Origin of the sequence: Lysinibacillus xylanilyticus, from assembly GCF_001183605.1 — a bacterium.
Classification (GTDB): Bacteria; Bacillota; Bacilli; order Bacillales_A; family Planococcaceae; genus Lysinibacillus; species Lysinibacillus xylanilyticus.
Window position 1 is genome coordinate 57,672 of record NZ_LFXJ01000013.1, and the last position, 115,343, is coordinate 173,014.

Consider the following 115,343-nt stretch of genomic DNA (forward strand, 5'->3'; position numbering starts at 1 on the left):
ATTGTTCCGCTTAAGAGAAGAAAAACTACCGTATGTTTTGACAGAGGTTAATACAATATTTAATTTGTTAACAGGTGGACGTTATGAGAAGCTTTTAATTAATGATGAAGGCTATTTTGTTACACAGGATGTTTCTGGATTACGATATCAAATGGCAGAATTATCACAGGCAACGAAGGAGCAAGCTTATATTTCGTTGCGTATGGCACTAGCAAAAACACTGACAACTTCTGCTCCATTTCCATTTATTATGGACGATCCTTTTGTCCATTTTGATCGAAACCGTACAGACAAAATGGTACAATTAATGAAAGAAGTAGGATATGAACGTCAAATTTTATATTTTACTTGCCATGACGCGATGCTTGAACATTGGCAGAAAGACCAAATAGTCGATGTAGGAGCACTAGCAAATGAAAGGGGAGTGGCGTCAACATGAAGGGTATTACGACGCTCCAGGCTGGAGAATCAGTTGATCAATTTTTATTAATTAAACAGGCGACAAAAGGGGTTACCACAGTTGGAAAGCCATTTATGTCACTGTTATTACAAGATAAAAGTGGAGATATTGAGGCAAAGCTATGGGATACAAATGATGATCATGAAAAAATGTATCACGCTGAGGCAATTGTCCGTGTAGGTGGAGAAATTCATGACTATCGTGGCAAAAACCAATTGCGTATAAAATCAATTCGTGTAGCAAAACCAGAGGAGGGAGTTGCTATTAATGATTTAGTTCCTTCCTCAGCAACTCCAAAAGAAGAATTATATGAAGAATTGACGCAATTTTTCTTTGATATTAAAAATCCGAATATATCTCGAATTACACGTGCAGCTATTAAAAAACATCAGGATGCTATTTTAGTTTATCCAGCTGCAACGAAAAATCATCATGATTATGCGTCCGGTCTACTGGATCATATGGTGTCAATGTTAAGGCTCGGAAAAGCAATTGCTGATTTATATCCGACATTAAATCGAGATCTGTTATATGCAGGGATTATTCTGCATGATGTCGGTAAGGTTGTTGAGCTGTCAGGGCCTGTTGCAACAATGTATACTGTTGAAGGGAATTTACTTGGTCATATTACTATTATGGTCAATGAAATTGCCAAGATTGCTAGTGAATTAGAGATCGAGGGCGAGGAAGTCATGCTATTGCAACATCTGGTGCTATCTCATCACGGTAAAGAAGAATGGGGCAGCCCGAAAAAACCGATGATTCAGGAAGCGGAGATCTTGCATTATATTGATAATATTGATGCAAAGATGAACATGCTAACACGAGCATTGGGCAAAACAGCGCCAGGTGAATTTACTGAGCGACTATTTCCGCTTGATAATCGATCGTTTTATAAGCCGTCTATTAAATAAATGTAGATTTGAGGCTTCATAGGATATGCTTTGTCTATAAGTTAATTGGATTCAAGTATGGGCGACAGCGTCACAGATGAGCGCCCTAGTATGGAAGAAGTATAAAAGCATCACATCAAGTGATAACACCTTTGTGAAAAATGAAATAGCGTTTAAAAAGAAAGAGGATTCATTTTGATTAAACTTTATTCAAAATGAATCCTCTTCTACGTGTTTTCAAGATACTTTTAATTAATTTTATTTGAAATCGACTGTATATAAAAAGGGTTACGCCTGTATAAGCGTAACCCTTTTTCATATAGTAAAATAACAACTACTTAGATTATTTTTTGTCAGTATCTTCAGCTTTGTCGTCTTTACTTTCTTTTTCAGCTTTTTCTTGAGCTTTTTTAACAGCTTCTTCTTGAGCTTTAGCTTGCTCCTCACTTGTTGTTGTAAGGGCCTTGATAGCAGGTTCTAATTCTTTATCAGATGTTTTAATATCAGCATCTTTTGCCATTTTTGCAATGATATCTTTAAGAACTTTTTGATCTTCACCTGTATTCGCTAATTTAGAAAGCATTTGAGTACGGATGTTTGCTTCTTCATCTTTGAATGAGCCAACACCTTTTGCATCACGCTTGTCCGTAACTTCAATAACATGGTAACCATAGCTTGTTTTAACTGGTTCACTTAAAGTATTTTTAGGAAGGGCATAAGCAGCATCATTAAATTCATCTACCATTGCACCAACAGAGAACCAACCAAGCTCTCCACCATTTTTAGCAGAGCCAGTATCAGTTGAGAATTCTTTTGCTACATCTGCAAATTTAGCGCCACCTTTAATTTTAGCAATGACTTCTTTAGCTGTTTTCTCATCTGCTACTAAAATATGACGGGCATTTAACTCAGTTTTCATTTGCTCATAATGTTTTTTTACATCTGCTTCTGTAAAAGCTTTATCTTTTAAAGCCTTTTCAGAAAGAAGTTGAACACGTAAAGCATTTTTATAGCCTTCTTCAGTTAAGCCACTCTCAGCAAGTGCTTGGGTAAAGTCATTACCGAATTGTGAAGCGGTTGCGTCATATGCCTCTTTGATTTCTTTATCTGATACTTTGTATTTGTCAGCTAATACTTTTTCAGTCAACATTTGTGAAAGTATATGAGAACCGGCTAAATTTTTTGACGTTTTGTTAAAGTCAGCAACTGTAATGTCGCCTACTTTTGAAGTTGCAATCGTTTTGTTGTCTCCTCCGCTACAAGCACCAAGCGCTAATACCGAAGCAGCTAATGTTAAAGATAATACTGTCTTTTTCATAGTAGATATTCTCTCCTTACAATGGTTTCGTCCATTTTTTACTATAACATAAACGTTTTAAAAACAAAATGGTTCCCCCTTGAGTATAGCCTATATTTCAAATTTTCAAGCGCATAGGATATAGAAAAGAAAGGGGGTGAAGTTATGAGCAGCGGAGGATACGGTGGCGGCGGTGGCTACGGCTCAGGCTTTGCTTTATTAGTTGTGCTATTTATTTTATTAATTATTGTTGGTGCAGCGTTCCTATACTAATTAATAAAAAAAGACGAAAAGCTAAGGATTTTAGCATCCTTAGCTTTTTTTCAACGTATGGCATTCGCGTCGCACGCTTGAGGTCACGTCCACAAAAATATGATTGGACAAACAGAGTTATCACATAAGGTGTCCAATTTACCTCTGTACGTGCGCAAGGGCGCGAATGCACTTTTCTTTTTAACTTCTTCCACCTCTAAGGTGTGAGATGAATGTAGATTTAAGTTGCTTTTCAACGGTCTTCCAAACATCCGCTGAAATAGAGGAATTTAGGCTAAGAACTTCACATCCTGTGAAAACGCCTGAGTGACCAACTTCGTATTGGCCTAAAGCCTCCGGCAGATGTCACAGAATCGCAAAGGAGCACTTAAAGGATGTTAGCCTAAAATCATCGTATCCACGCGATAACGGCTAACTGACCTGCATCGGTAAAAAACGCCACGTCCTGTGATATTACCGAAATGACCGACAGCGTGTCGGCCCTCGTACAGGCTTAAACACAAAGCCGATTCCGGACGCAATTATGTCGACGCATAATTGCTCTACTATACTGCATATAAAACTTCAATATAAAATGAGACAAGTAATATTGTTATAAGTATATTTATAGTTCGAAATACTTTTGGTTGTTTTTCTTCGGGAATTTCACGTCGCATGCACAGCGCATAAGTCATGCGGTTTATTTGAAATAAATAGAATACCGAGAATAGAACTACAATCATTAACAGCAAGTCTATTCCTCCCCTCTTTCAGTATTAATAGCATAACAAAAAACGTCAATAAAACACAAGTACAAGCAATTTAGTGAATAGTAGGTGGAACTAATATTTCATAACCCTTAGGAGTCTCCTCAACCTGGGAGTCTTTAGGTGAGTTCAATAAATATTTCACATATAGAATATCAATTACACATAAACTGCAATGGTAAGCTAAAAGTAATGAGCCGTAATGGGTATAGGCAGGGAATAGCAGTGTACCTAATATAATGGCTGTATTTAGAACAATAAATGGTGTAAGTAAAGCTAAAATATAACGATTTTTCGATAAAGGTTCACGGATACGCATGTGTAGTACAGGAATAACATAAAATTGGGTACGTACACGCAATTTTAAATGTTGTCGTAAATCATACAATGCTAGAAAGTGTAAGCATTTGTGGATTGGATAGATTGCAAATACAGTAATAACAAATAGCCAAAACAATTGATCTGTATAGTGCTCATCATTAAACAAATTAAATGTCACATAGGAAAGAGAAAAGACAGTTAAGAAAACAATTACAGACATGATCATAATACGCGTTGTTCCGTAATGATGTTCAAGATTTAAAATTTTCCAACAGTGCATGATTATCAACTCCGTATGAATGGTCCTATCTAATGTAAATTGATTTATACTAGAATGCAAGAAAAAGGAGGTATCTCAGAAAAAAATCTGAAGTACCTCTTTAGCATGATTTTATAATCTTTCACGACCAATAAGTTATGGATTACGAACAACTGACTGTAAAAGGATGAAAGTCACTTTCATCCTTTTACAGTTGAACGTTCTTCTATCGTGTCAAAGGAATCACGGAAGTGCTGAAAAGAACGTTCAAAAATGTCGATGAAGTCCTCACCATATATATTGCGAATAACAGCCATAACATCTAAAAATTCTGGGAAGCGACCGTAAAGGTCTTTTAATGCTAATGAGCCTTCTAGTACAGAATGATACGTATTATGATAATTACTATTCATTTCAACAATAAGTTCTGTACCAGCTTCTGTTAACTCAACGTACGTATTACGTTTGTCGTCATCCCGTTTTGAAAACTTAAGGAATCCACGTTCTTCTAATTTTTTTGAAAAATTAAATGCTGTGGAGACGTGCATAACCCCGAATTTTGCCACATCAGAAATTGATGCCCCTTTTAAATGATACGAAATCCATAAAATATGATGTTCGTTAATATTTAAATCGTAGGGTTTAATCCATTGCTGCCAATCCTTTTCCACTGCTTTCCATAAAGCTTTTGATAATTGCGCAATTCTTTGACTATAAAGCATCGCTTCTTTTTGAGTGTATAATTCCTCTGACAAAGCCATCACCTACTGCTTTCTTTAACATTTTAAAAATATTATAGCAATAAAGGAAAAAAGTTTAAAGTTAGAAAAATTAAAAAATTGAAAAGCGGCTAAAAAATAACATTATAGAGCTTGAATTTGATAAAAATGTAGTTTTTTTATCAGTGAACAAGGACTTTAGTCGTTAACTTTTTCTTGTGGTTTTTTCTTTTTTTCTGTAAATTGTGCAACGTTTTTCTCGATTTCGCTTAATGAATTCTGTAATGCTTCTATTTCTTGTTGCAAGTTATTTTTTGACGGTTCGATTTCTTCAGTAAATGTATTAATAGTTTGTTTTAAATCATTTATTATTAGTGGTATATTATTTTTTATTTCATTTGTGAGTGAGTTAACGGATTGTTGAACTGTGCCTGCTTGTAGTTTTACATCTAAAAGTTTGTCCTTTGTGCTAGCAGCATTTGCTCGTAAATTAGCACGTAATTGTTGTCCTGATTGAGGAGTCGAAAAAAGTATAGCGATTGTACCGCCTACAATCCCAGCTGACAATCCAAATAAAAATGGTTTTGCTTTCATATTGAATACCTCATTTCTGTAATGATCATGTGTTATCTACTATTAAACCATGAAATGCACATTTACAAAAAGAAAAAAGAAACTAAACGAGTGATTTTGTATCACGGCTTAGTTTCCTTTGAGATTGAACGTGCATTTTCTAAACAAATGCACCTTAAATTGAAATAGCTGTTTGGAATTTAGAACGCTTCACTAATTTTGCAACTATAGGATAAATAAGTGCGAAAGCAATAACATTAAATACTACTGCAGGTAATACAACGCCTACAAACAGTACAGCGAATGTTGCACCAACATTTGCATTGAATACAAAAAGTGCTACTGCTAAAAAGACAATTCCAGATAAAACTGTTCCTAAACCAACTAAGACAGCTGATACAGCGAAGTTGCTTGCCAATTTTTTTAACACCATTAAGGCAGCTAAAAAGACAAAGCCTGTTACTGCTTTATCGATAATATTTGGAACAAGACCAGCTGGGAACGTTGTAAATAATCCTGAAAGTACACCTGTTGCTAAAGAAAGTAAGAACGTTTCTTTAATAGTGGGGAACAATAAAATGCCAATAAACATCATTGTTAGCATGAAATCAGGCTTCATGCCGTTTACCATACCTGGTGTGACCACATAAAGGGTAGCACCAACACCAACTAAAAGTGCCATTAATACTAAATTTTTCGTATTCATTTCTAATCTCTCCTCGACTATGCTAATCTTTTTTGTCTCCTAACGTGTCCTCATGCCCGTTAGCGAAACTTATTTGTGATTGTACGCTATAAATTGAAAAATTGCAATATACAATTCTGACAATTAGAGTGTGGCAGAATTTCAATTACTTAAGGTTAGCTTTAATGTTTTCAGCAACTTCAGTTAATTGCTCTGGTGTATATTTTTGTGTTTGCCAAATTAAGCCCAAGCCTTCTTTTTCATCGTAACGCGGAATAAAATGTAAGTGATAGTGGAAAACAGTTTGTCCAGCTGCAGCACCATTATTATTAATGGTATTAAGTCCAATTGGATTAAAAGCAGCCTTAATAGCGTTTGCAATTTTCGGTGCTACTGCATATAAATTACGAGCTACATCCTCAGGCATTTCGAAAATGTCTTTACAGTGATGTTTGGGAATTAATAGTGTATGACCTTTTGCTACGGGAGAAATGTCAGTAAATGCATAGACATGCTCGTCTTCATATATTTTTGTACTTGGAATAGATCCGTCAATGATTTTGCAAAATAGGCAATCGCTCATTTGAAAATTCCTCCTTATTTTATATGTAAGTACATTCTATCATACTCATAACTGTATCATTTGCTAATTTTTGATAAAATATAAACTAGAAGAGGAGTGAGGGCATGACGGTATTAGAGGTACAACATGTGACAGGTGGATATACAAGAAAGCCTGTTATTAAAGATTTATCATTTACAATTGAAAAAGGAGAGCTTGTTGGCTTAATAGGCTTGAACGGCGCTGGTAAAAGTACGACGATTAAGCATATCATCGGAACAATGCTGCCAAAAGAAGGAGACATTCGTTTAAATGGTGTGACATTAAAGGAAAATACGGACAAGTATCGTACAGCATTTTCCTATATTCCTGAAACACCTGTATTATACGATGAGCTAACATTACGTGAACATTTAGAATTAACCGCAATGGCTTACGGTCTAGATGAAGCAACACTTGCAGCTCGTTCACAAATATTATTAAAAGAATTTAGAATGGAAAAGCGACTTAATTGGTTCCCTTCGCATTTCTCAAAAGGGATGCGTCAAAAGGTTATGATTATGTGTGCCTTTTTAGTCAATCCAAGTCTTTACATTATTGATGAGCCTTTTGTGGGGCTCGATCCACTTGGGATTCAATCATTGCTTGATCAGATGGATGAAAAGAAAAAAGAGGGCGCCTCTATATTAATGTCCACGCACATTTTATCGACCGCTGAAAAGCATTGTGACCGCATAATTTTATTGCATGAAGGACGTGTGCGAGCACAAGGAACAATGGAGGATTTACGCAAGGCATTTGCGATGCCACATGCGACATTGGATGATTTATATATTGCAATGACAAAGGAGCGCGACCATGAAGAACTTGCGTGATGTATGGTCCTCTCGCTTCATGCACTATATAGGTGAAGTGCAAAAATATATGCGATTTATTTTTACAGGGCATTTAGCGATTGTACTAGTATTTCTTATCGGAGCAGGAGGCTATCAATATAGTGAATGGCTGAAAATTGTGCAATCTGATTTTCCAGCAGAGGTATTAATCGCATTATTTGTAGGGGTTTTACTTGCGTTTAGTCGTCCAACTTCACTTTTGAGAGAGCCAGACCAAGTGTATTTATTACCTTTAGAATCAAAAATGTCACAGTATTTCAAAAAGGCGAAAGCGTGGACGTTTTGGTCACAGGTGTGGATTGTGGCAATTGTTTATATCGTTAGTATTCCTTTATTAAAGGCTGTTACTGAATTAACTACATTTGAAATTTGGTCAGTGTTTCTACTTATTATTATATTGAAGTATTTGAGCGTTCAGGGTGAATTTAGCTATCGTTATAGTGAACGCGGTCAAATGATTTGGGTGGACAGGCTAATTAGAGCTGTTATCTTTAGTGTTGCTGTTTACATGGGGCTTCATATGCAGCATATTTTAGCGATTGTTGCTGCTGTAATTGGGTGTGTATATATTGTAATATTTAGAAAAAAATGTGCGCGTGAGCCTGTCCCATACGAGCATTTTGTGAAGCTAGAACAAAATCGTATGATGAGCTTCTATCGTTTTGCTAATTACTTCACAGACGTGCCACATTTACGTGGTAGCATTCGTCGTCGAGGTTGGCTTGACTGGCTTTACAAATTTGTGTCATACAACAAGGACAATACTCAAAAGTACTTGGTGTTCCGTACATTCATCCGAACAGATGATCATTTTTATTTATGGTTCCGTTTAACAGTGATCTCAGCTGTTATTGCGGCCTTTGTAGATATCCCAGTCGTTTCATGGATTGTTGCAGGTGCATTGAGCTTTGCTACAACCATACAATTAAAGTCGGCTTTATTATCAAGTGGTGAATTCCGTATGGACATGCTTTATCCTTTACCTGATGAAGCACGCAAAGTAGCAGTCAATCAAATTGTGCGTCTTGCGATGATAACTCAAGCTATTATTGTTGGTCTATGTAGTATCACACAGCCAATGTTCTATTTAACCTTTATTATCATTTTGGTTATTAGTGAATTGACGGCTAAGGTCTCAAAACCTTGAAAAATGATTAATTTTGGATAATCACCAAGAGTGGAAAAATGTTTTGATTGCGACTTCTTGGGGATCATATCGGAAGTCCCACAGTTGGAACGGAAATCATGGCATTGCTGTTTATAAATTAATAAAGCTCATTTCTCCAATAAAAGACTTGGAGAAGTGAGCTTTATTTTTTATTCTATTAATTGATAGTCTAGTGCTGCTGTTATTAACACCTTCGCAGCAATGAGCATACCTTTTTCATCTATATCGAATTTTGGATGATGATGTGGTGCATATTCAGCTGGCTTGGCTCCAGTAAAGAAGAATGTACCTGGCTTTTCCTCTAAATAGTAAGAGAAATCTTCTGCCCCCATACTTGCTTCAACTTCAGCAACATCGTAAATATCCTGTGCGATATTACGCACAAATAGAGTTTCCTTCTCATGATTTACAACTGCAGGGTAGCCTCGACGATAATCCAGTTCAATTGTACAATCATGTGCAATTTCTGTACCTTGGATAACCCGTTTAAATTCACGTTCCATCGTTTCACGAACATCCTTATTAAATGTTCGGATTGTGCCATTTAAATAGGCTGTATCGGCAATAATATTGTCAGCATTAGATGCTACGAATGAACCAACTGATAAAACAGCCGATTCGATTGGGTCAACACGACGTGCAACCAGCTGTTGTAAATTCATAACAAGCTGAGAGCCAATAATGATCGCATCCTTTGTTTGATGCGGATGAGCACCGTGACCGCCCTGACCTTGAATTTTCATTTCAAAACTATCAACAGCAGCCATCGTTGGACCGACGCGGTAGCCAATCATACCTGTTGGATGGTTAGATGATAGATGTGTACCAAAAATAGCATCAACGCCATTCAAAGCTCCAGCCTGTACCATCCCAATTGCTCCACCTGGATCAGTCTCTTCAGCATGCTGATGAATTAGTACATATTCTCCTGCTAATTCATCGCGCATTTCCCACAAAAGCTTACCGATAATTAACAAAGTAGCTGTATGACCATCATGCCCACAAGCATGCATAACGCCAGACACAGTTGATTTGTATGGTACATCTTTTTCATCTTGTATAGGCAGCGCATCAAAGTCTGCACGTAAGGCAATCGTTTTGCCAGGCTTGCTTCCTTTAATACGTGCAATTAAACCGTAGCCACTGATATTAGCTTCAACAGGTACGCCTAGATTTTCGTAAAATTGAATAATATAGTTAGCAGTTTCTTGCTCCTGGAAGCTTAGCTCCGGATGCATATGTAGATGACGACGAATCGCCACCATTTCATCAAAATGGGCATCAATCTTTTCAAGTAGACGTTGGTTCACAGTAAAACCTCCTTAAACAGATTATCCTAGATTTTTATTAATAGCATAATAGTTTCACTAACTGGATAAACCGCGGGTCAGCACTTTAATACCCACGGAAGGGAAGTAAACACCCGCGTACTCGGGGAATACTCGCGGAAGGGTGGCCAATACTCGCGAATCCGAGGAGAATACTCGCGGAAGAGCGGCGAATACTCGCGAATCCGAGGGGAATACTCGCGGAAGGGTGGCCAATACTCGCGAATCCGAGTGGAATACTCGCGGAAGAGTAGCGAATCCGAGTGAATCCGAGTGGAATACTTGCGGAAGAGCAGCGAATACTCGCGAATCCGAGGAGAATACTCGCGGAAGAGCAGCGAATACTCGTGAATCCGAGGAGAATACTCGCGGAAGAGCAGCGAATACCCCCGCACCCGTGGGATACCCCCGCAGAAGAAAAGCGAACACCCAGCGCACCCAAGGAGGATATCTGCCGAAAGCAGTGAATCCCTGCCCGCTCTAACTAATCTTCGTTTTCTTCTTTTGGAGCAGCGCTATAGGTTGTGACATATGAAGCTGCAGAGAAAATATTCTGCTGATTCACACCTGTTGGTTCTTTACGTTCAGCGTGTGCGGATGCAAAGGCCTTTGAGCTTTTCCATGCTTCAAACGAATGAGGGCCGTTCCATTGTGTCATGACAATGTATGTTTCACTATTTAATGGACGAAGTAGTCGAAATGCTACAAAGCCTGGCTCATCTTCTATAGCGCCTGCTCGATTTAAAAAGCGATGTTCAAAAACTGGTCGACCTTCATCTGTAACGGGGATATTGTTGAATACAAAGAAGCCACGTTCTTCTAAATCATTTACTGAATCTAGCACTTCAAACTTTCGAGGTGTGGCAAAAACAGATTTTCCTTCGGTTTCATGGATAAGCACAGAGTTACCTTCACCGTGGATTAAAATCATTTCCTCTTTTAGATATTTATTCTTTAGTTGTTCTAAAAAATCACCTGTTCCAGAAGTTAAATAAATATACATAAAATTGCCCTCCTTATGAATGTTCATCTTTTGGTAGAAATGAATTGTACGAGCACAATTCAAAATCCGGACGCACTGTTTATTTGTGCGAAAGCAACAATTACACCAAGGTGAAATTGCTAATAGCATATAGCGTTATTTATCTCCATTTAAGTGGAAGTCTAAAGCTTTGTCAAAAAAGAAATCCCATAGAAAGAACAATTTTATGACATTTCCCTATGAAAACTATACAATAACAGAGGAAGCGTTTACTATTGAAAACGGATATCAATAATAACGGAATAAACAAGAGAATTTTACGATGTGAATTTTATTGAGGGGAAGGAACTATTCATGACAACTTTTAATGATACTCTTCTACGTGCTGCACGAGGAGAAAGAACTGAACATACACCAGTATGGTATATGCGACAAGCAGGACGCTCTCAACCAGAATATCGTGCGATTAAAGAAAAGTATTCTTTAGAGGAAATTACACTTCAACCTGAGCTTTGTGCATATGTAACTCGATTACCAGTAGAAAATTACAATGTTGATGCAGCGATTTTATACAAAGATATAGTTACACCACTTCCTGGTATTGGGGTAGATGTAAAAATTAAAGCAGGCGTAGGTCCTGTAATTTCAAACCCTATTCGCTCAATCGCTGATATAGAAAAACTAGGCGAATTCAATGCGAAAGAACATACACCGTACGTTTTAGAAACTATAAAAATGTTATCTGAGGAACAACTGAATGTACCTCTAATCGGCTTTGCAGGTGCACCATTTACTCTTGCAAGCTATATGATTGAAGGTGGTCCCTCAAGAAACTATAATAAAACAAAATCATTTATGGTATCAGAGCCTCAAGCTTGGTTTGCATTAATGGACAAACTAGCTGATATGATTATTTCTGATATTTCTGCTCAAGTAGAAGCGGGAGCAAAAGCTATCCAAATATTTGACTCTTGGGTTGGTGCTTTAAATGTTGAAGATTATCGTGTTTTCATTAAACCGATTATGACACGTATTTTTGCTGAGCTGAAAAAAGAAAATGTGCCACTTATTCAGTTTGGAGTAGGTGCAAGTCATTTAGCGAAAGAGTGGAATGATTTACCTGTTGATGTTGTTGGCTTAGATTGGCGTTTACCAATTAAAGAAGCACGTGCAAACGGTATAACTAAACCAGTACAAGGTAATTTAGATCCATCACTATTACTTGCTGATTGGTCAATTATTGAAAAACGCACAAAAGACATTATCGATCAAGGCTTAGAAATGCCAGGACATATTTTCAACTTAGGTCATGGTGTATTCCCAGAGGTAGACCCAGAAGTGTTAAAACGTTTAACAGCTCTTATTCATGAGTATAGTGCTCAACAAATCCAAGCACGCTCTTAATATAGATGCGAACAAGACATTAACTCTCATAATTCTTTTCTATGAATGATATCTCGATTTCATCGTAGAAAGGGTGCTGTCCAACCTAATGAATTGGACAGCTTCTTTTTGTCACATACTGTACGATTAAAGATATATTTAACTATTATTTAGAGGTGAAAAGGTAATGAAAGAAGTTAAAGGCTTATTAGTTATGGCATACGGAACACCCTATAAAGAAGAAGACATCGAACCTTACTATACGCATATTCGCCACGGTCGCAAACCATCAGAAGAGCATTTAGAAGATTTACGCGGTCGTTATGAGGCAATTGGTGGTTTATCACCACTTGCTGCTGCTACAAAAGCGCAGGCTGAGGCTTTATGTGCACGCTTAAATGAAGTGCAAGATAATGTGGAATATAAATTATTTATCGGTCTAAAGCATATTCACCCATTCATTGAAGATGCTGTGGAAGGAATGGTAGCAGAAGGTATTAAAGAAGCAGTTTCTATCGTATTAGCTCCTCACTTCTCTACGTTCTCCATTAAATCATATAATGGTCGTGCAACAGAAGCGGCTGGAGATCGATTAACAATTACTTCTGTAGAATCTTGGTATGATGAACCAAAATTCATCGAGTATTGGAAAATGAAAGTGAATGAAACGTTTAATGCAATGTCTGATGAAGAACGTGAAAAAGCATGTTTAATCGTGTCTGCACATTCACTTCCAGAAAAAATTAAAGAGCTGGGCGATCCATATGAAGATCAATTAATCGAGACGGCTCGACTAATTAAAGAAGCAACAGGTGTAAACAATGTAGAAGTTGGCTGGCAATCAGCAGGACAAACACCTGAGCCGTGGATCGGTCCAGATGTTCAGGACTTAACGCGTGAACTTTATGAGCAAAAGGGTTTCCATTCGTTTGTTTATACGCCAGTTGGCTTTGTAACAGAACATTTAGAAGTTTTATATGACAACGATTATGAATGTAAAGTTGTTTGTGATGAACTTGGCGCGAAATATTATCGTCCAGCAATGCCAAATACACACCCGTTATTTATTGATGCAATGGTTGATGCCATTCATAAAAAATTAAGCTAAGCGAAAAGAAAGTGATGATGTTGGTGACTCAGAAAAGACGAAAGGTAGTTGTTGTAGGCGGTGGCATTACTGGCCTCACAGCTGCGTTCTATTTGCAAAAAGAAGCAAGCGCAAAAGAATTGCCGTTAGATATCGTACTTGTCGAGTCGTCATTACGTCTTGGCGGAAAAATACAAACACTGAGAAAAGATGGCTTTATTATCGAGCGTGGTCCAGAATCTTTTTTTGATCGTGAGAACTATGTATATGCTCTGGCAAAGGATTTAGGCATTGAACAGAAAATGATTACAAGCAATACAGGACCGACTTACGTTGCCGTTGGTAGTCAATTGTATCCAATCCCAAGTAGTCTTTTGTCCGGGGCAACACCACATGTTTCGTCATTTATTACATCAGGGTTGTTTTCACTTAGCGGGAAAGTTCGTGCGGCGGGGGATTTTTTCATCCCTCGTTCTGCACAGAATGATGACCAACCATTAGGGCGATTTTTCAGAAGAAGATTCGGTGCTGAAATTGTAGAAAATCTAGTAGAGCCACTACTTGCAGGAACATTTGCTGGTGATATTGAGCAGTTAAGCATGCGCTCTACATTCCCACAGCTCTATGGATTAGAGCAGAAATATCGTAGCCTACTTATTGGTATGAAAAAGTCTGGTGCGAATTTTTTAAGTAACAAACCCAATACGAAAGATAAGGGGATTTTTCAAACATTTAATAATGGTCTGGAGACACTTATCGAAAAACTCGAAGAATCACTACTTCCTGGGACAGTTATGAAGGGTGTTAAAGTTGAGGAGATTGAGCATGGCAAGGATGGGACTGTCCAAGTTGTGTTAAACAATTTTACACAATTAAAAGCAGATGCTGTTATTATTGCTACACCATTTAATGTGGCGAGAAAAATGTTCAGTAAATACCAGTTGTTAAATGAATTGAGTACGATGAAGGCAGCAACTATTGCTACTGTGACAATGGCATTTAAAAAAGATCAGTTAGGTGATCTAGATGCGTTATCATTTTTTGTCTCCCGAAATAGTGATTTTTCAATAACTTCTTGTACTTGGATTAACCGTAAGTGGCCTGGCACAGCGCCAGATGATTATGTGCTGTTACGCAGTTATATTGGCCGAGTAGGCGACGAGGCAATTGTAGCGTTATCTGATACAGAAATTGAAAAGACTGTATTGCAGGATTTAATGAAAACAATTGGTGTAGATGGAGAACCGTTAATGACTGTAGTTTCACGCTGGAAAAATGCCATGCCACAGTATACGGTAGGACATGAGGCTAAGGTTGAACGTTCAAAACAAGAATTACGTGAACATTTTCCGACTGTTAAGCTCTCGGGGAGTTCCTTCGAAGGAATATCAATACCTGAGTGCGTTGAGCAAGGTAAAAATGTTGCTGAAGAAATGTTGAAGGAAATATTTGGGGATTCTTGTGAGAAATAAATGGTTATCAGTAAGTAGTACAAACCAGTGTTTGTACTACTTTTTTATTTTGAAATTTGAATAGTGCAAAGTTCATATTGCACAAGTAAGATGTCTCAAATTAAAAACTGGGAAAGTAAGCTTTTACTTTCCCAGTAAAGATCTTAATGCTATGAAATTCTGTGGCATGACCATACAATACCGCCAGAGTTAGCTCCACCAAGAGTAAGCCCTATCGTTAAACCGTTAGCATTGTAGAATAAATCAATGGTATCACCTGCATTTAAATCGACTTCTCCAGCCAATGTTACTGTCCCATTGCCAAGGACAGCGCGTAAAGTCAATACGGCAATAACATTTACATTTAATAATGGGAATAGCCCGCTTATTAAATTTGTTGTAGCGTTTTGGCGAATAGCAAATGATGGATTAATACCTGCACCTAAACTTATAGTAACTGCTGCGGTTGTAGAGTAGTTGATTGTAGCTTCAAAAGCGTATCTTCCAGTCGTTGGAACAGTGAAAATTCCGGTCGTTGGATTGAATGCTGGTGTTGTGAAATATGGAGCTGCAACACTCCAGTTTGTAATTGTAGTAGAAGCGCTTACTGATATAGCATTATTAAATGCTGAGAAACCTTCTGTAAATGCTGGTCCAGTAGCCCCACGTACACCAGTAGCGCCAGTAGCGCCAGTAGCACCGGTAGCGCCAGTAGCACCAGTAGCGCCAGTAGCGCCAGTAGCACCGGTAGCGCCAGTAGCACCGGTAGCGCCGGTAGAGCCAGTAGCCCCGGTAGAGCCAGTCACCCCACGTTCCCCAGTCGCCCCAGTAGTTCCAGTAGCGCCAGTAGAGCCAGTAGCGCCGGTAGAGCCTGTGTTACCAGTAGCACCAGTGGTGCCAGTAGTCCCCGTCGCCCCACGTTCCCCAGTAGCCCCAGTAGCCCCAGTAGCCCCAGTAGAGCCAGTAGAGCCAGTAGCCCCGGTAGAGCCAGTGTTACCAGTAGAGCCAGTCGCACCAGTAACACCGGTAGAGCCAGTGTTACCAGTAGAGCCCGTCACACCAGTAGAGCCAGTAGCCCCAGTAGCCCCAGTAACGCCGGTAGAGCCAGTAGCCCCAGTAGAGCCAGTCGCACCGGTAACACCGGTAGAGCCAGTAGCGCCAGTAGCGCCGGTAGCCCCAGTGGCCCCAGTAACGCCGGTAGAGCCAGTAGCGCCGGTAGAGGCAGTCACCCCACGTTCGCCAGTCGCCCCAGTAGTTCCAGTAGCGCCAGTAGAGCCAGTAGCGCCGGTAGAGCCAGTAGCCCCAGTAGCGCCAGTAGCGCCAGTAGCGCCAGTCACACCAGTAACGCCGGTAGGGCCAGTAGCCCCAGTAGAGCCAGTAACGCCGGTAGAGCCAGTAGCGCCAGTAGCGCCGGTAGCCCCAGTGGCCCCAGTAACGCCGGTAGAGCCAGTAGAGCCAGTAGAGCCAGTCGCACCAGTAACACCGGTAGAGCCAGTAGCGCCAGTAGAACCAGTAACGCCGGTAGAGCCAGTAGAGCCAGTAGAGCCAGTAGAACCAGTAGAACCAGTAGAACCAGTAGAACCAGTAGAACCAGTAGAGCCAGTCGCACCAGTAGCCCCAGTAGCCCCAGTAGCCCCAGTCACACCAGTAACGCCGGTAGAACCAGTAACGCCGGTAGAGCCAGTCGCACCAGTAGCCCCAGTAGCCCCAGTAGCCCCAGTAGCCCCAGTGTCACCAGTAGATCCAGTAACTCCGGTAGAGCCAGTAGCCCCGGTAGAACCAGTAGCGCCAGTAGAGCCAGTGTCACCAGTAGCCCCCGTAGCCCCAGTGTCACCAGTAGATCCAGTAGAACCAGTAGAACCAGTAGAACCAGTAGAGCCAGTAGAACCAGTAGCCCCAGTAGCCCCAGTCACACCAGTAACGCCGGTAGAGCCAGTAGCCCCAGTAGAGCCAGTCGCACCGGTAACACCGGTAGAGCCAGTAGCGCCAGTAGCGCCAGTAACACCGGTAGAGCCAGTAGCGCCAGTAGCGCCAGTAACACCGGTAGAGCCAGTAGAGCCAGTAGCCCCAGTAGCCCCAGTAGCCCCAGTAGCCCCAGTGTCACCAGTAGCCCCAGTAACGCCGGTAGAGCCAGTGTCACCAGTAGAACCAGTAGAACCAGTAGCGCCAGTGGCCCCAGTAGAACCAGTAGAACCAGTAGCACCAGTAGAACCAGTAGAACCAGTAGAACCAGTGGCACCAGTAGAACCAGTAGAACCAGTAGAACCAGTGGCACCAGTAGAACCAGTAGAACCAGTAGAACCAGTGGCACCAGTAGAACCAGTAGAACCAGTAGAACCAGTGGCACCAGTAGAACCAGTAGAACCAGTAGAACCAGTGGCACCAGTAGAACCAGTAGAACCAGTAGAACCAGTGGCACCAGTAGAACCAGTAGAACCAGTAGAACCAGTGGCACCAGTAGAACCAGTAGAACCAGTAGAACCAGTGGCACCAGTAGAACCAGTAGAACCAGTAGAACCAGTGGCACCAGTAGAACCAGTAGAACCAGTAGAACCAGTGGCACCAGTAGAACCAGTAGAACCAGTAGAACCAGTGGCACCAGTAGAACCAGTAGAACCAGTAGAACCAGTGGCACCAGTAGAACCAGTAGAACCAGTAGAACCAGTGGCACCAGTAGAACCAGTAGAACCAGTAGAACCAGTGGCACCAGTAGAACCAGTAGAACCAGTAGAACCAGTGGCACCAGTAGAACCAGTAGAACCAGTAGAACCAGTGGCACCAGTAGAACCAGTAGAACCAGTAGAACCAGTGGCACCAGTAGAACCAGTAGAACCAGTAGAACCAGTGGCACCAGTAGAACCAGTAGAACCAGTAGAACCAGTGGCACCAGTAGAACCAGTAGAACCAGTAGAACCAGTGGCACCAGTAGAACCAGTAGAACCAGTAGAACCAGTGGCACCAGTAGAACCAGTAGAACCAGTAGAACCAGTGGCACCAGTAGAACCAGTAGAACCAGTAGAACCAGTGGCACCAGTAGAACCAGTAGAACCAGTAGAACCAGTGGCACCAGTAGAACCAGTAGAACCAGTAGAACCAGTGGCACCAGTAGAACCAGTAGAACCAGTAGAACCAGTGGCACCAGTAGAACCAGTAGAACCAGTAGAACCAGTGGCACCAGTAGAACCAGTAGAACCAGTAGAACCAGTGGCACCAGTAGAACCAGTAGAACCAGTAGAACCAGTGGCACCAGTAGAACCAGTAGAACCAGTAGAACCAGTGGCACCAGTAGAACCAGTAGAACCAGTAGAACCAGTGGCACCAGTAGAACCAGTAGAACCAGTAGAACCAGTGGCACCAGTAGAACCAGTAGAACCAGTAGAACCAGTGGCACCAGTAGAACCAGTAGAACCAGTAGAACCAGTGGCACCAGTAGAACCAGTAGAACCAGTAGAACCAGTGGCACCAGTAGAACCAGTAGAACCAGTAGAACCAGTGGCACCAGTAGAACCAGTAGAACCAGTAGAACCAGTGGCACCAGTAGAACCAGTAGAACCAGTAGAACCAGTGGCACCAGTAGAACCAGTAGAACCAGTAGAACCAGTGGCACCAGTAGAACCAGTAGAACCAGTAGAACCAGTGGCACCAGTAGAACCAGTAGAACCAGTAGAACCAGTGGCACCAGTAGAACCAGTAGAACCAGTAGAACCAGTGGCACCAGTAGAACCAGTAGAACCAGTAGAACCAGTAGAGCCAGTGTCACCAGTAGAACCAGTAGCCCCAGTAACGCCGGTAGAGCCAGTAGCCCCGGTAGAACCAGTAGCCCCAGTAGCCCCAGTCACACCAGTAACGCCGGTAGAGCCAGTAGCCCCGCGTTCTCCAGTAGAACCAGTCGCTCCAGCAACACCAGTAGAGCCAGTAGCCCCGCGTTCTCCAGTAGAACCAGTCGCTCCAGCAACACCAGTAGAGCCAGTAGCCCCGCGTTCTCCAGTAGAACCAGTCGCTCCAGCAACACCAGTAGAGCCAGTAGCCCCGCGTTCTCCAGTAGAACCAGTCGCTCCAGCAACACCAGTAGAGCCAGTAGCCCCGCGTTCTCCAGTAGAACCAGTCGCTCCAGCAACACCAGTAGAGCCAGTAGCCCCAGTAGCCCCAGTCACACCAGTAACGCCGGTAGAGCCAGTAGCCCCGGTAGAACCAGTAACCCCAGTAGAGCCAGTGTTACCAGTAGAACCAGTAGAACCAGTAGAACCAGTAGAACCAGTAGAACCAGTAGAACCAGTAGAACCAGTAGAACCAGTAGAACCAGTAACGCCAGTAACCCCAGTAGAGCCAGTAGAGCCAGTAGAGCCAGTAACACCAGTAACACCAGTAACACCAGTAACACCAGTAACACCAGTAACACCAGTAACACCAGTAACACCAGTAACACCGGTAGAGCCAGTAGCCCCGCGTTCTCCAGTAGAACCAGTCGCTCCAGTAACACCGGTAGAGCCAGTAGCCCCACGTTCCCCAGTAGAACCGGTAGCCCCAGTAACGCCGGTAGCCCCGCGTTCTCCAGTAGCCCCAGTCACACCTGTAGAGCCAGTAGCCCCACGTTCTCCAGTAGAACCAGTCGCTCCAGTAACACCAGTAGAGCCAGTCGCTCCAGTAACGCCGGTAGAGCCAGTAGCCCCACGTTCCCCAGTAGAACCGGTAGCCCCAGTAACGCCAGTAGCCCCGCGTTCTCCAGTAGAGCCGGTAGCCCCGGTCGCGCCAGTAGCTCCGGTACTTCCTGTAGGACCAGTTTTTCCAGTAGGTTTAACTGGCCAAATAGGACAGCTTGGAGGAGGACAAGGACTACAACAACATGGGAATGTATTACATTTGCTGCAAACTCTATCTTTAAATTTTCCAAAATGCATTGTTTCACCTCCTCTCTCAAAATATCGTATTCATAGAGGGGAAAGGCGAAATAGACAGTTAACTCCTTGTTTTCCTAAAAATATCGATAGCGATAAAAGTATTTTTATTCATAACCTAATACTAGAATTAAAAAATTACCTCAATGTACTAACTAACCCATGAATATAGAAGAAAATTAAGATTTTTCATTACCCTTATTTAAAATACGATCAAAATATGTTTTATTGTGCAGTATTCTTTCATCATTTGGTAAAAAGGATCTGGCTAATTCATTATGTGCGTTGGCAGTTTCATATTGTTGTAATCGATCAAAGAGGACACAAAGTTGTAAGTGAGGCAACCATGTTGTAAAGGTTTTATTTTGAAAAGGGGCGTTAGGATTTTGCTTGATGAGAAGTGCTTGTTCATACCAAAATATTGCTTCATAGTTTTTGGCTTGTTCCATAAAATGAAAACCGAGTCTACAGCACGCTTCTGGGCGTGGAATGTCATATTCAAAGCTTCTAAAAATGGAACTTAAATTATTTTCTGTATCATTTAAATGAGAATAACAATCTGCTAATTTGAAACAGGAACGAATATTATCTTCTAACCAGCCTAGTTTAGAAGTTAAAAACGTTTCATAGTAAAATATTGCATCCTCAAATTGTCCATGATCTAGTAATTCGTTTGCGTAATAAAATGTGTCTCGTGGAGAGAGTGGTTCTCCTGATTCAACTAATTGCTTATAGATGTTAATATTCCGCGTATGATCATGACTAAGTGGTAAATGGCTGACAGCAATATTACTATCCAATAGGTTTCCACCGACTTCTAAATATTCGTGTACGGCACCTATCCATTGGAATGGTTTATCTCTTCTTACTAAGCGATATCTTCTTAATAGGGAACTTACATTTCCTTCATTATCAAAGCTTAAATTATAATTCATCGAAACGGCATCTATATCAAGGGTTAAGGCTTCTTTTAGTGTTTTAAATTTTTCCTGATCCTCCTCTAATAATACGTCGTCCGCATCTAGCCATAAAATGTACTCTTTTGTTGCTTGTTGGAATGAAAAATTTCTTGCAGCTGCAAAGTGATGAATCCATTCAAAATCAAAAATACGATCTGTAAACTGTTTCACAATTTGCTTCGTATTGTCGGTAGAGCCTGTATCTATGATATTAATCTCATCGACTAAGTCTTTTACAGATGCTAGACATCTACCGATGACAGCTTCTTCATTTTTCACAATCATACATAAGCTTATTGACACCATAAAGTTGATTCCTCCTCACCATAATCTATGTAGTATATGTGCTACTATAATTTTGGGGTTGGATAAATGCTCGTAGATGTAGCATTACATAATAATAATAGTGAAATTTGCTTGTTTTCTTTGTCATAAATTTACCTCTCAAGTTTCACGTGAATTTCACAATTGTGAAGTATAGTTAAGAAACAGAGGTGATGATGTTGAAAAAATGGGCATTCTTCATTTTTTCTTTAGTACAGCTTGTATTGCTAGTAGGGTGTACGGAGAAATCGTTTAAGCCTATTGAACGCGATCAGAATTTTGTTGCGTCCTTAAATATACAAGAGCCTTCGCTAGATTTTATAGATGAACAAGGTAATGGGATAGCAACATGGTTATTAGATAAAGCTTACTCAGGGGCAATACTCCTCGGAGATGATCGTGTGTTATTGTATGGTCATCAATTAAATGAAATTGACGTCTATACATTATCAACCGGAAAGAAGCTCTATTCTAAAAAAGTACAGCTTGGTTCAACGAATGCGTATTATGCTGAAAATAGAAAACAGTTTTTTATTACGAATAGCAAAACGAATACAGTGACAAGCTTTGATGAAGAAGGCAACGAACTGGCAACACAGAAGCTTGGTAATTATCCTATGTCAATGGCAGCCTATAAAGATAAGCTATATGTGATAAATTATAAAGATACGAAATTATCGGTGTTAAATATTGAGAATCTAAAAGTTGAACAAGAGTGGCCGATTCAAAAATCATCACATGGAATAGCAATTCTTGAAGAGAAAAATGAACTATGGATTGGTGGCCATGGAGAAGGAAGTAAACCGAATAACTCTGTTAAAAAATATGATCTAATAACAGGTGTCAAACACGGGGAGATAGAAATGCCTTTAATGCCTGTTGGATTAACTAAAACAAAGGATGCTGTTCTAGTTGTTAGTCATGGCCGTAATGAATTATATGTTGCCGACTTTGATGGAAATGTGAAATGGCAGCAAGAGGTAGGAGCTAATCCATTTGTGGTAAATCAGTTTAAAGATTATATTGTTGTCGCTGGCTATGATGACCATACTTTGTATTTCATAAAAGAAGGTCAGGTGAAAAAAACAGTTGATGTGGGGAAAGGTGCATTTCAATTGTTAGTGAGGGAGGAAAAAATGTGACAACTGTATTAATTGTTGATGATGAGCAAGATATGCGTAATTTAATAGAAATGATGCTCCATAATGCAAAAATTGAGACCGTAACAGCAGCGAGTGGTACAGAAGCCTACGATATTATTGTACGCGAAAAAATTGATTTAGTTTTACTTGATGTGATGATGCCGCATGAAGATGGCTTTGCGGTTTGTCAAAGTATACGTGCGATGTCGAGTTTACCAATTATTTTCCTGACAGCACGTGATGCAAACGAAGATAAGGTTAAAGGCTTAACAATAGGCGGAGATGATTATATTGTAAAACCCTTTACAAATGATGAGCTAGTTGCGCGAATCCAAGCTGTGCTAAGAAGAAGTGGTACTAATATTGAAGACTTACAGCAAAAATACGTAATAATTGGACCTATTAAAATAGATGAGATTGCACGAAAGGTATCTGTAGATGGCAAGAGTGTTCCGCTTACTTTAAAGGAATTTGAACTATTACATTTATTTATGAATAATCCTGGAAATGCTTATACGAGGGAACAATTACTAGAACGCATTTGGGATATTGATTATGTAGGGGGAACAAGAACTGTTGACACTCATATAAAAACCTTACGTCTAAAGCTTGGAAAGGAAGCGGCGGGGCATATTCAAACCGTCTGGGGAGTGGGCTATCGCTTTGATCCTGGCGAATGAAAAAGATTTCAACACGCATTTGGCTATTAATCTTTGCATTTTTGATCATTACCGTTGTCTTTATGTATGTCCTGACTGATTATTTATATGAACGACTTTATGTAGAAGACACTGAAGAGACGATGGTAGAAATAGGGACAAAGCTTCAAACGATGTATACCGGCAGTAAGGTGACGGATGAATTTATTGCAGATATTGAGCATTATGCTAATTATTCGAATTTGAATATTTTTGCAGTAAGAAATCCACGAGAACTAAGTGCCTGTGTGCCGTTTGATATTGATTTCGAAACATTAATTGGTCCAGAAGAGCGACAACAATTGCTTGCAGGTGAATATGTACAAAAAATTGGGTATGAACCCCGATTTGATAGACAGCTAATTTCTGTAGTACTTCCGCTAGTAGATCAAAATAGGCTCGAAGGGATTATTTATATATACTTCCCTTTAGCAAAAATTAGTGAGTTAGCGAATAATGAAGTCATTTTCTTATTTGTCAGTGCTTTTATCTTTTTAATTATTATCAGCTATTTAATTTATAAAGGAATTCGTCATATTATGCGGCCATTAAGTAATTTACAAAGAGCTGTTGAGCAGATGTCATACGGAAATTATGGAACACGTGTGCCAGTTCATTCAAAAGACGAAATTGGAAGACTATCGAGCACCTTTAATCAAATGGCAGAGGCGATCCAACAAGAGGATGAGGCTCAAAAAACGTTTTTAGCGACAGTTTCACATGAGCTACGGACACCTATTAGCTATGTAAAAGGGTATAGTGAAGCAATGCAGAATGGCATTATTCCAGAACATCAAAAAGAGGAAACGATCCAACTGATTGTACGTGAGGCAAATCGTATGGAACGTTTAACGAATGAATTGCTTCAACTTGTTCGGATGGAAAATGAACAAGCAGAAATTACTTTATATCCAATTCCTCTTGCCGAAACATTACGTGAGGTTCAAAAAATATTAACTCACCAGGCAGAGAAGAAGAGCATTGCACTCCATTTGGATGCTGATGATGCATTAATCATCAAAGCTGATGAAGTAAAGCTGAAACAAATTTTTATAAATATTATTGAAAATGCCATTAATTACTCGTATGAACAGTCAAAGGTTGAAATTACTGCTTTTGAGGATAATGATAGTGCACAAATTATCATTAAGGATTATGGAATGGGTATTCCTCAAGAGGATTTATCGCATGTAACTGAGCGCTTTTATCGTGTGAACAAAGCGCGGAGCCGAGCAGATGGTGGCAGTGGGCTAGGCTTGTCAATTGTTGAACAATTGTTGAAGCAGTTGCATGGCAAGATTGAGATTGAAAGTGAAGTTGAAAAAGGCACAGTTGTAAAAATTACATTGCCGTTAATGGAGGAATAAAACATGAAAAAATGGTTATTAGCATTAGTTGCAGTACCTGCATTGTTAGTAGGATGCGGAGAAAAGAAAGAGTCAGCTGATTTACCAGAGCCTGAGGTAGCTCAAATACCAGAAGTTGAAATTTTAACACCGAAAGAAGTAGCAATCAATGAAACGATTGATCTTGCTGCGCAAGTTGAACAAGGCGGCAAAAAAGTTGATGATGCAGTTGTACAATTTGAGGTATGGGAATCTGGTAAACGTGATCAAGGGCAAATGATTGACGGTAAATTAGAGAAAGATGGCGTTTATAAAGCGACGACTACATTTGACCACGATGGGGTATATTATATGTATGCTCATACAACTGCTAATGGCGTTCATAATATGCCGAAGCAACAAGTTACTGCTGGCAGCCCTGATATGACGAAAGTTTTACCAGAGGATGAAAAAGCAAATAACAACAGTATGGATCATAATACGATGAATCACGGTAATGATACTTCTGAGCATAGTGATCACGAAAAAAGTGAAAAAAATCACAATTAAATGCTTGCATTATTTTTAAAATAGGAATATGATAATGACCAGATGACCGAAATGGTTTTCTGGTCATTATCATTTTCGTGTACAAAGGCATGTACATAACATAACAGGAAAGGATGTTACTAATGGATCGTAGGCAGGAAATTCTTGAAGCAGCTGCAAAATCCTTTACATTGTTTGGTTACAAGGCAACAACAATGGAGCAAGTGGCTAAAATCGCCAACGTCGGCAAAGGGACGATTTACACATTCTTTGCAAATAAAGAAATTTTATTTCAAGAGATAGCTATGTCACTTGTACGAGAGATGCAAGCAGAAGCAGATGCAGTGTTGGATGCATCCGCTAGCTTTATGGACAATGCGCATAATGCTTTAATGAAAATGCTACAGTTCCGTGAAAAACATCTTTTATTTGCGAAGTTATTAGAGGAAGAAAAGGAGCTACGAACGCCAGCAGTTAAACAAGTTTTAGTTCGCATTGAGAATGAAGTTTTATCCTTCGTTACTGAATTAATTCAAAGACGTATCGATAAAGGCGAAATTAAAGATTGTGATGCAGAATTAGTAAGCTTTCTATTGTTAAAGGCGTATCTAGCATTTGTCGTTGATTGGCATGAGCTACATGGCGATATTATTCCTGAAGAAAAGATCTTAAATCTTTTCAAGGAAACGATCTTTCGAGGGCTAATTCTATCTTGATTCGGCTGAGCTAAAAGATGAATCAATGACAGTCTAGGGAAGATTTAGGTTTTTTTTTGAATAAAACTGACCGACTGACGTTTTCGGTCAAAAATTATAGGAGTGAAGAAAACTTATGATTAAAGCTGAGTGGCTGAAAATCTTTAAAACAAGAAAAATGCTTGTTTCGATTATCGCTGTATTATTTATCCCAGTCATGTACGCAGGCATGTTTTTATGGGCGTTTTGGGATCCGTATGCAGGCCTGCCAAATTTACCAGTAGCAGTTGTTAACCAAGATAAGGGCGCTGAAATGGAAGGCGTTAAATTAGATGTAGGGAAAGACTTGGTTAAAAAACTTGTCGATAGTGAGCAATTTAAATTCGTTGAAGTATCCAAAGAAGATGCTGAAAAAGGCCTAAATGGCCGAGATTATTATATGACTCTAGAAATTCCAACAAATTTCTCTGAGCATGCGACTACGTTATTAGATGACAAACCTTCTAAATTAGTTATGAATTATATTCCGAATGAAGGATTAAACTTCCTGAGTGCACAAATTGGTGAATCAGCAATGGAAAAAATTCGTGCGGAAGTGAATAAACAAGTTTCTGCTACTTATGCAGAAAAGTTATTTGATTCTATTACAACAATGGGAGATGGCTTTACAGAGGCTGCTGATGGCTCTGGTAAGCTAGATGAAGGTGCTAAAACTTTAGCTAATGGTGCAAAAGATTTAAAAGGTTATCTTGAGCAACTAGCATCAAGCACAGTTGAATTATCAAATGGTACAGATAAAATTACTAAAGGTGCTGGAGACGCTGCAAAAGGCGCAAATGACTTATCTAATGGTCTAGTGAAAATACAAGACGGCACTGGACAGTTACAACAAGGTGCACAACAAGCAGCATCTGGAGCAACAACTCTTTCACAAGGTGTATCACAATATACACAAGGTGTAGGAAAGGTTCAAGCAGGTTTAGCTACAATTAACGATAAACAACAACAAATTAGTGCAGGCGCAGCATCAATTGCTGAAAATGCAGGTGCATTAAATGGTGCAGCAAGTCAATTAACAGCTGGTTCTGCAAAAGTAGAAGCAGGTATCACTGCTTTATCAAATCAATTAGAAGGCATGATGGCTGCATTGCCTGAAGAGCAAGCGGCAGTATTAAAACAAACATTAGGAGAGCTACAAGCAGGAAGTGCAAGCGTGCATAATGGCTTAGGTTCTTTAACTGCTGGTACAGAAAAATTACAAGCTGGTGCTAACCAGGTAAGTTCTGGTGCATCACAAATTGCAGCAGGTCAATCACAAGTGTTAGCAGGTGCTAATGAGTTAACATCAAAAAGTGGTGCATTAGTCGAAGGAGCAAAAGGTCTTCAAGCTGGTAATGCAACACTTGCTCAAAAATTAGGGGAATTAAATGCTGGTGTTAAGACAGCCGTAACTGGTTCTAACACATTGGCTTCAGGTTTAAATGAGCTAGCAAGTGGTTCAAAAACATTGAATCAAGGTACATCAACACTTGCATCTAAATCAGGTGAATTAGCAGAAGGTTCTAAAACGCTTGCTGATGGTACTACTGAACTTGTAGATGGTACATCAACTTTATCTAGCAAACTAGGTGAAGCAAGTGATAAAGCGAAAGAAGTTCATTCTGGTAAAGACACATATGATATGGTAGGTAGCCCAGTTGAGGTTGAAAAAGAATCTGTTAACCATGTACCTAACTATGGAACAGGTTTCTCACCATACTTTATTTCTCTTGGCTTATTCGTTGGTGCATTATTAATCTCTATCGTGTTCCCATTAGTGGAACCAGCGATCCGTCCAAAAAATGGCGCAACTTGGTTTACAAGTAAAGTCTCAGTTTTAGCAATAGTCGGCTTAATTCAAACTATATTAACAGTGTTTATTGTAAAATGGAGCTTAGGCCTTGAAGTATATAGTTTAGGATACTTCTTCTTAACAGCATTATTAACAAGTTATGTTTTCTTAGCTTTAATCCAAATGTTAGTATCTATTTTCGGTGATCCAGGACGCTTTATGGCGATTGTTGTATTAATTTTACAACTTACAACAAGTGCGGGTACATTCCCACTTGAGTTAATCCCAGAACCATTACAAGTATTTAATAAACTATTGCCAATGACATATACTGTTTCAGCATTTAAAGCAAGTATCTCAACTGGTGATACATCATTCTTAATGTCAAACTACGGAGTTCTATTAGGCTTCCTAGTAGTATTCTTAGTTATTACTTTTGGTTATTTCATGCTACTTCACACAAAACGTTATTCAAAAGTAGCTGAAGAAAATTAAAAATAGGAATTTTTACACCCACCAATTTTGGTGGGTGTTTTTTTGTGATTGAATGATTGCTTTAAATGGGGGTAAGGAAGAGATGCCAAAAACTAATCAGGTAGAGAGTAGAACTGCTCGTGTATCCCCGAAAACTAATCAGGTAGAGAGTAGAACTGCTCGTGTATCCCCGAAAACTAATCAGGTAGAGAGTAGAACTGCTCGTGTATCCCTGAAAACTAATCAGGTAAAGAGTAGAACTGCTCGTGTATCTTCGAAAACTGATCAGGTAGAGAGTAAAACTGCTCGTGTATCCCCGAAAACTAATCAGGTAAAGTGTAAAACTGTTCGGGTACGTGGGAAAATGGCTCATATGCAAAAAATCACACAAAAAACAGCAGCCGATATGAGCGTATCAGCTGCTGTTTTGTAAGTGTAAGAGATTAATTAATGGTTCATCAATATATGATGAGGGCTGTCATTATAAGTACGAGTGGGCACATATATGACAATTACAGAATAGGCAAATGCTTATAGGTGGTTACATTTTTCACAAGTGTTGCTGTAGCATTCACTTTGTTCTTCAATTTTTTCACCGCATTCTGTACATTGCTTTGCAGGTAGGTTCTTGAAAAATTCAACTACATTTTCTAACATTGTGGACTCCTCCTTTAAGTTCATCTGTACTATTACTGTTTCTATATTTCATAGTGTATTATAACAGATGCTTTTCGTCAACACAAAATGCCTAATTTACGTTAAAATAAATATGGATATATTGTGAAGGAGGAAACGTAATTTATGATATTCGTTGATAATAAAGGGATTCATGATCCACGCATTAACCTTGCCATTGAGGAGTATTTATTAAAAACGATGGATGTTGAGAAGGAGCCAGTGCTACTTTTTTACATTAATCAACCTTCAATCATCATTGGTAAAAATCAAAATACTATCGAAGAGATTAATACAGATTATGTAGAGGATAATGGCATTATCGTTGTGCGACGTCTTTCTGGTGGGGGCGCGGTGTATCATGACTTAGGGAATCTTAACTTCAGTTTTATCACTAAAGACGACGGCGATAGCTTTATGAATTATAAAAAATTCACTCAGCCTGTTGTAGATGCACTTGCAAAAATGGGAGTTCATGCTGAGCTATCAGGCCGCAACGACATTTTAGCGGAAGGGCGTAAAGTTTCTGGCAACGCACAGTTTTCTACAAAAGGCCGTATGTTTAGCCACGGTACTTTAATGTTTGATACAGAAATCGATGCTGTTGTATCTGCATTAAAGGTGAAGAAAGATAAAATTGAATCAAAGGGCATTAAATCGATTCGTTCAAGAGTAGCTAATATTTCTGAGTTCTTAAAGGATGAGATGACAGTCGAAGAATTCCGCCTAGAAATTTTAAAATCCATTTTCGGTGGTGAAGAAAATATTCGCTATTATGAGTTAACGGAGGAAGATTGGGCAAATATCCATAAGCTATCTGCTGAGCGTTATCAAACATGGGAATGGAACTATGGGAAATCACCACGCTTTAATATTCAAAAAACACATCGTTTCCCAACAGGAGGAATTGATATCCGCTTAGAGGTAAATCATGGGATTATTGAAGAAGCACATATTTTTGGTGATTTCTTCGGTGTAGGCGACATGGCAGATGTTGAACAACGATTGGTTGGGACAAACTATGATCGAACTGCAATTGCTGAGGCGTTAACAGATATTGATATTCCAACATACTTTGGTGGAATTACGACAGAAGAGTTTTTACAATTAATTTATTAAGAAAAGCTTGTGTAGAAATTGGCAAATGTCCTTATTGAGATATAAGAGTACACACTTTTTCAAAATGGAACCGTTCCATAACGTGTGGTTGATTTCCGTTCCGACTGGGCGCTTTCCTGGGGGTGTCCGATGAGCCGCTTCGCTTCGCTGTAGGGTCTCATCTGTGACGCTGTTCCCCAAGGAGTCGCCCAGTCTCCACTCCAATCAACTTATATCAATTTCTACTGAATGAAGATAAATCGTAAATGTTTAAAAAATACCATCCCATCTTTTGGTGGTGAGTCCTCAAAAATCTGTATCTAACGATTCGATGTTAATTTTTACTACAAAAGCAGGCGTGTTGATTAGGAAAAAAATCAGTTTATTATTGAGCGATAAAAGGATTTTTTGTTGCTATTTCGCTAATATATTTCCATTTTAACTGATTGTAGCGTAGGGCTACTCGACTCCCGCGGGAAAGCGAGACAGACGAGACCCTGCACGGAGCGCAGCGGAGGAAGCGGAGGAAGCGGCTCGACGCTCGCCCGCAGGAAAGCGAGTAGCCCGTAGCGGAAATCAGAGCCTTCTAATTAATCAGAATGGATAAAAATGGTTAATTAACACACCTGCTACAAAAGGTTCGCTGACAGTTATGTCAACGGGCCTTTTTTTGATACAATATAAGATAGAAAGGAGTGTTGGTATGGAGAAGCATCGAATATTTATTGTCGAAGATGATGTGAAAATTGCGTCTTTGCTCGCAGAAACGCTAAGAAAATATCAATACGAAGTTGAAACGATCAAAGAATTTGATCATCTCGTTGAAGAATTTACAGCATTTAATCCACATATGGTGTTGCTTGATATAAATTTACCTTCGTACGATGGCTACTATTGGTGTCGCCAACTACGTCAACATACAACTTGTCCAATTATTTTCATTTCCGCTCGTTCTGGGGAAATGGATCAAATTTTTGCGCTAGAAAATGGGGGCGACGATTTCATTACGAAGCCATTTAATTATGAAATTGTATTGGCTAAAATCCGTAGTCACTTGCGTCGTACATATGGTGAATATGCATCGAAACAAGAGGAGCGGACAATTAAACAAGGACAGCTTGTTCTTCATTTAGAAAGAATGGAGCTTCATAAAAATGATTTAGAGATCCCACTTCAGAAAAAAGAATGTATCATATTAGAACTGTTAATGGGAAATGCGCCGAAAGTAGTGACACGTGAGCAACTGTTAGAAGAGCTTTGGGACGATCAGGCATTTGTCGATGAGAATACGTTGAACGTCAATATGACACGAGTGCGGAAAAAGCTAGCTGATTATCATATTTCGTCTTCTATAGAAACGGTACGCGGAGCAGGCTATCGCTTTATTTTAAGTGCAGGTGAGTTATAGTGGGCTGGAAATTATTTTTGCGTGATTACGCATCGTTCATTGTATTCCAGTTCTTATTAGTAGGCTTCATCATGGTCTTATATTGGTTGGACGGCTTTCGAAATGTTGATACTGCTATTTATTCCTTCTGTATTAGTTTAGTGTTATTAACCTCGTTTTTACTTATCCGTTATTTAATGCGCCAACGTTATTTATTAAAAATATCACAGCTTCCTAAAACAATGGAGGATGTGTTGCGAAAAAATGCTAAAACAGCTGAGGCGGTGCAGGCTGAGAAATATATGCATGAACTATATCGACTATATAAGCATGAACTTCAATCGTTATATGCAGGCCAAAAACGACATGATCAGTTTATTAATCAATGGGTGCATCAGATGAAAACGCCAATTTCTGTTATTGAGCTTTTATTACAGGATGAGCGTCCTCTCGATAAAAAGAATGTGCAGGAGGAAATTGACCGCTTGCGTAGAGGCTTGGATATGGTGTTGGTGAATGCTCGATTAGAAAACTTTGAAGAGGATATGCAAGTAGAACAGGTTACTTTAAAAACGATTGTTACTGCAACTGTAAATGAAAATAAACGTTTATTTATTACAAAGCGTGTTTTTCCAGAGATTCATATTGAGGATGACATCATCGTAGCAAGTGATTCAAAATGGCTACGCTTTATTATCGGGCAATTCGTAACGAATGCGGTTAAATATACGTTTGAAGCAAATAAAAAAATAGTCATTTCCGCCATTAAAAAGAATGACTACGTACAATTATCCATTCGTGATGAAGGTATTGGTATTCCAGCTTCCGATCTTTCTCGTGTCACTAAAGCCTTTTTTACTGGTGAAAATGGACGTAAAACTGGGGAGTCCACAGGGATGGGCTTATATTTAGCGAAAGAAATCTGTGAAAAACTCGGTCATGAACTAAACATAACATCAGAGGTTGGAAAAGGAACAATTGTTACAGTGACTTTTACGAATTAGGGGGATCGGAAATGACAGAAGTATGTTTGGATGAATGGGTTTTACATGTAGAGACAGAAAAAACAGAGGCATTATACGAATCGCATAACGATGTTTGTGAGTGTTTATCCTGCAAAAATTTTCGTAAGGCTAGTCTTTTGTTTAATGAAGAAGTAATGCATTTTTCGAATAAGCTTGGGCTAGACTTACATAAACCAACTTTACTTAACGCTTTTCCTGTAGAAGGTGAACAAGTGATGTACAGTGGGCATTATACGATTTGTGGAGAAATCATTGAAGGTGAAGTAGATGCCTGGGATGTAATCGTTGGTTCGCATTGCTTTAGTCTAGTAGAGGAAGATGGTAATAAGTCAGCTGAATTTTTAACAGGGCCACACTTTCAAATTGGCTTTGAGGTAGTATTGCAATGGCTTTTACCAGAACCCTTGGAATTAATCAAGAAATAAGGTGAACAAGATATGCCTATTTTACAAATAAAAGACGTGACGAAGGTGTATGAAGGCAAAGTAACTCATCGTGCGTTAAATCAACTAAGCTTTAATGTGGAGGAAGGTGAGTTTTTAGCAGTCATGGGTCCATCAGGAAGTGGAAAAACAACATTATTGAATATCATTTCTACGATTGATGAACCAACGAGTGGAGAAATCATTTTAGATGGCATGAATCCTCATACACTGAAAGCAACTGAGCTTGCCTACTTTAGAAGAAGACAGCTTGGTTTTATTTTTCAGGATTTTAATCTTTTGCATATGCTGACGGTGGAAGAGAATATTGTGCTGCCACTTACATTAGATCAACAACCATTAGAAGTAATGGAGGAGCGTCTTGCAAGTATTGTGGAAAAGCTCGATTTAACTTCATTCTTGCATAAACGCCCAAATGAAATATCAGGTGGACAAGCACAAAGAACAGCCATTGGACGTGCACTTATTCATAGTCCAAGTCTCATTTTAGCAGATGAGCCAACAGGAAATTTGGATTCGAATTCTTCGCGTGATGTACTTGAACTTTTAACAAAAATTAATCAGGAAAAACGAACAACGATCGTAATGGTAACACATGATCCTATTGCAGCTAGCTACTGTGATCGCGTGTTATTTATTAAAGATGGTGAATTTTTCAATGAAATTTACAAAGATGACCGTCGTCAAATGTTTTTCCAAAGAATATTAAATGTTTTGAGCTTACTAGGAGGAGGACAAGTAGGTGACCTTTCGACAATTCGCTTACCGTAATGTCGTACGGAACAGCCGTATATACGGAGCCTTTTTCATGGCAAGCTTTTTTTCTGTGGCTGTGTTTTTCATCTATTCAATGCTCATGTTTCATCCGGATATTGAACAAGGGATATTAGGAGAGGCATCGTTACTTGGAATGGTTGGTGCGGAAATCGTACTCGTCCTTTTTACCTTATTCTTTTTATATTATTCGATGAGTGCTTTTTTAGAGGCTAGATCACATGAGTTTGCAATTTTATTACATTTAGGAATGGAAAAACGCCAGATGAATAAGCTTGTCTTTTTGGAGACAATGATTATTGGATCGGGCTCTATTTTTGTTGGGATTATATTTGGTTTCTCATTTTCGAAATTCTTTTTCATGATTGTTCGAGAAATTTTACATTTAGATAGTTTACCCCTATATGTTTCATGGCAGCCATTTTTACTAACGATTGGTGTCTTCACAAGTGCTTTTGTGGTCATTTCCTTAATTAGTGTGTATTTTACACGTGAAAGAAAATTGCGCGATCTCCTTAAGGGAAATGACTATTCAAATAGTGTTTCAACCTATTCTAAAATTCGTGCAGTATTTGGTATTACCCTTATTTTATCAGCATACGTATTAGCATTTATCGTATCGAATACATCTTGGATCGGTTTAGCATTATTAATTCCGTTTTTAGCGACCGTTGGAACATATTATTTTTTCAGAGATTCTTTACCTTGCTTTTTAGATAAAGCACGGGGCAAACGTAAATTTCATTGGCATCGCTATCGCCTTCTTTCATTAGCTGAGCAAACTCATATTATGATGGACAATGTGAAAATGTTTTTTGTAGTAACGATGGTGTCAACAATGGCCTTTTTATCGGTCGGTATTTTAGCGACGATGTCTTCCTATACAATACAATATGATCGTTTAAATCCATTAGGGCTAGTCTATAAGGGAGATGTCGATAATCCATATGAGCGAAATCATATCGCCTCTTTACGGATTCAATTAGAGGAGAAGGGTCTGTCCTATCATTTATCGCGCTTTGTTGTCATCAAGCAAACATCTTCATATACACAGAATGAGGTTGAAGTTTTTAGGGAATCAGATATGAATGTATTGCTTTCTTCCTTTAGTTACCCATTACTTAATTTAGCTTCAGGAGAGGCAGTGTTTATACCATACTCGGAAGAGTCTCTTAAAAAACTAAAAGATAGAGTTGTGCATACTGTATTAGAGGAAAATTCTATCCCGCTAACAATTGATAGTGTATATCCTAATATAGTATTCCCAGGATCTATTGTTAGCGTTAACTCTATAGTAATAAGCGATGAGGATTTTAGTAAGCTTAGAAAGCCGATTGCCGATAAAGACGTTGCGCAACCAACCTATCATTTGTTTACCTTCTATATTCCTCAGTGGATGGAAACGAAAGATATAGGCAAGGACATAGGCGAGTTAGCAGCAAATCAATATTTTTATAAGAAGAATAAGTTTAGCCCATTTTACTTTGAAAATGCTGGCTTAAATTATTCTTATGTATTAGCTACTTACTCATTATTCACATTAGTAGGGGTCTTAGTAGCAACTGTATTTTTATTAGCAGCAGGTAGCTTCGTTTACTTTAAACTGCATACTTCTCTTGAAAGAGAAAAGCGTAAATTCGATGTCTTAAAGCGAATGGGCTTAACAGATACAGAGCTCAAAAAGCTTGTGAACCGTCATTTATTCCCACAATTTTTCTTGCCATGGGGTGTTGCAATGATGCATAGCGCCTTTGCTTTTCTTATGGTTCAAGGTATCTTGAAAGATATTGCTAATATTTCCATTGTAAAAGAAGTTGTCTTTGCTTTTGGGTTTTTTGTTTTAATACAAGTAGTCTATTTTTATTTGATTCGTTGGCGATACATCTCACATATTCGTTCGTAATAAAGATGTATAAGAGAGAAAAAAATGAATTATTTGACGTAATTCATGACATGAAATAAAAAGTTTCGTTGTCTTTTAGATATATTTCTTATATAATATTACTGAATAATGATTCATTTTATCTTCATCCAGTAGCAGACTTCCACCTCTGAGGTGGTGAGATGGATTCGGGTGTAATTCCTTTTTAAGGGATGTCCATACATCTACTGAATAAAGATAAAGCCTCCGGCGGATGTCACGGATTTTAAAAGGAATGAATTATGCATTCACAATTCCAAATCCGGACCTCAATTACGCCAAGGCGAAATTGATACGATAAAGGGGATGGTGTAATTGAATTTAGTTTCAAGTGTTCGTCAACAAGCATTAGAACAACCGGATAAAATTGCGTATCATTTTATGGGGAAAGATACGACGTACGGTGAGTTTGAACACACAGTTGGTCGCTTTGCAAAGGGGTTACAAGATTTAGGGGTAGAAAAAGGAGACCATGTGGCGTTTTTACTCGGCAATACACCACATTATTTAATTGCGTTATATGCAACAATGCGCTTAGGGGCAACGGCAATTCCGGTTAATCCAATCTATTCACCAGATGAAATCTCGTATATTTTGCATAATGGTGATGTACAAGCTGTTATTGCACTTGATGCACTTCTTCCATTAGTAGAAATGGGTGTACATGCTTTTCCAAAAGTAAAAACATTTGTTGTTTGTGAAACAACAGAGGATGTTGCTGAAAAAGTAACGACTTTATCCGAAGAGGCAAAGGCGAAAATTCATTTATTTTCACAAGTAATTGCTAGTGTATCGGACTCTTTACAACCAGTAGAAGTAGCTGACGATGATAACGCAATTATTTTATATACTTCAGGAACGACAGGTACTCCAAAGGGTGCAATGCTGACTCATAAAAATATCTATTCAAATGCACGAGATGTAGCGCATTATTTAGGCTATAAAGCAGAAGATCGTATTATTGCTACGTTACCAGTTTTCCATGTATTTGCGTTAACTGTTGTAGCCAATGCGCCTTTATTGAGTGGAGCAACGGTTTTACTTGTACCACGTTTTAGTCCAACTGAAATCTTTAAAATAACGAAGGAACAAAAGGCAACAGTCTTCGCTGGTGTGCCAACTATGTATAACTTCTTGTATCAATTACCTGATAGCAACCCTGAAGATTTCTCAACAATACGTTTGGCGATTTCAGGTGGTGCGTCTTTACCTGTAGCACTATTACATAATTTCGAGAAGAAATTTAATGTGCGTGTTTCAGAGGGCTTTGGCTTATCAGAAGCATCACCAGTAACGTGCTTTAACCCATTGGATCGTGAGCGTAAGGCAGGTTCTATTGGGACATCCATTTCCAATGTTGAAAATAAGGTGGTGGATGTTAATGGTCAAGAAGTGCCAGTTGGCGAAGTAGGGGAGCTAATTGTACGAGGGCCTAACATTATGAGGGGCTATTATAAATTACCTGAAGAAACAGCGATGGCTATACGTGATGGCTGGTTATACACGGGAGACTTAGCTAGAGTTGACGAAGAAGGGTACTTTTACATCGTTGACCGTAAAAAAGATATGATTATTGTAGGCGGATTTAATGTATATCCAAGAGAGGTTGAAGAAGTACTCTTTGCTCATAATAATATTGTTGAAGCGGCAGTTGTAGGTTTCCCAGATCCTAACTTAGGAGAAGCAGTTCATGCATATGTTGTCTTAAAAGATGCAGAAGCAACTTCTACAGAAGACCTTCTAGCATACTGTGCAAAGCATATGGTGAAATACAAGGTTCCTAAAGTAATTGAGATTATGGATGAATTACCGAAAAATACGACAGGAAAAATTTTGCGTCGTACATTAAAAGAAAAAGTGTAAAATAAATACTCATCACCATAACGTGTGGTTGATTTCCGTTCCGACTGGGCGCTTTGTTGTTGCTGTCGCTACGCTTTCGCACAGAGCAGAGCTTCCTGGGGGCGTCCGATGAGCCGCTTCGCTTCGCTGCAGGGTCTCGGGCCAACACGATGTTGGTCACGAAGGCGTTATCACAGGACGTGATGGTTTTAGCCTTCGTTCCCCTATCGCTAATCCCCAAGGAGTCGCCCAGCCTCCACTCCAATCAACTTATATACACGGCATCAAAACTGTGGGTGATGAATCCAATAAAGAAGCTACTATTTTTAAATGGTAGCTTTTTATTTATGGTTTTTGGGAGTAGCTAATATCATTTATGATAACGCTTTTTACTACAGCATTATTGCTATGTGAGAGGGAGAGTCTCTTAATTAAATAAGTTGAGTGTGTAGGTCTATAAGTGATAAAATCAAACTTGTGAAATCTACATACTTTTTAAGGGCTTGTCATATAGTGAGGGAGAAGTGACACCAATAATTGTAAAGAAGAATGGAACCCTTTGGTGTCTAGCCACGTCAAAACCTTTAGAAAATTTAATTGAAAGAGAGCATACGGAAAAATGATAGAACTCATCAAGGAGTTAATTAGTTTTATTATGCATATTGATGTGCATTTAGAGGAAATCATTCGCGAATTTGGTAATTTCAGTTATTTCGTTTTATTTGCAATTGTTTTTGTTGAAACAGGTGTCGTAATTTTCCCATTCCTGCCAGGGGATTCATTGCTTTTTGCAAGTGGTACATTAGCAGCAGCAATGGGCGCATTTAATATGTGGATATTAATTCCTGTGTTTTTAGCGGCTGCAATTTTAGGGGATACGATGAACTATCATATTGGTCATAAAGTTGGGACATCTATTCCACCAAAAAGCTTTCTTGGTAGAGTCGTAAAAAAAGAACGTATGGAAGCAGCTGAAAAGTTCTTTAATAAACACGGTGGAAAAACGATTGTCATCGCGCGTTTTATGCCTTTCATCCGCACATTCATACCATTTGTTGCAGGGGCTAGTAAAATGAAGTATGGCTACTTCATTATGTATAATGTTTTAGGTGCAGTGTTATGGGTATTCAGCTGTACATTATTAGGTTATTTCTTTGGTAATATTCCAATTATTAAAGATAACTTCTCAACGGTTCTTATATTAATTATCTTAATTTCAGTTGTACCAGCTGTAATTGGTGCTATTAAAGCAAAAGCAAGTGGAAAATAAAAGGACGGTCCAAAAGTGATAAAAGATCACTTAGGACTGTCCTTGTTTTTTGGCTCATCATCATAACGTCAATTATCATATATATTGCAACACGATATTTTCTGAATGTCATACCTAAACTTCGATGATCATCCATTTTATCTATTCTATATATTGTACAAGACCTTGTGAATCTTCAAGAACCGTACTTCATGAGGCCGGATGATACCTAGGGAATAACGTCATAAAAAGCGATGATCCATCACCTTGTAATGAATGTTAGAAGACTTTTAGACAGTTACTTGAATGGTAAGCAGAGAATAATGAAAGGTGCTATAATATTAATTACTAGAATATGGTGAAATGGGGGGCAACGAAATGGAAGTATTTATCGGCAGACAGCCTATTTTTAACCTTCATGAACAAATCGTTGCGTATGAATTATTATATCGTAGCAAAAACGTGAATTCTTTTCCGATGGTTGATTCAGATGCTGCGACAATCGATGTATTAGTAAACTCATTTCTTTCAATTGGCATTGAAGAGGTAACTAAAGGTAAACCTAGTTTTGTTAATTTTACAGAAAATTTACTTATGAGTCCTATAAATGAATTTTTAGATCCATCGCAAGTTGTTATTGAGATTTTAGAGGACGTTCCTATTACAACTCAGTTGGTCGGGAGAGTCATTGAACTGAAATCATATGGGTTTAAAATTGCATTAGATGATTTTATTTTGGATGATGAGGTACAAGTTTATGATGAGTTATTTCCTTATGTCGATTTTATAAAAGTGGACTTTTTAATATCACCATTACTGGAGCGCATGGAAATTGAAAATAAAGTGAAAGAAAATTTCCCTCACATAAAATTGCTAGCTGAGAAGGTTGAAACACGAAATCAATTTGAAGTGGCAAAGCATTCTGGCTATGAATTATTTCAAGGCTATTTTTTTGAACAACCTCAAATTATTACAGCTACCGATATACCTGCTAATACTATTCAATATTTATATATTATTACGCTATTAAAAGAAGAGGAACCTAATATACAATTATTAGCTGAAAATATAGAGCGTGATATTTCTTTAACGTATAAATTATTGCAAATGGTTAATAATTCAGAACTGCGGTCTAAATCCAAGGTTCGTTCGATAAAACAAGCGATTATATTACTCGGCGTTTCAAATTTACGAAAGTGGATTTATTTATTGGCGATGCGAGAAATAGATAGAAATGCTGAGAATGATCTTTTTAAAGAAGTCATGCGTACTTCTTTATTTAGAGCAAAAGTATGTGAGAAATTAGCCAAGCTTTCCTATAAGAAAAACTTCTCTGAATATTTTTTAGTCGGAATGTTTTCGTTGATAGACACGTTGTTGCAAAGACCGATGAATGTTATTTTGCAGCAGCTACCTTTTTCAGAAGACATAACAGAAACGATTTTAGGTAATCCTACTGAAATGACACCTTTTCTGGAATTCAGTATTGCATTAGGTAAGTTAGATTGGTCTACTTTAGAAAATTTAGCTCCTCAGTTCAATATTGATTTCACAAAAATCGATCTTTTATACAATGAAGCAATGGAGTGGGCAGAAAAATCTTTATAAACAAGAATTTGATCCAAAATGACTCGTTGTGGAAATTGCAGTTAAGTATAAATTTTAGTGAAAAGTCAAAAATAAGCTATCTTAAAATTCTTTTTAAGGTAGCTTATTTTTTATGTTTTATACATTATTGGGCTCATCATTTATAGTAGAGGAAGACATTTATTGAAACTTATGAAATGTGTATAGTTGATTGGAGTGGAGACTGGTCGACTCCTTGGGGACCAGCGAATAGAGGAACGAAGGCTAAAACCATCACGTCCTGTAATAACGCCTTCGTGACCAACATCCTGCTGGCCCAAGCGGCTCATCGGACGCCCCCAGGAAGCTCTGCTCTGTGCGAAAGCGAAGCGACAGCGGCAAATGTTTTATCTGCGCGAAAGCGAAGCGACAGCGGCAAATGTTTTCTGTAGCGAAAGCAAAGCGACAGCTACAAATGTTTTATCTGTGCGAAAGCGTAGCGACAGCAACAACAAAGCGCCCAGTCGGAACGGAAATCAACCACACGTTTGATGATGAACAAAAATATAAAAATACATATTCCCTTCATCAAGACGAAGTTCTCAATGCGAAAACTATTTGCTATAATCATCTCGTCTTTAAAAAATTCTGATAGTTGAAGTGGACGTGGGGGAAATGAATCAAATTCATGATGTAAGGGAAAGCATTATGGAGTATGTGTACGTCGTAGTAGGAGCGGCAATTATTGCTATTGGCTTCAATGTATTTTTACTGCCAAATCAAGTAGCTTCTGGCGGAGTAAGCGGGATTAGTACAATTTTGCACGGTTTATTTGGATGGAATCCTGGTTTTGTACAGTATGCATTCAATATTCCATTATTTATCGCGGGTGTATTATTACTTGGGAAAAAGTTTGGGATAAAATCGTTTATTGGAACAGTAACATTACCGTTAATTGTATTACTAACGAACAGTTGGGGGCCTTGGACAGATAATCCTTTACTAGGTGCACTTTTTGGGGGAATTGTGGTCGGTTTAGGAATAGGACTTGTCTTTAAGGGGAATGCTTCTACTGGTGGCACTGATTTACTAGCGCAAATAATTACGAAGTATACCGGAATATCGTTAGGTACAAGTGTACTTTTAATTGATGGGATTATCGCGATTAGTGCAGCAATTGTTTTTGACTTAGAGAAAGGTTTGTATGCCCTAATTGGACTTTATGTCACTACAAAAACGATAGATATTATTCAGCTCGGTTTCAGTCAGTCTAAAATGGTTTATATTATTACGATGAAACAAGATGAAGTACGTGATGCCATTTATGCCGAGATCGAACGTGGAGTGACAAAGTTGCCTGCTATAGGTGGCTATACAGGGGAAGCGCGACCAGTACTTATGGTTGTCGTTTACCAAACAGAATTCACAAAGCTGAAACAACTCATTAAAAGCGTTGACCCATCAGCGTTTGTGATCGTTTCTAATGCTTATGAGGTGTTAGGAGAAGGTTTCAAACGTGCATAATTTTGGTATAATGTCGTGGAAAGATACTTATTTACTTTGAGGAGGGGCCCTAATGAAAAAGGCAATGTTAACATTAGCGATTGGTTCAGCAATCTTCTTAGCTGCTTGTGGCGGAAGTAAAACGGCAACAAATGAAGGTACAAAAACTGCTGCTCCAGATGGCGAAACAATTGCTATGAAATCTTGTATTTCTTGCCACGGTGGCGAATTACAAGGGGCAGGAAATGCACCAGCAATTAATAATGTAGGCTCTCGTTTATCAGAAGCTGAAATTTTGGATGTTATTAAAAATGGTAAAAATGGAATGCCTCCAAATGTTGTTAAAGGTGCAGATGCAGAAGCAGTTGCCAAATGGTTAGCTACTCAAAAATAAAGCGATAATGAAACTAGCGGGCTGGAGAACCGCTAGTTTTTTATATTTTGTAGAATTTTTAGTTAGGGCAGACAGAGTGTAAATACATTTCTTTTATACATAGACATGCTAAAATAAGGTGAAACTGCAATCATTATGCTGATTGTTAGTTACTTAGGACAAAACATATTCAAATCCTTTGAATGGAGGCTACTAAACATTGGTCGTAGTATTAACAAGAGACGTTATGGAGAAATTTAAGTTAGAACTATTAGCTGGTGAGGAAGGAATAGGAAGAACGATTGTTACTAGTGATATTTCAAGACCAGGGCTCGAGATGGCGGGGTATTTTACGCATTATCCTGCAAATCGGGTACAATTGCTAGGAAAAACAGAACTTTCTTTTTTTGAAATGCTGCCTGCAGATGTGAAATTGGAGCGCATGCGTCTTCTATGTTCACAGGATACACCAGCTATTATTATTTCTCGTGATTTAGAGGTACCTAAGGAACTTATTCAGGCGTCCAATGAAAAACATGTACCTGTATTTAAAACACACATGACAACAACGAAATTTTCGAGTAGGCTAACAAACTATTTAGAAGGTCGCTTAGCACCAATGACTGCTGCGCATGGAGTTTTAGTTGATGTATACGGCATCGGCGTACTGATTATCGGAAAAAGTGGTGTAGGGAAAAGTGAAACAGCACTTGAGCTTGTCAAGAAGGGGCACCGCTTAGTAGCTGATGATTGTGTAGAGATCCGTCAAGAATCAGAGAATTTTCTAATTGGGAGTCCGCCTCCTCTTTTAGAACATTTACTCGAAATTCGAGGCATTGGTATTATCGATATAATGACACTCTTTGGAGCAAGTGCGGTACGGCCGTACAAACGTATTACATTAATTATCGAATTGGAAATATGGGATCCTGAAAAAGTATATGATCGTCTAGGTTTAGAGGAAGAAAAAATGAAAATCATTGATACGGAATTAACAAAGCTAACGATTCCTGTAAGACCTGGACGTAATGTGTCTGTTATTATTGAAGTAGCAGCAATGAACTATCGTTTGAAAAAAATGGGTGTAAATGCAGCCGAGGAGTTTTCTAGACGATTAGATGAGGTAATCTCATCAACGGACGAGTTGGATGATTAATTGTTTTTACTTATTTCAGCTACATAGTCTCCCACCTCTATATGTGGATGAGATGAACGTGGGTTTAAGTTGCTTTTCAGTGGGTGTATATACATCCGCTGAAATAGAGGAACTCAGTCTAAGAACGCCACGTCCTGTGGCAACGACTGAGTGACCAACATCATGCTGCTGCCGCTGCGTTAGCACTACGCTTTCGCGCAAAAAAACATTTGTTGGCCTAAAGCCTCCGGCCTATGTCACGGAGGTCGGAAAGGAGTTCTTAGAGGATGTTAGCCTAAAACCATCGCATCCATGCGATAACGGCTAACTGACCTGCATCGGTAAAGACGCCACGTCCTGTGGCATTACCGAAATGACCGACATCGTGTCGGCCCTCGTGCAGGCCTAAGCACAAAGCCGATTCCGGACGCAATTATGCCGAGGCATAATTGATTAGGATTCATTTGCAAATGCAATGAATTGATTATGAGAGGAGCATAAGATGGACTTGTTATTATTAGAAATTAATCCGATTGCTTTCCATTTAGGACCTATCGAAGTTCGTTGGTATGGGTTACTAATCGTATCGGGTATTATTTTAGCGTATATTGTTGGACAAAGAGAGGCTGTTAAGAGAGGATTACCAGAGGATTTTCTTGCAGATCTATTACTATGGGCTGTTCCTATTTCCATAATATGTGCACGTATTTACTATGTAACGATGCGTTGGGATTATTATAGTGAAAATCCAGGAAAGATTATTGAAATTTGGAATGGTGGTATCGCAATTCACGGTGCTCTTATTGGCGCCTTTTTGACAGCTTACATATTCACTCGTAGAAGAAATATAAGCTTTTTACGAGTTGCGGATATTGCGGCACCGAGTATTTTAATTGGACAAATAATTGGCCGATGGGGAAATTTTATGAACCAGGAGGCTTATGGTGGTCCAGTATCACGTGAGTTTTTAGAACATCTAATGCTGCCGGATTGGATTATTAATCAAATGTATGTTGAAGAATTAGGAACATACGTACATCCTACTTTTTTATATGAATCCGTTTGGAACTTTATTGGGCTAATTATTTTATTAGTTTTACGCAAAGTAAATTTAAATCGTGGCGAAATGTTCTTCGGCTATATAATTTGGTATTCAATCGGTCGCTTCTATATAGAAGGCATGCGTACAGATAGCCTTTATTTAGTAGGAGATTTACGCTCGGCTCAGGTTGTTTCAATAATAGGTATTGTTGTGGGTCTTGGTGCGATTATTTATAGACGCATAAAAGTAAAACCTGCAGTAAAGTATTTAGATGATAAATAAGGGGTGCAAAGCATGACTGTAAAGGCATTACTATTTGATTTTGATGGTACATTACTCAATACAAATGATTTAATCATTCAAACTTTTATGCATGTTTTAAATGAGCGATTTCCCGGGCAATATTCGCCAAAAGATTGCCTGAAATTCCTCGGGCCGTCCTTAAAACAGACATTTAGTGACATTGCTCCTGGTGAAGAGGATGTAATGATGGCTAAATATCGTGAATATAATGAATTACATCACGATGAGCTTGTCACTCAATATCCTGATGTTGTATCAACTTTAGAGCAATTAAAGGATATGGGGATCAAATTAGCGATTGTCTCTACAAAGCGTAATGGGATGATAGACCGTGGTCTATCTGTACTTGGTGCAAGTCATTTATTTGACATCCGTATTGGCACGGATGATGTAAAAAATGTAAAGCCTGATCCAGAGCCAGTTTTGCTTGCGCTTGAACGCCTTGGTGTAAACAAGGAAGAGGCCATTATGATTGGCGACAATTCTCACGATATTGAGGCAGGGCACAACGCTGGAGTTAGAGCAGCTGGTGTCGCCTGGGCTTTTAAAGGTGAGGAATACTTACAGCAATTCAAGCCGGAATATATATTGCATCATATGACGGATTTATTTGAAATTGTGAAAGCGGGGTAAGTAAATGGCACGTAAAACAGAACGCTACCGTGTCGAAGGAGCAAACTCGCTTTGGAATATTTATGATACGGTGTCCTTTTGGAAGGTGATAAAGTGTTTCGTTGTCATTCAAATTGGACGCTTCACACCATTTTTACGTGTAAAAAACTGGTTGTATCGAACTTTATTAAAAATGGAGATTGGTGAACAAACTTCCATAGCTTTAATGGTTATGCCAGATACAATGTTTCCAGAACGCATTCATATCGGTGACAATACTGTTATAGGCTTCAATACGACTATTTTGGCGCATGAATATTTAATAGAGGAATATCGTCTGGGAGATGTTCATATTGGCAATGAAGTAATGGTTGGTGCCAATTCAACAATACTGCCTGGTGTTACGATAGGTGACGGTGCGATAGTTTCTGCTGCAACCCTTGTGCATAAGGATGTGCCAGCTGGCTGTCTAGCAGGCGGTAACCCTATGCAAATTATTTATACAGCTGAACAAATGGCGGAGCGCAAACGCAATGAAGTAGTAGAATGGTGCACGCCCAAAAAATAATAATGCCTACACTGTGCATGCTTTACTGTGCACAGTGTTTTTTTGGCGGAAATAATCGTAACAATGAAATTAAAGTATGACTCTCCGGCCAAACGAGGGGGTGACATGACATACGTTTTAACAAAATGACACCCAACTTTTTAGTTTTATCACCCAACTTTTGAAATTTATCAACTAACTTTCGCATTTTATCACCCAACTTCTGAAATTTATCAACTAACTTTCGCGTTTTATCACTCAACTTCCGAAATTTATCGACATCCACCTTCCAAAGAGTAAAAAAAGATTCACATAACTTGCTATGCCGAATAAAGTTTCAATTTATTTATTTTCAAGTATAATTAACAGAATAATCAGTGTTTAAATTATTTGATAATTCAAGTGTAGTTGCATTGACTAGCAAGAAGAAATAAGTTAGAATACTTTCATAATCTAATTCTCTAACACTCTAGTGAGTTAAAGTGAAACGTGAGGAAGTGTCAGGATGTCGTCGATTAAAATGTTTGAGAAACCACTTGGAATGCGCGATACATTTCCGCAAATTTTTGAAAAGGTAGAGGCTGTAAGAAATACAGGGCGAGATTTTTTATGTAGAAGAGGCTATGAATTTATTAAAACGCCTGCAGTTGAGTATTTTGATACAGTCGGTAAAGCATCAGCGATAGCCAATACGCATTTATTTAAATTAGTAGATGGCCAGGGCAACACGTTAGTACTACGACCTGATATGACAACACCGATTGCACGTATAGCAACATCAAAATTATTAAAAGAAATGATTCCAATACGCCTTGCTTATTTTGCTAGTGTCTTCCGCGCACAGGAAGCGGAGGGTGGACGCCCAGCAGAATTTGATCAGATGGGAATCGAATTAATTGGAGACAATTCTGTATTTGCTGATGCTGAGGTTATTGTTACGGCAATGGAGTTATTAAAGCAATTTGGCTTAGCGAAATTTAAAGTGACGATCGGTCATGCAGGTATATTAAATTGTATTTTACAAGATTACACAGAAAGCATCGAACAACAAAATATACTTCGGACATTACTTGTGCAACGCAATTATGTAGGGTTTGAAGAAGCGGTAGAATCATTTGATTTACCAAAAACAAAATCCGATGCATTATTGCAATTTATTGAAGAAGCTATGAATTTAAATGAAATTCAAGATATTGAGAAATATGTGCGGAAAAATGACGCATTAGAATATATGCAACAGCTCGCTAAATTGCTTGAAATTGCAGGCTTAGCGGATTATGTAGCCTTTGATTTTACACTTTCAAGTCACATGAGCTATTACACAGGCATGTTATTTGAAGTGTTTGCAACCGGCAGTGGTTTTCCATTAGGCAATGGGGGACGCTATGACGGGTTGCTGGAGGTATTTGGCTCAAAAGTAGGTGCTACAGGATTTAGTATTCGTGTTGATCGCCTATTAGAAACACTTAATGGGCAATCGGATGTGCGACAAGAAGCTACAGTCGTGTTGTTTGAGGAAGAACAATTTGAAGCGGCTCTTGCAGAGGTACAGACGCTACGAGCAGCTGGTAAACAGGCTACCTTACAGTTAAGGAGTAGTCTTGTCGATGAAGCCGCTTTTTTAGCACATTTTACAGAAGTAGTTATTGTGGGACAGGAGGACGTTGACGGTGAATGAATTAACGATTGCTATGCCGAAGGGACGCATTTTTGACGAGGCATATCAGATGCTTTTAGAAGCTGGCTTTAATTTACCAGAAGAAGTCGAAATGTCCCGTAAATTAATGCTTGAAATTCCGGAAGAGAAAATTCGTTTTATATTATCAAAGCCAATGGATGTACCTGTTTATGTTGAGCACGGTGTAGCGGATATTGGTATTGCAGGTAAGGATGTTTTGCTAGAACAGCAACGAGAAGTGCATGAACTACTGGATTTAAAAATAAGTACTTGCTATATCGCATCAGCAGGCTTACCTAATACGACAATGAATGAAATTGCACCAAGAATAGCGACAAAATATCCTAATATTGCAATGAAATACTATAAGGGTATTGGAGAGCAGGTTGAAATTATTGAACTAAATGGATCGATTGAATTGGCGCCCATGATTGGCTTAGCAGATCGAATTGTCGATATTGTTTCAACAGGACGGACACTGAAAGAAAATGGCTTAGTGGAGTATGAATTTATTACAGACGTATCATCACGATTAATTGCCAACCCAGTAAGTTATCGCATGAAGAGTGACCGTATTATCGATCTTGTGAAACGTTTAAAAAAATGTGTTAAATAAAAAAGTCCTATTGGAAGAGGCTCATTCCTAGATTTAAAGGAGATTAATCCTATGAAAATAACAAAGCTAGAAAAAGGTATTTCCTTAAAGAGACCACTTGAAGGTGGAAATGAAGAACAGTTAAAGGTTGTGCGTCAAGTATTGGCAGACGTTCGTGCACAAGGTGACGCAGCTATACGTTTTTATACAGAAAAATGGGATGGCTTTGCCCCTGATCATTTACGCGTAACGAAGGAAGAAATCGAAGAGAGCGTAAATTTAATTGATCAACAGCTTTATGATGATTTAACAGAAGCTGCTCAAAATATTCGCTTGTATCATGAACAGCAAAAGCGTTCAGGTTATCGCTTAGATCTTAAGGATGGCTCTTGGCTTGGTCAACGAATTACTGCGCTCGATGCAGTAGGTCTTTATGTTCCTGGTGGTACAGCAGCGTACCCATCTTCGGTCTTGATGAACGTTATTCCTGCACAAGTAGCTGGTGTCAAACGCATTGTTATTACATCTCCAGCAGGTCGAGATGGAAAGTTACCTCCAGGTGTACTTGCTGCAGCGCGCATTTTAGGAGTAGAGGAAATATATAAAATCGGTGGAGCTCAGGCGATTGCGGCTCTTGCATATGGGACAGAGACGCTTTCTCCAGTTGATAAAATTACAGGTCCAGGAAATATCTTTGTAGCATTAGCAAAACGTGAGGTATTTGGTGAGGTTGCGATTGATATGATTGCAGGCCCAAGTGAAATTGCAGTATTAGCAGACGACACAGCATTTGCTGATGAAATCGCGGCTGATCTTCTATCACAGGCTGAGCACGATAAGTTGGCTTGTGCCATTTTAATAACGACTTCTGAGCAATTGGCTAAAAAAGTAGCTGATGAAGTGGAGAAGCAATTAACGACTTTACCGCGTGAAAAGGTAGCACGTGCATCTATAGAAAATTTTGGTGCTATTTATGTGGCTGAAACGATGGCGGATGCCGTAGATGCAATTAATTCGCTAGCTCCTGAACATTTAGAAATTGTCACAAAAAACGCTGAGGTTGTAGCTGAACAAGTACGACATGCAGGTGGTATTTTCATCGGTCGTTATAGCTCTGAACCAGTTGGTGATTACTTTGCAGGGACAAATCATGTGCTACCAACGAATAGCACTGCACGCTTTGCAAGTGGTTTAAACGTCGATGATTTTGTGAAAAAATCGAGTGTTGTCTTTTATAGTGAAAAGACTTGGGCAGAAAACGCACCGAAAATTGCACGTCTAGCACGTATGGAAGGCTTAGAGGGCCATGCGCGTGCAGTCGAATCGCGTGGATGGGAAAAGGAGTAGCACAATGACTGAAAAAAAACGATATGCAAAAGTTGAACGTACGACAAATGAAACTCAAATTTCAGTAGCCATCGATTTAGACGGTGAAGGGAAGGCGAATATTAAAACGGGTGTCGGCTTTATGGATCACATGCTTGACCTATTTATCAAACATGGGCTTTTCAATGGGACGATAGAAGCGAATGGTGATACTTATATAGACGATCATCATACAACGGAAGACCTCGGAATTGTACTAGGCCAAGCTATCCGTGAAGCGCTCGGTGATAAAAAAGGAATAAAGCGTTACGGCACAGCATTTGTGCCAATGGATGATGCACTTGCACAGGTCGTAGTGGATTGCTCGAATCGTCCGCACTTAGAATATCGTGTGCCACAGTTGAAGGAAAAGGTCGGTAGCTTTGATACTGAATTAGTACATGAATTTTTATGGAAGTTTGCACTTGAGGCTCGGATGAATGTTCATGTCATTGTACCTTATGGACATAATACACATCATATCATTGAAGCTATTTTTAAGGCGTTAGCACGTGCCATTGACGCAGCAGTGGAAATTGATCCACGTGTTAAAGGTGTACCATCGACTAAGGGGCTGTTGACGTGAAAATAGGTGTTATTGATTATGGAATGGGGAATTTATTTAGCGTTGAACAAGCATTAAAACGACTTGGCTGTGAGGTTGTTGTCTCGGCTAACGAAAAAGAGCTAGATGCAACAGATGCTCTGTTACTCCCTGGAGTTGGAGCATTTCCAGATGCCATCAAACGTTTAGCTGAAACGAATTTAGATCAATATTTACACAAGGTGAAAGCTGAAAATCGACCACTTCTCGGAATTTGCTTAGGAATGCAATTGTTATTTGAGAAAAGTGAAGAAGTGTCCCCAACGAAGGGGTTAGGCTTTTTTAAAGGAAGCATTAAACGATTTAGTGGTGACAATGCTGGGCAGCAGTATCGAGTGCCGCATATGGGGTGGAATGAGCTCATAGTGACAAAGCGTCCTTCATGGTTAAATGGTGAAGTAACGGCAAAGCATGTTTATTTTGTTCACTCATTTTATGCAACTGATATCGATGAAACGGAGCTTGTCTCTTATGCGGATTATCATGGTATTAAGGTTCCTGGCATTGTGGTAAATGGCTCTATTACGGGTATGCAGTTCCACCCTGAAAAATCAGGTGAACTAGGTGTGCATTTATTAGAGCAATGGTTAAAGGGGGTGGCATCATGTTAACAAAGCGCATTATTCCATGTCTTGATGTGAAAGAGGGACGTGTTGTAAAGGGTGTACAGTTTGTGTCATTACGTGATGCGGGTGACCCAGTAGAGCTTGCCAAGTTTTATGATGAACAAGGAGCAGATGAGCTAGTATTTCTAGATATCTCGGCATCACATGAAGGACGTGAAACAATGGTTGATGTCGTACGGCAAACTGCAGCTACATTAGCAATCCCATTCACAGTAGGTGGTGGAATTCGTACATTAGATGATATGAAACGTATTTTACGTGCAGGTGCCGATAAAGTATCAGTGAATACATCTGCATTAGAGCGACCAGAGCTTATTAAAGAAGGTTCTGATTTTTTTGGTGCACAATGTATTGTTGTAGCTATTGATGCCCGCTATAGCGAAGAAGATGCAACATGGATGGTTTATACGCATGGGGGCCGAAACAAAACGGCATGGCGAGCAACTGAGTGGGCAAAGGAAGCGGTTCGCTTAGGTGCAGGTGAAATCTTATTAACGAGTATGAATCAGGACGGTGAGAAATCCGGTTTTGATTTAGCATTAACAAAAGCTGTGAGAGAGGCTGTGACAGTTCCTGTTATTGCAAGCGGTGGTGCAGGGAATGCCGAACATTTTTACGAGGTATTAGATGAAGATATCGATGCAGATGCAGCACTTGCCGCATCCATCTTCCATTACAAAGAAACGAGCGTAGCACAAGTAAAAGAGTACTTACGTGAAAAAGGAGTGGCAGTAAGATGATTGACAGCATTAAATTTGATGAAAAAGGTCTTGTCACTGCGGTTGTCCAAGATTCTAATACAAAAGAAGTACTAACCGTAGCGTATATGAATAAAGAATCTCTAGAAAAAACACTTGAATCGGGAGAAACATGGTTTTTCTCACGTTCACGTCAAGAGCTCTGGCACAAAGGGGCAACAAGTGGTCATACACAAAAAATTGTATCTATCAAGGCGGATTGTGACAATGACGCGTTAGTTGTAGAAGTAATTCCTGCTGGTCCTGCTTGTCATAATGGAACAACTTCTTGTTTCACGGAAATCATTCAGCAAAATGCCAAGGTCGGATCTGTTGAGATTATTTCTAACCTCGTAAAGGTCATTGAAAAGCGCGAGCAAGAAATGCCAGAAGGGGCGTATACTACATATTTGTTCGATAAGGGAATCGATAAAATTTGTAAAAAAGTTGGAGAAGAAGCAACTGAAGTTGTCATAGGTGCAAAAAATCGCGATGCAGAAGAAGTGAAATGGGAGGCTGCCGATTTAATTTATCACCTACTAGTGTTACTACAAGAGCAAAAAGTAAGTGTTTATGACGTGTTACATGTGTTAGAAAAACGTCACGAGGAGAAATGACGGCATATTGCTTATTGTATGTTATAATATAAGTTACTGTGTAAAGGAACGTATTATACGTTCCTTATTTCTTGTTTCGGAGGAAATATTTTGGAAAAGAAACGTCAAAAAGAGAACCAAACAAATATAGTGTCGTTCATTCCAACAGGCGACTATTATTATAAAAAATCAATTCAAGCAATGAATAGCGGACAAATGAATAAAGCCTATAAATATTTACAGCGAGCAGTCGATTTAAGTCCTAATGATCCAATGATTTTATTGCAATTAGCTATAATAGAGTTAGAGGGTCAACGTTTCGAGGAAGCGTATGATCTACTTCGTCGTGCCTATCAAATAGATAAAGACAATCCAGAAATTATTTTTTACATGGCAGAGATTTCAGGATGTGTCGGCATCATACATGATGCTAAACGCTTTGCAGAGCAATATTTACAAATAGAGCCAGATGGTGCCTATGCAGATGAAGCTACTGAAATATTAGAGTTTGTTGATTTTGAGCAAGATGATTTTGAGGAGCTTGAAGGTTCAGCAGAAGATTTATATCGGCAGGAACAGGCGAGGCGTTGTATGGAAAAGGGAGATTTCCCTGAAGCTATTAAAATTCTAGAAGACTTAGTTGAAGATAGACCGGATTTTTGGTCAGCTTATAACAACTTAGCCCTTGCCTATTTTTATGTGGGCGAAGCAGAACAGGCGAAGGCTCTTCTAAATACTGTATTACGTGAAAATAAAGGGAATTTACATGCACTATGTAATTTAACGGTTATCGCGTACTATGAAAAAAATGAAGAAGATTTAAAAGATCTTTTAGAAATACTTGTGAAAATTCAGCCATACTTATGGGAACATCGCTACAAGCTAGGTGCAACATTAGCGCTCGTTGGACAATATGATTTAGCGTTTAAATGGTTGCGTAGCATGCAGAAAAGAGGCTATGTAGGTGATGCTGGCTTTTACTTTTGGCTATCACATGCAGCTTATTTCTCAGGACATGAAGAAATTTCAAAAGGTGCATGGGAGCAGCTACTTGAGCTAGATCCCGATAAAGAAGGCTTTGAACCTTGGCGTCAAGAAGAAAACGATTATTCACTTGATGCATTAGAACATGACCGTGATTATATTGTAGATAAGCTAGAGAGCGAATATACAAGTGAACGCATATTTGGTTTATTTTTACTAAGCGCTACAGCACATAAACAGGAAATTATTGCGCATCCAAAATGGATAGACGTTGACCAATTTAATGCGTATGAAAAGCTATTCCTCGCTTATGCACTAGAACATCAATTTGATATGAAAAACAAAGTAGAGGCTAGCTTTATACGAGCAGTAAGTGTGCCAGAAATTTTACTAGAACAGTATGGTAAGCTAACGACATTAATTGCACCAATGTTCCAAATGTGGTTTGTGCTTTGTGAGCAAGCATTGGTCAACAATTATCGTTTTACAAATCCAGCAGCTATTGCAGGAGCAAATGATTATTTATTCCGTTCTTCACGAATGCTGAAGGTTACAAAAAAGGAGATTGCTCAGCAATACGGAGTATCAGTGTCAACTTTATCGAAGTATATTGATGAAATTTTAAATTATTTACCAAACACGCATAATTAGACCGTGAGCAACATAGTTGAATAACTTTTTACTTTCACATACGATGAACATACTAAAGTTATTATAAAAAAGTAAAAAATCGGTTTAGGGGGAAGTATTTATGTCAGAAGAAAAAATTTATGATGTTGTAATAATTGGTGCAGGTCCGGCTGGTATGACTGCGGCTGTTTATACATCACGTGCCAACCTTTCAACTTTAATGATTGAACGTGGGATCCCTGGCGGACAAATGGCAAATACAGAAGAAGTAGAAAACTATCCAGGATTTGATACAATTTTAGGACCTGAGCTGTCGACTAAAATGTTCGATCATGCTAAAAAATTTGGTGCAGAGTATGCGTATGGCGATGTAACTGAAATTATTGATGGTGAGGAATATAAAACAATAATTTCAGGTGCTAAAGAATATAAAACACGAGCAATTATTATTTCTACAGGTGCGGAGTATAAAAAAATGGGTGTGCCTGGCGAAAAAGAACTTGGGGGCCGTGGTGTCAGCTATTGTGCAGTATGTGATGGTGCATTCTTCAAACAAAAAAATCTTGTTGTCGTAGGTGGCGGGGATTCTGCTGTTGAAGAAGGCGTCTATTTAACTCGCTTTGCTGATAAAGTAACAATTGTACACCGTCGTGATAAATTACGTGCACAAAAAATTCTCCAAGATCGTGCCTTTTCTAACGAAAAAATTGATTTCATTTGGAATTCAACAGTCAAAGAAATTAATGAGGCTAACGGTAAAGTTGGAAGTGTAACATTACAATCAACTATAGATGGTGTAGAATCTAATTTTGCTACTGAAGGCGTATTCGTATACATTGGTATGCTTCCATTAACAAAACCATTTGAGTCTCTAGGTATTTTAAATGATGCTGGTTATATTTTGACAAATGATAATATGGAAACGACAGTACCAGGTATCTTTGCAGCTGGGGATGTACGTGAAAAATCACTTCGTCAAATCGTTACAGCGACAGGTGACGGAAGTATTGCAGCACAAGCAGTACAGCACTATGTGGAAGAATTATTAGAAAAAATTAATGCTTAAGTAAGCAGGTTTAGAATGTTCATGAGCAAAGGGAGTCTACTCCCAAAGTAGGGTGTTCAACCGATTATGCCCAATATTTATTGTTTTAAGGAAAAAAATACAATTTTAATACGGTCTTAATATAGTTGTAACTTGAATGACATATAAAAGGTGTAATATATAAAGTGTAATTAGCAATCCCCCTTTTATTTTGTTGAGTAGGTTGTTTCCGCCAAATAAGGTGGAGCAACCTATTTTTGTTGTGAACAGATTTTTTTTGGCGGAGTTTCATATGTTTGAATAGAGGTTAAAAAACATGTTCCTACATGTATCGATGAAGTTAAAATTGCAATGCACGTAAAGTTTAGAATTGAGGACAAACCTTGTTTGGTCTTGCTATAATAAAAGGAAGAATGCAAAAGAGATTAGAGGTGTGCCTATGCAAAGAATTGCAAATTTAATAGCCGTAAAAGACGGTCAAGTGTTATTACTTCAGAAGCCGAGACGTGGCTGGTACGTAGCTCCTGGCGGTAAGATGGAGAGCGGCGAATCGATTTATGAGGCTGCAGTGCGTGAGTTTAAAGAAGAAACAAATGTCACACCAATAAACGCTCATTTAAAGGGTGTTTATACAATGGTTATTAAAGAAAATAATGAGGCAGTGGACGAATGGATGCTTTATACATTTGTTGCAAAGGATGTAGAAGGTGTACCGTTTAAAGAAACTAGAGAAGGCAAACTTGCATGGCACCCAGTAGAGGATTTAAAACATTTGCCAATGGCTGAAGGTGATCGAACAAACTTACAATTTGCTATCTCACAATCAGGCATTCAGTACGGTACATTTGAATACACAACTGATTTTGAATTACTTCATGAGAAAATACAAATATCAATCGAACAATAAAGGAGCTGCATGACAGTGGTGGTTGAAGACCTAAAAGGTACACATGAATTGGTTATTATTACAGGAATGTCTGGAGCTGGAAAGACAGTAGCTATTCAAAGCTTTGAGGATTTAGGTTATTACTGTATTGATAATTTACCACCTGCGTTACTCACAACATTTTTAACCTTACTAAGGGATTCGGGTAAAAATATAACACGTATAGCAGCTGTCATGGATATGCGTGGTGGCGACTTTTTTGATTCTCTTATCGGTGCTCTCGACCATATTCTTAAAGAAGGCGATATAGTTGCACGAATATTATTTTTAGATGCAGATGATGCAACTTTAGTTAGGCGTTATAAAGAAACAAGACGTGCACATCCATTGGCTGTAAATGGTTTGCCATTAGATGGTATTAAACAAGAACGTAAGCTTTTATCCGAAGTAAAGGGTCGCGCTAAATTTGTCTATAATACATCTAATATGAAGCCTAAAGAGCTACGTGAAAAAATCGCTAAAGAATTTGCCGGTGATGCAGATAATATTTTCTCAGTAAATATCATGTCTTTTGGATTTAAGCATGGTATGCCGATAGATGCCGATTTAGTATTTGATGTCCGTTTTTTAAAAAATCCATATTATGTTGAAGAGTTACGCCATAAAACGGGTTTACAAACTGAAGTATCTTCTTATGTTCTGGCACTTGAAGATACGCAAACACTCATTCAAAAACTAATGGATTTGTTTGAATTTATGATCCCACTCTATAGACAAGAGGGCAAATCCCAACTTGTCATTGCTTTTGGATGTACTGGAGGACAGCATCGTTCGGTAACATTAGCAGAGTATTTTGGGGCATATTTAGCTGGAAAGGAAAACACTGTTATTACGCATCGTGACATCAATCGTAGAAAGGATTGAGTGAATGGGAAAGAAGCGAACAAAGCTTGTTGTAATTGGTGGTGGTACGGGGCTTTCTACGTTACTACGAGGGCTCAAGCACCACCCATTTGATATTACTGCAATTGTGACAGTAGCAGATGATGGTGGTTCTTCAGGACGCTTACGAGATGACTATGATATTCCACCACCTGGTGATGTCCGTAATGTGATCGCTGCCTTATCGGATGTTGAGCCACTTGTTGAGCAAATGTTTCAATACCGATTTTCTGCATCGGAAGATTTACGTGGGCATTCATTAGGTAATTTAATGCTAACTGCTTTAACAGATATTACCGGTGATTTTAACCATGCTATTAGTGAAATGGGAAAGGTTTTAAAGGTTCATGGTCGCGTCATACCAGCAGCCAACAAAAAGATAAATTTACATGCTGAGCTTGAAGACGGTTCTATTATAGAAGGGGAATCTAAAATTCCAAAGGCTAAAAAACGAATTAATCGAGTTTTTTTAGTGCCTGAAAACGTGCAACCGCTACCAGAGGCTATTCGAGCAATCAATCGTGCAGATTATATTTTAATTGGGCCAGGAAGTTTATATACAAGCATTATTCCAAACCTTCTTGTTAAAGCAATTGGGGAAGCTGTTGTTAAGGCTAAAGGAAGAAAAATTTACGTTTGTAATTTAATGACTCAAAAAGGTGAAACCATTTCCTATACAGCAGGCGATCATGTTGAAGCTTTATATAAACATGTTGGAGACTCCTTCATTGATTCTATATTGGTAAATGATGTAAAACTCCCTCATCCTGTAAAAGAGCTGTATAAAGAAGAGTGTGCTGAGCCAGTAACATTTGATGTTGCAAAGCTTGAAAGTATGGGATTAGAGGTTATTAAACGAGATATTGCCACGATTCGCCCAGATGGGACGGTTCGACATAATGCTACAAACGTTGCGAAATGGCTTGTAGATTACGCAAATATCTATGAGCAAGAAGTTAGTGAATTATAAAGCACTTATTGTATATGATAAGATGAACATATACATAGAACAAAAGGTTGAAAGGAGGGCGTGATATGTCTTTTGCTTCTGAAACGAAAAAAGAGTTAACTCAAATAGAAGCGGACAATCATTGTATGAAAGCAGAAGTATCTGCCCTAATTCGTATGAATGGTTCATTATCCTTTGCTAATAAACAGTTAAGCTTAGACGTACAAACTGAAAACGCAGCAATCGCAAGAAGACTTTATACAATTATGAAGAAGTTATATCCGTATAATGTAGAGTTACTTGTTAGAAAAAAAATGCGTTTGAAAAAAAATAACGTATACATTTGCCGTGTAAGAGAAGGTGCTCGTGAGCTACTGATTGATTTAGAAATCATCTCAGACGACTTTCAATTTAATCATACTATTTCTCGGAAGCTCATTAAAAAGAGTGGTCAAAAAAGAGCATATTTACGAGGTGCATTTTTAGCAGGTGGCTCTGTCAACAATCCAGAAACATCAGCCTACCATTTAGAAATTTATTCATTATATAAAGAGCACGGTGAGGCTTTAATGGATTTAATGAATGAATTCGAGCTAAATGCAAAAACAATTGAACGAAAAAAAGGCTTTGTCACTTATTTAAAAGAAGCGGAAAAAATTTCTGATTTCCTTAATATTGTTGGAGCTCATCAAGCAATGATGAAATTCGAAGACGTTCGCATATTGCGAGACATGAGAAATAGTGTCAATCGCATCGTCAATTGTGAAACAGCGAACTTAAATAAAACAATAGGCGCAGCATTACGTCAAGTAGAGAATATCCGATTTATTGAAAATTCTATAGGTCTTGATCAATTGCCAGAAAAACTTCGTGAAATTGCACGATTACGAGTAGAATACCAAGATGTAACGCTAAAAGAACTTGGGGAAATGGTATCAAGTGGAACGGTTAGTAAATCCGGTGTCAATCATCGATTACGGAAAATCGATGAAATAGCCGATGCATTAAGAAGCGGAGAAAAAATTGGTGGTTAAATTTTCATACTTTTCAGGTATGAATTTAATGAGTAATCGCGTATTGTTCTTTTGCTAGTAAGTAAGGTAAGATAAAAATAATAGATGAACGGTAGTAAAGGAGAGTTTTAAGAATGACCGAGAGAAGAGTCCATGTAAAATTAAAATTAGGACTACAGGCTAGACAAGCAGCGTTATTTGTACAAGAAGCAAACCGTTTTAGCGCGGATATCTTTCTAGAGAAAGACGAGAAAAAAGTTAATGCTAAATCAATTATGGGCGTCATGAGCTTAGCCATTGCAAAAGGAACTGAGGTTGTACTTAGTGGCGCTGGTAACGATGCTGAGCAAGCGGTTACAGCATTAGCAGCACTAATCGAAAAAGAAGATTAAAAAATAATAATGCGAAAACTGTCCAGCAGTAAAACTTACATACTGGACAGTTTTTTTGCGCTTTTGCACAGCATAAAAAGGTCCTGAAAGAAGAGCAAAAGCGATGGAAAGTAAGGATGGGGCGACGGAAAGAAGAGCCGAAGCGACGGAAAGAAAAGTCGGAGTGACGGAAAGAAAAGCCGGAGTGACGGAAAGAAAAGATCGTGACGGAAAGAAGAGCCGGAATGACGGAAGGAAAAGTCGGAGTGACGGAAAGAAAAGCCGGAGTGACGGAAAGAAAAGATCGTGACGGAAAGAAGAGCCGGAATGACGGAAGGAAAAGTCGGAGTGACGGAAAGAAAAGCCGGAGTGACGGAAAGAAAAGATCGTGACGGAAAGAAGAGCCGGAATGACGGAAGGAAAAGCCAAAGTGACGGAAAAAAAAGGCCGCGACGGAAAGAAGATCGAAAAGCCGGAATAATGGATAGAAGAGCCAAAGTCGTGGATAGAAACGTCAAAATGATGGATATAGTAGCCAAAATCGTGGATAGAAACGCCAAAATGATGGATAGAGCGATCGAAGTGAAGGATAGCCCCTTCAAATCATACATACATTGGATATCGAACAAAAAAAGACATCTCAGATATGATCTGGGATGCCTTTAACTTTTATTTGCGTTCCATAATTTGGTCGATTAAGCCGTATTCTTTTGCACGCTCAGCAGTCATGAAGTTATCGCGGTCTGTATCTCTTGCAATGACTTCAAGTGGTTGACCAGTGCGTTCTGATAAAATTCCATTTAATTTTTCACGTAAGAATAAAATACGTTTTGCAGCGATTTCGATTTCAGTTGCCTGACCTTGTGCACCGCCAAGAGGTTGGTGAATCATTACTTCGGCATTCGGTAATGCGAAACGTTTACCAGGTTCACCAGCAGCAAGTAGGAAAGCACCCATAGATGCTGCCATTCCGATACAAATTGTTTGTACTTGTGGCTTGATAATTTGCATTGTGTCATAAATCGCCATACCGGCAGTGATAGATCCACCTGGTGAGTTAATGTAAAGATGGATATCTTTTTCTGGATCTTCTGCTTGTAGGAATAGAAGTTGAGCAACAATTGAGTTAGCAACGTTGTCGTCAATTGCACTTCCTAATAGGATGATACGGTCTTTTAGTAGTCGTGAATAGATGTCATAGGCACGTTCACCACGACTTGTTTGTTCAATAACTGTAGGAATTAAATTCATGTTAAATCCTCCTTAAAAAACTAAATTCGATTACTTTTGCTGAAAACTTCCTTTGTATTTCAGCTGTAACCTTATCATACACATTATAGTCAGGGAAGGTCAAATATTAACCCTGTTAAAGTAAAATAAATTAAATCAATTTCACCTTGCCGTAATGTAGCTGGCGCATCGCTTTCGCTACAGAAAACATTTGCCGCGGACGCATTGCCTTGGCTACAAAAACATTTACCGTTGTCGCTTCGCTTCCACGCCGAAAGAGAATGCTGCAGACGTCCCCCTCGCACAGATAAACAGTGTGCTCGCACAATTAAAAATCCGTGACATCCGCTGGAGGATTATCTATATTCTCTAGGTATTTTGACACCAATTGAAAAAAGATAAAAAAAGTTAAAATGTTTTGCATTCTATAGTTGAAATATGAGCCATACGTTTGTATAATTGATAAGGTCATAAGTTAAAGTACAGTACACTATTTTGCAGGTATGCTTCACATGAGGGTTATCTACATCATGCTTTTTCGTAAAGCCTAGGGTGAGTACTTTTTTTTTGTTTAATTGCCCTCGTGGTGTAATGGATAACACGTAAGATTCCGGTTCTTGCACTGGGGGTTCGATTCCCTCCGAGGGCGCCATTTTACTGATTATTTGATATACTTTTATAACTCAATTCTCCTAATAAGTAGTTTAGCAGCCTGCTTAGTGGAAAAATGAGAAGGGGAAATAATGGTAATATTGCCTAGTAGGCATTATTCCCGTATTTGTTCCTTTCAAACCTTCAAGAAAGCAACAACTCCAAATTATTTTTTAGTGAACATACTGTACGTGAGGACTAGTTATTCTAGTCGAAGAAAAGAATCCTATCTGAGGGGATTCTTTTTTTTTTTTGCAAATATATCTAACTTCAGCATAGGTGATGAATGTATAAATATTCATTATTTACGCTGTTTTAAGTTTCTTAAGTTGTTTTATTCTACAAAAAACTAATTGGAATAAATTATTATTAAATAATAATTACTTTTATGCAAAATGATATTGTCTAAAGAGAATAATGTCACTATAATTGACCTAATAGTCTAATATTTCCGAATTAATAAAATATTAATTGCGTTTCGGAAAATATCGAATTAGGGGGAGTAGCTATGAAAAGAAGTTTATCTGTGTTACTTGTGGTCTTAGCAGCATTTGTGCTAGCTTTAGCGGGTTGTGGTGCAAAAGAAAAGACATCATCGGGTGGCGAATCATCTGGAGATGGTAAGAAAGTTTATAAGGTAGGAACAGAAGCGACATTTGCACCGTTCGAATCACTTGATGATAAAGGAAATATTGTAGGATTAGATTTCGATATTTTGCAGGCGATTGCAGATGAAATGGGCTTTGAAGTAGAGTGGCAAAATATTGGCTGGGAGCCTGTCTTCCAAACTGTTAAAAATGGGGAAACAGATATCGGTGCAGCAGGGATCTCTATTAATGATAAGCGTAAAGAAACGTTTGACTTTACAGAGCCATATTATGAATCTCAATTATTAATCGTTGTAAAAGAAGATTCTAAGATTAAATCATTAGCTGATTTAAAGGATAAAAAGATTTCAGTACAAATTAATGCTACAGGTCATGAAGCTGCGAAAAAGCTACAAGGTGATTCAAGTCCAAATATTATGGCGTTTGAAAATCAGCCGGTTGCTATCAAAGAAATGCTAAATGGTAATGTGGATGCTACGATTGGTGATAATGCGGTAGTTTATGAATATATCAAAGCTCATCCAACAGAGAAGCTTAAAGTAATCGAAGATGATGCATTTGAAAAAGAATACTATGGATTTATGGTTCAGAAGGGGAATACAGAACTTTTAAACAAATTAAATGAAGGTCTGAAAAAAATTAAAGAGAACGGTAAATATAAAGAAATTACAGGTAAAGAGCTTAAGTAATAAACGACTGCATGAGGGGGTTGTCCTAAAAGAAATAAAGAAGAAGGAAAAATTCCGCGTAGACTCCTACGTGAAAAAGAGGACAAGACCCAGCTGAGAGGGTGTAAAACTGATTTTATGACAGGAGTACACTGATGCGGATTTTTACTATTTATAAATTTCTTATGAAGGACCTTTTTAGGTAACTCCTCATTTAATTTCTAAAGGGGAAGTGGGGTTTTCGGATGGACATCTTTGACTTACGCTGGGACATAGTCTGGAACTACCGTGATATGTTTATACGTGGTATTGGTGTGACGCTAATTTTAACGCTTAGTGGTTATTTTGGCGGAATCCTTTTAGGACTATTTTTAGGACTTGGAAAATTATCGACTCGAAAATGGATTTATTGGCCATGTAAGCTATATGTAGATTTATTCCGTGGGACACCGATGCTCGTACAAATTTTATTAATTCACTTAGCTTTGATACCGACCATTTTTGGACATTCATTAGGCTATATGGTTTCAGGGATTACGGCGCTTATCTTAAACTGTGCGGCGTACAATGCAGAAATTTTCCGCGCGGGTATTCAAAGTATTGCTAAAGGGCAAATGGAGGCAGCTCGTTCACTTGGCTTAACGCATAACCAAGCTATGCGAAAAGTTATTTTACCACAAGCTTTTAGACGTATGATTCCGCCATTAGGTAATGAATTTATTGCTTTATTAAAAGATTCATCTTTAGTAACCGTTATTGCGGCACCGGATATTTTATATGCAAGTAAAATCGTGGCCGGAGCTAGCTACCGTTTTTGGGAACCATATATAGTTGCGGCGTTACTATATTTAATTTTAACGTATGGTGTAACAAAGATTGTAGCGTATATCGAAAAACGACTTAGTAATAGTTATGTCCCTCGTAAGGCAGAAGGGAGGGAAGCGCGATGATTAAAATTGAGAATTTACACAAATATTTTGGCCAACTGGAAGTGTTAAAAGGGATTGATTATGAAATACAGGAAAAGCAAGTTGTCTGTGTTATAGGTCCATCAGGCTCAGGGAAAAGTACATTTTTACGTTGCATCAATATGCTAGAAGAAGTAACAGATGGTGCAATTTATATCAAGAATGTAAAGATTAACGAGCCAAAAACAAATATTAATGCTATTAGAGCTGAAGTGGGCATGGTGTTTCAACAGTTTAATTTATTCCCGCACATGACAGTTATCGATAATGTAACAATGGCTCCGATGCAAATCCGTAAAATGAATAGGACAGAAGCAGAAGCACTTGGACATGAGCTGTTGAAAAAGGTTGGTCTTGATAGTAAGGCTTATAACTATCCTGAGCAGCTTTCGGGCGGTCAGCAGCAACGCGTTGCCATTGCTCGTGCCTTAGCGATGAAACCAAAGGCTATTTTATTTGATGAGCCGACTTCGGCACTAGACCCCGAAATGGTAAAAGAAGTATTAGATGTAATGAAAAATTTAGCGGCTGAAGGTATGACCATGATAGTGGTAACACATGAAATGGGCTTTGCTCGTGAAGTTGGAGATCGTGTTGTCTTTATGGACGGTGGCTATATTGTCGAAGAGGGAACGCCGGAAGAGATTTTCGGTAATCCACAAAACGAACGAACGAAAGCATTTTTAGGAAAAGTTTTATAATTTGAACAAGAGCAGTCCCATATGTGATTACGATCACACGGGGACTGCTCTTGTTTTTTATAATTAATGAAGGGGATTTGTTGTAGTGCCGTATGCAGTAAGCATCGTTTGCATATCTTGTTGAGAAAATTGAGGTACTTGATAGTAGCCATGCATATTTTGGTAAATAGATAATTCGTATGCCATTTCAATGCAGTTGGGAATACTATCTGCAACAACACGTCGGACAACAGGGTTTGTAGTTTCTGTTGCTGACGCAGTCATCTCTTTCGCCATACCTTTTTGAGCGCCAAGTAAGAAGCCAGAGATACATTCATCGCTGAGCTCATTTGCATTTTGCATTGGCTTTTTAGGTTGGCCAGGATTCATTCCGTATTTGAAATTATTTCCTGTCTCCATTTGATAGCGACCTGTAGGAACAGATGGATCATGACCTGTGTTATAAGATTCCACAATAGTGTTATACATACCTAATGTGAAATTATATTGGCGATCCAAAATGCTAAGCAACTCTGTGTCCTTAACATGTGGACGTAAAACAATGGATTGATTCATACAAGCAATGATTGCACCGATTGTTTCGTGCAAGTCCATTTGCTCATGTCCACCATGATTTAGGCTTTGTTGTTGGTTAAATGATGTTTGATTTGATGATTCATTTTGAAACGATTGTGTCAAAAAAAGCGCCTCCTAAATATCATAGTTTGTTACAGTTTTAAGTATGGCTCGTTAGATAATTTTCATACGGTATTAATGCATTTGCATAATATGTAGAATAGAGTTGTTTTTTTACTGCACATTAGTGGTAAGAAAAAGGAAAGGCTTTTCGCCAAAACATGGATGATAGCTAAAAGAAAGCGAAGGAGGTATTTAATTGAGAAAAATATTTGGACCTATAGGAATAATCGTTATTATTTTAGTTGTACTGGCCTTACTATTTATTCCAAAATACAATAGTCTTGTAACGGCTGAGGAAAGCGTGGAATCGAAATGGGCTCAGGTTGAAAATCAGCTACAACGTCGCTTTGATTTGATTCCGAACTTGGTGGAATCTGTAAAAGGATACGCCAACCATGAGAAAGAAGTTATCGCTAGCATTACAGATGCACGTGCACAAATGGGTAGTGCACATAGTCCAAAGGAACAGGCAGTTGCCAATGATGCCTTGAACGGAGCACTAAGTCGATTGCTAGTAGTCGTAGAAAATTATCCAAATTTAAAGGCAGATGCAAATTTCCGTCAATTAATGGATGAATTAGCTGGGACAGAAAATCGCTTAGCAGTTGCCCGAGAAGATTACAACAATGAAGTTCAGGCTTTTAATAAAACGGTCAAACGTTTCCCAGGCAATTTAATTGCAGGGATGTTTGGTTTTGAACAGAAAGAATACTTTAAAGCAGCTGCGGGTGCTGAAAAAGCGCCATCAATAGATTTTAGCAGTTCAGGTAAACAATAATGAAACGGTTTATTATCCAACTTGCAATTGTTAGTATCATGTTTATTCTATCTATAAGAATTGCTGATGCCGCAATGCCGACACCGATGAAAAATACGTATATTCACGATTTTGCCAATGCGTTATCTACATCCGTAAAGGAAGAGCTCAATAATTTTTCAGAGCAGTTAGACAAAGGTACAGGTGCTGAAATTATGGTTGTAACAGTAGATACTATTAATGGAGCAGAACCGAAAATGTATGCAACAAAAATGATTCGTTCATGGGGTATTGGCGATGCGAAAAAAAATAATGGTGTTTTAATATTAGCAACATTTGGGCAGGGCGATGGCAATAATGATGTCGTCATTGCTGTAGGCCAAGGTCTCGAAGGAGCATTACCTGATGGCAAGTTGGGGCGCATTTTAGATACAGCGTTTTATCCAAATGCAAGTGATGGGGATATTGATAAGGCATTTAAAGCAACGTACGCTGAAGTATTTCAAACTGTTGCGAAAGAATACAATTGGGATGGAGAGATGCCTAAAAATACAGCTGATAATGAAGGAATGCCAACGTGGATGTTTATATTAATCGTTATCATTGTACTTATTGTTTATTCAATTAGTTCTAACGGTAGAGGAGGAGGACCACGTTCTGGTAGACGTGGCGGTTTTCCGGGTGGCTTTAGGGGTGGTTTCGGAGGAGGCCGCTCTGGGGGCGGTGGCTTTGGCGGATTCGGAGGTGGCTCATCTGCTGGTGGAGGAGCAAGTCGGAAATTTTAACTTAGATAGCCACCTGAAAAAATAATATGATAGAAGACTGTGTAAGAAGTATCTTGCTCAGTCTTTTTTAATTAGAGGCCCAAAAAGAAACCACAGTTTTAGGAGTGGGAATTCAGAGCCATTTTTGTTGTGGCTATTGTATGGACATTACACTTTCTTGCTCATAAATAGCTGTTTCATTTTATAATAGCTCTTAAGGGAGGTGCTGTAGTTGAACGTGAAATTTTTTAGTCGAGATAATTGTGGACTTTGTGTAGATGGACTGCTTACATTAAAGCTTGTACAGGAGGATATAAATTTCGATATTGAAATTATTAATATTGAAGAAGATGAGAGCATACATGAAAAGTATATGTTAATGATTCCGGTAGTAGAAAAGGATGGGCAAGTGATACAATACGGCAATTTGGATTACGCAACACTTATGGAGCATTTGTGTAGCGAATAACAAAGGGGGATCTGCTAAATGTACATACCGGTGGCTTTTAAAATGAAGGAAATGTCCGAGATGATAGAAGTGATTCAGGAGAACGGTTTTGCAACACTCTTTTCAACTCATGAAGGTATACCAGTTGCTACACATCTCCCGTTATTGTTGAATGACACAAAAGATTGTTTAATTGGGCATTTTGCAAAGGGTAATCCTCAATGGAAGGATATTGAAAATCAAAAGGTTTTAGCGATATTTCATGGACCACATTGCTACATATCTCCCTCATGGTATGAAACAAATCAAGCTGTCCCAACATGGAATTATGTAGCAGTACATGTTTATGGAGAAATTGAGCTTATTGAACATGATGATGAATTATTGAACTCCTTTAACAACATGATTAAAAAATATGAACATCCTACCAGCACATATAGCCTAACTCAGGTAGATGAGCGGCTTGTAAGCAATTTAAATAAAGGAGTTCAGGGCTTTAAAATAAAAAACTTAAGTATGGAAGGTAAGAAGAAGTTAAGTCAGAATCATTCTAAAGAAAGACAGCAATTAGTGATTCAAAAATTAGAAGAAATTGAACATAACAATGAGCAGCAAATCGCTCATTTAATGAAACAAAACATTAAGTGAATCCCAAAAGTTCCGCATTTTCCCTGCTATGTATGTGGCGGTGAAGAAAGAGCGGAATTTTTTATTTTCTTTCAGCGGAAGACTCCAACCTCTATAGCGGGTGAGATGAATGCGGTTTTAAGTCACTTTTTCCGATGTTTATTAGCGTTTGTTGTATTTTGCACAACGAGGGGGTTGATTTCCGTTCCGACTGGGCGCTTTCCTAGGGGCGTCCGATGAGCCGCTTGGGGCAACAGGATGTTGGTCACGAAGGCGTTATCACAGGACGTGATGCTTTTAGCCTTCGTTCGCCTATGTTGCTCGCTCCAGGGTCTCATCTGTGACGCTGATCCCTAAGGAGTCGCCCAGTCTCCACTCCAATCAACCGCTTCACATAATATATATAATTTATAGTAATTCACCAGCTCAAACATAATAAAATAAAAAACCCGTAACCACATTGTCCTGGCTACGAGTTTTTGTTAGCTTATTTTGTGTAAGATAAAATTGCGTTTTTCTTAAATCCGCCTAAAGCTTTTGTTGCTTCACTTTTATTTGTGTATTCAAAAATACGAACGTCCTTTTTCTCAAATACTGTAATAACCCACATTGTAAAATCTCCCTTCAACTATATGTTTTTGTAATATAACAACCACTAAAAATGTGATACTTTTGATAAACTGTTTTATAACAACTTCTTACTGATTCCTATTCTACTCCTATTTTTTTTAAAATAAAGCCTAATGTGAAGGTCTTCACAAACTGTTCAAATTCTAAACGCTTTCATTGAACAATTTGTGAATTGTGGTTATTACCACTAAAAATCAGGGTAAAAGTAACATCCGCCGAAGGCTTTAGGCCACAATGTTTTTTGTGCGAAAGCGTAGCGGCAGTTACAGATGTTTGGATACCCGGTGAAATATTTTGAAATAAAATTTTCCATTTAGTTTTGTTTACAATATTTCCTCAAAAAAGTGTTCCCTTAAATTTCTCAGGTTTTTTTACATAGCTTTCGATTATAAATCCACATTCTGTGCAAATAATATATTCGATAGCTGATCCTATACTCATCTTATTATCTGGGTAAATAACCCCGTATCCAGATTGCTTACCTTTCCCCAATTCCTTCCCACCACATTTTGGACATTCTAATGCTTTCGTAGAATTCTTCAATTTGAAACCCTCCTGGTATATATGTAAGCTAGCTATTTTTCTGATATATCCTATTATCTATTATTACGAACGAACTGTAAAATGGTTCCATTTAATGCAGTGTTTTCATAATTTGATAATTGAGAGCTTCATTTCACGTCTATTAATTCTTTCTCCTACTAAACGGTTTATTATTTTTTAAACAGCTTTATTGTAAATTAAACAGGTTTTTTGTCACTTTACTTTATTTATAAAGAGTATTATAATGAATTTGTAAGTGGGACATAATTTTGTATAGTGGGACTAAATATAACCCACCTATATTGAAAAGGGAGTAGATGAATATGTTTTCTGTACCTGAGGCGCAGCAAAGGCTACTTCCAGAAATGTATCCGCTTCTACAATCGAGATATCGTATTTTACAAACAGTTCAACTGATGCAGCCAATCGGGCGTCGCACACTTGCAGATTCACTTAAAATGACCGAACGAGAAATTCGTAAAGAAACGGATATTTTACGTGAGCAAGGGTTATTAGATTCTCAAAAGTCGGGTATGGTATGTACAGACGAAGGCGAAGTAGTTATTGATAAGCTTCGAACATTAGTCTATGAATGGTCTGGCCTTACACAGCTAGCTAAATTACTGGAAAAACATTTTGGCTTACAGCATGTAATTGTTGTTCCAGGTGATTACAATGAAGACGATACGATATTAACATTGCTTGGAAAAGAGGCAGCACAACAATTTATGTCAACAAGCGTTGATGGTCAAATAGTAGCTGTTACTGGTGGTAAGTCGGTTGCATCACTTGCGCAATTTTTGCATCCAGCTGATTCACACAACATCACATTTGTTGCTGCTCGTGGAGGTATTGGACATGAAATGCAAATGCAAGCCAATACACTTGTCTCAGCATTTGCCATGCAGATGGATGCACAGTATCGCACATTGTTTTTACCGGAGCATTTAAGTGAGCAGGCCTATCAAGCAATGTTAGCAGAGCCAATGGTAACTGAAATGATGAATTATTATGATCATGCAGATTGTGTTATTCATGGTATTGGATCGGCAGAGGAAATGGCTGTTCGTCGTAATTCGTCGCCTGAGGATTTACGGATACTCGAAGAAAAGGGTGCAGTTAGTGAAGCATTTGGCTATTATTTCAATGCTGAAGGCGAAATTGTACATCGAATTCGAACAATCGGTATTCAGTTTGAGCAAGTGCAAAGAAGTAAGCACGTCATTGCAGTTGCTGCTGGTAAACAAAAAGTGAAGGCAATGCTTTCGTACTTTAAGGTAGCACCAAAGCAAACTGTTTTTATAACGGATGAGGTAGCCGCAAAAGCTATCGCTGAAGGTTTACCTTCTTTATAAATTACAATGTAACTCGTATTTCAGGGTGTTACAACACTCTCTGAATGAGAATAAAGCCAATTGCGGATATTATATATGTCCGAGGCAAAATTAATTATTTAAACAATATTGGAGGAATTGACAATGGCATTAAAATTAGCGATTAACGGATTTGGACGTATTGGACGATTAGTATTTCGTGAAGCTATGAAACACGATGAAATCGAAGTGGTTGCAGTAAACGACCTAACAGATGCAGGTCAGCTTGCACACTTATTAACTTATGATTCAGTACACGGTATCTACGATGCTGATGTTTATGCAGAAGGCGATTCTTTCGTAGTAAATGGAAAAAAAATCAACGTTTATGCAGAAAAAGATCCTGCTAATTTACCTTGGGGTGAACTAGGTGTAGATGTAGTACTTGAATGTACAGGTAGATTCCGCTCAATGGAAGAAGTAGGTAAGCATATTCAAGCAGGTGCTAAAAAAGCTATTCTTTCAGCTCCAGCGCAGGGTGATATGCCAACGTTTGTTATGGGTGTTAACCATGAGGAATATAACCATGAAACAGATGATGTCATTTCAAACGCTTCTTGTACAACGAACTGTCTAGCGCCAGTTGCAAAAATACTTGATGAAAAATTTGGTATTGAACGCGGTATGATGACGACAATTCACTCTTATACAAACGATCAACGTATCCTTGACTTCCCGCACTCTGACCCACGTCGCGCACGTGCTGGTGCAGTGTCAATGATTCCAACAACAACAGGAGCAGCAGTTGCCGTTTCAAAAGTATTACCTCACTTAAAAGGTAAATTAGATGGCTTCTCTATGCGTGTACCGACACCAAACGTTTCATGTGTTGACTTAGTAGTAGAGCTAAAAGCAGAAGTAACAAAAGAAGCCATTAATGCTGCATTAAAAGAAGCTTCAGAAAACGAGCTTAAAGGTATTTTAGGATACAACGAATTACCATTAGTTTCAATTGACTACAATGGTAACCACAACTCTTCAACTGTAGATGGTCTTTCTACAATGGTATTAGAAAATAGTATGGTAAAGGTTCTTGCATGGTATGATAACGAAATTGGTTACTCTACTCGTTTAATGGACTTAGCTTTATATATCGCGGAAAAAGGATTAAACACTAAATAAGTGTCATAATTCGATAACTTAAGTAAAAAGTGTGACATAATACTGCTTTTTGCGCACAAAAAGTATAGCCTTTATAATATCAAGAAGATATAATATACAAGGGTAATGGGAGTAAGGGAAATTTACCCTTACTCCTTTTTTATCTTCATTCAGCAAATGTCTTTTGTAACGTAAGGTGAAACGTCAGTTACAGATTACACCCACCTCAGAAGGTGGTGATGAATGAAGATAAAGCCTCCGGCGGATGTCACGGAATTTGAAAGGAATGAATTGTGCGGGCACAATTCAAAATCCGGACGCAATTACGCCAAGGCGAAATTGATAAGTAATATAAGGCGGTCACGTGACTGGTTATGTAATTGCAAGACATAGAACGTGACTTTTGCTACTATAAAAGCAAGTAAAAGGGTACTTCACCATAACGTGGGTTGATTTCCGCTCTGAATGAGTACTGGATGATATTAGCTGAATAGGCTTGTTAAACAGAATCAATCCTATGTAATGATGGACCAACTATTTTTATCTAATACAGTTAAGTGAATGATGTGAGGAGCCAAGATGGGTGAATCCAGGAAATTCACGACTAAAAACTTTGAAGGGGGTTTCTTCATGTTAAATAAGAAGACGATGAAAGATATTGATGTAAAAGGTAAGCGCGTATTTGTACGTGTTGATTTTAATGTACCGATGGCAGATGGTGCGATTACTGACGAAACACGTATTCGAGCAGCAATTCCTACAATTGAATATTTAGTGGAACAAGGTGCCAAAGTAATTTTAGCCTCTCACTTAGGACGTCCAAAGGGTGAAGTAAAAGAGGATATGCGCTTAACTGCAGTAGGTGTACGTTTAGCTGAATTAATTGGCAAGCCTGTTACAAAATTAGATGAGTCAATTGGTCAAGAGGTAGAAGAAGCTGTTGCAAACATGCAAAATGGCGACATAATTTTACTTGAAAATGTACGCTTCCACGCTGGTGAAGAGAAAAATGATCCAGCATTAGCTGAGCAATTTGCAAAATTAGCGGACGTTTATGTTAATGATGCGTTCGGTGCAGCTCACCGTGCGCACGCTTCAACTGAAGGAATTGCTAAGCATGTACCAGCAGTATCTGGCTTCCTTATGCAGAAGGAGTTAGATGTGCTAGGTAAAGCTTTGTCTAACCCGGAGCATCCATTTACAGCCATTATCGGTGGTGCCAAAGTTAAAGACAAAATTGGTGTTATTGAAAGCTTATTAGAAAAAGTCGATCACTTAATTATCGGTGGCGGTTTATCATTCACATTCATTAAAGCGCAAGGTCATGATATCGGTAAATCTTTATTAGAAGAAGATAAAGTCGATTTAGCAAAATCCTTTATTGAAAAAGCAAAGGCAAAAGGCGTGCAATTACATATGCCAATCGATGCCGTTGTCGCAAACGAATTTTCAAAAGATGCTGAAACACAAATTGTAGATGTAGACGCTATTCCAGCGGATTGGATGGGCTTAGATATTGGTCCGAAAACGGCTGCTAAATACGCAGAGGTTATTAAAGATTCTAAATTAATCATTTGGAATGGACCAATGGGTGTTTTTGAAATGGATAAATTCGCGAATGGTACAAAAACTGTAGCTGACGCTATGGCGACAACAACTGGTTATACAGTGATCGGTGGCGGAGATTCTGCTGCAGCAGTAGAAAAGTTTGAAGTTGCCGATAAAATGGACCACATTTCTACAGGTGGCGGTGCATCACTTGAATTAATGGAAGGAAAAGAGCTTCCTGGAATTGTGGCATTAAACGATAAGTAAAACATTAACGTGGAATAAAAAACATAGGAGGCAAGAATGATGCGTAAACCAATTATTGCAGGTAACTGGAAAATGTATAAAACATTTGAAGAGGCTATTCAGTTTGTTGATGCGGTACAGGACAAACTTCCTTCTAATGATAAAGTAGACGCTGTTGTTTGTGCACCAGCACTTTACCTACCTACGCTTGTGCAAGTTGCTAGTGAATCTGAGCTAGCGATTGCTGCACAAACGATGCATTATGAAAACGAAGGTGCATTCACAGGAGAAATTAGTCCAGCTCAGCTAGCAAGCGTGGAAGTAGACTATGTTATTTTAGGACACTCTGAACGACGTGAATATTATAATGAAACAGATGAAGCGATCAATAAAAAGGTTGCAGCAGCACTAGCGCACAATATCGTACCTATTATTTGCTGTGGAGAAACGCTTGAGGAACGTGAAGCGGGGACTACTGAGCAAAAGGTTGCTCATCAAATTACAGCAGCACTTGCTGGATTTGGAGCACAAGAAGTGGAGCATATGGTAATCGCCTATGAACCTATTTGGGCAATCGGTACAGGTAAAACAGCTACAGCAGAAGATGCTAACCAAGTATGCGGAGCAATTCGTGCAGTAGTGAAGGAATTATATAATGCTGAAACGGCAGATGCTGTACGTATTCAATACGGCGGTAGCGTAAAACCTGAAAACATTCAGGAATTATTATCAAAAGAGCATATCGATGGCGCTTTAGTCGGTGGTGCAAGTTTACAGCCAGAATCATATTTAAAATTATTGGAGGCGGCAGCAAATGCCTAAAAAGCCAGTAGCATTAATTATTCTAGATGGCTTTGCATTCCGCAACGAAACTTTCGGAAATGCAGTAGCACAAGCGAACAAACCTAACTTCGATCGTTTTTGGAATGAGTTTCCACATTCAACCTTAATTGCAGCAGGTGAAGCGGTAGGGTTACCAGATGGTCAAATGGGGAACTCTGAAGTTGGACACTTAAATATCGGTGCTGGACGTATTGTTTATCAAAGCCTAACACGCTTAAACAAATCTATTCGTGAAGGAGATTTCTTTACGAATAAAGCATTTTTGGATGCAATAGCACATGCTAAGGCTCATCAGTCTAAGCTTCATATTATGGGCTTACTTTCAGATGGTGGCGTACATAGCCATTGTGAGCATATGTTTGCACTATTAAAGCTTGCAAAACAACAAGGCTTAGATGAAGTTTTTGTACATGGTTTCTTAGATGGTCGTGATGTTGGACCGACAACAGCTTTAGGCTATATTGAAGAAACTGAAAAACAAATGAAGGAAATTGGCGTAGGTCAATTCGCTTCTATTCATGGTCGTTATTATGCAATGGATCGTGATAAACGTTGGGATCGTGTAGCCCTTACGTACAATGTACTAGTAGATGGTGTTGGTCAAACAGCTGACAGCGCAGCAAGTGGTGTAGCTGAATCATATGAGCGTGATGTAACAGATGAGTTTGTTATTCCGTTTAGCGTTCAAGAGCGTGGAGAAGCAGTGGCAACAATTGAAGATAATGACGCAGTTATTTTCTTCAATTTCCGCCCAGACCGTGCGATTCAACTGTCTAAAGTGTTTACAAATAGTGAATTTGATGGTTTTGCTTTATCAGCTAAACATCCAAAGAATTTAAAATTTGTGTCATTCACACACTACAGTGATGAAGTAAATGCTCAAGTTGCATATGCAAACGACAACTTAAAAAATACGATTGGTGAAGTGTTAGCTTCTAATGACAAAACGCAGCTTCGTATTGCAGAAACAGAAAAGTATCCACATGTTACATTCTTTATGAGTGGTGGTCGTGAGGAGAAATTTGAAGGGGAAGAGCGTATTTTAATTGCATCTCCAAAAGTTGCAACATACGATTTAAAACCTGAAATGAGTGCTTATGAAGTAACAGAAGCATTGCTTGCAGAGATTGCAGCCGATAAATTTGATGGCATTATTCTTAATTTCGCTAACCCTGATATGGTTGGGCATAGCGGAATGTTAGAGCCAACAATCAAGGCTATTGAAGCAGTCGATGAATGTCTTGGTAAAGTAGTAGATGCAATCCTTGCAAAAGGTGGCGCAGCTATTATTACAGCTGACCATGGTAACTCTGATGAAGTTCTTACTTTAGAGGGGAATCCAATGACAGCTCATACAACAAATCCTGTTCCAGTAATTGTGACAAAACCGAATTTAATGTTAAGAAATGGTGGCATTTTAGCCGATTTGGCGCCAACCATGTTAGAATTATTAGAGGTGTCACAACCTTCTGAAATGACAGGTCAATCATTAATTGAAAAAGAGGAGAATTAATTATGCCATTTATTACACAAATTTATGCGCGCGAAGTTTTAGACTCACGTGGGAATCCAACGGTAGAAGTTGAAGTATTTACAGAATCAGGTGCTTTTGGACGCTCAATCGTACCATCAGGTGCATCTACAGGTGAATACGAGGCAGTAGAATTACGCGACGGTGACAAATCTCGTTACCTAGGCAAAGGTGTATTAAAAGCAGTTGAAAATGTAAACACAATTATTGCTCAAGAGCTAGAAGGTAACTACTCAGTTCTTGATCAAGTAGTAATCGACAAAGCTTTAATCGAGCTAGACGGTACAGAAAACAAAGGTAAACTAGGTGCCAACGCCATTCTAGGTGTATCAATGGCAGTTGCACATGCTGCGGCAGATTATTTAGATGTACCTCTTTATCAATATCTTGGTGGATTTAACTCAAAACAACTACCAGTACCAATGATGAACATCATAAATGGTGGCGCTCACGCTGACAACAACGTAGACATTCAAGAATTCATGGTAATGCCTGTAGGCGCAGAATCATTCCGTCATGCATTACGTATGGGTGCTGAAATCTTCCATAGCTTAAAAGCTGTACTTAAAGCTAAAGGCTATAATACAGCTGTAGGTGATGAAGGTGGTTTTGCACCAAACCTTGGTTCTAACGAAGAAGCCATTACTGTAATTTTAGAAGCAATCGAAAAAGCTGGCTATAAACCAGGTGAAGAAGTAAAACTTGCAATGGACGTTGCTTCATCTGAATTATTCAATAAAGAAGATGGCAAATATCACTTAGACGGTGAAGGTGTTGTCAAAACTTCTGAAGAAATGGTTGGATGGTACGAAGAGCTTACAAATAAATACCCAATCATCTCTATTGAAGATGGCTTAGACGAAAACGACTGGGCAGGACACAAATTATTAACAGATCGTATTGGCTCTCGCGTACAACTAGTAGGCGACGATCTATTCGTAACAAATACGAAAAAATTAGCAGCTGGTATTGAGCAAGGTGTTGGTAATGCAATCCTTATCAAAGTAAACCAAATCGGTACTTTAACAGAAACATTTGAAGCAATCGAAATGGCAAAACGCGCTGGTTACACAGCAGTTATCTCACACCGTTCTGGTGAATCTGAGGATGCAACAATTGCTGATATCGCAGTTGCTACAAACGCTGGTCAAATCAAAACAGGTGCTCCATCTCGTACCGACCGCGTAGCTAAATACAACCAACTTCTTCGCATCGAAGACCAACTTGGTTCAACAGCTGAATACCTTGGTTTAAAATCTTTCTATAACTTAAAATAAGCTATTACTTTTAGCTTCACTAATATCGCCTCAAATGTATACAAATACTTTTGAGGCGATTTTTTTTGTTGTTCGAGCGGTTTTTGAGGGGCAGCTTTTACCAAAGAAATCAGGTAACTCAGTCATAATGATTATCTATAATTATGGGTTCTTCACTCCAGTATACAAATGAGAGTTTGCTCATTCGCTTCGGCGTCCTCTGGATGAAACATATGTGAAGATTTATCCTTCCAGATAAATTTCTTACCCTGAGGAGCATCCAACTTCCTATAGAACTCTTCAACTATATCGCCATATACATGAACGTCCTCACGACCATGGATGAATATGACAGGAATGTCCACTCGCGGGATTGTAACGGCAAAGTCAATTTGTGCAAACTCCTCAATCAATGATTGCGTGTAGCTATGTTGAAATCCACGAAATGTGTTGATTATATCTCTGATTGAATAATCAGGTGACCGTAATAGAATGGACATTACTAATTTCATTCCAGGATGTTTTACTTGTTCATCTGTATAAATCATCGAATTAAATCTCGCCATCCACATACGAAGCGTGCTCCATTGCTTAACACTTGTTACAAAAGGAGGTTCTCCGCATGCCTCAAGCGCAGCTACGGCTTTTGCATGATGAAGTGATCTTGCCTTTTGAAGTGTCCATTGCAAGCACAGGCGATCATTCTCAATCCAATTGATGATTTGGGAGAATCCAATATAACTTTGTAATTCATCAGGTATTTCTTGTGCTAATCGAAGCCCAATTATTGATCCCCATGAGTGTCCTGCAAGATGAATGCGGCTCTGATTAAATCTGCTCTTTAAATAATGAATAACTTCCTTCGCATCCTGTATAAATTGAGAGAGGTTATAAGTCTCTGCTGGGACAAGATGACTAAACGTCTTACCTGCTCCTCGCTGATCCCAAAAGACTAACGTATAATGCTTAACTAACTTTTTGGTAGTCGTGACCATAGCGAAATCTCTGGAACGGTTCGACACGCCAGGCACAGGGAATCCTGGTCCACCATGAAGCATCAACAGAACAGGGGAATTAACATTCTCCGTCTGAATTAATAGATATTGGTCAATCCCTCCAATTCTCGTCTTTACAACTTCACTCACACCCGAAGAGGTAAGCTTAAAGTCTTTTTTGGCCCATAATATGCCCATCGTCCGTTATTCCAATCCCTTCTGCAATAGATTTAATCCTCTTCTATTTCTTGATCAAAGAACTTGAAAAAAATGGCCGATGTATGTGTTGATATATTTGCTATTCTTTCCCGTAATCTGTTTGGGAGGGCACCACATGCTTGGGTTATTGTTCAGCCATTTCCTATTGTTGATTTGGCGGTTAAAATGCAAAAACACTCTTTAAAGAAGAAAAATATTTACCTAATATTACTTTCTCGGAATGTATGCGTTTGTTTCGTTTATGAACCAGAGAAATAGGATCTACTCTTTTCTCGGCATCAGAGGAAAGGCTATTCAAGTGCAATGGTTAGTCCGTTATTATATATTTAATTCATTACTAAAACATACATTACTTATAGAGAAAAAGCTTAGAAATGGAGAATATAATATTGAAAGGAGAATTACTATGAAAATTTTTGAAACAGAACGACTTACCCTTCGCTTACAAACAACAGATGATGCAGATTTTATCCTTGAGCTAGTGAATGATCCTTCATGGTTGCAGTTCATTGGTGATCGCGGTGTGAGAACAGTGGAGGAGGCATGTGAATATATAGAAAATGGACCAAATCGCATGTATGAGCAATTTGGATTTTGTCTTTATTTAGTTGAAAGAAAAGAAGATCAAACCCCTCTTGGAATTTGTGGTTTAGTTAAAAGAGAGTCGTTAGAAGATGTGGATATTGGCTTCGCTTTTCTGCCTAAGTATTGGGGAAAAGGATACGCTTATGAAGCAGCCTCAGCAACAATGGCGTATGGTATAGATATACTAGGGTTAAATCGTATTGTAGCTATTACATCTCAAGATAATGAAGCTTCGGCCAAGCTACTCGAAAAAGTAGGTTTGAAGTTTGAGAGATTAATCCAGTTTTCTGATGATGCTGAAGAACTTAGACTTTTTTCATATAACTCCTTTTAGCAAATGTCTTTTGTAGCGAAAGCAACAACACACGACTTAGTGACCAACATTGTGCTGCTGCTGCCGCTGTCGCTTCGCTTTCGCGCAAAAAACATCTGCTGGCCTAAAGCCTCCGGACGCAATTATGCCAAGGCATAATTGCTTAGTCACTTAAAATTATTATGAAAGCAAAGGTGAGCATGTGAATATTAGAGAAGCGAATAAATTAGATTACCCAGAATTAAGAAAAATCTATCTGGAATCACGTCGTAAAAATTTCCATTGGGCGGCTTCAGAAGAAATGACTTTAAACGATTTTGATAATGACACTATAGAAGAACATATAATTGTTGCGGAAGAGGATAATCATCTACTTGGATTTGCTTCATTATATTTGCCAGATAATTTCATTCATAATTTATTTATTAATCCAAATTACTTTGGTAAAGGTATAGGGGGTCATTTACTAAACGCCTCCATTGAAAAAATGAATAAACCATTAAGATTAAAATGTGTATCCGAAAATCATAAAGCGTTAAAATTTTATGAGAAGAATGGTTGGAAGAAGGTAATTGAAGAAGGGGAAAAGGAAAAATATTGGGTTATGATATATGAATAACGGATAAAGAAGGTAAGCCTTCATACAAACTTAGGAATATTAAAAAAGAATTGAGGAATGGAGAATTAGGGATCCATTCCAAAACGTGTAGTTGATTTCCGTTCCGAGCTACTTACTTTCGCACAAAAACACATCTTGTTGTAGTTTCTTTGATTACTATAGATTAGAATGAAACGCCAGAAAATACACACTTAAAGAAATGGTTGATTGGAGTGGAGACTGAGCGACTCCTTGGGGATTAGCAATAGAGGAACGAAGGCTAAAACCATCACGTCCTGTGATAACGCCTTCGTGACCAACATCGGTGCTGCTGCCGCTACGTTAGTACTACGCTTTCGCGCAAAAAACATCTGTTGGCCCGAGACCCTGGAGCGAGCAAAGCGGCTCATCGGACGCCCCCAGGAAGCTCTGCTCTGCGCGAAAGCGAAGCGTCAGCGGCAAATGTTTTATCTGTGCGAAAGCGAAGCGTCAGCAACAAAGCGCCCAGTCGGAACGGAAATCAACCCTTCGCTTTGCCTAAGAGACATACTTAAATAAATACCATTGCCATGTACACTAAACCTTACATTTCCCCTCGAAGATAATCCACATAAAAAAAGAGACAGTCTTCAGTGATTAACACTTTAGACTGTCTCTACGTTCATTTAACGAGAACCATGCACTATTATTTCTGTGCCCAATATTTGTCTAGCTCTTGGTCTAGATATACCCAGCCCTTCCATGCAATATGAATCGTATCCATAATGAAATAAGGATCATAGTCATGGCCTGAGAAATCAACAAATGGTACACCATTATCAGTCAATATCTGGTTCATTTTTTCGTAATATTTTTCACGACGATCAGCAGGATATTCAGTGTAGTCATACCAATGACCGTTTACTGGAATAGAAACGAATAGAGGCTTTGCACCAGCATCTTTTAAAATATCAATTACAAGCTGTAAATCCTCATATTCAGGTGAAGTCGTATAATCTTCTTTTTTGCGCATTCCTTCAAACTTTTTAATATTAGCATTTACAAGACGTTTATAAAATTTGTTTTCAATCATTAAATCATTGGAAACACGTTTTTCGCCATATTTTTCGGCATTTTGTAGTTGTTGCTCAAACGTTTGATCTGCAACTAGTTTGTCATTGCTCTTTAACTTACTTCCCTCTCGAGGGAATAGAGAGTAATACAAATCTTTTTTCTCTAAAAGTGCCTTTTGGACATGACCGGCCATCATTGCAAGTCGCCCGATGATTGGTTTTTTCTTACCACCAGATAATTTATATTCATAAATTGTTCTTAGCAGGTCATCGCGGTTTACAGTATCAAATTCAAGCAGGCGTTTCATTCCTCGATTTCGAAGATCTTCGTCAATGTCCTTATTGTATGCTAAATCATAAGCGTGCAACATCGAATAGTTAGGAGAAAAATGTAATTCATTCATTCCCTTTTTCGTAAACCATTGTGGAGAAATGATGAAAACAATTTTCTTATCCTTTAAATTCTTTTCCTGTGCAGCAAAATTTAAAAAGTGTGTAATAGACTGCATTCCACCACGCCCGACCATAAATGTCGTATACGGAGCATTTGTTGCTCGAGCATAATTATAAGGGTGGAAAGGATCAAAACGGTTTAATTCTGAGGAGCCGTATAAAGGCATAGCATTAGGCTCCTGCAACATCCGCTCTTGGAAGTACATCCCTTGGAACACTAACGGAGACATACTAGTCTTTGCTTGCTCTACATCTTTATCTGAAATCCAAGCTTGTATCCAGGAATTAGGGAAGAATATAAAGGCGGCAAAAAGAGCAAAAGCAACTAATAATGATAGAAAGCCTTTCTTAATCATTGTCTTTCAGCTAATTCCGCTGCAATACGATTTGGCGTGTTCCATTCCTCACGGTTGAAATCAGTAATTGGTACTGAGATATTAAAGCGGCTTTCAATTTCCACTAATAAATTAATTGTACCGAATGAATCAAGAAGTCCTTCTTCAAATAAATCGATATCTTGGTTTTCTAAAATGATATCGTCCTCGCATAACTCTACTAACATTTCTAATACTTGTTGTTTATCCATAATATAAATCTCCTTTAGTGTTTAGGCTGCGTTATTACAGAGCCGTTTATTATAATAATGTTCCTGAAAAAATATAGAAACCAAAGCAAATTGCGTTAAATGTGATAAATACGCCAATTGCGTGAGTCCATTTATTTTTCGGCCAAATCTTGCGCTTTTTATTCCAACGTTCAAATTTATCAAAGGAAATAATTAATAAGGCATGGTAGAGACCATAGACAACATAGTGTAATTCTAATCCGTGCCAAATACCCATTAAAAAGAACAGTAAAAAGAAGCCAAGATAAGAAACTGTATATTTGTTTTTAATCCATTTTTTCTTTGTCATCCAAAGCACGAAGCGCATATAAACATAATCCCTGAACCAGAATGAAAGACTCATATGCCAACGATTCCAAAAGTCTTTAATATTGCGACTCGAGAATGGACGGTTAAAGTTAATTGGCGTTTGAACACCCATAATGCGACTGACACCAACAGCAAAAGCACTATAACCTGCAAAATCGAAAAATAAATAAAAACTATACATATACATATACGCTATTTGCCCTTGAAAAGGTGTCAAATAGTTATACGTTTGACTTGGTAAATAAATAAGCGTGTAATTGTAAATTAAATAAGCCAAAATAAATTTATATAAAAAGCCTAAAAATATACAATTTATCCCACTTAACAGTAGTTTTTGATAGTCTTGACCAGACGGCACTGTGTGCAAATCTTTATAAAAGCGTCTCCAACGATCAATAGGTCCCGAAGATACTGTTGGGAAGAACAGTAAGAAATAAGCAAGCTCAACTGCTGAAATTTTATCCTTAATTAAGCCATCACGTGTTTCTAAAATCATTTGTACCGATTTAAATGTAATATAGGATACCCCTAAAAATCCAAATAAATGATGAAGGCCAAGCATTGGCAGAACCTTCACAAGTACAAGTGGCAAAATGGACAGCAATACAGCAATTACGAATACGGACGTGCTATTCTTCTGTAATCGATATTTTTGATAAACGATAATTAATAATATCTGAAATACTGTAAATAGTATAAGCGAAATTGAGCCATTAAGGGAGTTACCAAAAATAAGAGCTAACACGACAATCGAAATAAAGATATTGTAGCGTTTAGCTGATTTCCCACGTAGTCCTAAAATAATGGTTGGCATTAACAGAATACCAATGATGATGAAAAAAACTATATTTCCATAAGGCGTCATACTGTTTCCATAACCGCCAATCCTTTACGATCAACTTTACCATTAGTATTTAAAGGTAAAGTGTCAATGTATTTGAACGTTTTCGGAATCATATAAGATGGTAAATACTCCGCTAACAATGCTTTAAGCTGCTTCGTCATTTTGAAGGCAGAGTCTGTCAATGGCTCGCGAAGAACAACAAATGCACTTAGTGAAACAATCTCATCACCTTTTGAAATAGGTATAACAACACAGCTAGAAACAGGTGGAAGATTGCCAATTTGCTTTTCAATTTCCTCGATTTCTAAACGATAACCGTGCAGTTTTACCTGGAAATCTTTTCGGCCAGAAAAGAATAAATAGCCATCTTTTTCATAACCAACGTCCCCAGTTTTATAAATACGTTGATCCCCTATTGTAGGAAACGCTTTAAGTGTTAGATCAGGCGCACCAAGATATCCCGCACTTACAGTCGGTCCTGAAATAATAATCTCGCCATCTTCTTGCAACGATAGATTAGGCTCAGATAGAGGGGCGATTGGTAATTGGTCAAACTGCTCTAAAAGCTCATTTGTTACTTCTACATAAGATACGGCAACGGTTGTTTCTGTAGGACCGTATAAATTAAAAATAGAAGCTTGTGGGAAGCGCTGCATTAATTCTTTAGATACTGATACTGGTAAAACCTCTCCGCAGAATAAAAACGTATTTAACGAAGGCATTAACGCTTGATCCCATTCCTTGTTCATTAAACATATCTTCGCAAAGGAAGGTGTCGAAGTCCAAACGCGAATACCAGATGAAGCTAATGACTCAAATAACGCTTTTGGATTAGCAATTTGCTCTTGTGTAATAGCGTAAAGTGTTTGCCCACTAACGAGTGCAGGATATAAATCCATCACAGATAAATCAAAGGAATAAGGCGCTTGATTTAGAAACACACCAGACTCCTGTAATGGGAAATGTTCATGCATCCAAGCAACAAAATGTGCTAAATTATCGGCTGTAATTTGAACACCTTTTGGCTTTCCAGTAGAACCAGATGTGTAAATAATATAATGAATTTCTTGATCTTTAACCCATGTTGAAGGTTCTGTAGCAATGCTAGTTGCTTGAGCCACTAAATCACTTACTTCCACTACAGGAACTGATTGATTCAAGCTTAATTCTTCAGTTTTTAGTAGCAAGCAAGATTGAGATGCTTCTATTATAATTTGTAACCTTTCAGACGGTGTAGAAGAGTCAACCGGTACATATGGATGACCTGCCTTTACAGCTCCTAAAAAGGCAACGATTTGTAAAGGGGACATATGCCCGTAGACGACGATAGGCTGTTGTCTTTTTAAATCAAGAGCCATTAAATATTGTGCTACACAATCAGAAAGATGCCAAAGCTCACCATACGTTAAGGAATCACTATTGGTTTGATATGCAGTTTTATGTGGATGCTGTTGTGCCACTTTTTGAATAGCCTCTAAAATACTTAACATAGTTTATATCTCCTTTTCTTAAAATTCCGTATATATAAATGGTCCTGCGTTCATATCATGGAAGCCATGGATGAGAAACAAGAGCACTAAAATGATGAAGTAAAATAACGTAAAGCCTATAAAACGTAAAACCTCATTATTTTTAATGGATTGCATATGTCCACCTCCGATTAAAAATGAAAAAAGATTATAACCTTGTAAATATATAAATAAATAGATATTTTTTCAAGTTTTTTCTAAAAATTAATTTTACACCCTAATAATTTTTAACACTGTTTTGACGGATTGTAGATAAAAATGTTGCTAAATTTCTTGTTATTCATAAAATCATAAGATTAATTTAAGGTAAAATTAAGGTTTAGGAAAACGTAACTAAAATGAAGGGGAAAAATGAACTTTAAAGACTCTGTATTTCACCCCAACTGTATTTTACTAAAATTATAATCACCTTTATTATCGCTGATTTTCCGCTTCATTGGTACTTAAGAAATTCTTAAATTTCGTTATAGGACATTCGAAACATCGATTTTCTCGTTACATTAAGCATAATTAATGAAAGTAAAATCAAAGTAAATTGAACGAAAAATATTGGTATAAATATGGCGAGATGCAGAAGGGGATAACCAAAATAGAAGCTGCAAAAATGTTAAGCAGATGATGAAAGTGGTATCTTTTGAGGACTGTCGCAAAAACAAATTTGAGCAAAAAGAAAAGTGCCACCATCAAGTTAAACATCTCAACTTATGATAGCACCCTTATTTTTATCCCACTTTAACCACCTTAAAATACAGCAAAAGCTTGTGGACAATAATTCTTCGTTAAAGCCCTTATTTGATTACATTTAAAACTTTTTTAGAAACATAAAATTCAGTACCGTTGTAGACATTGATTGTGTCAAAGGTATGTGTTTTTGCTGTCTTGTCTTGTTCGTATATTAAAATGTTCTTATTAACTGGGATTGTAACGGTTACATTATTTTTTTGTGCAATAAATTTAGGGTTTTCTTTATCAGCTAAGTCTATTTTAGATGTGTAGCCTTTTTCAGTGAATGCTTTTGTTGCCGGTATATATAAATCATCTGTAAGCTTATTTAAATCGAAGCCCATAAACTTTGCCATAGCATGTGCTAAATCCGTGTTTTCTACAAGACCTGTAATTTTAGATGGACCGAATGAATATAAAAACACATCATCACCAGTATGCCCACCAGTTGTAAAGCCAATATTAGCACGGTTGGCAAGCATTTTTACCATTTTTTCACCGGGGTCTTTAGCTGATTGTAATGTTGCAAGCTCGTCCACAGATAGATCATCTAATCCATAAAGTGCAGCGACTTCTACAATATTCGATTTATCTTCTTTTAATTGGCTTAGCGCACCTTCAACTGTCATTTTAGCTTTCTTTAGAGGATCGATATAGGCAGAAACAGGTGTGTTGGAATAAGTACTTGTCGTGTTAGCATTACCCATTGTAATCCCACTATTACCGTGGTCTGTAACAGCAATGACCATAGTATTGCCATCTTTTTTTGCAAAATCAATCGCTTCCTTGACTGCAGCATCAAAAGATAAGATATCACTAATCATGCCAATTGTGTCATTCGCATGAGCAGCCCAGTCCACTTTACTGCCTTCTACAAATAAGAAGAAACCATCTTCATCCTTTTTGAGCGTATCAATAGCTTTACTAGTCATCTCAGCAAGAGTTGGCTCAGATGCTTTTGTTTTGGCACGATCAAAATCGTAGGCAAGAGCACTTGGAGCAAAGCTTCCCCAAATTTTTGACGATTTACTTTTAAAGAGCTCATCACGAGTTTTAACGATGTCATAATTTTCTTCCTTAAGAACATCCACTAAATTCTCGCCATCTTTACGAGCATTTTTAGTTGTGCCGGGTGCCATAGACTCAAAGCCACCACCTAATACGATATCAATGTTTTGATAAACTTGCTGCTCAGCGATGTTATCATATTGGCTTCTATTATTAACATGTGCAGAAAAGCCTGCTGGTGTGGCATGCTGAATTTCCGAAGTAGAAATCAATCCAGTCGCCTTGCCCTTTTGTTTAGCCCCTTCTAAAACATTGGCTACAGGTCTAAAAGCATCTTCTTTCGCAATTTGCTTTAACCCTGGTGAATTAATAACAGACGGTAACACACCTACAAATTTATCATTTGATTTATGGCCAGTTGCTAACGCAGTAGCGGCAGGAGCTGAATCAGTAATGGCTGAATCGGCAGAGTATGTACGCACGCCCCCTGATAAAATTTCATCCATCGCTAAACTTTGACCTTTATACCAACGAGAAAGTGTAACGGCATTATTACTACTACCATCCATCACGAGCATAATCACATTTGTTGGCTTCTTTACTTGAGCAGCTTGTACTTGCGGCTGACCGATACTAATCGACGATAAAGCAATTGCACTTGCTAACAACAATGAACTCCATTTTTTTGAGTGTTTCATGTCTTTCCTCCTTAAGGTCAATTCACAAGTAAGTGTAAAGGAAGGTTGTAAAGCTACGATGAATTAATTGTTATGATATTGTGTTGGTATTGTTAAATTTGGTATATATAACCAATGCGTGGGGTTGATTCCGTTCCGACTAGGCGCTTTCCTTCAGGCTCATCTGTGACCTGATACCAAAGGAGTCGCCTGGTCTTCACGAAAACTAAAGACTGAATGTGAAAATAGAATCTGATTTACTATTTATTGGGATGGAAGCATGGGCTATAAATTTTGTGAATGTTTTTCACCGTCAATGGTTTCGTATAATAAAGCCCCTTTATCATTAATGAACAAGTTTAGAACCTCTTCCTCTAATAACACTTCTTCTGAGCCATCGTTAATAAATATTTTTGTTAAAAAGCCGGCATTATCATAATCACTGCAATAAATCGCATCGTCAACAGCCGCCAAGTAATAGCAAGATGTTTCAGTAACTTGTCTGTTTTGTTTTGCTGCTAAATCATAGGCGTATACCATGTTATCGATCATGCTATTATAATAAATAACGTTGCCAACAGTATCTGCGTACCACATATCATGCATAAAATCGTACGCATTACTTGTAGCAGCAAAATAGTTCTCATTTGCCCAAATATGATCTTCACTTAGTTTCTCGTCATTCACTAAAAAATATGCGTAGGAAATAGCATATGGTTCATCAGGATTAACATCATTCCAAGTCGTGTCAACATGATACCAATCACCATTAACATTGACTAAATTCCATGCATGAAGCTGATTATCGCTATAGCCATATACATATTTAGCATCAATACCGGCCGCCAAAAATAAACGATAGGCTAATAATGCATAAGCTTGGCAAACACCAGTTTCTTTACTGATTAATTCATAAACGGATTGTCCCTCAGACGCATCTTCACCTGAATAAGTGGCTAGTTGTACTACAAAGTCATTAACGGCTTTAGCACGATGAAAATCATCCATGTCATTTGTAATAAACGTATTTGCAAATTCCTGCACAAAAGCATCAATTTTCTTTTCCTTCTTGGAGTCAGTTAAATATGTAAAATCAAACTCTACCTCGTAACCATCATTTACTTCCCATACTTCCCAGCCTAAATCTTCGACATATCCTGCTGTGTAAGGATTTACGAAATTAATTATGTTATAAATATCATATAGTTGTTTTTCAAATGTAGCCCAATCTAAATTGCCTCTATACATTACTGTAAAGTTTGGATCAAATGTTGATATATGTTTCTCAACTTTTTTTGAAAATTGAAGCAAAGCAGGATCTTCTTTAAATAATGTCGTTGAAAAAAGATCCTCCGCAGCAAACTCAACTGATGGAGCTTTACTAGTAGGCTCCTTGAGATTCATAGATTCAGGTTCCTCTTGTAATTCAGGCTCATCTTGTACTAATACTTCGACGACCTTGATAGCAGCTGAGCAAGCGCTAAGCATGCTTAGAATAATAAATAAAAAAATCAGCAATATACTCTTTTTCATAATTCCTCCCATTATAATTACATTTTAAATTTATCACTAAAACGTGCGGGTGATTTCTGCGCTTTTCCTGGTGGCGTCCGATGTGCCACTAATCCCCAAGGAGTTGCCCGGTACCCATTCTACCAATTTATATGAATGGCATATGTTTTAAAATTTTAGTGATAAATATATTTTTAACTATTATAGGATAATATGGTAGATGTGTGGTATGCTAATTTAATAGAAAAACTAACTGATAGAGGAAAAATGAGGACGTTTATTAATCTCAGTTTGTCAAGGGAACCTTTTTTTGTTATAATATGATATGTTGTGATGTTCGAAGTTCGGGAGGTGCAGTGAATGCATACAGTAGTATTAGTTTCATTAGTTATCGTATCAATAGCGTTAATCGTTGCAGTATTACTTCAATCTAGTAAAAGTGCAGGCTTGTCAGGTGCCATCTCGGGTGGAGCTGAACAACTATTTGGAAAGCAAAAAGCACGCGGAATGGATTTAATCCTTCACCGTGCAACAATTGTGTTAGCAATATTATTCTTTATTTTAGCACTCGCTATTACAAAAATCTAATAGTTGAAGATATATCGCCTAACCTTTACTGGTTGGGCGTTTTCTTTTATGGTACTAATTATTTGGATGTCAATACATAGTTAGTTCAGTAAAGTGAATACCCGCGCGGAGTAGGGAGATACCCGCGGAAGCGAAGCGAATACTCGCGCGGGGCAGGGAAATACTCGCGAAAGCATGGCGAATACTCGCGGAAGGAAGTCAAATACCCGCGAATCGCAAAATGATGGATAGAATTCTCAAAATCGTGGATAGAACCATCAAAATCGTGGTTAGAATCCCCGAAGTCGTGGATAGAAGAACCAAAATGATGGATAGAATTCTCAAAATCGTGGATAGAATTCTCAAAGTCGTGGATAGAAGAGCCAAAATCGTGGATAGAATTCCCGAAGTCGTGGATAGAAGAGCCAAAATGATGGATAGAAGAGCCAAAATCGTGGATAGAAGAGCCAAAATCGTGGATAGAATCCCCGAAGTCGTGGATAGAACCATCAAAATCGTGGATAGAAGAACCAAAATGATGGATAGAATCCCCAAAGCGACGGATAGTATCCTCAAAATTCCAGAAAGACCATCAAAATGCTAAAAAGACCCTTCAAATTAACCAATAAAACCTCATAAAAAAAGTAACAATCGCCAAAGCTTTTGAGGAAGCTTCAGTATGGCTATAATGGTAATAGTATGTATTTGAATGAAGGAGAGCTCGCAATGAAAAAATCGTTATCACAGCCTTTTTTCTTTCAGGCAGGGCCTAGAGCAGTTTTGTTATTGCATGGGTTTACGGGAAGCTCGGCGGATGTGCGGATGCTTGGTAGATTTTTAGAGAAAAAAGGGTATACTACATTAGCACCTCATTATAAAGGTCACGGTGTGGAACCTGAGGAACTTATTACAACTGGTCCTGCTGATTGGTGGCAGGATGTCGTAGCCGCGTATAAACAGCTGCAGGATGCGGGCTATGAGGAAATCGTTGTTGCTGGCTTGTCATTGGGTGGTGTGATGGCTTTGAACGTTGCGCTTAATAACCCAGTTAAAGGTATTGTGACAATGTGTTCCCCAATGACGATGCGTACAACTGATGTTATGTTTCAAGGTGTACTAAAATATGCAAGGGACTATAAAAAGTTCCAAGGTAAAGACGAGGAACAAATCGATGCTGAGGTTGCATTAATTGCTGAAAAGGGCATGCCATCTCTCCAAGATTTGCGAGAATTTATTGCTCGGACTCGTCAAGAAATTGACATGATTTATGCACCAATTTTTGTCGTACAGGCGACAAATGATGAGGTAATTGAGACAGAATCTGCCAACATTATATATAATCAAACTGAGTCACTTGAAAAACATATCAAGTGGTATGAAAACTCAAAACATGTTATTACGTTAGATCAAGAAAAAGATCAGTTACATGAAGATATTTATCGCTTTTTAGAAAGCTTAAATTGGGCACAATAAAAATATAATTAGTATTTTCTCATGAAGGAGGGAAATTATGAAAGACCAGAAAGATACACTACAAAGTCGTTTACTCGATTTTTTCAGTGAAGAAGAATATAAACCATTAACCGTTGGCGAAATCGAGGATGTATTTGGTTTTAAAGATGCTGACGAATTTAAAGAATTAGTGAAAACGTTAGTACGTATGGAGGGGCAAGGCTTACTTGTGCGTTCTCGCTCCAATCGTTATGGCCTACCAGAGCGCATGAATTTACTTCGAGGCAAATTTATCGGGCACGCGAAAGGCTTTGGCTTTGTGGCACCTGATATTGAGGGAATGGATGATGTTTTCATTCCACCGCATGAAGTAAATGGTGCAATTAACGGCGATATAGTTTTAATACGTGTGTTAAAGGAATCGTTCGGTGATCGTCGTGAAGGTACGGTGACAAAGGTAGTAGAGCGTGGACAAACGAGTTTTGTTGGAACGTTCCAAGCAAATCGAGGCTTTGGCTTTGTTGTTTTAGATGATAAAAAACTACCGATGGACATTTTCATTGCTAAGGGAGATACGTTAGGAGCTGTTGACGGACACAAGGTTGTCGTTGAGATTGCTACTTGGCCAGAAGATTTAAAATCAGCAACAGGCTATATTACTAAAATTTTAGGACACAAAAATGATCCAGGTGTGGACATTTTATCTATTTTATATAAGCACGATATTCCACCTGAATTCCCAGAAGAAGTGGTTGCTGCTGCGCAACGTGTGCCAGATGAAATTACAGAGGCAGATTTAGAGGGCCGCCGTGATTTACGCCACGAAACGATTGTGACAATCGATGGAGCAGACGCGAAGGACTTGGATGATGCTGTAACCGTAACGAAAAATGTAGACGGTACTTATAAACTTGGCGTACATATTGCAGATGTTAGTTATTATGTAACACAAGGCTCTGTAATAGATATTGAAGCTTATGATCGTGCGACGAGTGTATATTTAACAGACCGCGTTATTCCAATGATTCCTCATAGATTATCGAATGGTATCTGTTCATTAAATCCACAGGTTGATCGACTAGTACTGTCTTGTGAAATGATTATTGATGCAAATGGTAATGTGATTTCACATGAAATTTTCCAAAGTGTCATTAAAACAACTGAGCGTATGACATATAGAGACGTTTACAAAATTTTAGAGGAGCAGGACGCAGAGCTAATTGCCCGCTATGAGCCACTAGTACCAATGTTTAAACATATGGCTGAGCTATCTAACATTTTACGTACTAAACGTGCAATGCGTGGTGCAATTGACTTTGACTTTAAAGAATCTAAAGTGATCGTGGACGAAGATGGTTGGCCAGTAGATATTGAAATACGTGAACGTACAGTAGCTGAAAAGTTAATTGAAGATTTCATGCTAGCTGCCAATGAAACAGTAGCAGAGCATTTCCACTGGATGAATGTACCGTTCCTTTACCGTATTCACGAGGATCCAAAGCCAGAAAAGCTACAACGCTTCTTTGAATTTGTCACGAATTTCGGTATTTTAATCAAAGGTACAGGAAACACAGTGCACCCTAAAGCGCTACAGGATGTATTAAAGGCCATTGAAGGCATGCCAGAGGAGCCTGTTATTTCAACAATGCTTCTACGCTCAATGCAACAGGCAAAATATTACCCTGAAAGCTTAGGTCACTTTGGTTTATCAACTGATTTCTATACACACTTTACGTCACCAATTCGACGTTATCCAGACTTAATCGTCCATCGTTTAATTCGTACGTATTTAATTAATAAAGATACATCAAAAGAAACAGTTGCACAGTGGAGTATGGCGATGGATGAAATCGCTGACCATACGTCAGAACGTGAACGCCGAGCTGTCGATGCAGAGCGTGACACGGACGCACTGAAAAAAGCACAATATATGTCCGATAAAATTGGTGAAGAGTTTGAAGGTATCGTCTCATCAATTACAAACTTCGGGATTTTCGTGGAGCTGCCAAACACGATTGAAGGACTTGTCCATATTAGCAATATGACAGATGACTACTACCGCTTTGATGATCGTCAAATGATTATGATTGGTGAACGTACAAATCGTCAATTCCGTATTGGTGATGAAGTTACAGTTCGTGTAGCAAATGTTATTATTGAGGAGTCATCAATTGACTTTGAAATCGTCGGAATGGTAACGTCTTATGGACGAACTCGAAAAGCAGCACCTACTGTTATTCACGCACGCAAAAATTACAGCGACAACAAAGATGGTCGTAATGGCCGCAAAGGTGGTCGCAACGAGGAAGCGCGAGGCGGACGTGGCAGTCGCGGTGGTCGCAACGAAGAAGAACGAGGCGGACGTGGCAGTCGCAGTGGTCGCAACGAGGAAGTGCGAGGCGGAAGTGTCAGTCGTGGTGGTCGCAACGAAGAAGAGCGAGGCGGACGTGGCAGTCGCAGTGGCCGCAATGAAGAAGGTCGAAGCGGACAAGGAGAGCGACGTGAAAACGACCGTGATCCACGAGGACGCCGCAAAGAAGGCTCAAGCCCAGGCCCTAAAAAAGGCGTGAAGCAAAAGCAAAAGTTCTACGAGGGCGTCGCTAAGAAAAACAAAAAGAAAAAACCAAAACGTAAATAATAGAAAGGCGAAAGCACCAACAAGCGCTTTAAGGGTGCTTTCGCTTAATCAATAATAAAGCAGGTATCCCTGCTATCCTTTAAGTAGAGGGTGAGTAATATGGCAAAAGGTACTGGCAAAGTATTAGCACAAAACAAAAAAGCCGGGCACGACTACTTCATTGAAGAAACAATCGAAGCGGGCATGGTGCTAACAGGCACAGAAATTAAATCCATCCGTGCAGGAAGGGTTCAACTAAAAGAATCCTATGTACAAATCCGCAGCGGCGAAGCATGGATCAACAATATGCATGTTAGCTCATTCGAACAAGGCAACCGCTTTAACCATGACCCACTGCGCGCCCGCAAGCTACTGCTTCATAAAAAGCAAATCGGCGAGCTAGTCGGTGCCGTAAAACGTGACGGCTACACAATCGTCCCATTAAAAATGTACATTAAAGATGGCTACGCCAAACTCTTAATCGGCGTCGGCAAAGGTAAAAAAGATTACGACAAACGTAACGATATGCGCAAAAAAGAAGCAAAACGCGACATGGAACGCGCCTTCAAAGCAAAAAATCAAGATTAATAGATTATTAAAAAGCTCACTATTTTTGATGGTGAGCTTTTATATTTGGACGGATAGAATAGCTAAAGTGGTGGAGTGCTTTCTGCAAGCACAAAGCCGATCCCGGACGTAACTATGACGAGGCATAATTGATGATTATGAAATAAGAAAATCATTGTGGGCTAGCCAATTTTTTCTATCATAGCGGGACACTTGAACTATAGCTAAATTTGTTTTATAATATGTATTACTGAATGCCAGATTACTTGGAAGCGTACTTTTAGCTCCCACCGTACTAGAAGAAATTCTAGCTCCTTTACTTGAACGAGGCCACGTGCTTCGATTCATATTCAAGGGGACGTTACGGATTCGACAGGGATGGTTCAAGCTTTAGTCGCGCGTCGGAGGTCTCGGCTCCGTCATCAACGGAAGTTATATAATAACTGGCAAACAACAAAACTTAGCTTTCGCAGCGTAAGCTCTTAAGCGCTCTGCCTCTCTATCGCCCATGTAGAGAACGTAGGGCCCAACTTTAGTGGGATACGGTCGGTGGTGCCATCTGAGTCACCGGCAAGAGATTTCCAGATTAGCGTACAGGACGCCTGTTTGTCGGCATAATGTTACGTGAATTGTAAATAGGCAAACTACACGCGTAGAAGCTGAAGTATTGGAGTTTCTGGACGCGGGTTCGACTCCCGCCGTCTCCATACAAAAATGGCTACAAACGTAGTCATATCAACGATTTTCACGATTAGGGATATTGAACGGGAGTTGAACTCTTGTTGAATATCCCTTTTCTTATCCCTACGGAAAAATGACATATTTTAGCTTATTCTTAGACCTTCTAATCAAATTGATTGGGAGGTTTTTTGTTTGTCTAACAGAAAAAGAAAGCATGGTATTTTTGCTGTTTCTAATGAAGCAGTAGAGATGATTCAGGCGGAGGAAGTGCAACAGCAGAAAGTGACAAGTAAACCAATAGCAGAAGCATTAGAAACAATTTTTAATCAAATGAGGGTAGCTGGGAATAGACCACGTACAATTGAGAGTTATTCCTATATCTTTAATCAGTTTGTGGAGATGAATAACATTGAGTATGTAGAGGAAATCAACATTGATAGTATTTACAATTACTTAGGTTCACTTGATGTAAGCCAACGTACTAAGTTGATTCGCTTGAAATCAACAAAAGCCGTATTAAGCAAATTCCATAATAATGGTTGGATAAAAGAACGATTTTGGAGCAACATTCAGATTAAGATTGATAAAGAGGTCAAAAAGGGTGCGAAGGATTCTGATATAGACCGCTTACTACAATTGATTGATAAGACCACGTTCATTGGCTTTAGGGACGCTTGTGCGGTCACATTAATGTATAAGACAGGTATTCGTATTCGCACGTTAGGTGAACTTAGAGAGCGTCATATTGATTTTGAGAATCTATGCTTGAGTCTTGATGGCTCTACTTTAAAAAATCATAAGTTCCTCAAATTGCCTATTACTCAGGAGCTTGCGGATATGTTACAAATGCTGTTGAAACTAAATAAGGGTATTCGAGAATATTATGGTACGGATAACAGTCATGTGTTTATTACTCAAAATGGTTTACCGATGAACTCAAGTAAATCATCTAACAACGCTATCTCGAAGCAATTGTGTAAATACTCAAAGCGATTTAGATTAAAAAACATTAATGCTCATGCTATTAGGAGAGCCTATGCAAAGAATCTCTATGACAATGGAGCTAGCGTTGCATTAATATCAAAGGCTCTTGGACACAGCTCACTTGATGTAACCACATACTACTTAGATTTAGATGTTGAGGAAGTTGCGAAAGATTTGAGGGAGTATCTATAAATTAAAATAACTGTCTATGTCTTAGAATTAGTTTGTCTCTGAGATGTAGGCATTTTTTATTGAAATCAAACGACAGTTCCCTTATTATCTAATATTTTATAAATAACAAATTTGAATATCATTAATTTGTAAGTGAGTCTTTTTAACTATTAAAAAGTATAAGTGTTCTCTATACTTAGTCTTAAAGTATTATATTTTTGTTGATTTTTTGATATTCTTGTATTAATATTAGTTTTATAATATTGAATTGGAAGTTCTTCCATCACTTAATTTGTAAAATAATAATAATGTTATGGAGGTGAAAATAAATGACTGAAGAGTTCTATAAGATCCGAAAAAGTTGGTTTACTGATTTAGTAATTCGAAAGTTTCAAGCTTATGCAATTGTAGATATTGAAAATAAAATACAACAATTATTGCTTGCAGACATAAGAGATGAATTATTCGATGAAAAAATTTCTGAATTGATGAATGAACGTGCTTATTACGAGAAAGCTTCGAAAGCTCAATTATTAGATGATCTATTGAAGTCGACTAAAGAACGCTTTCATGAAGAAGAGATGAGCTACGCAAAAACTGTCTTTGATCTGATGTTATCAAAGCGTAAATTTAGTTCCTACCATAAAACACTATAGTTAAATGTAGTGAACAATAAGATATTTCAAATATAAAACCTACTAATTATATTTTTTTAGTAGGTTAAAAGTGAGGGAATTGTATGGAGAAAATTATTGATGTAAATTCAGCAGAACAGACTGCGGATGAAATGGAGTTTTTGGAACTTCAAAAGATGTTAATAGACGATGGATTGACGAAAGCTTATCGTCACCGTTTAGTAAATAAATTTAAGGAATTGATTTTTTGCTATTGGGATAATTCCGATAACTTTGATGAAGTTGTTGTACTTATGAAAGAAGTAATTAAAGTAATGGAGGCAACTGAAGAAGAGATTTTATTTATGTATTTTAAAGATGAATCTATTGAAGATGCTGAGATGGAAGAAGATCATTTAAATGAAGTAACGTTAGAACTTCCGTAAATATAAGGCATTAATGCAACATTCAATTAAAGTAAATTGGAGAGTAAAATCTCCATTTTACTTTAATAAAATACAACTTAGAAAAGAGAGATTTACATGGGAAATATCGCAGGAAATCACCGATTAAAAGGAATTATTATTAAGCATCATTCAAAGAAGGTTCAGGATTATTATAATTCTGTAACTTTGGAGAGCAAAAAGGATAACCGAAGTAATGCAATTAAATTATATGAAATCGGTGCTTGTGAGTTTGAAGATTTACCAATGGTTGAAGCAACTATCGGTAGAATATTTGGAGAATTTAAGAGAGCTGGTACTGGAGCATATAAAGATGTTGAGGTGCTTTACCAAAATGTAATTGAAGCAGCATTTGCTTATTTTGTAGATAATCACGATCACTTTTATGTCCGAACAAAATTAGCATTTGCAGATGGTATTGATAAATATGAACTACATCGTAGAGAACAACATTATACATCTAGTAGTGTATTTTGGTTGCTACATTTAGCGCATGATGATGTTCATAAACCGTATTATGTAGTTCAAATCCACAATGCCAATGGGGGCTATATAGAAAGAGAAGAATTTAGGAATAAGGATGTCCTTCGTCAAACTTATGGATTAACTAAACAACAATTTGAGGAAGCACTTGAATCGGGAATATTTATTTTTGATGGAAATGTAGCAAACTTGAAGATCGTTACATCAGCAATCGAAGCATCTTTTATAGAACATTTAAAAATTGAGCAACGCTTTCTAGCTTCTCAGATAAGATTCTTAAAACAAGCAGTTGATGAAGATAAGAAATCTTCAATATTAGAATCAATTATTTCTATTTTGGAAGATATTGATTCATATACAAGACTACTGGGGGAAGACAAAGCTTACAATGAAAAAGTGAAGCAACTCAAAGGGAAGTCTGCAATTGAGCTCTGGAATAAAAAGGCTGAGGAGCTTAGGGCTAGCCACTATGCTACTAAAGATAAGTAGAAACCTAAATATTAATTACTGAATTTTCTGAATAAATTAAGGGTTATTTTTTGCTAAAGGGCTATTCATTTAGCCCTCGAATCCTTAATAAAATGGAGGTTACAACATGAATGTTACAGAATGTATTCAACAAGAATACTTAGAATGGCAAAGAGGAGACATTATCACCATTTCCGCTGGTACAGGAAATGGGAAAAGCCATTTCGTAAAAAATAAACTTTATGACCATGCAAAAAGCAAAGGCAAGCGAATTTTGTTCTTTCTTCATCGAACCAATACATTAGAACAATTTGAAGCTGAGATTGCTGCTGAAGGGAAAAATGATGTAATTGAATTAATCACATATCAGAGCTTTGAGAAGGCAATCATCCGTCAAAATCAGCTTGATCTTTGGTTGTATGAATTTATTATTTGTGATGAATATCATTATTTTGGTAATGATTCTTTATTCAATAAATACACTGACTTATCACTCAATGAAATTATTGAAGAAACAGATGAACGAGTTGTAGTGCTAATGAGTGCTACAAATGAGTTTATTAAAGAATATTTGCATAATCGTAAATCGATTACTCCAAAAGAATATGTTTTGCCAGCTAACTATGATTATGTTAAAACATTGGAGTTTTATGAAGATGATCAGCTCATCATTGATGGATTAAAAAAACGAGTAGAGAATGGAGAAAAAGCTCTAATCTTTATTGAATCAGCTAATGATTGCTATGAGCTTTATAAGCAGTTTGAGGAGCATAGTATGTTTATATGCGGTAAAAGTCATAGTAAATATAAGTATGTAGATGAAGAGAAAAGGGAGCAATTTTTAAAGAACCAACGCTTTGATGACCTATTCTTATTCACAACACAAACACTTGATGCAGGAGTAAATATTATTGATGATGACTTGCACTTTATTATAGTAGATATAGCTGATCCTGATGTGTTGGTTCAGTGTGTGGGAAGAAAGCGAATAAGAGATGCAGAAGCTGATTATGTGCATTTAGTGGTGAAGAATCGTTCGAATGGGCGATTAGGTTATGATAAAGGGAACATAACCACTCGTATGAAACACGCCAAGTTTCTTGAAGAACATACCCAAGAAGAATATGATCGAGAGTTTTATCGTGAACCTGATCCTTATCAGTTAGTTTATTACGAACCACTCCCCAACGGACTTTATAAAATTGGTGTAAATCAACTTCTTTTTGATAGCAATAAGTATAAATATAAGAGACTTAATGATATTCAAGAAATGGCTGGCGGGTATCGTCAATTTATTGTTGAGATATTTGGGAAAGAAGGAAGCATTTCAATGGATGCTTATTTGGAACCACAAACACGTTTAGCTTTAGAAGAGGGATTTACTGAAAGATTAATTTTTTATAGCAATGAGGAGAAACAGGCATTTGCTGAAAAATTAAATCTGAAAGTAAATGGTCGCATTATAAAGAGCTTTAGGAAGATAAATGAGCAGCTAACCAAGAAAGAAGCTTCTTATCGTGTTTATCAACATGACGCTAAAAAGGATGGAAAACGATATAAAACAGCATGGAGAATCATTCAAATGCCAAAATGAGAGTGGTTAAAAATGTTGTGTGTAATTATATATAGGGACACCAAATTTGACCAAGAGAAAAAAATATGCGCTCGTCGAGGGGTTTGGGGACGGACGAAAAGCGTGTTTTTCGAATTGAATTTATCGGGAGCGAAGCGGGAGATAAAACAATTCAAAAACCGCAGCGTCCCCAAGATGTGATTTTCTAATGAAGGATAAAAATGATGAGAGTATTATTATATAGAGACACCAAATTTGACCACATGTGCATCATTCATGTGGTCTTGTTATATTTTAACGAGACGATAGGGTTTGAAAAATAAAAATATGGATTTATTTTGTGTAAAATAAGGTAAAATAATAGTTATATGAAAAGTAAAAAGAAGAGGTGTGCTTAATGACATTAGATGAACAATTACAGGAGCAAAAAAGGAGAGTAGATTTTAATTCCTATGACATCTCTGTTAAGGAACTAATAAGTATGTTTGAAAGTGGTATCATTGATATTGCTCCTGAGTATCAAAGGCAATTTAGATGGGAAGAAGACAGACAATCTTCACTGATCGAATCTATTTTCTTAGGAATCCCTATCCCAAATTTATTTATGGCTACGAATGCAGACGGGACGTGGGAATTAATAGATGGAGTTCAGAGGTTAAGTACAATTATACATTTTGCTGGTTCTGAAGAAGTTTTAGGTAAAATAAATTTAAAAGAAAATCTTATTCTTGATAATTTAGAAAAGATTACAGAATTGAATCGTAAAAAATTCTCCGAATTATCTAAAAATCATCAATATAGCTTTTTATTAAATAGTCCTTTAAAGGTTATAACATTAAGTGATAAAAGTGATGTTGATGTAAGGTTTGACTTATTTGAAAGGTTAAATACAGGTGGAGTTAAGCTTTCAGATCAAGAAATAAGAAGTTGTATTTTCAGAGGGAATTTTAACAATTTTATAAAAGAGTTAGCAAAAAATGAATATTTCGCAAAAGTGGTAAAATTGACAAAAAAACAAGAAAATGATGGAACAAAAGAAGAATTAGTTTTACGTTTCTTTGCGTATTTAAATGACTATCAAAATTTTGACCATAGCGTGATTAAATTTTTAAATAATTATATGAAACAGGCTAGTGAGAATTTCAACTATGAAGAGGGTACAAAAATATTCGAATATGTTTTCAAATCACTGTTTGAAAAATTAGAAAATGGTATTGTAAGAGGCACTAGAAATTTGACACCATTAAATTTATATGAGGCTATTTCTGTTGGAGCAGCATTAGCTTATTTAAATACTGGAAAATTAAATTTAAGCGATATTAATGGTTGGATGAATAGTGAACAAATGCAATCTATAACTTCTGGAGCAACTAATTCGAAAAGCCGAGTTCGTGAAAGAATACATTTTGCTAAGGAGAATTTTGAGAAAGAATGTTAACTTCTATTTCAAGAGAATTAGATTTGAGGATTTTAGAAGTAAAAAAAATGATAGAGGCTTTAGAAAGAAATTCGGCAATTAGGGAAATTAACGAAGTTGAAAATGCTAATAAAGGATTAATGATTGTAAACATTTATTCTATATTGGAATATACAGTAGTCAGCTGTGTTACAAACACTCTTAATATTATTAATGATGAGGAAATTACTTTTAGAGAAAGTGCAGACATTTTTAAAGGTATAGCTATACAAAATAAGCTTCAAGCCTATTCGGATTCAGGAATAGCAAAAAAGTGGGATAAGACATGGGAAATTACAGAAATATGGGATTCTGAACAAATAGTTGAGATAAATAACTCTTTATTACCAGCGGATGGATCGAATATAAAGACTAAGCAATTAAAAAGTATTTTCAAGAGTTTCGGAATAGAGATCAATCCTTCAAATTCTTTAGATATACATACAATTCTTGTAGCGGAAATTACAGAAGGACGAAATGCTATTTCGCATGGTAGAACAAGAGCCAGTGAAATAGGGAGAAGATATACTTTTGCTGATTTGGTAAAAAAAGTAAATGAAATCAATATTTTGTTGAATTTTATAATGAGCTCTTTTTCGTATTATTTGGAAAATAAAAAGTATTTAAAGAACTGAGTTTTATACGGAATTATTATTAAAAGGGTTTATTTAAATTATTATTTAATTACTTTATTGAATATTTTGGATATATAACTCTACTTAATCTAAAAAAGAAATTGAAATTTAATTTGTTTATAAAACCATCGTTTAATAGACAAATTGAAGACGGAGCATAAATTAACGTTTATGCTTCATTTTTTTGTTGTTATTGTCTATAAACTCGTCTATTATTTGAAGTATATAAAACGTATAAGTAAATAGAATAGAGGGGGATTATGGGGAGAGTTATTGGCTATTGTCGTGTAAGTACAGAAGAGCAAAATTTAGATATGCAAGAGCAAGCTATTGAACGCTATGCTAAAGAAAAAGGATTAGAACTTATTTTGTATGTGGAGAAAATTTCAAGTCGTAAAGAAAAGCGTATTGAGCTTGAACATGCGATAAAAGCAGCAACAAATGGCGATTTGTTTGTTGTATATAAATTAGATCGATTAGCTAGAAGTACAAAAGAACTTTATACGCTAACAGATCGATTGAAAGAAAAGGGAGTTGAATTTGCTTCAATTCACGATGCATTTGATACAACCACTCCTACAGGTAAAGCAATGTTCGGTATGTTAGCTGTATTTGCTGAGTTTGAACGAGACATTATTCAACAAAGAACAAAAGCAGGGTTAGAAGCTGCGAAGAAGCGAGGACGTATTGGTGGACGACCAGCTATTGATGATAAGGTGAAGAGGCGTGTTCGAACACTGTTTGAATCAGGAGAGAGTGCGAATGATATCGCAAAGGAATATGGGATTGGGAGAGCAACTGTCTATAAAATAATTAATGAGTCTTAAACTAAAAATCCGATGCATAGTTACCCTTGAGCATCGGATTGTATTTTTATATTTTAGCTAATCCTTTAAAATCCATAGAAAGTGGTCGAGTAATATCTTTCTCTGAAAAATAGATAATATATTGATTATCTGTTTCATTTATTTCTTTTATAATGCCTTCACCAAAAATAGGGTGGATAATTTTTTCATCAATGTTGAATTTGTTTTTATTAATAAATTTTTCATCGTTATTTGATTGTCTAAAGGCTTCCATTGCTTCTTCTATTAATTCTTGTTCAAGGACACCAACACGATTAAATAAATTTTGTTTTATTTCGAAAATGAATCGAGAAGGAATCTTTCTTTTTCCGTAATTTGTTAAGCCTTCTGATTCAGTCATATAAAATGCTTTCATAGCTCTGGTAATAGCAACGTAAGCTAATCTTCTTTCTTCTTCTAAACCAGATTCATTACCTTTATCTAATGAACGATAAGAAGGTAATATACCATCATTAAAGGAAACTAAAAATACATAAGGAAATTCTAAGCCTTTTGCCGTATGGATTGTCATAAGTTTTACAGAGTTTTTGTTTACGTCTCTGTCATTGTCACTAAATAATGCAATTTGTTGTAAATAATCATCTAATTCTAATTTTTCTCCGTACTCAGCTTCTAAAGTAATTATAGATGACAATAATTCGCTTATATTATCAATTCTTTCTTGGTCGCCACTGAGACGAATTTCTTCATCGTAGCCAGAATCATCTAATATACCTCTTAAAAGTTCAGAAATTGTTAAATTACTATATGATCTTCTGTATTTTTCAATTGTATCTATGAATTGTTTAATTTTTGTTTTTTTGAAACTAGGTTCTTCTCGGTATTTTATAAGAGTTTCGTAATATGAAAGAGAGTCATTTTCTGCTTTCTGTTTTAACCAATTAATTTTTGTTTTTCCGAAGCTACGTTTAGGATTATTAATAGTTCTGAGTAATGATAAATCATCTGCATATAGAATCATTTTTAAATAAGCTATACAATCTTTGATTTCTGCTCTTTGGAAGAATTTGAATCCACTAAACATTGTGTAAGGAATTTCAGCTCTCATAAAGCCTTGTTCTATAAAACGAGAATTATAATTAGCTCTGTAAACAATGGCAAAGTCACTGTATTTAACTTGTTCATGTTCTACAAGATTGTTTATTGTTTCTGAAATGTACTTTATTTCCTCAGATTCATTTTTCCCATGATAATGAATAACATCTAAGCCACTATTATTATGAGTGAAAAGGTCTTTATCGATTCGTATTTTATTATTTTTTATAATTGAGTTTCCTAGATTTAGAATTTCTGGTGTTGAACGATAATTTTCATTCATGATGATAGTGTCACAAGGTTCGTGAGTTTTATCGAAATCAACTAAATATTCAGGTTTTGCACCTCGCCAAGTATAGATAGCTTGGTCAGGGTCGCCAACAACAAAAAGATTTTTATGTGCAGCACTTAATATATTCACTAATCCTATTTGTTTATCGCTACTATCTTGAAACTCATCTACTTGAATATAATGTATTCGATTCTGCCATTTTAGTTTAACATCTGGCTTTTGTTCATATAGGTAAAGTACGAAATTAATTAAATCTTGGAAATCTAGTGCAAAATATTTTCTTTGTTTTTTCAAATACAAAGAGATTACTTTTGAAAGTAAAGGTGTTTCAGCAGGTATTTCAATTTTTGCTGATGGATTTGTTAATAACTCTACATAGCCGTAACTTCGTTTAAATAGGCTTATAACTTTCAGAACATCATCAAACTTCATAAATTTTATTGTTAATCCTAATTCTCCGTAAACTTCTGTTAAAATATCTTTTTGGTCATCTTCATCAAGAATCATAAAATTTTTCGGATAGTTAATATGATGGATGTCTTCTCTTAAAACTTTTACGCAGAAGCCATGATACGTACAAATTAAAGAACCATCATTACTATTACCTAAAAGGCTTTTTACTCTTTTTCTCATCTCAGCCGCTGCTTTATTTGTAAAAGTAACACAAAGAATGTTTTTTGGAGAAATACCTAAGGCTTCAACTAAATAAGCATAGCGATTTACTAATGTTTTAGTTTTTCCAGAACCTGCTCCTGCGATAACTCTAATATAACCCTCAGTAGCTGTTACAGCTTCTTGTTGTTTTTCATTTAGTCCATTTAAAAATTTTTCAAACAATATTTATTCACCTCTGTATATAGAAAATGGATTAGTTATATAATACTATATATATAGAAATTTTACCTTGAATAGTTAATTTTTAATTTATTATTAAAGGCTTTAAGTGTTATGCTACCAAAGAAAAAAAGAATTTAACTAGATTAATGGGAGAGTAAAATCATTCTTTTAAGTGAGTATGAGATGGAATGTTAGAAGGTTTATGTGCGGACAAACGGTTATCGTATATCAAAATCTTTTAACAAATATGAAACATGAAGTTAATATGATTTATTTCAACGAGGTAGCCTAGTGTATATCTCGTTTTTCATTTATATTGAGTAATATAGAGAAATTAAGAGGGGGGCTATTTAGCGATAAATCAGTGTTCTATACACTAATATAGACCAGTCCTGATACACGCATGGGAACCGATGTTGAAAACGAAACGACATGTTTATTATTAAAATAATAACGTTGTAAACAGGGAGTTCACCAGCTACAATTGAGGACAAGAATAACATGATTTGAACGGATTTTTCTGTTTTGATGAATAAGGTAAAACCCCTTATGTATCAACGTTCATGAGCTTACTGTATGATATTACATAAAAGCCTCCAGCAACTATTGAGTGGGAATAATTAAATAACTATTTAAAAAGCTTGACAGAGCCTTAATTAATAAGGTTTCTGCCGAGCTTCTTTATTTTTTAATACCACTTTTGATAACATTAAAAAATTCTTCTTAATAATATTGAATATTAATACTATAATAGTAAAAAAAGCTTTTGTAGATGATGATGGGTGATTTGATGAAGTATAAAAAGAAGCAAGAAAGTATATCAGCTAGTACTTTTGCAAAATTAACAGCGATTTTTTTGAGTAAATCTTGGGAAATAGATGATGGTGATAATGACTTTAGTTTATTTAATAGATTTTGTACAGCCTTATCTATGTTATCCGAAGAAGAGCAAATTTTAGTATTAGAACTAACAGAGAACTTTACAAAAGTAGAAGCTAATGATTATTTAGTTTATTTATCTCAAGCTTTGAAACGCTTTATTGAAACTAATCGAACAAAATTAGTTTCAATAAAAAATATATTTATAGCTCCATTGCTAGCTCCAAAAGATTTTGGGAAAAGTAAAAGTTCTACTGCAGTACAATATTTTATTAGAAGTATAGTACATACCTATCCTGACATAGCTGGTAAAAACATTTCTTTTACAGAAGGTCTAGAAGTTTCAGACTCATTAATAAATAGAGAAGATAGTATTCTACTATTAGTTGATGATTTTGTCGGATCAGGAGGAACAGCTTTAGAGGCTATAGAATATCTAGAACAGAAAAAGAATATAAAAAAAAGTAAAATTTCACTTATAACTATTGCAACTCTTGAAAAAGGGGAAAGGGTTTTAAATGAAAATAATATTTCAATATTTTATGCTATGAAATTTAAAAGAGGTATTACAGATTATTATGATAGTACTGTATTACCAGAAAAAATCTCTATAATGGAGTCAATAGAAAAAAAAGTAAAAGCACATAAAAATGAAGAATTTGGTTATGATAGTTCAGAAGCTTTAATTACTTTAATAAGAACTCCAAATAACACCTTCCCAGTATTTTGGAAGCAAAAAAAGGGTAGGGTAGCTCCGTTTCCGAGGTGAATATAATGGAAGAAGATAAATTGTTATTACTACAGTTAATAAAAAATAATGGTAAGATAGAAAATTTAACTAAAAAAGGCTATGAGTATTCTGAGATTGCAAAAATGATTAGTGATTTTATAGAACAAGAACTTATATCATTTTCTCCAGACAAGATAGAATTAACAGATGCTGGTGAAAATGAATGGAGGTTACTAAATAATCAATTTAAGAAGAAAAAAATCGATAAATTTATTAGTCCTCAAAGTGAATATCTTCTTGAAGAAAAAAAAAGTATTTATGATGTTTATTTATCTGATGAATTTTAGTAAAATTAAGTAGTCCAATTAGACTTATGTGAATAACAATCACATGTTTGGCGTTTCGCCAAGCAAAGAAGAACTGTATTTCTAGCCTGTCATTAATAGCTTTTCAATTTCCCGGAGGTCAATTTCAAAGCTATTAATGGCACTCCGGCTTTGCCTACGTGTCGCAAACGCCAAATCAAAGCTGAAGCTTTAATCTGTCGTTTGCGGGAGATAAACTGAGAGAATTGGTAATTGGACTTAATGAAAATGGTGATATTATGAAATGGGAAGAATATAAAAAGAAGTTTTACCATTATGCAACCTATAATCAAAAAAGTGAAGAATATATTTCTAGTTGTCTTGATTATGCGGAAAGACTATTTATGAAAGATTTGCCTGTAATTTATGATCAGAAACATCTCTCGCAGTTAGTAGGTTATAGGGAAGAATATTTATTCAAAGTAGCTAATGCTTCGGAATTGTTCTATAGGAATTTTAAAGTATTAAAAAAGAATAAAAAAGATTATAGAGAAATATCCGAACCCTTACCTAATTTAAAGGATATTCAACGCTGGATTTTAGACCAAATATTATATAAGTTAGAGCCTAGTGAATATTCAAAAGCTTTTCGTAAAGGGGTATCGATTAAAGATAATGCTAAATTTCATCGTAAACAGAAGAAGGTCTTAACAATTGATATAGAAAATTATTTTGGGACCATTAAGTTTAAGGCTGTATTTAAATTTTTTAAATCTTTAGGGTATACTAAACAGGTTTCGATGATGTTAGCTAAACTTTGCGTAATTGATGATGAACTTCCTCAAGGTGCTCCTACTAGTCCCATGTTAGCTACACTTATAACTAAGAATATAGATAAACGTTTGTCGGCATTTGCTAATAAAGAGAAAATAAGGTACACAAGATATGCTGATGATTTAACATTTTCAGGAGATTTTAATGAGGGCTATGTTATTAAATTTGCTGAAAAAGTAATCAACTCTGAAGGATTTAAGGTTAACCCTTTTAAAACAAGAGTACGGTTACAACATCAAAGGCAAGAAGTAACAGGTATAGTTGTAAATGAAAAATTACAAGCCTCTAGACAATATAGGAGGAAATTTAGACAGAATATGTTTTTTATTAGAAAGTTTGGACTGGAATCTCATATAATAAACATCAATGTTTCTGATCCTAAATCATATGTCTATCAATTAATTGGTACAGCAAATTTTATCAGAAATATAAATCCAAAAGATATTGATGTTCAGGTAGATTATGAGTATTTAAAAGAACTTTTACAAACATATAAATAAACAGCTTTCAATTTTGAAAGCTTTTTTCTATTAATAATTTATCAGAGTAAAATTGATTTCCTTGAACTTTAGATTTCTTTGTATTTGAAGTAGTGATATTTATAGTACCACTCATTTTATTAGCAATTTCAAAAATAATATTTGGATATAAATGTGAGTAATTACTTAGTGTAGTTTTAATATCCTCATGTCCTAAACGATCTTTAATAATTAAAGGGTTTACATTGTACTCATTAATTAAAAATGAAGCATGAGAATGTCAAAGCCCTTTAACTTGGGTTAGCTTTTTTACTGTCAATTTAGCATAACGTTTAATTATTCTTATATGATTCTGATTGCTAATTATAGTTTCGGGGTAATTATTTCTTTTATATTAATATATTTAGTGTGGGTTTTCTATGGAAACCTGCACTTTTTTAGATTTGAGGAATATTTAACTGATGGATAAAAATGATGAAAAGTATTATTAAGAGCGACAACAAAGCTGACCATGAGGATATGGAGGTGTAATACTTTTGGATATTTAATATAGGTTATTTATGAAAGAGTACAAAACTAAATGGCTTTTGTTTAGTATCAATTTTAGGTATATCATTAATTGGTAATTTACATAGATTTGGTCTTACAAGCCGGAGGTTAATACAAATTAGTATAGACAATACTAAAATCAATGACTACCTAGCTCAGCTACACGATTTGAAGTTGATCACTAATCGATACCATTTAACAATAGATTGATATAAAATAGATTCAGCAAGGTCTTTGAACCAAGTTCGTAAATATGTAGTACTCCCTAGGGGAATAAACGTTGATATAATAACATTTTGGAGCGTAGAAGCTGAAGTATTGGAGTTTCTGGACGCGGGTTCGACTCCCGCCGTCTCCATACATTGGAAACAATATGGTTTCAAAAAGTGTCAAATTTATTGATATATCAAGGGTTTGGCGCTTTTTTTATGTCAAAGACTTTCAACTGATATCAAATGGTTTTGGGTCATTTTTTGGGTCAAACTAGGTCGAAATTGGGTCAAAGAATTAGCGTGAATTGATGTATGCATCAAATTTTTCAATGGTGCTAGCTTTGGTTTTCTTGGTCACATACGTATAAATGTCTATTGTCGTTTTTACATTTGTATGTCCTAGCCTCTCTTGTACTTCTTTAATACTTGCACCCGCTTCAAATAATAGTGAGCAATGGGTATGGCGTAAACCATGTGTAGTAATAGGTTGAAGCTTGTATTTATCAATTACTTTTTGGAGCCACTTTTGCGTTTGAACAGGTTGGATGAAGCGGTTATATTTATTGCTAAATACGAGTTGTTTTTTATTAGATATAATAATGCCTTTTGCTAAATAAATCTTACTAGCCATCTAATCACCTAAAAAGAGTTGTCCAAATATGTTGCAATTCCAAATTGCCCTTAGTACAGAGTCTTCTTTTTTATTTGCTTGGATTGTACTTATTCGGTCTACCTTCTCTAAAATCATCACACGGTCTAGTAATCGCTTTCCTTCTTGTGTAGCGTTCCATATCAGTTACTGCTAATAAAGTAGTTAAGAAGAACTTTCCCATTATTGTATCTTCTAGTAGCCCCACGTTCAAAATCCTAGGTATAGTATACTTTATAAAAGCTCTAGTTACATTCGCTATTTTTGATCTTATTTTACGAGAATTTAAATAGAACTTTTTAAAAGGGATAAGTAAGTCTTATATATTTCAGGAGTGAACTTGGTCCTAAGACCTTCTAATTAAATAATTTTGGAGGTTTTTTCTAGGGCAAATAGGAAACGTAAACATAATGTATTTGCTGTAAATGGTGATGTAGATGTTTTATGGATGGGATAATAATTCAAATGACGTATTAAGAACCATTGATATATAAATATTTATAGAGAGGAAAGTAAAGATGGATATAATGAAGATTTTTAAATTTATATATAAAAAACAAAATAACTATATTGAAGTTAGCAAAATGCGTCAAAAATTTATTAGGAACCGAAACCACAAGAAAGAGCTCAATATAAAAAAATACTTTTATTACGATGAAACTAGTAATTATAGGAAATTCAGATTGAATAGTAAAAAGAATAATGGTTTTAATATAAGTTTGACAGAAACGTTAGTTCTGGGTGGCATGGTATGTGAAAATGAAATAAGTGATAGCTCATTTAAAGAACTTATGTCACAAATTAAATTAAAAAATAATCCTCCTGAGATAAAAAGTCGACATATCTATGGTTCAGGGGGTAACTATTTTAATCAAATAAATAATAAGAATCTTCATTCGATTTTAAGGTGGATCGAAAAAAATAAGATTTTTATTCATTTTACAAGCCATTGTACAGGATATAATATATGTGAGCAGATAATTAATTCTATAGATAACTCTGGCGATGAAGGGAAGAAGTTGTTCAAGAAGAAGCTTCTCTTTGAACTAGTTTGTAAAGATGAAAAAGGATTATCTGATATTTTAGAGAAATTAAATCATTCAAATAAAGACAAGGGAGAAATTATTGGATTTTGGAGTGACTTAATTGATTGGATTAATTTTGATAAATATTTGAATAATCATTTAATCACTAAAAAAATAGATTCAGTTGCTAAAAGTAAAAACGATTTGATTTTGAAAATTAAATTTATAATAATGAAAGATCTTTATAACGACTTGTGTTCTGCTAAGAAAACCTGTTTAAAAGTAGAAGATATGCTATTTGATGGAAAGGGAGTGATAGAAAATGATTTGTCAAGATTCTATCAATTACCTCTAATTTATTTCCCGCATTCAAAACATATGTTTGATGAAGAGGATGTTATAAAACAAATTATTCAAGAATATCCCTTATCTTTTAAAGGTAAAAAAATAGACAATTATTCATTTGAGAGTTCCTTAGAATTTATAGAAATCCGTATATGTGATTGGATTGTTGGGATTTTAGGAAGAACCATTAAATTTTTACGCCAAGTTAATGAAGATGAGATGTATAAATTTATTAGAAGCCTAAATGAGTTACAAAAGAGCAATATTGAATTATTAGGTAAACTTATTGAGGATTCAAATAGAGAAAATCCTTATTATATTAGAGTGTCTGATGAATTTGGTTTAGAGGGAAAACTAGAATGGATTACACATTTTAAAGAATATGAAGTACGAGCATACCTCAAAAGACCAACAAAAAGGGAGGAGTAATGTGTACATAGTATATATGGACTGCTGTCTTCATACATAGGAATTAAACGATTTCAAAAAAGACCGAAACCCGTATGATAAAAGGGTTTCGGTCTTTTTGTGTTTCTAAGCTAATTTGTGCTGTAGTATTCAAGGGCATTTATTTTGGGAGTCAATCAGTTATTGTTTTTTAGAAAATTCATTTATATAAGAAATTTACCAGGGAAAATATTATTATTATGGAATATAATTTATAAAGATTAATAACCAAATTAGAAAATTTGTTTTAGGAGGACAAAATGAAATTATTATATGTATACATCGGTAACTTTAAGAATCGAATCAAAGATCAGGAATTTTTATTAGATAATCAATTTAATATAGCTTATAATTCTACCCTGAATTGTGTGGATATGGAGGTGAATGAGAAATTTATTGTAGATTTTTTTAGTATTCAGAACCCTCCTACTAATAGAATAAAGGGTCTTACAGGTATAATTGGTAAAAATGGATCTGGTAAATCTACCCTCTTAGATTTTTTTAGGTATACAAATGCGGATATTTATAAAATAAGGGAAGAAAAGTACTTTGAAATATTTATGGATGAATATGGTGATGTATTTTATTTTCAAAATAATATGCCTGATATTGATTTCAAAGATAAAAAAGTTAAAGAATTGAGTAGAAAAAGTCGCTTTAACTTATCTAAAGTATTATTTCTTTCTACTGTCTTAGATAGAAAAAAATATGAGCCTTTGCAAAGGGAAACAAATAATAGTACCAACTATTTGTTAAAAAATATTAATGAATATGATTCTGAAAAGATAAAAAATAATTTATTATTTTTAAACCGAACTGATATGCTTAAAAGGAAAATAGATATAAAAATAGAGTATTTATCCAATGTTTTAGAAGAATTATCACTTCCTGAAATTTTGAGTTTTTCTATAATAAATATTGATTCTGATTTTAAATATGCGGAAAATTTAAAATTCTCCATGTTTAAGAGTTATATTGATAAAAGGCTATTACTAGGATTTAATACTGCAGAAGGTCCTTTACTTCTCGAATATTCTAAAGCTATAGAGAAAAAAGAAAAAAATATTTTTGAATATGTTGAAAAAACTCATAAAAATATTCGACCAGTTTCAATGGATAATAGAGAAAGTCATTTGAGAGTAATTAAAAGAATAAATAAGTTTTCTAAGAAAGTTGAAAAGGGTATACAGAGAGGGCAGATTATTCAAATAAATGATTCAACCTTTGAATTAAATGATATTCAAAGCATAAAAACATTTATTAAAAACTTAGATAATGCTACAAAACAACAATTTACAGGTTTGTCAATGAATTGGAGAGAGTTAAGTACAGGAGAAGAAATGATACTTGATATTTTTTCAAGATTATTAGACGGTATTAGCTACTATGAGAAGCAACCAGAATTGCAAGTAATTATATTAGATGAAATTGAGAATGCTTTACATCCCCAATGGCAAAAAAAGATTATTGCACTACTAATAAATTTTTTAGAAGTATATTTTGATAGACATAAATTTCAAGTGATATTGACCTCGCATTCACCATTTTTAGTGTCCGACATACCTTCGCATTCTTTAATTTTAATACATAGGGATAAAATTAAAGGAATAGTCAACAAATCGGAATTAGAAGATTTGCATTTAACATTTGGTGCAAATATACATGAATTATATACTAATTCATTTTTTTTAGAGGGTGGAGTTATAGGAGATTTTGCTAAACAGAAGATAAATAAATTAGCAAAAAAACTTATGTATTTCGTGCCAAAAGACATTAAGGATTTGGATCAAATTAGATATGAAATTGACCTAATTGCAGAGCCAGTATTAAGAAATAAATTAATTCAAATTTATGATGAAAAAATAAAGCTATTTAAACCCGTTAACGAAGATGTTTTAAATATTAAACAGGAAATAGGAATATTAAAAGAGCAAATTAAATTGGCGAGTGAAAAATTACTAAAACTTGAGGGGGAAGTTGAATAAAGTGATTTATATCGAGTTAAGTGAAAAGAAATATAGAGGATATAAAATACTGGACATACATAAGGAATTCATCATTAATAATGAAAGTGAAATAAAATCTGATTTAGATAATTTAAGAGATAGTGAAAAATGCAAAAGTTCGAAGGATCTTATCGATTATCTTGATAAAAATTTAACGAGTTTAGCAATTGGTAATACTGAATCTTTAAAGAAAATACAGGATGAATATATAGATAAAATATTGGATAACTTCAATATTAATAATAATGAAGAAAAAGTAAAATTCACGAAACTACATTTGGAATTAAAGAAGATTTTTATAAAAGCATATAGAAATTTTAAAGACAGTAGTCAATTTTTTGAGTATGAGGGTAATTTAATAGAGTGGAATGCATATAGATATGTGGAAAGCTTAAATACTAAAATTTGTCCATACTGTCATGCACAGTATATTAATCCAATAAGAAATAATAGAGCTCTGAATGGTGCAGGAAAGCAAGCTCGTCCACACTTAGACCATTTTATACCAATCTCGATGTTTCCTATATTTTCAATATCATTATATAATTTAGTCCCATCCTGTTATTATTGTAATAGTTATTTTAAGTCAAATTATTATACAGATTTTGATAATTGTTTTTCTCCTTATGAAAAAGAAATTGAGCATGCTTTTACGTTTTCAATAGAACCCATGGGAGCTCCAAAAAACTCTTTTGATTCTTTAAAAGCAATAAGAGGGAATTTGAAAAATACAAAACATGAAAGTTATTATAAGCTAATTAGCACTAAAGAAAAATTAAATAAGAATATATTTCATGATTATATAAATTTAATTGAATCAAAGTTAAAAGAACTTAATGTTCAAAAGGCTAATGTTAGAATATGTAATAAGGATGATAAGACAATATTTGATGCGCTGATAAGAGAATTTGAAAAAATTCATAAATTAATATTAAATAACATCTTAGAGTATTCTGAGCTTTCTGATATTGGTGACCGGGATGTAAAAGAAAGAATATGTGAGGAAATAGTTATTTATCACAACCAACATGTTGATATATATAATAATTTATTTTCAGTTAAAATGAATGGTCATAGTAAATTTAGATCTATATCGACTTTTTTAAGAGATACATTTAAAGAAGTAATTTCAAACGTTTACTCATTAGAATTTAAAGTTTTAAACTTTAATGAAGAAAAAAAATTTAATTTTGTAGAAGTAATATTTGGAGAAACTTCTGATTACGATATAAAAATATTGCCAACTCATAACATTGATAATAATTTAGCTGTAAAAGTTTTGACAAATGTTTCTTTATTTCAGTTGGAATCAGTGTATAGTCAATATAGAAATAAAATTAATAATAAAAATAAACAAAGGCAAATTTTAAGTAAAAGTTATTTGGAATATTTAGCTGAAAATTTTCCAGATATTTTAGGACATGAACAAGTTTTGACACTCACGGAAGGAATGTTTTATACAGAGGATACTTATAGAGATGAAATTTTAGGTAAATTAATTTTTAATTTATATGGTTAATTTGGATTCTATTAAATATGAAAACACAGCTAAGATTATAATAGTAGCTGTGTTTCAACAGCAACTTGAAAAAATACGTGCAGAGTATTTGAAAAAAAGCAAAAACAAACAGATCAATAATATGAATGAAAACATAGGAACATTAAAATCTCCCTATGTTCTTCTTTTCAATTGATGATTGAGTATATTATTCTCCTAAATTGTAGATTCGGTGACAAAACACTCGTCGTCTGATGTTCATTCCTCATTTGGGGGCACCAGTTACAATTAAGGTGAGATAATCAAGAGTTTATCTCTTTAAACTGAAATTAAACTTTTTGGGTTCAAAAGAAGGTTAAAGAACTAAGATGAATGTTTGCAGCAAACTCTTAAATGTTCTAGTCTTTACTTCCATTTGGTTAGCAGTCTTCACAAATAAAAAGGGTTAATTATGATAAAATAGTAAAGTGAATTTTAGTTAGAAAGTTCTAAAATAATGATTTTTAACCAGAGTATTGTGATAAGGAGAAAAGAAATGACAGCTATCGAAATACTATCATGGCCTTTTATACAAGAAAGCATTAATCAAATCAACAACAAAGAGCAGTATTTAAATTATCCAGTCATTTATGTTTTAAATGGGAATAAAGAAGCTTATATTGGTGAAACTGTTTATTTTAAAAATCGTATTAAAGCTCATTTAAAAGCACGTAAAAATATTAACCAAGTAAATTTGATTAAGCACGAACACTTTAATCGTTCAGCAACCTTTCATCTTGAGACAAAGCTAATTAACTACTTCCTTGGTGATGAAAAATATACGCTTCAAAATAAAAGTAAGACGGCTAGCGATTTTACTCACAACTACTACAATAAGCCTTATTACGATCAACAACTATTTAAAGAACTTTGGCAAAAACTATATGAACAGAAGCTTATCAACAATGAGTTATATGTGATTGAAAACAAAGATATTTTTAAATTATCTCCTTTCAAAGAATTATCTTTAGAACAACTTGAATTAAAAGATAAAGTACTCGATTTTTGTGAGAAACGAGTAACTCAAAACTCAAGTAAATATGGAAGTCTATTAGTCATTGAAGGTGAAGCAGGTGTTGGTAAAAGCGTTGTCTTAAGTTCTATTTTCAACACCATTCAAGAAAGAGTAGAAGAAGCATCTTCAAACTTATATCATACAGAAAATTATTTAGCTGTGAACCATGAGGAAATGTTTAAAACATATAAAAATATAGCAAAACAGGTGAAACATTTAAAAGGGAAAAACTTTGCAAAGCCTACATCTCTGATTAATACGTTGCAAAAAGAGGAAAAAAAGGCAGATATCATTTTCGTTGATGAAGCGCATTTACTGTTAACAAAACCAGATACTTATAATAGCTTCCATGGCAATAATCATTTAGAGGAGCTGTTGAAGCTAGCGAAAGTAGTTGTCATCATATATGACCAAAACCAAGTGTTGAAACTGAAGAGCTTATGGGGAGCAGCAACATTAGAAGAGCTCAAAAAATTAAGTACTTTTCGCGAAGAATACCAGTTAACAAACCAATTCCGCATGCAGGCGAATGAGGACGTAATCAATTGGATAAACGAGTTTAAGCATAAAAAGTTAATGCCGCTTCCTAAAGATAAAAACTATGAATTTAAAGTGTTTGAATCGATGAAAGACATGCATGATGAAATTAAAGCTAAAAATAAAAAGCACGGTTTAAGCCGTGTTGTATCAACGTTTGATTACATACATAAAAAAGACGGTGGAACATACTACGTGAAGGAATCAAATGGGGAATACCAACTGCCATGGAATACAACAAGTACGAAATATACGTGGGCTGAAAAAGCTGAAACAGTTCATGAGGCTGGTTCAATTTATACAATACAGGGCTTTGATTTAAATTATGTTGGAGTAGTGCTTGGGCCATCTGTTCGATACGACGCTGCTAAAGATGAGATCATTATTGATACGAGTAAGTATATGGACAAAGGTGCGTATACAGGTATGGACGGAATTGAAAATGTAAATGAAGCAAAGGAAAAAATCGTCCTAAACTCAATCAATATCTTGATGAAGCGTGGAATTAAGGGGCTGTACATTTATTCAAGTGATGAAGCATTGCGTAATAAACTTTTGGAATATCAAAAAGCAGGTGAATAGCATGAGTGAGTTAGAAAAACTACGTGAAAATATTTTGCAATTTCGAGACCAACATAACTGGCAGTAATTCCATAATCCTAAGGATCTAGCACTCTCCTTATCACTTGAAGCGAGTGAATTATTAGAGCTATTTCAATGGAAAACGAGTGAAGAAGCAGTTGAAAAGAACTTAGATAAGATTAAGGATGAGCTAGCGGATATTTTGATTTATGCGATATTGTTTGCAAATGAGACAGATATGGACTTAGTAAATATAATAAATAATAAACTTCAAAAAAATAATAAGAAGTATCCCATTGAAAAGTTTGCTGGAAAAAATACTAAATATAATGAGATATAAATTTTA

The 115,343-nt window shown here is 36.9% G+C and carries 108 protein-coding genes, 1 tRNA gene, 1 other RNA gene and 1 pseudogene (1 of these 111 only partly in view); 84 read left to right on the forward strand and 27 right to left on the reverse strand.

Going from position 1 to position 115,343, the window contains the following annotated elements; all coding sequences use genetic code 11:
• Together ACZ11_RS23280 and yhaM are read left to right on the forward strand one after the other, a co-directional pair.
• Window positions 1–439, forward strand: partial view of an ATP-binding protein gene (locus tag ACZ11_RS23280; RefSeq protein WP_049668925.1) — the 3' end only. 2,453 nt of this gene lie to the left of the window's left edge; the window shows 439 of its 2,892 coding nt (coding positions 2,454–2,892); its start codon lies off the left edge, out of view; it ends in the stop codon at window positions 437–439.
• On the forward strand, window positions 436–1,374 hold the full coding sequence (gene yhaM / locus ACZ11_RS23285; RefSeq protein ID WP_049668926.1) for a 3'-5' exoribonuclease YhaM: 939 nt from the start codon (window positions 436–438) through the stop codon (window positions 1,372–1,374). The genes ACZ11_RS23280 and yhaM overlap by 4 nt, the downstream gene beginning before the upstream one ends.
• A gap of 322 nt (window positions 1,375–1,696) precedes the next feature.
• Here the strand turns inward: yhaM and ACZ11_RS23290 are convergent, their stop codons facing one another.
• Window positions 1,697–2,671: a peptidylprolyl isomerase gene (locus ACZ11_RS23290; RefSeq protein WP_049668927.1), complete on the reverse strand. Its 975-nt coding sequence runs from the start codon at window positions 2,669–2,671 to the stop codon at window positions 1,697–1,699.
• A gap of 144 nt (window positions 2,672–2,815) precedes the next feature.
• On the opposite strand from ACZ11_RS23290, the gene ACZ11_RS25400 reads away from it, so the two are divergent.
• The gene (locus ACZ11_RS25400; protein ID WP_082172877.1) at window positions 2,816–2,923 is read left to right on the forward strand and encodes a YjcZ family sporulation protein; all 108 of its coding nucleotides are present in this window, start codon (window positions 2,816–2,818) and stop codon (window positions 2,921–2,923) included.
• Between the two features lie 801 nt (window positions 2,924–3,724).
• Here the strand turns inward: ACZ11_RS25400 and ACZ11_RS23300 are convergent.
• The 5 genes from ACZ11_RS23300 to ACZ11_RS23320 form a co-directional block, all read right to left on the reverse strand.
• Window positions 3,725–4,270: a DUF3267 domain-containing protein gene (locus ACZ11_RS23300; RefSeq protein ID WP_049668929.1), complete on the reverse strand. Its 546-nt coding sequence runs from the start codon at window positions 4,268–4,270 to the stop codon at window positions 3,725–3,727.
• A 179-nt stretch (window positions 4,271–4,449) separates the two neighbouring features.
• Window positions 4,450–5,010: an HTH-type transcriptional regulator Hpr gene (locus tag ACZ11_RS23305; RefSeq protein WP_049668930.1), complete on the reverse strand. Its 561-nt coding sequence runs from the start codon at window positions 5,008–5,010 to the stop codon at window positions 4,450–4,452.
• Window positions 5,011–5,166: 156 nt separating this feature from the next.
• Window positions 5,167–5,562: a YtxH domain-containing protein gene (locus tag ACZ11_RS23310; RefSeq protein WP_049668931.1), complete on the reverse strand. Its 396-nt coding sequence runs from the start codon at window positions 5,560–5,562 to the stop codon at window positions 5,167–5,169.
• Window positions 5,563–5,716: 154 nt separating this feature from the next.
• Window positions 5,717–6,247, reverse strand: coding sequence for a tryptophan transporter (locus ACZ11_RS23315; protein WP_049668932.1), 531 nt, complete (start codon window positions 6,245–6,247; stop codon window positions 5,717–5,719).
• A gap of 145 nt (window positions 6,248–6,392) precedes the next feature.
• Window positions 6,393–6,809, reverse strand: coding sequence for an HIT family protein (locus ACZ11_RS23320; protein ID WP_049668933.1), 417 nt, complete (start codon window positions 6,807–6,809; stop codon window positions 6,393–6,395).
• A 104-nt stretch (window positions 6,810–6,913) separates the two neighbouring features.
• Between ACZ11_RS23320 and ACZ11_RS23325 the strand changes: the two genes are divergently transcribed.
• Both ACZ11_RS23325 and ACZ11_RS23330 read left to right on the forward strand, forming a co-directional pair.
• Window positions 6,914–7,663, forward strand: coding sequence for an ABC transporter ATP-binding protein (locus ACZ11_RS23325; protein ID WP_049668934.1), 750 nt, complete (start codon window positions 6,914–6,916; stop codon window positions 7,661–7,663).
• Window positions 7,647–8,831 carry an ABC transporter permease gene (locus tag ACZ11_RS23330; RefSeq protein WP_049668935.1) on the forward strand — a complete coding sequence of 395 codons (1,185 nt, stop codon included), beginning with the start codon at window positions 7,647–7,649 and terminating at the stop codon, window positions 8,829–8,831. Before ACZ11_RS23325 ends, ACZ11_RS23330 begins: the two co-directional genes overlap by 17 nt.
• Before the next feature lie 170 nt (window positions 8,832–9,001).
• Here the strand turns inward: ACZ11_RS23330 and ACZ11_RS23335 are convergent, their stop codons facing one another.
• Window positions 9,002–10,162, reverse strand: a complete 1,161-nt coding sequence (locus ACZ11_RS23335) for an amidohydrolase (protein ID WP_049668936.1) — start codon at window positions 10,160–10,162, stop codon at window positions 9,002–9,004.
• Between the two features lie 502 nt (window positions 10,163–10,664).
• On the reverse strand, window positions 10,665–11,183 hold the full coding sequence (locus ACZ11_RS23345) for an antibiotic biosynthesis monooxygenase family protein (RefSeq protein WP_049668938.1): 519 nt from the start codon (window positions 11,181–11,183) through the stop codon (window positions 10,665–10,667).
• Window positions 11,184–11,516: 333 nt separating this feature from the next.
• Between ACZ11_RS23345 and hemE the strand changes: the two genes are divergently transcribed.
• The 3 genes from hemE to hemY all read left to right on the forward strand — a co-directional run bounded on the left by hemE (window position 11,517) and on the right by hemY (window position 15,104).
• Window positions 11,517–12,566: a uroporphyrinogen decarboxylase gene (gene hemE / locus ACZ11_RS23350; RefSeq protein ID WP_049668939.1), complete on the forward strand. Its 1,050-nt coding sequence runs from the start codon at window positions 11,517–11,519 to the stop codon at window positions 12,564–12,566.
• Between the two features lie 166 nt (window positions 12,567–12,732).
• Window positions 12,733–13,653 carry a ferrochelatase gene (gene hemH / locus ACZ11_RS23355; RefSeq protein ID WP_049668940.1) on the forward strand — a complete coding sequence of 307 codons (921 nt, stop codon included), beginning with the start codon at window positions 12,733–12,735 and terminating at the stop codon, window positions 13,651–13,653.
• 14 nt (window positions 13,654–13,667) lie between these two features.
• On the forward strand, window positions 13,668–15,104 hold the full coding sequence (gene hemY / locus ACZ11_RS23360) for a protoporphyrinogen oxidase (protein WP_049668941.1): 1,437 nt from the start codon (window positions 13,668–13,670) through the stop codon (window positions 15,102–15,104).
• A 149-nt stretch (window positions 15,105–15,253) separates the two neighbouring features.
• Here the strand turns inward: hemY and ACZ11_RS27630 are convergent, their stop codons facing one another.
• Both ACZ11_RS27630 and ACZ11_RS23380 read right to left on the reverse strand, forming a co-directional pair.
• A complete protein-coding gene (locus tag ACZ11_RS27630; protein WP_455749210.1) occupies window positions 15,254–19,981 on the reverse strand; it encodes a beta strand repeat-containing protein in 4,728 nt (1,575 codons plus the stop codon).
• A 176-nt stretch (window positions 19,982–20,157) separates the two neighbouring features.
• On the reverse strand, window positions 20,158–21,243 hold the full coding sequence (locus ACZ11_RS23380; RefSeq protein ID WP_049668943.1) for a glycosyltransferase family 2 protein: 1,086 nt from the start codon (window positions 21,241–21,243) through the stop codon (window positions 20,158–20,160).
• A 191-nt stretch (window positions 21,244–21,434) separates the two neighbouring features.
• Between ACZ11_RS23380 and ACZ11_RS23385 the strand changes: the two genes are divergently transcribed.
• The 7 genes from ACZ11_RS23385 (at window position 21,435) to ACZ11_RS23415 (ending at window position 28,408) form a co-directional block, all read left to right on the forward strand.
• On the forward strand, window positions 21,435–22,403 hold the full coding sequence (locus tag ACZ11_RS23385) for a YncE family protein (protein ID WP_236690935.1): 969 nt from the start codon (window positions 21,435–21,437) through the stop codon (window positions 22,401–22,403).
• Entirely contained in the window at window positions 22,400–23,083 is a 684-nt protein-coding gene (locus tag ACZ11_RS23390; RefSeq protein WP_082172878.1) for a response regulator transcription factor, read from the forward strand. The genes ACZ11_RS23385 and ACZ11_RS23390 overlap by 4 nt, the downstream gene beginning before the upstream one ends.
• Window positions 23,080–24,468 carry a sensor histidine kinase gene (locus tag ACZ11_RS23395; RefSeq protein ID WP_049668944.1) on the forward strand — a complete coding sequence of 463 codons (1,389 nt, stop codon included), beginning with the start codon at window positions 23,080–23,082 and terminating at the stop codon, window positions 24,466–24,468. Before ACZ11_RS23390 ends, ACZ11_RS23395 begins: the two co-directional genes overlap by 4 nt.
• Before the next feature lie 3 nt (window positions 24,469–24,471).
• Window positions 24,472–24,996, forward strand: coding sequence for a FixH family protein (locus ACZ11_RS23400; RefSeq protein ID WP_049668945.1), 525 nt, complete (start codon window positions 24,472–24,474; stop codon window positions 24,994–24,996).
• A gap of 122 nt (window positions 24,997–25,118) precedes the next feature.
• Complete coding sequence (locus tag ACZ11_RS23405) at window positions 25,119–25,691, forward strand: TetR/AcrR family transcriptional regulator (protein WP_049668946.1); 573 nt, start codon at window positions 25,119–25,121, stop codon at window positions 25,689–25,691.
• Between the two features lie 115 nt (window positions 25,692–25,806).
• Entirely contained in the window at window positions 25,807–27,996 is a 2,190-nt protein-coding gene (locus tag ACZ11_RS23410; RefSeq protein ID WP_049668947.1) for a YhgE/Pip domain-containing protein, read from the forward strand.
• Window positions 27,997–28,078: 82 nt separating this feature from the next.
• Window positions 28,079–28,408, forward strand: a complete 330-nt coding sequence (locus tag ACZ11_RS23415) for a hypothetical protein (RefSeq protein ID WP_134008477.1) — start codon at window positions 28,079–28,081, stop codon at window positions 28,406–28,408.
• 98 nt (window positions 28,409–28,506) lie between these two features.
• On the opposite strand, the gene yhfH is transcribed toward ACZ11_RS23415, so the two are convergent.
• Entirely contained in the window at window positions 28,507–28,632 is a 126-nt protein-coding gene (gene yhfH / locus ACZ11_RS25410) for a protein YhfH (RefSeq protein WP_012292204.1), read from the reverse strand.
• 144 nt (window positions 28,633–28,776) lie between these two features.
• On the opposite strand from yhfH, the gene ACZ11_RS23420 reads away from it, so the two are divergent.
• The 9 genes from ACZ11_RS23420 (at window position 28,777) to ACZ11_RS23460 (ending at window position 39,997) form a co-directional block, all read left to right on the forward strand.
• Window positions 28,777–29,769: a lipoate--protein ligase gene (locus ACZ11_RS23420; protein WP_049668949.1), complete on the forward strand. Its 993-nt coding sequence runs from the start codon at window positions 28,777–28,779 to the stop codon at window positions 29,767–29,769.
• Between the two features lie 682 nt (window positions 29,770–30,451).
• The gene (locus tag ACZ11_RS23425) at window positions 30,452–31,156 is read left to right on the forward strand and encodes a response regulator transcription factor (protein WP_049668950.1); all 705 of its coding nucleotides are present in this window, start codon (window positions 30,452–30,454) and stop codon (window positions 31,154–31,156) included.
• Complete coding sequence (locus ACZ11_RS23430) at window positions 31,156–32,139, forward strand: sensor histidine kinase (protein ID WP_049668951.1); 984 nt, start codon at window positions 31,156–31,158, stop codon at window positions 32,137–32,139. Before ACZ11_RS23425 ends, ACZ11_RS23430 begins: the two co-directional genes overlap by 1 nt.
• Window positions 32,140–32,150: 11 nt before the next feature.
• Window positions 32,151–32,585, forward strand: a complete 435-nt coding sequence (locus ACZ11_RS23435; protein ID WP_049668952.1) for a hypothetical protein — start codon at window positions 32,151–32,153, stop codon at window positions 32,583–32,585.
• Between the two features lie 12 nt (window positions 32,586–32,597).
• A complete protein-coding gene (locus ACZ11_RS23440; RefSeq protein WP_049668953.1) occupies window positions 32,598–33,374 on the forward strand; it encodes an ABC transporter ATP-binding protein in 777 nt (258 codons plus the stop codon).
• Window positions 33,346–35,280 (forward strand): FtsX-like permease family protein, encoded by a 1,935-nt coding sequence (locus ACZ11_RS23445; RefSeq protein WP_049668954.1) that lies wholly within the window; start codon window positions 33,346–33,348, stop codon window positions 35,278–35,280. The genes ACZ11_RS23440 and ACZ11_RS23445 overlap by 29 nt, the downstream gene beginning before the upstream one ends.
• A gap of 333 nt (window positions 35,281–35,613) precedes the next feature.
• On the forward strand, window positions 35,614–37,161 hold the full coding sequence (locus ACZ11_RS23450; protein WP_049668955.1) for a fatty acid--CoA ligase family protein: 1,548 nt from the start codon (window positions 35,614–35,616) through the stop codon (window positions 37,159–37,161).
• A gap of 601 nt (window positions 37,162–37,762) precedes the next feature.
• Window positions 37,763–38,410 carry a VTT domain-containing protein gene (locus tag ACZ11_RS23455; protein WP_236690940.1) on the forward strand — a complete coding sequence of 216 codons (648 nt, stop codon included), beginning with the start codon at window positions 37,763–37,765 and terminating at the stop codon, window positions 38,408–38,410.
• Between the two features lie 357 nt (window positions 38,411–38,767).
• Window positions 38,768–39,997 (forward strand): EAL and HDOD domain-containing protein, encoded by a 1,230-nt coding sequence (locus ACZ11_RS23460; RefSeq protein ID WP_049668957.1) that lies wholly within the window; start codon window positions 38,768–38,770, stop codon window positions 39,995–39,997.
• 140 nt (window positions 39,998–40,137) lie between these two features.
• Here the strand turns inward: ACZ11_RS23460 and ACZ11_RS26755 are convergent, their stop codons facing one another.
• The gene (locus ACZ11_RS26755) at window positions 40,138–40,305 is read right to left on the reverse strand and encodes a hypothetical protein (protein WP_169776095.1); all 168 of its coding nucleotides are present in this window, start codon (window positions 40,303–40,305) and stop codon (window positions 40,138–40,140) included.
• A gap of 26 nt (window positions 40,306–40,331) precedes the next feature.
• Between ACZ11_RS26755 and ACZ11_RS23465 the strand changes: the two genes are divergently transcribed.
• The 22 genes from ACZ11_RS23465 (at window position 40,332) to ACZ11_RS26760 (ending at window position 59,157) form a co-directional block, all read left to right on the forward strand.
• Window positions 40,332–40,607, forward strand: coding sequence for a hypothetical protein (locus tag ACZ11_RS23465; protein WP_049668958.1), 276 nt, complete (start codon window positions 40,332–40,334; stop codon window positions 40,605–40,607).
• 23 nt (window positions 40,608–40,630) lie between these two features.
• A complete protein-coding gene (locus tag ACZ11_RS23470) occupies window positions 40,631–41,479 on the forward strand; it encodes a YitT family protein (RefSeq protein WP_049668959.1) in 849 nt (282 codons plus the stop codon).
• A 52-nt stretch (window positions 41,480–41,531) separates the two neighbouring features.
• Complete coding sequence (cccB, locus tag ACZ11_RS23475) at window positions 41,532–41,852, forward strand: cytochrome c551 (RefSeq protein ID WP_049668960.1); 321 nt, start codon at window positions 41,532–41,534, stop codon at window positions 41,850–41,852.
• A gap of 199 nt (window positions 41,853–42,051) precedes the next feature.
• Window positions 42,052–42,987 (forward strand): HPr(Ser) kinase/phosphatase, encoded by a 936-nt coding sequence (hprK, locus tag ACZ11_RS23480; protein ID WP_049668961.1) that lies wholly within the window; start codon window positions 42,052–42,054, stop codon window positions 42,985–42,987.
• Window positions 42,988–43,468: 481 nt separating this feature from the next.
• Entirely contained in the window at window positions 43,469–44,290 is an 822-nt protein-coding gene (lgt, locus tag ACZ11_RS23485) for a prolipoprotein diacylglyceryl transferase (protein ID WP_049668962.1), read from the forward strand.
• Between the two features lie 12 nt (window positions 44,291–44,302).
• Window positions 44,303–44,944: a pyrophosphatase PpaX gene (ppaX, locus tag ACZ11_RS23490; protein ID WP_049668963.1), complete on the forward strand. Its 642-nt coding sequence runs from the start codon at window positions 44,303–44,305 to the stop codon at window positions 44,942–44,944.
• A gap of 4 nt (window positions 44,945–44,948) precedes the next feature.
• Window positions 44,949–45,491 (forward strand): acyltransferase, encoded by a 543-nt coding sequence (locus ACZ11_RS23495; RefSeq protein WP_049668964.1) that lies wholly within the window; start codon window positions 44,949–44,951, stop codon window positions 45,489–45,491.
• A gap of 484 nt (window positions 45,492–45,975) precedes the next feature.
• The gene (locus ACZ11_RS23505; protein ID WP_049668966.1) at window positions 45,976–47,148 is read left to right on the forward strand and encodes an ATP phosphoribosyltransferase regulatory subunit; all 1,173 of its coding nucleotides are present in this window, start codon (window positions 45,976–45,978) and stop codon (window positions 47,146–47,148) included.
• A complete protein-coding gene (gene hisG / locus ACZ11_RS23510; RefSeq protein ID WP_049668967.1) occupies window positions 47,141–47,764 on the forward strand; it encodes an ATP phosphoribosyltransferase in 624 nt (207 codons plus the stop codon). Before ACZ11_RS23505 ends, hisG begins: the two co-directional genes overlap by 8 nt.
• A 51-nt stretch (window positions 47,765–47,815) precedes the next feature.
• The gene (gene hisD / locus ACZ11_RS23515; RefSeq protein ID WP_049668968.1) at window positions 47,816–49,090 is read left to right on the forward strand and encodes a histidinol dehydrogenase; all 1,275 of its coding nucleotides are present in this window, start codon (window positions 47,816–47,818) and stop codon (window positions 49,088–49,090) included.
• A 4-nt stretch (window positions 49,091–49,094) separates the two neighbouring features.
• Complete coding sequence (hisB, locus tag ACZ11_RS23520) at window positions 49,095–49,694, forward strand: imidazoleglycerol-phosphate dehydratase HisB (protein WP_049668969.1); 600 nt, start codon at window positions 49,095–49,097, stop codon at window positions 49,692–49,694.
• Window positions 49,691–50,323 (forward strand): imidazole glycerol phosphate synthase subunit HisH, encoded by a 633-nt coding sequence (gene hisH / locus ACZ11_RS23525; protein ID WP_049668970.1) that lies wholly within the window; start codon window positions 49,691–49,693, stop codon window positions 50,321–50,323. The genes hisB and hisH overlap by 4 nt, the downstream gene beginning before the upstream one ends.
• Window positions 50,317–51,078, forward strand: coding sequence for an imidazole glycerol phosphate synthase subunit HisF (gene hisF, locus ACZ11_RS23530; protein ID WP_049668971.1), 762 nt, complete (start codon window positions 50,317–50,319; stop codon window positions 51,076–51,078). Before hisH ends, hisF begins: the two co-directional genes overlap by 7 nt.
• Complete coding sequence (gene hisIE, locus ACZ11_RS23535) at window positions 51,075–51,692, forward strand: bifunctional phosphoribosyl-AMP cyclohydrolase/phosphoribosyl-ATP diphosphatase HisIE (RefSeq protein ID WP_049668972.1); 618 nt, start codon at window positions 51,075–51,077, stop codon at window positions 51,690–51,692. The genes hisF and hisIE overlap by 4 nt, the downstream gene beginning before the upstream one ends.
• 90 nt (window positions 51,693–51,782) lie before the next feature.
• Window positions 51,783–53,306, forward strand: coding sequence for a tetratricopeptide repeat protein (locus ACZ11_RS23540; protein ID WP_049668973.1), 1,524 nt, complete (start codon window positions 51,783–51,785; stop codon window positions 53,304–53,306).
• A 100-nt stretch (window positions 53,307–53,406) separates the two neighbouring features.
• Window positions 53,407–54,351 (forward strand): thioredoxin-disulfide reductase, encoded by a 945-nt coding sequence (gene trxB, locus ACZ11_RS23545; protein ID WP_049668974.1) that lies wholly within the window; start codon window positions 53,407–53,409, stop codon window positions 54,349–54,351.
• A gap of 418 nt (window positions 54,352–54,769) precedes the next feature.
• Window positions 54,770–55,237 (forward strand): 8-oxo-dGTP diphosphatase, encoded by a 468-nt coding sequence (locus ACZ11_RS23550; RefSeq protein WP_049668975.1) that lies wholly within the window; start codon window positions 54,770–54,772, stop codon window positions 55,235–55,237.
• Between the two features lie 9 nt (window positions 55,238–55,246).
• Window positions 55,247–56,140: an RNase adapter RapZ gene (gene rapZ / locus ACZ11_RS23555; protein WP_049668976.1), complete on the forward strand. Its 894-nt coding sequence runs from the start codon at window positions 55,247–55,249 to the stop codon at window positions 56,138–56,140.
• A 4-nt stretch (window positions 56,141–56,144) separates the two neighbouring features.
• The gene (locus tag ACZ11_RS23560; protein ID WP_049668977.1) at window positions 56,145–57,128 is read left to right on the forward strand and encodes a gluconeogenesis factor YvcK family protein; all 984 of its coding nucleotides are present in this window, start codon (window positions 56,145–56,147) and stop codon (window positions 57,126–57,128) included.
• A gap of 65 nt (window positions 57,129–57,193) precedes the next feature.
• Window positions 57,194–58,141 (forward strand): DNA-binding protein WhiA, encoded by a 948-nt coding sequence (whiA, locus tag ACZ11_RS23565; protein WP_049668978.1) that lies wholly within the window; start codon window positions 57,194–57,196, stop codon window positions 58,139–58,141.
• Window positions 58,142–58,254: 113 nt separating this feature from the next.
• Window positions 58,255–58,512: an HPr family phosphocarrier protein gene (locus tag ACZ11_RS23570; RefSeq protein ID WP_049668979.1), complete on the forward strand. Its 258-nt coding sequence runs from the start codon at window positions 58,255–58,257 to the stop codon at window positions 58,510–58,512.
• A 306-nt stretch (window positions 58,513–58,818) separates the two neighbouring features.
• Window positions 58,819–59,157 carry a hypothetical protein gene (locus ACZ11_RS26760; protein ID WP_049668981.1) on the forward strand — a complete coding sequence of 113 codons (339 nt, stop codon included), beginning with the start codon at window positions 58,819–58,821 and terminating at the stop codon, window positions 59,155–59,157.
• 3 nt (window positions 59,158–59,160) lie between these two features.
• On the opposite strand, the gene clpP is transcribed toward ACZ11_RS26760, so the two are convergent.
• Window positions 59,161–59,742, reverse strand: coding sequence for an ATP-dependent Clp endopeptidase proteolytic subunit ClpP (clpP, locus tag ACZ11_RS23585; protein ID WP_049668982.1), 582 nt, complete (start codon window positions 59,740–59,742; stop codon window positions 59,161–59,163).
• Between the two features lie 556 nt (window positions 59,743–60,298).
• Between clpP and ACZ11_RS23590 the strand changes: the two genes are divergently transcribed.
• The 4 genes from ACZ11_RS23590 (at window position 60,299) to ACZ11_RS23605 (ending at window position 63,317) form a co-directional block, all read left to right on the forward strand.
• Window positions 60,299–60,373: transfer RNA gene (locus ACZ11_RS23590), tRNA-Arg, on the forward strand.
• A 507-nt stretch (window positions 60,374–60,880) separates the two neighbouring features.
• Window positions 60,881–61,669: a basic amino acid ABC transporter substrate-binding protein gene (locus ACZ11_RS23595; RefSeq protein ID WP_049668983.1), complete on the forward strand. Its 789-nt coding sequence runs from the start codon at window positions 60,881–60,883 to the stop codon at window positions 61,667–61,669.
• A 224-nt stretch (window positions 61,670–61,893) separates the two neighbouring features.
• The gene (locus ACZ11_RS23600; RefSeq protein WP_049668984.1) at window positions 61,894–62,598 is read left to right on the forward strand and encodes an amino acid ABC transporter permease; all 705 of its coding nucleotides are present in this window, start codon (window positions 61,894–61,896) and stop codon (window positions 62,596–62,598) included.
• Entirely contained in the window at window positions 62,595–63,317 is a 723-nt protein-coding gene (locus tag ACZ11_RS23605) for an amino acid ABC transporter ATP-binding protein (protein WP_049668985.1), read from the forward strand. The genes ACZ11_RS23600 and ACZ11_RS23605 overlap by 4 nt, the downstream gene beginning before the upstream one ends.
• 63 nt (window positions 63,318–63,380) lie before the next feature.
• Here the strand turns inward: ACZ11_RS23605 and ACZ11_RS23610 are convergent, their stop codons facing one another.
• A complete protein-coding gene (locus tag ACZ11_RS23610) occupies window positions 63,381–63,995 on the reverse strand; it encodes a spore coat protein (protein WP_049668986.1) in 615 nt (204 codons plus the stop codon).
• A 196-nt stretch (window positions 63,996–64,191) separates the two neighbouring features.
• Between ACZ11_RS23610 and ACZ11_RS23615 the strand changes: the two genes are divergently transcribed.
• The 4 genes from ACZ11_RS23615 (at window position 64,192) to ACZ11_RS23630 (ending at window position 66,612) form a co-directional block, all read left to right on the forward strand.
• Window positions 64,192–64,773, forward strand: coding sequence for a LemA family protein (locus ACZ11_RS23615; protein ID WP_049668987.1), 582 nt, complete (start codon window positions 64,192–64,194; stop codon window positions 64,771–64,773).
• The gene (locus tag ACZ11_RS23620; protein WP_049668988.1) at window positions 64,773–65,537 is read left to right on the forward strand and encodes a TPM domain-containing protein; all 765 of its coding nucleotides are present in this window, start codon (window positions 64,773–64,775) and stop codon (window positions 65,535–65,537) included. Before ACZ11_RS23615 ends, ACZ11_RS23620 begins: the two co-directional genes overlap by 1 nt.
• 211 nt (window positions 65,538–65,748) lie before the next feature.
• Window positions 65,749–65,985 carry a glutaredoxin family protein gene (locus ACZ11_RS23625; protein ID WP_049668989.1) on the forward strand — a complete coding sequence of 79 codons (237 nt, stop codon included), beginning with the start codon at window positions 65,749–65,751 and terminating at the stop codon, window positions 65,983–65,985.
• Between the two features lie 18 nt (window positions 65,986–66,003).
• A complete protein-coding gene (locus ACZ11_RS23630; RefSeq protein ID WP_049668990.1) occupies window positions 66,004–66,612 on the forward strand; it encodes an FMN-binding negative transcriptional regulator in 609 nt (202 codons plus the stop codon).
• Between the two features lie 466 nt (window positions 66,613–67,078).
• Here the strand turns inward: ACZ11_RS23630 and ACZ11_RS27320 are convergent, their stop codons facing one another.
• Together ACZ11_RS27320 and ACZ11_RS23635 are read right to left on the reverse strand one after the other, a co-directional pair.
• A complete protein-coding gene (locus tag ACZ11_RS27320) occupies window positions 67,079–67,201 on the reverse strand; it encodes a hypothetical protein (RefSeq protein ID WP_269079340.1) in 123 nt (40 codons plus the stop codon).
• Window positions 67,202–67,557: 356 nt separating this feature from the next.
• Window positions 67,558–67,764 carry a hypothetical protein gene (locus ACZ11_RS23635; RefSeq protein WP_049668991.1) on the reverse strand — a complete coding sequence of 69 codons (207 nt, stop codon included), beginning with the start codon at window positions 67,762–67,764 and terminating at the stop codon, window positions 67,558–67,560.
• A 323-nt stretch (window positions 67,765–68,087) separates the two neighbouring features.
• On the opposite strand from ACZ11_RS23635, the gene ACZ11_RS23640 reads away from it, so the two are divergent.
• From ACZ11_RS23640 to eno, 6 genes are all read left to right on the forward strand, one after another.
• Window positions 68,088–69,119 carry a sugar-binding transcriptional regulator gene (locus tag ACZ11_RS23640; RefSeq protein WP_049668992.1) on the forward strand — a complete coding sequence of 344 codons (1,032 nt, stop codon included), beginning with the start codon at window positions 68,088–68,090 and terminating at the stop codon, window positions 69,117–69,119.
• Between the two features lie 123 nt (window positions 69,120–69,242).
• Window positions 69,243–70,259, forward strand: a complete 1,017-nt coding sequence (gene gap / locus ACZ11_RS23645; RefSeq protein WP_049668993.1) for a type I glyceraldehyde-3-phosphate dehydrogenase — start codon at window positions 69,243–69,245, stop codon at window positions 70,257–70,259.
• 609 nt (window positions 70,260–70,868) lie between these two features.
• Window positions 70,869–72,053, forward strand: coding sequence for a phosphoglycerate kinase (locus ACZ11_RS23650; RefSeq protein WP_049668994.1), 1,185 nt, complete (start codon window positions 70,869–70,871; stop codon window positions 72,051–72,053).
• 39 nt (window positions 72,054–72,092) lie between these two features.
• Window positions 72,093–72,854 (forward strand): triose-phosphate isomerase, encoded by a 762-nt coding sequence (gene tpiA / locus ACZ11_RS23655; protein WP_049668995.1) that lies wholly within the window; start codon window positions 72,093–72,095, stop codon window positions 72,852–72,854.
• A complete protein-coding gene (gene gpmI / locus ACZ11_RS23660) occupies window positions 72,847–74,388 on the forward strand; it encodes a 2,3-bisphosphoglycerate-independent phosphoglycerate mutase (RefSeq protein ID WP_049668996.1) in 1,542 nt (513 codons plus the stop codon). Before tpiA ends, gpmI begins: the two co-directional genes overlap by 8 nt.
• A gap of 2 nt (window positions 74,389–74,390) precedes the next feature.
• Window positions 74,391–75,683, forward strand: a complete 1,293-nt coding sequence (gene eno / locus ACZ11_RS23665; protein WP_049668997.1) for a phosphopyruvate hydratase — start codon at window positions 74,391–74,393, stop codon at window positions 75,681–75,683.
• Between the two features lie 152 nt (window positions 75,684–75,835).
• Here the strand turns inward: eno and ACZ11_RS23670 are convergent, their stop codons facing one another.
• Window positions 75,836–76,855 carry an alpha/beta fold hydrolase gene (locus ACZ11_RS23670; RefSeq protein WP_049668998.1) on the reverse strand — a complete coding sequence of 340 codons (1,020 nt, stop codon included), beginning with the start codon at window positions 76,853–76,855 and terminating at the stop codon, window positions 75,836–75,838.
• A gap of 427 nt (window positions 76,856–77,282) precedes the next feature.
• Between ACZ11_RS23670 and ACZ11_RS23680 the strand changes: the two genes are divergently transcribed.
• Both ACZ11_RS23680 and ACZ11_RS23685 read left to right on the forward strand, forming a co-directional pair.
• Window positions 77,283–77,795, forward strand: a complete 513-nt coding sequence (locus ACZ11_RS23680) for a GNAT family N-acetyltransferase (protein WP_049669000.1) — start codon at window positions 77,283–77,285, stop codon at window positions 77,793–77,795.
• A 181-nt stretch (window positions 77,796–77,976) separates the two neighbouring features.
• The gene (locus tag ACZ11_RS23685; protein ID WP_049669001.1) at window positions 77,977–78,393 is read left to right on the forward strand and encodes a GNAT family N-acetyltransferase; all 417 of its coding nucleotides are present in this window, start codon (window positions 77,977–77,979) and stop codon (window positions 78,391–78,393) included.
• Window positions 78,394–79,057: 664 nt separating this feature from the next.
• Here ACZ11_RS23685 and dltD read toward each other — a convergent pair.
• The 7 genes from dltD to ACZ11_RS23725 all read right to left on the reverse strand — a co-directional run bounded on the left by dltD (window position 79,058) and on the right by ACZ11_RS23725 (window position 87,125).
• Window positions 79,058–80,233 carry a D-alanyl-lipoteichoic acid biosynthesis protein DltD gene (dltD, locus tag ACZ11_RS23695; protein WP_049669003.1) on the reverse strand — a complete coding sequence of 392 codons (1,176 nt, stop codon included), beginning with the start codon at window positions 80,231–80,233 and terminating at the stop codon, window positions 79,058–79,060.
• Entirely contained in the window at window positions 80,230–80,463 is a 234-nt protein-coding gene (gene dltC, locus ACZ11_RS23700; RefSeq protein ID WP_049669004.1) for a D-alanine--poly(phosphoribitol) ligase subunit 2, read from the reverse strand. Before dltC ends, dltD begins: the two co-directional genes overlap by 4 nt.
• Window positions 80,464–80,512: 49 nt before the next feature.
• Window positions 80,513–81,676, reverse strand: coding sequence for a D-alanyl-lipoteichoic acid biosynthesis protein DltB (gene dltB / locus ACZ11_RS23705; protein WP_049669005.1), 1,164 nt, complete (start codon window positions 81,674–81,676; stop codon window positions 80,513–80,515).
• The gene (gene dltA, locus ACZ11_RS23710) at window positions 81,673–83,145 is read right to left on the reverse strand and encodes a D-alanine--poly(phosphoribitol) ligase subunit DltA (RefSeq protein ID WP_049669006.1); all 1,473 of its coding nucleotides are present in this window, start codon (window positions 83,143–83,145) and stop codon (window positions 81,673–81,675) included. The genes dltB and dltA overlap by 4 nt, the downstream gene beginning before the upstream one ends.
• A gap of 18 nt (window positions 83,146–83,163) precedes the next feature.
• Window positions 83,164–83,301 carry a teichoic acid D-Ala incorporation-associated protein DltX gene (locus ACZ11_RS23715; protein ID WP_049669007.1) on the reverse strand — a complete coding sequence of 46 codons (138 nt, stop codon included), beginning with the start codon at window positions 83,299–83,301 and terminating at the stop codon, window positions 83,164–83,166.
• Between the two features lie 671 nt (window positions 83,302–83,972).
• Window positions 83,973–85,613: an alkaline phosphatase gene (locus tag ACZ11_RS23720; protein WP_049669008.1), complete on the reverse strand. Its 1,641-nt coding sequence runs from the start codon at window positions 85,611–85,613 to the stop codon at window positions 83,973–83,975.
• Window positions 85,614–85,877: 264 nt separating this feature from the next.
• Window positions 85,878–87,125 (reverse strand): transglutaminase domain-containing protein, encoded by a 1,248-nt coding sequence (locus tag ACZ11_RS23725; RefSeq protein WP_134008486.1) that lies wholly within the window; start codon window positions 87,123–87,125, stop codon window positions 85,878–85,880.
• A 339-nt stretch (window positions 87,126–87,464) separates the two neighbouring features.
• Here ACZ11_RS23725 and secG point away from each other — a divergent pair, with 339 nt between their 5' ends.
• From secG to ACZ11_RS23790, 14 genes are all read left to right on the forward strand, one after another.
• Window positions 87,465–87,692, forward strand: a complete 228-nt coding sequence (gene secG, locus ACZ11_RS23730) for a preprotein translocase subunit SecG (protein WP_049669009.1) — start codon at window positions 87,465–87,467, stop codon at window positions 87,690–87,692.
• A gap of 304 nt (window positions 87,693–87,996) precedes the next feature.
• Window positions 87,997–88,275, forward strand: a complete 279-nt coding sequence (locus ACZ11_RS23735; RefSeq protein WP_134008489.1) for a hypothetical protein — start codon at window positions 87,997–87,999, stop codon at window positions 88,273–88,275.
• Between the two features lie 122 nt (window positions 88,276–88,397).
• The gene (locus ACZ11_RS23740) at window positions 88,398–89,144 is read left to right on the forward strand and encodes an alpha/beta hydrolase (protein WP_049669011.1); all 747 of its coding nucleotides are present in this window, start codon (window positions 88,398–88,400) and stop codon (window positions 89,142–89,144) included.
• 37 nt (window positions 89,145–89,181) lie between these two features.
• Window positions 89,182–91,761: a ribonuclease R gene (gene rnr / locus ACZ11_RS23745; protein ID WP_049669012.1), complete on the forward strand. Its 2,580-nt coding sequence runs from the start codon at window positions 89,182–89,184 to the stop codon at window positions 91,759–91,761.
• Window positions 91,762–91,860: 99 nt separating this feature from the next.
• Window positions 91,861–92,328, forward strand: a complete 468-nt coding sequence (smpB, locus tag ACZ11_RS23750) for an SsrA-binding protein SmpB (protein ID WP_049669013.1) — start codon at window positions 91,861–91,863, stop codon at window positions 92,326–92,328.
• A gap of 333 nt (window positions 92,329–92,661) precedes the next feature.
• Window positions 92,662–93,017: a transfer-messenger RNA gene (gene ssrA, locus ACZ11_RS25415) on the forward strand.
• Window positions 93,018–93,180: 163 nt separating this feature from the next.
• Window positions 93,181–94,164, forward strand: coding sequence for a tyrosine-type recombinase/integrase (locus ACZ11_RS23755; RefSeq protein WP_082172879.1), 984 nt, complete (start codon window positions 93,181–93,183; stop codon window positions 94,162–94,164).
• A 308-nt stretch (window positions 94,165–94,472) separates the two neighbouring features.
• A complete protein-coding gene (locus ACZ11_RS23760; RefSeq protein ID WP_049669014.1) occupies window positions 94,473–94,799 on the forward strand; it encodes a hypothetical protein in 327 nt (108 codons plus the stop codon).
• Between the two features lie 83 nt (window positions 94,800–94,882).
• Window positions 94,883–95,203, forward strand: a complete 321-nt coding sequence (locus ACZ11_RS23765; protein ID WP_049669015.1) for a hypothetical protein — start codon at window positions 94,883–94,885, stop codon at window positions 95,201–95,203.
• Window positions 95,204–95,299: 96 nt separating this feature from the next.
• Window positions 95,300–96,193, forward strand: a complete 894-nt coding sequence (locus ACZ11_RS23770; RefSeq protein WP_049669016.1) for a hypothetical protein — start codon at window positions 95,300–95,302, stop codon at window positions 96,191–96,193.
• Between the two features lie 106 nt (window positions 96,194–96,299).
• On the forward strand, window positions 96,300–97,766 hold the full coding sequence (locus tag ACZ11_RS23775) for a DEAD/DEAH box helicase family protein (RefSeq protein ID WP_049669017.1): 1,467 nt from the start codon (window positions 96,300–96,302) through the stop codon (window positions 97,764–97,766).
• Window positions 97,767–98,142: 376 nt separating this feature from the next.
• Window positions 98,143–99,183 carry a DUF262 domain-containing protein gene (locus ACZ11_RS23780; RefSeq protein WP_049669018.1) on the forward strand — a complete coding sequence of 347 codons (1,041 nt, stop codon included), beginning with the start codon at window positions 98,143–98,145 and terminating at the stop codon, window positions 99,181–99,183.
• Window positions 99,177–99,836 carry an MAE_28990/MAE_18760 family HEPN-like nuclease gene (locus ACZ11_RS23785; RefSeq protein ID WP_049669019.1) on the forward strand — a complete coding sequence of 220 codons (660 nt, stop codon included), beginning with the start codon at window positions 99,177–99,179 and terminating at the stop codon, window positions 99,834–99,836. Before ACZ11_RS23780 ends, ACZ11_RS23785 begins: the two co-directional genes overlap by 7 nt.
• A 260-nt stretch (window positions 99,837–100,096) precedes the next feature.
• Window positions 100,097–100,663, forward strand: a complete 567-nt coding sequence (locus tag ACZ11_RS23790) for a recombinase family protein (protein WP_049669020.1) — start codon at window positions 100,097–100,099, stop codon at window positions 100,661–100,663.
• Between the two features lie 46 nt (window positions 100,664–100,709).
• Here the strand turns inward: ACZ11_RS23790 and ACZ11_RS23795 are convergent, their stop codons facing one another.
• On the reverse strand, window positions 100,710–102,866 hold the full coding sequence (locus ACZ11_RS23795) for an ATP-dependent helicase (protein WP_049669021.1): 2,157 nt from the start codon (window positions 102,864–102,866) through the stop codon (window positions 100,710–100,712).
• A gap of 772 nt (window positions 102,867–103,638) precedes the next feature.
• On the opposite strand from ACZ11_RS23795, the gene ACZ11_RS23800 reads away from it, so the two are divergent.
• The 3 genes from ACZ11_RS23800 to ACZ11_RS23810 all read left to right on the forward strand — a co-directional run bounded on the left by ACZ11_RS23800 (window position 103,639) and on the right by ACZ11_RS23810 (window position 106,114).
• Window positions 103,639–104,514, forward strand: a complete 876-nt coding sequence (locus ACZ11_RS23800; protein ID WP_049669022.1) for a phosphoribosyltransferase — start codon at window positions 103,639–103,641, stop codon at window positions 104,512–104,514.
• A gap of 5 nt (window positions 104,515–104,519) precedes the next feature.
• Complete coding sequence (locus ACZ11_RS23805) at window positions 104,520–104,822, forward strand: hypothetical protein (RefSeq protein WP_049669023.1); 303 nt, start codon at window positions 104,520–104,522, stop codon at window positions 104,820–104,822.
• A 224-nt stretch (window positions 104,823–105,046) separates the two neighbouring features.
• On the forward strand, window positions 105,047–106,114 hold the full coding sequence (locus tag ACZ11_RS23810; RefSeq protein ID WP_082172880.1) for a reverse transcriptase family protein: 1,068 nt from the start codon (window positions 105,047–105,049) through the stop codon (window positions 106,112–106,114).
• 1,035 nt (window positions 106,115–107,149) lie between these two features.
• On the opposite strand, the gene ACZ11_RS23815 is transcribed toward ACZ11_RS23810, so the two are convergent.
• Both ACZ11_RS23815 and ACZ11_RS27140 read right to left on the reverse strand, forming a co-directional pair.
• Complete coding sequence (locus tag ACZ11_RS23815; RefSeq protein WP_049669024.1) at window positions 107,150–107,485, reverse strand: tyrosine-type recombinase/integrase; 336 nt, start codon at window positions 107,483–107,485, stop codon at window positions 107,150–107,152.
• 70 nt (window positions 107,486–107,555) lie between these two features.
• Window positions 107,556–107,687 carry a hypothetical protein gene (locus ACZ11_RS27140; protein ID WP_403089908.1) on the reverse strand — a complete coding sequence of 44 codons (132 nt, stop codon included), beginning with the start codon at window positions 107,685–107,687 and terminating at the stop codon, window positions 107,556–107,558.
• A 334-nt stretch (window positions 107,688–108,021) separates the two neighbouring features.
• Here ACZ11_RS27140 and ACZ11_RS23820 point away from each other — a divergent pair, with 334 nt between their 5' ends.
• From ACZ11_RS23820 to ACZ11_RS23845, 5 genes and pseudogenes are all read left to right on the forward strand, one after another.
• Window positions 108,022–109,302 carry a hypothetical protein gene (locus tag ACZ11_RS23820; RefSeq protein ID WP_049669025.1) on the forward strand — a complete coding sequence of 427 codons (1,281 nt, stop codon included), beginning with the start codon at window positions 108,022–108,024 and terminating at the stop codon, window positions 109,300–109,302.
• A gap of 278 nt (window positions 109,303–109,580) precedes the next feature.
• Complete coding sequence (locus ACZ11_RS23825) at window positions 109,581–111,305, forward strand: AAA family ATPase (protein ID WP_049669026.1); 1,725 nt, start codon at window positions 109,581–109,583, stop codon at window positions 111,303–111,305.
• Between the two features lies 1 nt (window position 111,306).
• Window positions 111,307–112,845, forward strand: coding sequence for a conserved oligomeric Golgi complex subunit 6 (locus ACZ11_RS23830; RefSeq protein ID WP_134008492.1), 1,539 nt, complete (start codon window positions 111,307–111,309; stop codon window positions 112,843–112,845).
• A gap of 514 nt (window positions 112,846–113,359) precedes the next feature.
• Window positions 113,360–114,997, forward strand: coding sequence for a DUF2075 domain-containing protein (locus ACZ11_RS23840; RefSeq protein WP_049669029.1), 1,638 nt, complete (start codon window positions 113,360–113,362; stop codon window positions 114,995–114,997).
• 1 nt (window position 114,998) lies between these two features.
• Window positions 114,999–115,337 (forward strand): annotated as a pseudogene (locus tag ACZ11_RS23845) (nucleotide pyrophosphohydrolase).
• Window positions 115,338–115,343 lie beyond the last annotated feature (6 nt).

Excerpts from the sequence above, each read along its gene's own strand:
- ACZ11_RS26755 (WP_169776095.1), bottom strand. The coding sequence starts at position 40,305 with ATGAGCCGCTTGGGCCAGCAGGATGTTGGTCACGAAGGCGTTATTACA.
- ACZ11_RS23495 (WP_049668964.1), top strand. The coding sequence starts at position 44,949 with ATGGCACGTAAAACAGAACGCTACCGTGTCGAAGGAGCAAACTCGCTT.
- hisIE (WP_049668972.1), top strand. The coding sequence starts at position 51,075 with ATGATTGACAGCATTAAATTTGATGAAAAAGGTCTTGTCACTGCGGTT.
- ACZ11_RS23640 (WP_049668992.1), top strand. The coding sequence starts at position 68,088 with ATGTTTTCTGTACCTGAGGCGCAGCAAAGGCTACTTCCAGAAATGTAT.
- smpB (WP_049669013.1), top strand. The coding sequence starts at position 91,861 with ATGGCAAAAGGTACTGGCAAAGTATTAGCACAAAACAAAAAAGCCGGG.
- gap (WP_049668993.1), top strand. The coding sequence starts at position 69,243 with ATGGCATTAAAATTAGCGATTAACGGATTTGGACGTATTGGACGATTA.
- ACZ11_RS23330 (WP_049668935.1), top strand. The coding sequence starts at position 7,647 with ATGAAGAACTTGCGTGATGTATGGTCCTCTCGCTTCATGCACTATATA.
- ACZ11_RS27630 (WP_455749210.1), bottom strand. The coding sequence starts at position 19,981 with ATGCATTTTGGAAAATTTAAAGATAGAGTTTGCAGCAAATGTAATACA.
- hemH (WP_049668940.1), top strand. The coding sequence starts at position 12,733 with ATGAAAGAAGTTAAAGGCTTATTAGTTATGGCATACGGAACACCCTAT.
- ACZ11_RS23680 (WP_049669000.1), top strand. The coding sequence starts at position 77,283 with ATGAAAATTTTTGAAACAGAACGACTTACCCTTCGCTTACAAACAACA.
- ACZ11_RS23840 (WP_049669029.1), top strand. The coding sequence starts at position 113,360 with ATGACAGCTATCGAAATACTATCATGGCCTTTTATACAAGAAAGCATT.
- ACZ11_RS23440 (WP_049668953.1), top strand. The coding sequence starts at position 32,598 with ATGCCTATTTTACAAATAAAAGACGTGACGAAGGTGTATGAAGGCAAA.
- ACZ11_RS23505 (WP_049668966.1), top strand. The coding sequence starts at position 45,976 with ATGTCGTCGATTAAAATGTTTGAGAAACCACTTGGAATGCGCGATACA.
- ACZ11_RS23290 (WP_049668927.1), bottom strand. The coding sequence starts at position 2,671 with ATGAAAAAGACAGTATTATCTTTAACATTAGCTGCTTCGGTATTAGCG.
- ACZ11_RS23310 (WP_049668931.1), bottom strand. The coding sequence starts at position 5,562 with ATGAAAGCAAAACCATTTTTATTTGGATTGTCAGCTGGGATTGTAGGC.
- yhfH (WP_012292204.1), bottom strand. The coding sequence starts at position 28,632 with ATGTTAGAAAATGTAGTTGAATTTTTCAAGAACCTACCTGCAAAGCAA.
- clpP (WP_049668982.1), bottom strand. The coding sequence starts at position 59,742 with ATGAATTTAATTCCTACAGTTATTGAACAAACAAGTCGTGGTGAACGT.
- ACZ11_RS23345 (WP_049668938.1), bottom strand. The coding sequence starts at position 11,183 with ATGTATATTTATTTAACTTCTGGAACAGGTGATTTTTTAGAACAACTA.
- lgt (WP_049668962.1), top strand. The coding sequence starts at position 43,469 with ATGGACTTGTTATTATTAGAAATTAATCCGATTGCTTTCCATTTAGGA.
- dltD (WP_049669003.1), bottom strand. The coding sequence starts at position 80,233 with ATGATTAAGAAAGGCTTTCTATCATTATTAGTTGCTTTTGCTCTTTTT.
- ACZ11_RS23425 (WP_049668950.1), top strand. The coding sequence starts at position 30,452 with ATGGAGAAGCATCGAATATTTATTGTCGAAGATGATGTGAAAATTGCG.
- gpmI (WP_049668996.1), top strand. The coding sequence starts at position 72,847 with ATGCCTAAAAAGCCAGTAGCATTAATTATTCTAGATGGCTTTGCATTC.
- cccB (WP_049668960.1), top strand. The coding sequence starts at position 41,532 with ATGAAAAAGGCAATGTTAACATTAGCGATTGGTTCAGCAATCTTCTTA.
- hemY (WP_049668941.1), top strand. The coding sequence starts at position 13,668 with ATGATGTTGGTGACTCAGAAAAGACGAAAGGTAGTTGTTGTAGGCGGT.
- ACZ11_RS23765 (WP_049669015.1), top strand. The coding sequence starts at position 94,883 with ATGGAGAAAATTATTGATGTAAATTCAGCAGAACAGACTGCGGATGAA.
- ACZ11_RS23410 (WP_049668947.1), top strand. The coding sequence starts at position 25,807 with ATGATTAAAGCTGAGTGGCTGAAAATCTTTAAAACAAGAAAAATGCTT.
- ACZ11_RS23325 (WP_049668934.1), top strand. The coding sequence starts at position 6,914 with ATGACGGTATTAGAGGTACAACATGTGACAGGTGGATATACAAGAAAG.
- rapZ (WP_049668976.1), top strand. The coding sequence starts at position 55,247 with ATGACAGTGGTGGTTGAAGACCTAAAAGGTACACATGAATTGGTTATT.
- ACZ11_RS23400 (WP_049668945.1), top strand. The coding sequence starts at position 24,472 with ATGAAAAAATGGTTATTAGCATTAGTTGCAGTACCTGCATTGTTAGTA.
- ACZ11_RS23435 (WP_049668952.1), top strand. The coding sequence starts at position 32,151 with ATGACAGAAGTATGTTTGGATGAATGGGTTTTACATGTAGAGACAGAA.
- ACZ11_RS23770 (WP_049669016.1), top strand. The coding sequence starts at position 95,300 with ATGGGAAATATCGCAGGAAATCACCGATTAAAAGGAATTATTATTAAG.
- ACZ11_RS23470 (WP_049668959.1), top strand. The coding sequence starts at position 40,631 with ATGAATCAAATTCATGATGTAAGGGAAAGCATTATGGAGTATGTGTAC.
- ACZ11_RS23605 (WP_049668985.1), top strand. The coding sequence starts at position 62,595 with ATGATTAAAATTGAGAATTTACACAAATATTTTGGCCAACTGGAAGTG.
- ACZ11_RS23650 (WP_049668994.1), top strand. The coding sequence starts at position 70,869 with ATGTTAAATAAGAAGACGATGAAAGATATTGATGTAAAAGGTAAGCGC.
- ACZ11_RS23800 (WP_049669022.1), top strand. The coding sequence starts at position 103,639 with ATGATGATGGGTGATTTGATGAAGTATAAAAAGAAGCAAGAAAGTATA.
- rnr (WP_049669012.1), top strand. The coding sequence starts at position 89,182 with ATGAAAGACCAGAAAGATACACTACAAAGTCGTTTACTCGATTTTTTC.
- ACZ11_RS23725 (WP_134008486.1), bottom strand. The coding sequence starts at position 87,125 with ATGAAAAAGAGTATATTGCTGATTTTTTTATTTATTATTCTAAGCATG.
- ACZ11_RS23420 (WP_049668949.1), top strand. The coding sequence starts at position 28,777 with ATGATATTCGTTGATAATAAAGGGATTCATGATCCACGCATTAACCTT.
- ACZ11_RS23570 (WP_049668979.1), top strand. The coding sequence starts at position 58,255 with ATGACCGAGAGAAGAGTCCATGTAAAATTAAAATTAGGACTACAGGCT.
- ACZ11_RS23820 (WP_049669025.1), top strand. The coding sequence starts at position 108,022 with ATGGATATAATGAAGATTTTTAAATTTATATATAAAAAACAAAATAAC.
- ACZ11_RS23460 (WP_049668957.1), top strand. The coding sequence starts at position 38,768 with ATGGAAGTATTTATCGGCAGACAGCCTATTTTTAACCTTCATGAACAA.
- ACZ11_RS23550 (WP_049668975.1), top strand. The coding sequence starts at position 54,770 with ATGCAAAGAATTGCAAATTTAATAGCCGTAAAAGACGGTCAAGTGTTA.
- trxB (WP_049668974.1), top strand. The coding sequence starts at position 53,407 with ATGTCAGAAGAAAAAATTTATGATGTTGTAATAATTGGTGCAGGTCCG.
- eno (WP_049668997.1), top strand. The coding sequence starts at position 74,391 with ATGCCATTTATTACACAAATTTATGCGCGCGAAGTTTTAGACTCACGT.
- ACZ11_RS23405 (WP_049668946.1), top strand. The coding sequence starts at position 25,119 with ATGGATCGTAGGCAGGAAATTCTTGAAGCAGCTGCAAAATCCTTTACA.
- hemE (WP_049668939.1), top strand. The coding sequence starts at position 11,517 with ATGACAACTTTTAATGATACTCTTCTACGTGCTGCACGAGGAGAAAGA.
- ACZ11_RS26760 (WP_049668981.1), top strand. The coding sequence starts at position 58,819 with ATGACGGAAGGAAAAGTCGGAGTGACGGAAAGAAAAGCCGGAGTGACG.
- ACZ11_RS25400 (WP_082172877.1), top strand. The coding sequence starts at position 2,816 with ATGAGCAGCGGAGGATACGGTGGCGGCGGTGGCTACGGCTCAGGCTTT.
- ACZ11_RS23740 (WP_049669011.1), top strand. The coding sequence starts at position 88,398 with ATGAAAAAATCGTTATCACAGCCTTTTTTCTTTCAGGCAGGGCCTAGA.
- dltC (WP_049669004.1), bottom strand. The coding sequence starts at position 80,463 with ATGGATAAACAACAAGTATTAGAAATGTTAGTAGAGTTATGCGAGGAC.
- ACZ11_RS23670 (WP_049668998.1), bottom strand. The coding sequence starts at position 76,855 with ATGGGCATATTATGGGCCAAAAAAGACTTTAAGCTTACCTCTTCGGGT.
- ACZ11_RS23560 (WP_049668977.1), top strand. The coding sequence starts at position 56,145 with ATGGGAAAGAAGCGAACAAAGCTTGTTGTAATTGGTGGTGGTACGGGG.
- ACZ11_RS27320 (WP_269079340.1), bottom strand. The coding sequence starts at position 67,201 with ATGTGGGTTATTACAGTATTTGAGAAAAAGGACGTTCGTATTTTTGAA.
- ACZ11_RS23825 (WP_049669026.1), top strand. The coding sequence starts at position 109,581 with ATGAAATTATTATATGTATACATCGGTAACTTTAAGAATCGAATCAAA.
- tpiA (WP_049668995.1), top strand. The coding sequence starts at position 72,093 with ATGCGTAAACCAATTATTGCAGGTAACTGGAAAATGTATAAAACATTT.
- ACZ11_RS27140 (WP_403089908.1), bottom strand. The coding sequence starts at position 107,687 with ATGGGAAAGTTCTTCTTAACTACTTTATTAGCAGTAACTGATATGGAA.
- ACZ11_RS23300 (WP_049668929.1), bottom strand. The coding sequence starts at position 4,270 with ATGCACTGTTGGAAAATTTTAAATCTTGAACATCATTACGGAACAACG.
- ACZ11_RS23305 (WP_049668930.1), bottom strand. The coding sequence starts at position 5,010 with ATGGCTTTGTCAGAGGAATTATACACTCAAAAAGAAGCGATGCTTTAT.
- ACZ11_RS23320 (WP_049668933.1), bottom strand. The coding sequence starts at position 6,809 with ATGAGCGATTGCCTATTTTGCAAAATCATTGACGGATCTATTCCAAGT.
- whiA (WP_049668978.1), top strand. The coding sequence starts at position 57,194 with ATGTCTTTTGCTTCTGAAACGAAAAAAGAGTTAACTCAAATAGAAGCG.
- ACZ11_RS23780 (WP_049669018.1), top strand. The coding sequence starts at position 98,143 with ATGACATTAGATGAACAATTACAGGAGCAAAAAAGGAGAGTAGATTTT.
- ACZ11_RS23735 (WP_134008489.1), top strand. The coding sequence starts at position 87,997 with ATGATGGATAGAATTCTCAAAATCGTGGATAGAATTCTCAAAGTCGTG.
- ppaX (WP_049668963.1), top strand. The coding sequence starts at position 44,303 with ATGACTGTAAAGGCATTACTATTTGATTTTGATGGTACATTACTCAAT.
- hisB (WP_049668969.1), top strand. The coding sequence starts at position 49,095 with ATGACTGAAAAAAAACGATATGCAAAAGTTGAACGTACGACAAATGAA.
- ACZ11_RS23380 (WP_049668943.1), bottom strand. The coding sequence starts at position 21,243 with ATGGTGTCAATAAGCTTATGTATGATTGTGAAAAATGAAGAAGCTGTC.
- ACZ11_RS23785 (WP_049669019.1), top strand. The coding sequence starts at position 99,177 with ATGTTAACTTCTATTTCAAGAGAATTAGATTTGAGGATTTTAGAAGTA.
- dltA (WP_049669006.1), bottom strand. The coding sequence starts at position 83,145 with ATGTTAAGTATTTTAGAGGCTATTCAAAAAGTGGCACAACAGCATCCA.
- ACZ11_RS23595 (WP_049668983.1), top strand. The coding sequence starts at position 60,881 with ATGAAAAGAAGTTTATCTGTGTTACTTGTGGTCTTAGCAGCATTTGTG.
- ACZ11_RS23620 (WP_049668988.1), top strand. The coding sequence starts at position 64,773 with ATGAAACGGTTTATTATCCAACTTGCAATTGTTAGTATCATGTTTATT.
- ACZ11_RS23790 (WP_049669020.1), top strand. The coding sequence starts at position 100,097 with ATGGGGAGAGTTATTGGCTATTGTCGTGTAAGTACAGAAGAGCAAAAT.
- ACZ11_RS23600 (WP_049668984.1), top strand. The coding sequence starts at position 61,894 with ATGGACATCTTTGACTTACGCTGGGACATAGTCTGGAACTACCGTGAT.
- ACZ11_RS23715 (WP_049669007.1), bottom strand. The coding sequence starts at position 83,301 with ATGCAATCCATTAAAAATAATGAGGTTTTACGTTTTATAGGCTTTACG.
- dltB (WP_049669005.1), bottom strand. The coding sequence starts at position 81,676 with ATGACGCCTTATGGAAATATAGTTTTTTTCATCATCATTGGTATTCTG.
- ACZ11_RS23815 (WP_049669024.1), bottom strand. The coding sequence starts at position 107,485 with ATGGCTAGTAAGATTTATTTAGCAAAAGGCATTATTATATCTAATAAA.
- ACZ11_RS23415 (WP_134008477.1), top strand. The coding sequence starts at position 28,079 with ATGCCAAAAACTAATCAGGTAGAGAGTAGAACTGCTCGTGTATCCCCG.
- ACZ11_RS23385 (WP_236690935.1), top strand. The coding sequence starts at position 21,435 with ATGATGTTGAAAAAATGGGCATTCTTCATTTTTTCTTTAGTACAGCTT.
- yhaM (WP_049668926.1), top strand. The coding sequence starts at position 436 with ATGAAGGGTATTACGACGCTCCAGGCTGGAGAATCAGTTGATCAATTT.
- ACZ11_RS23395 (WP_049668944.1), top strand. The coding sequence starts at position 23,080 with ATGAAAAAGATTTCAACACGCATTTGGCTATTAATCTTTGCATTTTTG.
- ACZ11_RS23805 (WP_049669023.1), top strand. The coding sequence starts at position 104,520 with ATGGAAGAAGATAAATTGTTATTACTACAGTTAATAAAAAATAATGGT.
- ACZ11_RS23775 (WP_049669017.1), top strand. The coding sequence starts at position 96,300 with ATGAATGTTACAGAATGTATTCAACAAGAATACTTAGAATGGCAAAGA.
- ACZ11_RS23760 (WP_049669014.1), top strand. The coding sequence starts at position 94,473 with ATGACTGAAGAGTTCTATAAGATCCGAAAAAGTTGGTTTACTGATTTA.
- hisD (WP_049668968.1), top strand. The coding sequence starts at position 47,816 with ATGAAAATAACAAAGCTAGAAAAAGGTATTTCCTTAAAGAGACCACTT.
- ACZ11_RS23720 (WP_049669008.1), bottom strand. The coding sequence starts at position 85,613 with ATGAAACACTCAAAAAAATGGAGTTCATTGTTGTTAGCAAGTGCAATT.
- hisF (WP_049668971.1), top strand. The coding sequence starts at position 50,317 with ATGTTAACAAAGCGCATTATTCCATGTCTTGATGTGAAAGAGGGACGT.
- ACZ11_RS23315 (WP_049668932.1), bottom strand. The coding sequence starts at position 6,247 with ATGAATACGAAAAATTTAGTATTAATGGCACTTTTAGTTGGTGTTGGT.
- secG (WP_049669009.1), top strand. The coding sequence starts at position 87,465 with ATGCATACAGTAGTATTAGTTTCATTAGTTATCGTATCAATAGCGTTA.
- ACZ11_RS23630 (WP_049668990.1), top strand. The coding sequence starts at position 66,004 with ATGTACATACCGGTGGCTTTTAAAATGAAGGAAATGTCCGAGATGATA.